At 50.9% G+C, this 115,343-nt stretch carries 107 protein-coding genes and 1 riboswitch (1 of these 108 running past the window's edge); of the genes, 16 read left to right on the forward strand and 91 right to left on the reverse strand.

Annotated features, from left to right (window positions below):
• Positions 1-60: 60 nt before the first annotated feature.
• The 16 genes from EYB31_RS24575 to EYB31_RS24650 all read right to left on the reverse strand — a co-directional run bounded on the left by EYB31_RS24575 (position 61) and on the right by EYB31_RS24650 (position 13,660).
• Positions 61-345 (reverse strand): hypothetical protein, encoded by a 285-nt coding sequence (locus EYB31_RS24575; protein ID WP_131016085.1) that lies wholly within the window; start codon positions 343-345, stop codon positions 61-63.
• A gap of 163 nt (positions 346-508) precedes the next feature.
• Entirely contained in the window at positions 509-1,009 is a 501-nt protein-coding gene (locus tag EYB31_RS24580) for an AAA family ATPase (RefSeq protein WP_131016086.1), read from the reverse strand.
• A 230-nt stretch (positions 1,010-1,239) separates the two neighbouring features.
• A complete protein-coding gene (locus tag EYB31_RS24585) occupies positions 1,240-1,485 on the reverse strand; it encodes a YolD-like family protein (RefSeq protein ID WP_131016087.1) in 246 nt (81 codons plus the stop codon).
• Positions 1,486-1,555: 70 nt separating this feature from the next.
• A complete protein-coding gene (locus EYB31_RS40685) occupies positions 1,556-1,792 on the reverse strand; it encodes an antibiotic biosynthesis monooxygenase family protein (RefSeq protein ID WP_206105497.1) in 237 nt (78 codons plus the stop codon).
• Positions 1,793-1,909: 117 nt separating this feature from the next.
• Positions 1,910-2,287, reverse strand: coding sequence for a VOC family protein (locus EYB31_RS24595; RefSeq protein WP_131016088.1), 378 nt, complete (start codon positions 2,285-2,287; stop codon positions 1,910-1,912).
• A 109-nt stretch (positions 2,288-2,396) separates the two neighbouring features.
• On the reverse strand, positions 2,397-3,596 hold the full coding sequence (locus EYB31_RS24600; protein WP_420819473.1) for an MFS transporter: 1,200 nt from the start codon (positions 3,594-3,596) through the stop codon (positions 2,397-2,399).
• A 76-nt stretch (positions 3,597-3,672) separates the two neighbouring features.
• Positions 3,673-4,122: a MarR family winged helix-turn-helix transcriptional regulator gene (locus tag EYB31_RS24605; RefSeq protein ID WP_240762810.1), complete on the reverse strand. Its 450-nt coding sequence runs from the start codon at positions 4,120-4,122 to the stop codon at positions 3,673-3,675.
• 241 nt (positions 4,123-4,363) lie between these two features.
• Positions 4,364-7,252 carry an ATP-binding protein gene (locus tag EYB31_RS24610; RefSeq protein WP_131016091.1) on the reverse strand — a complete coding sequence of 963 codons (2,889 nt, stop codon included), beginning with the start codon at positions 7,250-7,252 and terminating at the stop codon, positions 4,364-4,366.
• Entirely contained in the window at positions 7,245-7,610 is a 366-nt protein-coding gene (locus EYB31_RS24615) for a response regulator transcription factor (protein ID WP_131016092.1), read from the reverse strand. The genes EYB31_RS24610 and EYB31_RS24615 overlap by 8 nt, the downstream gene beginning before the upstream one ends.
• 96 nt (positions 7,611-7,706) lie before the next feature.
• Positions 7,707-9,326 carry a diguanylate cyclase gene (locus tag EYB31_RS24620; protein WP_131016093.1) on the reverse strand — a complete coding sequence of 540 codons (1,620 nt, stop codon included), beginning with the start codon at positions 9,324-9,326 and terminating at the stop codon, positions 7,707-7,709.
• Positions 9,327-9,357: 31 nt separating this feature from the next.
• Positions 9,358-9,837 (reverse strand): Cys-tRNA(Pro) deacylase, encoded by a 480-nt coding sequence (gene ybaK, locus EYB31_RS24625; protein WP_131016094.1) that lies wholly within the window; start codon positions 9,835-9,837, stop codon positions 9,358-9,360.
• Positions 9,838-10,100: 263 nt separating this feature from the next.
• A complete protein-coding gene (locus tag EYB31_RS24630) occupies positions 10,101-10,604 on the reverse strand; it encodes a ferritin (RefSeq protein WP_131016095.1) in 504 nt (167 codons plus the stop codon).
• Between the two features lie 135 nt (positions 10,605-10,739).
• Positions 10,740-10,904, reverse strand: coding sequence for a hypothetical protein (locus tag EYB31_RS40975; protein WP_240762812.1), 165 nt, complete (start codon positions 10,902-10,904; stop codon positions 10,740-10,742).
• A 229-nt stretch (positions 10,905-11,133) separates the two neighbouring features.
• Entirely contained in the window at positions 11,134-11,895 is a 762-nt protein-coding gene (locus tag EYB31_RS24640) for a hypothetical protein (protein ID WP_131016097.1), read from the reverse strand.
• Positions 11,888-12,466 carry a sigma-70 family RNA polymerase sigma factor gene (locus EYB31_RS24645; RefSeq protein ID WP_206105498.1) on the reverse strand — a complete coding sequence of 193 codons (579 nt, stop codon included), beginning with the start codon at positions 12,464-12,466 and terminating at the stop codon, positions 11,888-11,890. The genes EYB31_RS24640 and EYB31_RS24645 overlap by 8 nt, the downstream gene beginning before the upstream one ends.
• A 246-nt stretch (positions 12,467-12,712) precedes the next feature.
• Positions 12,713-13,660 (reverse strand): carbon-nitrogen hydrolase family protein, encoded by a 948-nt coding sequence (locus tag EYB31_RS24650; protein ID WP_131016098.1) that lies wholly within the window; start codon positions 13,658-13,660, stop codon positions 12,713-12,715.
• Between the two features lie 230 nt (positions 13,661-13,890).
• On the opposite strand from EYB31_RS24650, the gene pdxR reads away from it, so the two are divergent.
• The gene (pdxR, locus tag EYB31_RS24655) at positions 13,891-15,327 is read left to right on the forward strand and encodes a MocR-like pyridoxine biosynthesis transcription factor PdxR (RefSeq protein WP_131016099.1); all 1,437 of its coding nucleotides are present in this window, start codon (positions 13,891-13,893) and stop codon (positions 15,325-15,327) included.
• Between the two features lie 94 nt (positions 15,328-15,421).
• Here pdxR and EYB31_RS24660 read toward each other — a convergent pair whose 3' ends face one another.
• From EYB31_RS24660 to EYB31_RS24675, 4 genes are all read right to left on the reverse strand, one after another.
• Positions 15,422-15,625, reverse strand: a complete 204-nt coding sequence (locus EYB31_RS24660; RefSeq protein WP_165452597.1) for a hypothetical protein — start codon at positions 15,623-15,625, stop codon at positions 15,422-15,424.
• Between the two features lie 179 nt (positions 15,626-15,804).
• Complete coding sequence (locus EYB31_RS24665) at positions 15,805-16,464, reverse strand: pentapeptide repeat-containing protein (protein ID WP_131016101.1); 660 nt, start codon at positions 16,462-16,464, stop codon at positions 15,805-15,807.
• A gap of 177 nt (positions 16,465-16,641) precedes the next feature.
• Positions 16,642-17,352 (reverse strand): TetR/AcrR family transcriptional regulator, encoded by a 711-nt coding sequence (locus tag EYB31_RS24670; protein ID WP_131016102.1) that lies wholly within the window; start codon positions 17,350-17,352, stop codon positions 16,642-16,644.
• Positions 17,353-17,402: 50 nt separating this feature from the next.
• Positions 17,403-18,569, reverse strand: a complete 1,167-nt coding sequence (locus tag EYB31_RS24675) for an FAD-dependent oxidoreductase (RefSeq protein ID WP_420819471.1) — start codon at positions 18,567-18,569, stop codon at positions 17,403-17,405.
• A gap of 237 nt (positions 18,570-18,806) precedes the next feature.
• Between EYB31_RS24675 and EYB31_RS24680 the strand changes: the two genes are divergently transcribed.
• The 3 genes from EYB31_RS24680 to EYB31_RS24690 all read left to right on the forward strand — a co-directional run bounded on the left by EYB31_RS24680 (position 18,807) and on the right by EYB31_RS24690 (position 21,605).
• Complete coding sequence (locus tag EYB31_RS24680; RefSeq protein ID WP_165452598.1) at positions 18,807-19,832, forward strand: sugar phosphate isomerase/epimerase family protein; 1,026 nt, start codon at positions 18,807-18,809, stop codon at positions 19,830-19,832.
• 72 nt (positions 19,833-19,904) lie between these two features.
• The gene (locus tag EYB31_RS24685) at positions 19,905-20,789 is read left to right on the forward strand and encodes a TolB family protein (RefSeq protein WP_240762814.1); all 885 of its coding nucleotides are present in this window, start codon (positions 19,905-19,907) and stop codon (positions 20,787-20,789) included.
• A 21-nt stretch (positions 20,790-20,810) separates the two neighbouring features.
• Positions 20,811-21,605 carry a sugar phosphate isomerase/epimerase family protein gene (locus EYB31_RS24690; protein WP_131016104.1) on the forward strand — a complete coding sequence of 265 codons (795 nt, stop codon included), beginning with the start codon at positions 20,811-20,813 and terminating at the stop codon, positions 21,603-21,605.
• Positions 21,606-21,608: 3 nt separating this feature from the next.
• Here EYB31_RS24690 and EYB31_RS24695 read toward each other — a convergent pair whose 3' ends face one another.
• The 3 genes from EYB31_RS24695 to ilvB form a co-directional block, all read right to left on the reverse strand.
• Complete coding sequence (locus tag EYB31_RS24695) at positions 21,609-21,818, reverse strand: hypothetical protein (RefSeq protein WP_131016105.1); 210 nt, start codon at positions 21,816-21,818, stop codon at positions 21,609-21,611.
• 62 nt (positions 21,819-21,880) lie between these two features.
• Entirely contained in the window at positions 21,881-22,360 is a 480-nt protein-coding gene (gene ilvN, locus EYB31_RS24700) for an acetolactate synthase small subunit (RefSeq protein ID WP_131016106.1), read from the reverse strand.
• Positions 22,357-24,072, reverse strand: a complete 1,716-nt coding sequence (gene ilvB / locus EYB31_RS24705) for a biosynthetic-type acetolactate synthase large subunit (RefSeq protein ID WP_240762816.1) — start codon at positions 24,070-24,072, stop codon at positions 22,357-22,359. The genes ilvN and ilvB overlap by 4 nt, the downstream gene beginning before the upstream one ends.
• Positions 24,073-25,377: 1,305 nt before the next feature.
• On the opposite strand from ilvB, the gene EYB31_RS24710 reads away from it, so the two are divergent.
• Positions 25,378-25,677 carry an ArsR/SmtB family transcription factor gene (locus EYB31_RS24710; RefSeq protein WP_131016108.1) on the forward strand — a complete coding sequence of 100 codons (300 nt, stop codon included), beginning with the start codon at positions 25,378-25,380 and terminating at the stop codon, positions 25,675-25,677.
• Positions 25,678-25,937: 260 nt separating this feature from the next.
• Complete coding sequence (locus EYB31_RS24715; protein WP_131016109.1) at positions 25,938-27,131, forward strand: MFS transporter; 1,194 nt, start codon at positions 25,938-25,940, stop codon at positions 27,129-27,131.
• 129 nt (positions 27,132-27,260) lie between these two features.
• Here the strand turns inward: EYB31_RS24715 and EYB31_RS24720 are convergent, their stop codons facing one another.
• The 4 genes from EYB31_RS24720 to metE all read right to left on the reverse strand — a co-directional run bounded on the left by EYB31_RS24720 (position 27,261) and on the right by metE (position 32,309).
• Positions 27,261-27,716: a GNAT family N-acetyltransferase gene (locus EYB31_RS24720; protein WP_131016110.1), complete on the reverse strand. Its 456-nt coding sequence runs from the start codon at positions 27,714-27,716 to the stop codon at positions 27,261-27,263.
• A 39-nt stretch (positions 27,717-27,755) separates the two neighbouring features.
• Positions 27,756-28,340, reverse strand: coding sequence for a GNAT family N-acetyltransferase (locus EYB31_RS24725; protein ID WP_131016111.1), 585 nt, complete (start codon positions 28,338-28,340; stop codon positions 27,756-27,758).
• A 334-nt stretch (positions 28,341-28,674) separates the two neighbouring features.
• On the reverse strand, positions 28,675-29,922 hold the full coding sequence (locus EYB31_RS24730) for a serine hydroxymethyltransferase (RefSeq protein WP_131016112.1): 1,248 nt from the start codon (positions 29,920-29,922) through the stop codon (positions 28,675-28,677).
• 95 nt (positions 29,923-30,017) lie between these two features.
• Entirely contained in the window at positions 30,018-32,309 is a 2,292-nt protein-coding gene (gene metE, locus EYB31_RS24735; RefSeq protein ID WP_131016113.1) for a 5-methyltetrahydropteroyltriglutamate--homocysteine S-methyltransferase, read from the reverse strand.
• Positions 32,310-32,719: 410 nt separating this feature from the next.
• Between metE and EYB31_RS24740 the strand changes: the two genes are divergently transcribed.
• Positions 32,720-32,923 carry a hypothetical protein gene (locus EYB31_RS24740; RefSeq protein WP_131016114.1) on the forward strand — a complete coding sequence of 68 codons (204 nt, stop codon included), beginning with the start codon at positions 32,720-32,722 and terminating at the stop codon, positions 32,921-32,923.
• Positions 32,924-32,952: 29 nt separating this feature from the next.
• Here EYB31_RS24740 and EYB31_RS24745 read toward each other — a convergent pair whose 3' ends face one another.
• The 8 genes from EYB31_RS24745 to EYB31_RS24780 all read right to left on the reverse strand — a co-directional run bounded on the left by EYB31_RS24745 (position 32,953) and on the right by EYB31_RS24780 (position 39,765).
• Positions 32,953-33,855, reverse strand: a complete 903-nt coding sequence (locus EYB31_RS24745; RefSeq protein ID WP_131016115.1) for a LysR family transcriptional regulator — start codon at positions 33,853-33,855, stop codon at positions 32,953-32,955.
• A gap of 116 nt (positions 33,856-33,971) precedes the next feature.
• The gene (locus EYB31_RS24750) at positions 33,972-34,346 is read right to left on the reverse strand and encodes a (2Fe-2S) ferredoxin domain-containing protein (RefSeq protein ID WP_131016267.1); all 375 of its coding nucleotides are present in this window, start codon (positions 34,344-34,346) and stop codon (positions 33,972-33,974) included.
• Positions 34,347-34,557: 211 nt separating this feature from the next.
• Positions 34,558-34,756: riboswitch (cobalamin riboswitch) on the reverse strand.
• A 144-nt stretch (positions 34,757-34,900) separates the two neighbouring features.
• A complete protein-coding gene (locus tag EYB31_RS24755) occupies positions 34,901-35,494 on the reverse strand; it encodes a YdeI/OmpD-associated family protein (RefSeq protein WP_131016268.1) in 594 nt (197 codons plus the stop codon).
• Between the two features lie 373 nt (positions 35,495-35,867).
• Positions 35,868-36,320 (reverse strand): fibronectin type III domain-containing protein, encoded by a 453-nt coding sequence (locus EYB31_RS24760; protein ID WP_165452599.1) that lies wholly within the window; start codon positions 36,318-36,320, stop codon positions 35,868-35,870.
• Positions 36,321-36,493: 173 nt separating this feature from the next.
• Positions 36,494-36,913 carry a Rieske (2Fe-2S) protein gene (locus tag EYB31_RS24765; protein WP_240762818.1) on the reverse strand — a complete coding sequence of 140 codons (420 nt, stop codon included), beginning with the start codon at positions 36,911-36,913 and terminating at the stop codon, positions 36,494-36,496.
• Positions 36,910-38,046, reverse strand: a complete 1,137-nt coding sequence (locus EYB31_RS24770; protein WP_131016117.1) for an amidohydrolase family protein — start codon at positions 38,044-38,046, stop codon at positions 36,910-36,912. The genes EYB31_RS24765 and EYB31_RS24770 overlap by 4 nt, the downstream gene beginning before the upstream one ends.
• Positions 38,047-38,177: 131 nt before the next feature.
• Positions 38,178-39,071, reverse strand: a complete 894-nt coding sequence (locus EYB31_RS24775; protein WP_131016118.1) for a helix-turn-helix transcriptional regulator — start codon at positions 39,069-39,071, stop codon at positions 38,178-38,180.
• Between the two features lie 106 nt (positions 39,072-39,177).
• A complete protein-coding gene (locus tag EYB31_RS24780; RefSeq protein WP_131016119.1) occupies positions 39,178-39,765 on the reverse strand; it encodes an NAD(P)H-dependent oxidoreductase in 588 nt (195 codons plus the stop codon).
• A gap of 107 nt (positions 39,766-39,872) precedes the next feature.
• Between EYB31_RS24780 and EYB31_RS24785 the strand changes: the two genes are divergently transcribed.
• Positions 39,873-40,307, forward strand: a complete 435-nt coding sequence (locus EYB31_RS24785) for a MarR family winged helix-turn-helix transcriptional regulator (protein WP_131016270.1) — start codon at positions 39,873-39,875, stop codon at positions 40,305-40,307.
• 86 nt (positions 40,308-40,393) lie between these two features.
• Positions 40,394-41,422: a LacI family DNA-binding transcriptional regulator gene (locus tag EYB31_RS24790; protein WP_131016120.1), complete on the forward strand. Its 1,029-nt coding sequence runs from the start codon at positions 40,394-40,396 to the stop codon at positions 41,420-41,422.
• A 150-nt stretch (positions 41,423-41,572) separates the two neighbouring features.
• Here the strand turns inward: EYB31_RS24790 and EYB31_RS24795 are convergent, their stop codons facing one another.
• The 8 genes from EYB31_RS24795 to EYB31_RS24830 all read right to left on the reverse strand — a co-directional run bounded on the left by EYB31_RS24795 (position 41,573) and on the right by EYB31_RS24830 (position 51,141).
• Positions 41,573-43,069 (reverse strand): FGGY family carbohydrate kinase, encoded by a 1,497-nt coding sequence (locus EYB31_RS24795; protein ID WP_131016121.1) that lies wholly within the window; start codon positions 43,067-43,069, stop codon positions 41,573-41,575.
• A gap of 10 nt (positions 43,070-43,079) precedes the next feature.
• A complete protein-coding gene (locus tag EYB31_RS24800) occupies positions 43,080-44,030 on the reverse strand; it encodes a transketolase family protein (RefSeq protein ID WP_131016122.1) in 951 nt (316 codons plus the stop codon).
• Positions 44,027-44,866 (reverse strand): transketolase, encoded by an 840-nt coding sequence (locus EYB31_RS24805; protein WP_131016123.1) that lies wholly within the window; start codon positions 44,864-44,866, stop codon positions 44,027-44,029. Before EYB31_RS24805 ends, EYB31_RS24800 begins: the two co-directional genes overlap by 4 nt.
• 85 nt (positions 44,867-44,951) lie before the next feature.
• On the reverse strand, positions 44,952-46,391 hold the full coding sequence (locus EYB31_RS24810) for an L-fucose/L-arabinose isomerase family protein (RefSeq protein ID WP_131016124.1): 1,440 nt from the start codon (positions 46,389-46,391) through the stop codon (positions 44,952-44,954).
• Positions 46,392-46,471: 80 nt separating this feature from the next.
• Positions 46,472-47,959, reverse strand: coding sequence for a DUF5605 domain-containing protein (locus tag EYB31_RS24815; RefSeq protein WP_131016125.1), 1,488 nt, complete (start codon positions 47,957-47,959; stop codon positions 46,472-46,474).
• A gap of 27 nt (positions 47,960-47,986) precedes the next feature.
• The gene (locus tag EYB31_RS24820) at positions 47,987-48,829 is read right to left on the reverse strand and encodes a carbohydrate ABC transporter permease (RefSeq protein WP_131016126.1); all 843 of its coding nucleotides are present in this window, start codon (positions 48,827-48,829) and stop codon (positions 47,987-47,989) included.
• 1 nt (position 48,830) lies between these two features.
• Complete coding sequence (locus EYB31_RS24825; protein WP_131016127.1) at positions 48,831-49,778, reverse strand: carbohydrate ABC transporter permease; 948 nt, start codon at positions 49,776-49,778, stop codon at positions 48,831-48,833.
• A 40-nt stretch (positions 49,779-49,818) separates the two neighbouring features.
• The gene (locus tag EYB31_RS24830) at positions 49,819-51,141 is read right to left on the reverse strand and encodes an ABC transporter substrate-binding protein (protein ID WP_131016128.1); all 1,323 of its coding nucleotides are present in this window, start codon (positions 51,139-51,141) and stop codon (positions 49,819-49,821) included.
• Between the two features lie 378 nt (positions 51,142-51,519).
• On the opposite strand from EYB31_RS24830, the gene EYB31_RS24835 reads away from it, so the two are divergent.
• Positions 51,520-52,572, forward strand: a complete 1,053-nt coding sequence (locus EYB31_RS24835) for a LacI family DNA-binding transcriptional regulator (protein ID WP_131016129.1) — start codon at positions 51,520-51,522, stop codon at positions 52,570-52,572.
• Positions 52,573-52,628: 56 nt separating this feature from the next.
• Here the strand turns inward: EYB31_RS24835 and EYB31_RS24840 are convergent, their stop codons facing one another.
• The 15 genes from EYB31_RS24840 to EYB31_RS24915 form a co-directional block, all read right to left on the reverse strand.
• Positions 52,629-53,720, reverse strand: a complete 1,092-nt coding sequence (locus tag EYB31_RS24840) for an amidohydrolase family protein (RefSeq protein WP_131016130.1) — start codon at positions 53,718-53,720, stop codon at positions 52,629-52,631.
• Complete coding sequence (locus EYB31_RS24845) at positions 53,717-54,076, reverse strand: Rieske (2Fe-2S) protein (protein ID WP_131016131.1); 360 nt, start codon at positions 54,074-54,076, stop codon at positions 53,717-53,719. The genes EYB31_RS24840 and EYB31_RS24845 overlap by 4 nt, the downstream gene beginning before the upstream one ends.
• A gap of 71 nt (positions 54,077-54,147) precedes the next feature.
• Positions 54,148-55,644, reverse strand: coding sequence for an extracellular solute-binding protein (locus EYB31_RS24850; RefSeq protein WP_131016132.1), 1,497 nt, complete (start codon positions 55,642-55,644; stop codon positions 54,148-54,150).
• A 53-nt stretch (positions 55,645-55,697) separates the two neighbouring features.
• A complete protein-coding gene (locus EYB31_RS24855; RefSeq protein WP_131016133.1) occupies positions 55,698-56,564 on the reverse strand; it encodes a carbohydrate ABC transporter permease in 867 nt (288 codons plus the stop codon).
• A 20-nt stretch (positions 56,565-56,584) separates the two neighbouring features.
• Positions 56,585-57,538 (reverse strand): ABC transporter permease, encoded by a 954-nt coding sequence (locus tag EYB31_RS24860; protein ID WP_131016134.1) that lies wholly within the window; start codon positions 57,536-57,538, stop codon positions 56,585-56,587.
• 198 nt (positions 57,539-57,736) lie between these two features.
• Positions 57,737-58,027 (reverse strand): helix-turn-helix transcriptional regulator, encoded by a 291-nt coding sequence (locus EYB31_RS24865; RefSeq protein ID WP_165452600.1) that lies wholly within the window; start codon positions 58,025-58,027, stop codon positions 57,737-57,739.
• An 18-nt stretch (positions 58,028-58,045) separates the two neighbouring features.
• Entirely contained in the window at positions 58,046-59,338 is a 1,293-nt protein-coding gene (locus tag EYB31_RS24870) for a response regulator (protein WP_131016136.1), read from the reverse strand.
• The gene (locus tag EYB31_RS24875; protein WP_165452601.1) at positions 59,335-61,065 is read right to left on the reverse strand and encodes a sensor histidine kinase; all 1,731 of its coding nucleotides are present in this window, start codon (positions 61,063-61,065) and stop codon (positions 59,335-59,337) included. The genes EYB31_RS24870 and EYB31_RS24875 overlap by 4 nt, the downstream gene beginning before the upstream one ends.
• A 508-nt stretch (positions 61,066-61,573) precedes the next feature.
• Positions 61,574-63,073 carry an extracellular solute-binding protein gene (locus tag EYB31_RS24885; RefSeq protein ID WP_165452602.1) on the reverse strand — a complete coding sequence of 500 codons (1,500 nt, stop codon included), beginning with the start codon at positions 63,071-63,073 and terminating at the stop codon, positions 61,574-61,576.
• Between the two features lie 59 nt (positions 63,074-63,132).
• Positions 63,133-64,008, reverse strand: coding sequence for a carbohydrate ABC transporter permease (locus EYB31_RS24890; protein ID WP_165452603.1), 876 nt, complete (start codon positions 64,006-64,008; stop codon positions 63,133-63,135).
• Positions 64,009-64,026: 18 nt separating this feature from the next.
• Positions 64,027-64,983, reverse strand: a complete 957-nt coding sequence (locus EYB31_RS24895; RefSeq protein WP_131016141.1) for an ABC transporter permease — start codon at positions 64,981-64,983, stop codon at positions 64,027-64,029.
• A 114-nt stretch (positions 64,984-65,097) separates the two neighbouring features.
• Positions 65,098-66,918, reverse strand: coding sequence for a sensor histidine kinase (locus tag EYB31_RS24900; protein WP_131016142.1), 1,821 nt, complete (start codon positions 66,916-66,918; stop codon positions 65,098-65,100).
• A complete protein-coding gene (locus tag EYB31_RS24905; RefSeq protein WP_131016143.1) occupies positions 66,915-68,441 on the reverse strand; it encodes a response regulator in 1,527 nt (508 codons plus the stop codon). The genes EYB31_RS24900 and EYB31_RS24905 overlap by 4 nt, the downstream gene beginning before the upstream one ends.
• Before the next feature lie 51 nt (positions 68,442-68,492).
• Positions 68,493-69,269, reverse strand: coding sequence for a LamG domain-containing protein (locus tag EYB31_RS24910; RefSeq protein ID WP_240762820.1), 777 nt, complete (start codon positions 69,267-69,269; stop codon positions 68,493-68,495).
• A gap of 135 nt (positions 69,270-69,404) precedes the next feature.
• Complete coding sequence (locus EYB31_RS24915; protein WP_165452604.1) at positions 69,405-70,175, reverse strand: phytanoyl-CoA dioxygenase family protein; 771 nt, start codon at positions 70,173-70,175, stop codon at positions 69,405-69,407.
• 155 nt (positions 70,176-70,330) lie between these two features.
• Between EYB31_RS24915 and EYB31_RS24920 the strand changes: the two genes are divergently transcribed.
• Positions 70,331-71,104 (forward strand): helix-turn-helix domain-containing protein, encoded by a 774-nt coding sequence (locus tag EYB31_RS24920; RefSeq protein ID WP_131016145.1) that lies wholly within the window; start codon positions 70,331-70,333, stop codon positions 71,102-71,104.
• A 130-nt stretch (positions 71,105-71,234) separates the two neighbouring features.
• Here EYB31_RS24920 and EYB31_RS24925 read toward each other — a convergent pair whose 3' ends face one another.
• The 18 genes from EYB31_RS24925 to EYB31_RS25010 all read right to left on the reverse strand — a co-directional run bounded on the left by EYB31_RS24925 (position 71,235) and on the right by EYB31_RS25010 (position 95,039).
• Positions 71,235-73,184 carry an FAD-dependent oxidoreductase gene (locus tag EYB31_RS24925; RefSeq protein WP_131016146.1) on the reverse strand — a complete coding sequence of 650 codons (1,950 nt, stop codon included), beginning with the start codon at positions 73,182-73,184 and terminating at the stop codon, positions 71,235-71,237.
• Positions 73,181-74,416 (reverse strand): Gfo/Idh/MocA family protein, encoded by a 1,236-nt coding sequence (locus EYB31_RS24930; protein ID WP_206105499.1) that lies wholly within the window; start codon positions 74,414-74,416, stop codon positions 73,181-73,183. Before EYB31_RS24930 ends, EYB31_RS24925 begins: the two co-directional genes overlap by 4 nt.
• A gap of 66 nt (positions 74,417-74,482) precedes the next feature.
• The gene (locus EYB31_RS24935; RefSeq protein WP_131016148.1) at positions 74,483-76,849 is read right to left on the reverse strand and encodes a helix-turn-helix domain-containing protein; all 2,367 of its coding nucleotides are present in this window, start codon (positions 76,847-76,849) and stop codon (positions 74,483-74,485) included.
• Between the two features lie 95 nt (positions 76,850-76,944).
• Positions 76,945-77,379, reverse strand: a complete 435-nt coding sequence (locus EYB31_RS24940; RefSeq protein WP_131016149.1) for a Rieske (2Fe-2S) protein — start codon at positions 77,377-77,379, stop codon at positions 76,945-76,947.
• Positions 77,376-78,497, reverse strand: coding sequence for an amidohydrolase family protein (locus EYB31_RS24945; RefSeq protein ID WP_131016150.1), 1,122 nt, complete (start codon positions 78,495-78,497; stop codon positions 77,376-77,378). Before EYB31_RS24945 ends, EYB31_RS24940 begins: the two co-directional genes overlap by 4 nt.
• 49 nt (positions 78,498-78,546) lie before the next feature.
• The gene (locus EYB31_RS24950) at positions 78,547-80,199 is read right to left on the reverse strand and encodes an extracellular solute-binding protein (RefSeq protein ID WP_131016151.1); all 1,653 of its coding nucleotides are present in this window, start codon (positions 80,197-80,199) and stop codon (positions 78,547-78,549) included.
• A gap of 26 nt (positions 80,200-80,225) precedes the next feature.
• Positions 80,226-81,119, reverse strand: coding sequence for a carbohydrate ABC transporter permease (locus tag EYB31_RS24955; protein ID WP_131016152.1), 894 nt, complete (start codon positions 81,117-81,119; stop codon positions 80,226-80,228).
• A gap of 14 nt (positions 81,120-81,133) precedes the next feature.
• Positions 81,134-82,105 carry an ABC transporter permease gene (locus tag EYB31_RS24960; protein ID WP_131016153.1) on the reverse strand — a complete coding sequence of 324 codons (972 nt, stop codon included), beginning with the start codon at positions 82,103-82,105 and terminating at the stop codon, positions 81,134-81,136.
• Positions 82,106-82,332: 227 nt separating this feature from the next.
• Positions 82,333-83,493 (reverse strand): galactonate dehydratase, encoded by a 1,161-nt coding sequence (gene dgoD, locus EYB31_RS24965; protein ID WP_131016154.1) that lies wholly within the window; start codon positions 83,491-83,493, stop codon positions 82,333-82,335.
• A 51-nt stretch (positions 83,494-83,544) separates the two neighbouring features.
• Positions 83,545-84,696, reverse strand: coding sequence for a galactonate dehydratase (dgoD, locus tag EYB31_RS24970; protein ID WP_131016155.1), 1,152 nt, complete (start codon positions 84,694-84,696; stop codon positions 83,545-83,547).
• A 28-nt stretch (positions 84,697-84,724) separates the two neighbouring features.
• Positions 84,725-85,555 (reverse strand): carbohydrate ABC transporter permease, encoded by an 831-nt coding sequence (locus EYB31_RS24975; protein WP_240762822.1) that lies wholly within the window; start codon positions 85,553-85,555, stop codon positions 84,725-84,727.
• Positions 85,545-86,483, reverse strand: a complete 939-nt coding sequence (locus EYB31_RS24980; protein ID WP_131016157.1) for a carbohydrate ABC transporter permease — start codon at positions 86,481-86,483, stop codon at positions 85,545-85,547. The genes EYB31_RS24975 and EYB31_RS24980 overlap by 11 nt, the downstream gene beginning before the upstream one ends.
• A gap of 87 nt (positions 86,484-86,570) precedes the next feature.
• A complete protein-coding gene (locus EYB31_RS24985) occupies positions 86,571-87,890 on the reverse strand; it encodes an ABC transporter substrate-binding protein (protein WP_131016158.1) in 1,320 nt (439 codons plus the stop codon).
• A gap of 122 nt (positions 87,891-88,012) precedes the next feature.
• Entirely contained in the window at positions 88,013-88,768 is a 756-nt protein-coding gene (locus EYB31_RS24990; protein ID WP_165452605.1) for a response regulator transcription factor, read from the reverse strand.
• Positions 88,765-90,507, reverse strand: coding sequence for a sensor histidine kinase (locus EYB31_RS24995; protein ID WP_165452606.1), 1,743 nt, complete (start codon positions 90,505-90,507; stop codon positions 88,765-88,767). Before EYB31_RS24995 ends, EYB31_RS24990 begins: the two co-directional genes overlap by 4 nt.
• Before the next feature lie 83 nt (positions 90,508-90,590).
• Entirely contained in the window at positions 90,591-91,331 is a 741-nt protein-coding gene (locus tag EYB31_RS25000; RefSeq protein WP_338119991.1) for a GntR family transcriptional regulator, read from the reverse strand.
• A 126-nt stretch (positions 91,332-91,457) separates the two neighbouring features.
• On the reverse strand, positions 91,458-93,173 hold the full coding sequence (gene cysI / locus EYB31_RS25005) for an assimilatory sulfite reductase (NADPH) hemoprotein subunit (protein WP_131016162.1): 1,716 nt from the start codon (positions 93,171-93,173) through the stop codon (positions 91,458-91,460).
• Between the two features lie 36 nt (positions 93,174-93,209).
• Entirely contained in the window at positions 93,210-95,039 is a 1,830-nt protein-coding gene (locus EYB31_RS25010) for an assimilatory sulfite reductase (NADPH) flavoprotein subunit (RefSeq protein WP_131016163.1), read from the reverse strand.
• 234 nt (positions 95,040-95,273) lie between these two features.
• Between EYB31_RS25010 and EYB31_RS25015 the strand changes: the two genes are divergently transcribed.
• Genes EYB31_RS25015 through EYB31_RS25025 form a run of 3 tightly spaced genes read left to right on the forward strand, consistent with a single transcriptional unit; the run spans position 95,274 to position 98,813 of the window.
• Positions 95,274-96,611, forward strand: a complete 1,338-nt coding sequence (locus EYB31_RS25015; RefSeq protein WP_131016164.1) for a spore germination protein — start codon at positions 95,274-95,276, stop codon at positions 96,609-96,611.
• Positions 96,612-96,618: 7 nt separating this feature from the next.
• Positions 96,619-97,728: a hypothetical protein gene (locus EYB31_RS25020; RefSeq protein WP_131016165.1), complete on the forward strand. Its 1,110-nt coding sequence runs from the start codon at positions 96,619-96,621 to the stop codon at positions 97,726-97,728.
• Entirely contained in the window at positions 97,719-98,813 is a 1,095-nt protein-coding gene (locus tag EYB31_RS25025; RefSeq protein ID WP_131016166.1) for a Ger(x)C family spore germination protein, read from the forward strand. The genes EYB31_RS25020 and EYB31_RS25025 overlap by 10 nt, the downstream gene beginning before the upstream one ends.
• Positions 98,814-99,000: 187 nt before the next feature.
• On the opposite strand, the gene EYB31_RS25030 is transcribed toward EYB31_RS25025, so the two are convergent.
• The 5 genes from EYB31_RS25030 to EYB31_RS25050 form a co-directional block, all read right to left on the reverse strand.
• Positions 99,001-99,669, reverse strand: a complete 669-nt coding sequence (locus EYB31_RS25030) for a SanA/YdcF family protein (RefSeq protein WP_240762824.1) — start codon at positions 99,667-99,669, stop codon at positions 99,001-99,003.
• A gap of 214 nt (positions 99,670-99,883) precedes the next feature.
• Positions 99,884-100,375 carry a CcdC protein domain-containing protein gene (locus tag EYB31_RS25035; protein WP_131016167.1) on the reverse strand — a complete coding sequence of 164 codons (492 nt, stop codon included), beginning with the start codon at positions 100,373-100,375 and terminating at the stop codon, positions 99,884-99,886.
• A gap of 75 nt (positions 100,376-100,450) precedes the next feature.
• Complete coding sequence (locus EYB31_RS25040) at positions 100,451-101,140, reverse strand: hypothetical protein (RefSeq protein ID WP_131016168.1); 690 nt, start codon at positions 101,138-101,140, stop codon at positions 100,451-100,453.
• On the reverse strand, positions 101,137-102,033 hold the full coding sequence (locus EYB31_RS25045) for an ABC transporter ATP-binding protein (protein WP_131016169.1): 897 nt from the start codon (positions 102,031-102,033) through the stop codon (positions 101,137-101,139). Before EYB31_RS25045 ends, EYB31_RS25040 begins: the two co-directional genes overlap by 4 nt.
• A complete protein-coding gene (locus EYB31_RS25050; RefSeq protein WP_420819472.1) occupies positions 102,030-102,389 on the reverse strand; it encodes a GntR family transcriptional regulator in 360 nt (119 codons plus the stop codon). The genes EYB31_RS25045 and EYB31_RS25050 overlap by 4 nt, the downstream gene beginning before the upstream one ends.
• A 326-nt stretch (positions 102,390-102,715) precedes the next feature.
• Between EYB31_RS25050 and EYB31_RS25055 the strand changes: the two genes are divergently transcribed.
• Positions 102,716-103,258, forward strand: a complete 543-nt coding sequence (locus EYB31_RS25055; RefSeq protein ID WP_131016171.1) for a Crp/Fnr family transcriptional regulator — start codon at positions 102,716-102,718, stop codon at positions 103,256-103,258.
• Here the strand turns inward: EYB31_RS25055 and hmpA are convergent.
• The 9 genes from hmpA to EYB31_RS25100 form a co-directional block, all read right to left on the reverse strand.
• Positions 103,204-104,439, reverse strand: coding sequence for an NO-inducible flavohemoprotein (gene hmpA / locus EYB31_RS25060; RefSeq protein WP_131016172.1), 1,236 nt, complete (start codon positions 104,437-104,439; stop codon positions 103,204-103,206). The genes EYB31_RS25055 and hmpA overlap by 55 nt on opposite strands.
• Before the next feature lie 120 nt (positions 104,440-104,559).
• Positions 104,560-105,600: a FecCD family ABC transporter permease gene (locus EYB31_RS25065; protein ID WP_131016173.1), complete on the reverse strand. Its 1,041-nt coding sequence runs from the start codon at positions 105,598-105,600 to the stop codon at positions 104,560-104,562.
• Positions 105,597-106,622 carry a FecCD family ABC transporter permease gene (locus EYB31_RS25070; protein ID WP_240762826.1) on the reverse strand — a complete coding sequence of 342 codons (1,026 nt, stop codon included), beginning with the start codon at positions 106,620-106,622 and terminating at the stop codon, positions 105,597-105,599. The genes EYB31_RS25065 and EYB31_RS25070 overlap by 4 nt, the downstream gene beginning before the upstream one ends.
• 16 nt (positions 106,623-106,638) lie before the next feature.
• Positions 106,639-107,613 carry an ABC transporter substrate-binding protein gene (locus EYB31_RS25075; RefSeq protein ID WP_131016174.1) on the reverse strand — a complete coding sequence of 325 codons (975 nt, stop codon included), beginning with the start codon at positions 107,611-107,613 and terminating at the stop codon, positions 106,639-106,641.
• A gap of 145 nt (positions 107,614-107,758) precedes the next feature.
• Positions 107,759-109,390, reverse strand: a complete 1,632-nt coding sequence (locus tag EYB31_RS25080) for a helix-turn-helix domain-containing protein (protein ID WP_240762828.1) — start codon at positions 109,388-109,390, stop codon at positions 107,759-107,761.
• Between the two features lie 108 nt (positions 109,391-109,498).
• Positions 109,499-110,290, reverse strand: a complete 792-nt coding sequence (locus EYB31_RS25085) for an IucA/IucC family C-terminal-domain containing protein (protein ID WP_131016275.1) — start codon at positions 110,288-110,290, stop codon at positions 109,499-109,501.
• Positions 110,291-110,420: 130 nt separating this feature from the next.
• Complete coding sequence (locus EYB31_RS25090) at positions 110,421-111,347, reverse strand: hypothetical protein (protein ID WP_131016175.1); 927 nt, start codon at positions 111,345-111,347, stop codon at positions 110,421-110,423.
• A gap of 308 nt (positions 111,348-111,655) precedes the next feature.
• Positions 111,656-112,300: a peroxiredoxin-like family protein gene (locus EYB31_RS25095; RefSeq protein ID WP_131016176.1), complete on the reverse strand. Its 645-nt coding sequence runs from the start codon at positions 112,298-112,300 to the stop codon at positions 111,656-111,658.
• Positions 112,290-113,531, reverse strand: a complete 1,242-nt coding sequence (locus EYB31_RS25100; RefSeq protein WP_131016177.1) for an MFS transporter — start codon at positions 113,529-113,531, stop codon at positions 112,290-112,292. The genes EYB31_RS25095 and EYB31_RS25100 overlap by 11 nt, the downstream gene beginning before the upstream one ends.
• Before the next feature lie 149 nt (positions 113,532-113,680).
• On the opposite strand from EYB31_RS25100, the gene EYB31_RS25105 reads away from it, so the two are divergent.
• Positions 113,681-114,289 (forward strand): TetR/AcrR family transcriptional regulator, encoded by a 609-nt coding sequence (locus tag EYB31_RS25105; RefSeq protein ID WP_131016178.1) that lies wholly within the window; start codon positions 113,681-113,683, stop codon positions 114,287-114,289.
• A 76-nt stretch (positions 114,290-114,365) separates the two neighbouring features.
• On the opposite strand, the gene EYB31_RS25110 is transcribed toward EYB31_RS25105, so the two are convergent.
• On the reverse strand, positions 114,366-115,343 hold the 3' portion of the coding sequence (locus tag EYB31_RS25110; RefSeq protein WP_165452607.1) for a sulfatase-like hydrolase/transferase. The gene runs 564 nt beyond the window's last position; the window shows 978 of its 1,542 coding nt (coding positions 565-1,542); its start codon lies off the right edge, out of view — the gene reads right to left on this strand; its stop codon occupies positions 114,366-114,368.

Consider the following 115,343-nt stretch of genomic DNA (forward strand, 5'->3'; position numbering starts at 1 on the left):
CTCCTGTATCCCTTGTTGTCTCAGCAACTCCAAGGTTACAGGAAAGTGATGCTCAGGTGGTCATTTTTTTGATGAGCGAACCCCTGCAGGGTGGTCACAATTTAGATTAGCATTCACATAGATTCCTTCTACAAAAATCCAAATAAATAGAAATATTAAAGAAAGAACTTTATCATCAATTCGATCGAGACTTTCCTCATCAATTAGAGCCCAAATGATTCCAAGTAATATACTATGTGTTAAAACATCAAAATACCTGGCTAAGTATCTAATCCAAGGCCTGGGCTTTTTTGTTTTTGCAATTTCTATAGGTACCTCATTTTTTGTATTAACTGCTTCTTCCATGCAACTGTCCCTTCTTTCACTAATTAAGGCTTCTCAGGGGTCTCGCATAACGTTCTCTGTATTCACGAATCTAGACCCATAAGGAGCCTTTAGTTGCAGCCGCGACGCGGTTGCCAGGAACCGCAGCGTGAATACGGTGTTAGCTGATCCAAATATGTCATTTTCAAATTTCCTCACAAATTATTGTTTTCACATAATTATTTATTCTCATTGCAACTTCATTAGGAAGTAAATCACTCGTATCAATTAAAGGCATCTTGGGATCAAAAGCCTTATCAGCGTTATTCACGATCCAATTGTTAAAGTCCTTATGTTCTTTAATTAATTCATCGTCCCAATTTCTTTCCTTTAAACGTTTTTCTCGTATTTCATCGCTACAATGTAGCCCTATAAAATAAAAGTCAAAACGATCTTTCAAGTCCATCTTCTCCAGCTCTTGTGGCATGAAAGTACCACACAATATTGTTATCCTATTATTAAGAGTAATTTGATTTGCAATGTGTATCCATACGTTCTTAATTATGTTCCAATCTTTTAATGGGCCGTATAATGAGTCTAAATCAAACACGATGTCTTCCGGATTAACCTTGTATAATTCAGGAATTACACTTGTTTTTCCCGATCCAGAGGCACCGGTCAAAAGAAATATTGGTCTTTTATTCATCGCTTTACCGACTCTCTTTCAAAATTGGGTTTAAATAAAAATACATGTTGTTTCAGACAATAAATCCAGATATTTCTCGGTTTTCTTGTTGTTTACTGTACAACACCAAACAAGATAAAACAACCTATTTTTGGTAAAGTGTGGGTAGGCCCGGACAAAAAAAATGATCTTGGATTAATCTTAAAAAGCAAAAAAAGAGCTCTCCCGCTAAATGCGTGAAGAGCTATGTTTCATGCATAGCTAACTTGCATGATATCCATAAACGGCACTTTTATTGTCTCACCATTCTTTTGAACATGTACCTTGCCGGTCCGCGAATCCATTACCGTGATCCAGCCGCGCACCGACTGCTCCCGACCCCAAACCGTCAGCACAATCTCCGAATCCTCTTGTTTGGCTTCAACTAACTGATTGCCGATTTCCTCCAAAACAAATTCGTCCCGAGTCGGCCGTTTTGCCACTTTTGGCTTTGCCATTATAACCCCTCCCCTACTATAGAATCTTAATTATATCCGTTAACACGATCCATTGCCATCATCGTCCCAATCAACCTGTATCTAGCACAGTTGCTGGCCGACCTTGGTCACAGGTCACAATGCCGGTTACCTCTGAGTTGCCATATTCACCATACAACAGCTCGTAAAAATGATGTAATAGTGCTTTCCGTTCATGGGTTATATAGCCTTTCATACTTGATATAATCTTTGATTCTTCCTTAAATGCCTCTTCAAAGCGATCCGCTAATTCTCGTTTTATATGTAATATAGCTACTTCAAGTATCATATTCGATAACAACCTGAATTTGTAATTTCATTCGAAAAAACCAGCCCCGAAAGGCTGGTCCGCGTTATCCGATCACCATCCCCCTGGAACGCTGGCTCGGACGTTTCATCTAACTTATTATCTTTCCATCACGGCAAAATAGTTATCCTCGTGGTCCGCAAAGTTAAATACTCTACCGGACGGGATACTTACGATTTCTCCGACTTTTACATTTTTACTCACCAAGTTGCTGTACAGCTCATTAAAATGATCCGCAAAAAACATCAGGGAAGGCGTGCCAAGATTTAGCTCCGGCGACATTTGGGCGACAAACTCTTTATTGTGCAGCACAATGCTTGTTTCTGAGCCGCCTGTCGGAGCAACTTCGATCCAACGCATGCCTTGGCCGTTATTTTCTTCAGCAATCACGCTAAAGCCTAACTTATTAATCCAAAAATCTACTGCCCCATCTTGATTATGGACGTAGAGCATAATTTGCCCGAGTTTACGAATCATAGTGTGGTCACTCCCTAATTATCAAGTTAAAATTCGCCGCCGCTCTTCATCTTGTCCATCATTTATGCTTCCGATACCCTCTACTATCCACTCTCAGCCAACCATCTCTTTAACGACCGCTAGTCACAGTCTTTTTACGGCTCCATACAACAAACATCGTAAAAGCGGCAAACAACACAATGGAAGCAAAAATATAAGGATATTGAATGTTGACGTCAATCAAACTCCCGCTTACGGCCGGCCCGACAATAATGCCGAGGCTTGTATAGGTGGAGTTCATTCCGGCGACAAATCCTTGATTTTCGCCGGCCATTCTGGTAAGCATGGTGGTCACTGCAGGCCGCAATAAATCGCAAGAAAGAAACACTATGCCCGTGACGGCCAAGATGGCCCAATAGCTGCTCACAAATACGGTAACCAGAATGAAGATGGCCGCTATGACAAGCGAGCTTTGAATGACTTTTTTCTCGCCGAATCGATTGATCAGCTTTTCAAAAAATACAATTTGCGCCACCACGCCGAAAATGGAATCGACGGTAATGATAACGGCAATATCTTTGGCCTGAAAGCCAAACTTCAAATCGACAAATAAACTGTAGATCATCTCGTAAGCCGCCACGCCAAAAGATAACACAAACACAATAAGCAGCGGTACAAAATAGAACGATTGAACAGATTTTTTCATCTCAGCGAGAAAACTCGTCCGTTGTTGCATCTTCCGATTGCTGAGCATCTGCTCTTTGCTTAATGGTTCTTGTAAAATGAGCATGGAGATCAAAGCGGCCACTACGGCGAAACCCGCGGCAAAAAAGAAAGGCGCGCGGACGCCCAGTTCCGCGATGAACCCGCCAAGTCCGGGCCCGATGATGAACCCGGAGCTGATGGCAGCTGCTTGATAACCGAGTATTTTCGCCCTGTTTTCTGGCGCAGTTGTATCTGCGATATAAGTAATGACCGCCGGCATGATAAACGCTTCGCTGACGCCCCCTAATATTCTGGATAGAAACAAGATCCACACCTGATTCCCTACGCCAAATAATAGTTCCGAGACAGTAAAAAGGAATAAGCCGGATACGATCATGTTTTTTCTGCCGATCCGATCCACCCATACCCCGGTAAAAGGCGAAGCCAACAACTGAGCAAACGCAAAAGCCGAAATTAAATATCCCACAAGTTCGCCGCTCAAATGCATATCTTTGGCGATAGACGGCATGACAGGCACTGCAAGCCCAATGCCTAAATAAGCAATAAATAAATTAAACAATACCAAACCTAACGACATATTTTCTTTGCTGACTGCACGCATGATGGTTCCTCGCTTACTTTCTTTCGATTCAAATCCACTAATTATAATCCCGCACACCTCATGCGCGGTCTTGAGCTGATCAAGTTTCTTGTTTGGATTCCATGATGAGCTTATTGATTTTTTGCATCGTTTGAAGCATCTGCTTCAGATCGTCAATCTCAATATGGGAGAAATAGGTGCGGACAAACGTCGCATCCGCCTCGTCAATCAACTGGGCATATTTTTCCCCTTCCTCCCCGAGGATAACAAAAGATTCCCGCCGGTTGTCCGGATTGTTCTCACGAACGATAAAATGCCTTGCTTCGAGTTTTGATAAAACTTGGCTTACCGCACTTTTGCTGATCGAGAATTTGGCCGCTATTGCATTAGCCGTAACCCGCGGATTACGCATAATATACAACATCATGTTTTCTTGCTGCACGGTTAAGTTGTACTCATCGAGCTTTTTGGCGCCTTTGTTGTAGATCATGTAATATTCATAAAAAGCTTCATGTAAACCATTTACAATGGTTTGATATTCGGATAGCATATCCATCCTCCTAAGGGCTTTTCGTCAGGAAAGCCGGCATCGTGTAAGCATAAACTAAGAGAAAATCATTAAACCCGGTTTCCTGAAACGTCAATTAGTTTAGTTAACTTAACTTTACTGAATCATATCTTGTTTTGTTTAGGATGTCAAATCCGTCAAAAAAGGACTCTCCAAAGCCAAAAGGCCGTTGAAGAGTCCCAGACAACACGTCTTATTCTTATTAATCCTATTCTCTTTAACCTTATTCTTTTTTCTCGGGGATTAAGATCTCCCCTTCACGTTTCTTGCGTTCGATCGCTTGATCGAGCGCTTTAGTAAGAAGTCCAGGGAAATACGGCTTGATCAAATAACCTTTCGCCCCCCATTCGGATGCCTTCTCCTTTTCCTCGAACGCGCTGGAGATGACGATAGGGATCGATCGCAGCTGTTCGTCCCGCTTCATACGCTCGATCACCTTCCAGCCATCCCCTCCGTTCTCCAAAACAAGATCAAGTACGACGGCATCCGGAAGAATGGACCGCATGGCATCAACAGCGCGGTCTCCGTCGGCATGAGTGTATACCTCATAACCACATTCGAGCAGTTGCTCCTGCAGCAACTCGGATAAATTGGAGTCGTCTTCGATAAGCATGACTTTACGTTTCCGCACCTCATTCAGAGCAATCGATTCGTTGGGGACAGCCGGGCCAACTTCTGGAACCGTCTCATCCGATTGTGGTAAGCGCACTGTAAATACGGAGCCCTTCCCGTAAACGGATGCCGCGGATATGGTGCCGCTGTGCTCCTGCACGATTTCTTTGACGATAGCAAGCCCAAGTCCCGTGCCTCCGATTTCGCGGCGGTCGGAATTGTCCACCCGGTAAAACTTGTTAAACAGCTGCGGCAGCGCATCGTCCGGAATACCAAGTCCTTCGTCTTTCACCTCAATAACAAGATCAGGCCCCTCTTCCTTGTACGTGATCGTAACCGTTCCGCCGCTCGGTGAATACTTCACCGCGTTGCTGAGCAAATTGAGAAACACCTGCTGCAGCTTATCCTTATCCCCGATCACGACACTTCGGTCGGCAGCACGCTCCAGCACAACCCGGTGCATCGCCGGGTCCATCGGATATTGGCTGATGACCTGCTCCAGCAGCGAGCCGATTTCGATCGTCTTTTTGTCATAAGACTGCCGGCCTGATTCCATCCGCTGCAAATCGAGGAAATCGTTGATCAGCGAAGTGAGGCGCTTAGCTTCCGTATGGATCGTCGTCAAATATTTACGCTGCCGCTCCGGCTTCAGCTCCTTGTTCAGCAGCAGCTCGGTGAAGCCAAGCACGCTGGCGAGCGGGGTCCTTAATTCATGGCTGACCGTGCTGACAAATTCCGATTTCATCCGGTCGACTTCGTATTCTTTTGTAATATCCCGATGAACTAACAGCGTGCCGATACGTTCGTTTTTCTGATATAGCGGCTCGAAGTACATTTGCACGTACCGTTTCACCGGTTCGGTCATTTCATAGACATAACCATTCGAAGCGGTCTCTTTCCCCGAGAGAATATCCCCGATAAACTTAGCGAGTTGCTCCGAACGCACAACCTTCTGGCGCAGCAGTCCAAAAAATGTTTCCATCGGCATGCCGTTCATGCTGTTGGCATCTTCGTACCCCAACATTTCGCACATCGTACGGTTCACCTGCATGATTGTCCCGTCCAGGTGGAGCGTTTGCACTCCTTCCTGAATGGTATCGAGCATATCGTGGGTCAGTCTGCGCTGCTTTTCCGTTTCTTCGTGCATCGCCAGTTTTTCCAGCGACAGTGCCACCTGCCCGGCCAAACCGGCCGCCTCCGCCTGTTCCAGCGCCGATAATTCCTTGCCAAGCCGCGTCAACACTAAACAAGCGCTGACTTTATTGTCTGCGTTTAAAACAGGAAGGTACAAGTCGTACGCCTTCATCGCGTCAAGATGGTAACCTTTCTCGGCGGCTGTTTCTTGCCGAATGACCAGTCTTGGCTGCTTGGTCTCCATGATGCGGACAAACATCCCATGTTCCATCTCGTTCAGCAGTTGGGCAACCCCTTGCTCGGAGACGCCAAAGGAAGCATAATCGCGGCTTTCATTCAGCAGAACAATGATTCCTTTCTCCGCATCCATCAGTTCGACGGTATGGCGAATGATGCCATGCAGCAGCTCGTGCCTGTCGTTTGTACTGGTTAGCGCTTGAATCAGCAGATTCCGCTTTTCCAAATAACGCTCATGCCCTTTCATTTTGTGCAGCGCTTCCTGAAGTTCGTCCTGCTGCGTCTGAAGTTCATCTTGCTGTGCCAGCAGCTCTTCGTTTTGGGCCAGCAGTTCTTCCTCTTTGGATTGAATTTGAACCATCATGTAATCCATTGATTTCGACAGCTGGCCGATTTCGTCTTCGCGGTTCAAGTGATGGAGATCCACGGACTTCCCTAAGGCAAAACGTCCCGCTTCCACCGACAATTGCCCCAGCGGCCGGCCGATATCCCGGGCTGTTTTGGACGTCACGCCGATTGCGACAAGCAGCAAAAATACAAAGTAGATAAGCAACCACATGCCCATCTCGTACAGCCGGTCGACCAGCATATTGTTTTGTTTTTTCAATTCCAGTTCGGTATTGCTTTGATAGCGGTCGCCATACACAAGCAAATCGTTAAAGGCGTTTGTCAGCCCCCCGCTGGATAGCTTGCGCAGCGACTCGTAATCGTTACTTTCGACAAATCGCGTTGCTTGCGGCAAAACATTGGTAAAAATATCGTTGAAGAACGCTTCAATTGAATGGATTAAATTGACTTCCACACCGTCCAGCGGCAGCTGCTTGAACTGCGCAATCGTATCTTCCAGCTGCTTCTTCTCAACGAAGGCCGCTTCGTACTCCTGTTTGTTTTGATAAGCGTAATAACCCCGCAACCGCAAAACGATCTGCGTCGAGTGAGCGACGAGGTTCGTGACGATCTCCCGTTTCTTTTCAAGCTGACCGGTCACCGTCTGAAAATCCCGCAACGCGCTGCTGCTGTTCTGCAGCAGCGTAATCGCTCCAGCGAGCAAGAGCAGACAGAACACGAGCATCATGGCAACAAAACGGCGCGTGATGCTTTTGCGAAAAAAGCGGGTAAATTCACGCATCCAGCATTTCGCCTACTTTCCGGACCAGTTCGAGCGGACTGAACGGTTTGGACATAAATTCATCGGCGCCCGCCGAAAGCACATTGGACCGGTCCGACTGCTGGCTTTTGGCCGAAAGCATCAATATTTTCAGCCCGCTTTTTCCGGGCATTACTCTAATCTTTTTGACAAGCTCTAGGCCGGTCAGCTTGGGCATCATATAATCAAGGATGAGCAGATCGTAATCATTGCTTTCAATTTTCCCGAGCGCTTCTTCCCCGTCACATGCGGCATCCAGCATGTAGCCTTCGTCCTCCAAGGAATCGGTGATAAGCATACGCAGCACCGCTTCGTCTTCCGCTAATAAAATGTTGGCCATAACTTCTTTTTTCCTCCCTATGCAACGGTTATTCCGTAAGTGAATCTCCACAGGCCGCTATCGCGATCGGTTCGGCGGACACGAACGATACGCATATTAGCCAATATTGCGGCAAAGCCGTTTGATGCGCGCTTCAAGTTCTCTTAAGCTGAACGGCTTCGTCACATAATCGTCGGCACCAAGCTGCAGCGCGCGGACAATATCCTGCTCCGCTTTGCGGCCCGTCAGCATCACGACGATATAATTCCCGGCATCCGGCAGCTCGCGAATCCGCTGCAGCACTTCCATGCCGTCCATTCGCGGCATCATCCCGTCAAGCAGCACCAGAACCGGCTCCGCCCCGGTGCGCCACGGGTCCTCGAGAAACGATGCCCCATCACCAAACGGACGAATTTCCGCTTCCAACCGCTCGGTAAAGCAGCTTTTGATATGCTCGGCCACCATCGAACGTACCAACGCGTCATCGTCGACAACGGCCACTTTTAATTTTCGTTTAACAGGTTCGGCGGGCGAACCGTCAAAAATTTCTACTCTCCGGCGACCTGCCTTTTTCGCTGCATATAAAGCGATATCAGCCTTCTCGAGCCAATACGGAAGATCATGCTCCGCATCGCTTGCTTCGACGACACCGGCAGAGAAACTCAAAGAAAACGGGCCTTGCGGCGAGTCGAAAATCAGCGTCGTAAATTCCCCGATCAGCCGCTCTATCAGCAGCGCAGCTTCCTTCTGTCCCGTACGCGGCATCAGCAGTACGAACTCTTCTCCGCCATAACGGATAAAAATATCCGTCGCTCGGGATCCGGCTTTTATAAACGAGGCAAATCGGGACAACACCTCATCGCCGACGAGATGACCGTATTTGTCGTTCACTTGCTTGAAACGATCGAGGTCGAGCACCGCCACAGAGAAACGGTTGCCAGATCTCCGCATATCGGATTGCAGCTTCTCATACGGTTCCTGCATATATTTCCGGTTGTACGCGCCGGTCAATTCGTCGACAAAAAGCACCCGTTCGAGCCGCTTCTTGCGGGCCAGCTGACGCTCAAGCCGAATGATGACCTCTTCCATGTCGAGTGGTTTGCACATGAAATCGTCGGCGCCCATCCGGTACGCCTGAAAACGCGTTGCCCTCTCGCAATCCACGCTAATGACCATCGTTGGCACATATTGCGCCTTCATTTTTTCACCGATCGTCCGCATCACTTCAAAGCCGCTTGTCGCAGGGATATTCAGATCGAGGATAAAACAATCCGGCATCATGTCGTGATAATAATCGATCGCTTTGAGCGGCTGGGGGGTAGCGATCACCGACCATCCCGCCTGCTCCAGTCCTTCCTTCATATACATCAGCAGTGTGGCATCGTCATCCAGCAGAATGACCAAAGGACGGTCCTCGTCGCTGTTCGCCGCACTTGTCTCGTTGTCTGCAATCGTAATATCTTGCGGAAAATAAGGCTCCCCGCCGGTTCGGATCAGTTCTACCAGCAAAACACGCAGATTATCCTTCGACCAGGGTAACCCTTCTCTTTCTTCCGCCTGCCGCTGCAGCCGCTGCGCGTTCTCCGCCAAGTCCAGCAGTCCGATGGTGCCGGCCGTCCCCTGAATGGAATGAAGGAAACGGTATACGTCTTCATTCGGAACAGGAGCTGCTTGACTGAGCCATTGTTCCAGTTGCTTGTTTATATTTACGATTAATGATGCCTTGTATTTGTTCATCCCTATACCTCCGCTCATTCAACCAAACAGTTCAACGTGCAATCGGCCCCAGCGTGGCTTCGCACACTAACACCAAGTCCGCGCCGCGCACAAAAATCTGTGTCCCTCTCCGTCCGGCGCTGATACTTACAGGATCTAAATCCCGTATGGAATCATCTATGTACAGCGGATACCTTTTTTTCACACCAAGCGGAGAAACCCCGCCGCGAATATATCCCGTCAAAGCTTGAAGGTCCTTCACCGGGACCATCTCCACCTTCTTGTTGCTGCTGACGGCGGCCAAAGATTTTAAATCCAGCTCTTTGTCTCCGGGAACACATGCCATCAAGATGCCTGTCTTATCTCCCTTCAGAACAAGCGTCTTAAAAAGATGCGAGGGCAATATCCCCACCTTCTCAGCTACCGTCACCGCATCCATTTCCTCTTCATTCCATTCGTAATCGTGAAGGGTGTAATGGATTTTATGTGTGTCCAATATTCGAGATGCCGTCGTTTTAGTTCCTACTGCCATGCAAATCACCTGCCTTACATCCTCATCAAGTAAATCGCGTTCCTTCGCCAAATCTTATCGTGCAGACCCGATCTCCCCGCAAAAAACGTTATTGTTACAATTATACAATTACAGCTCATGGGGCTGCTATAGAAAAAATTGATCATTCAACGACAATATGGCGGCTTTATGCCATCAGACGGATCAAATGCACAAAAAAAAGCCGCATGCACTCAATGGCGCTGCAGCTTCGGTTGGTCCGATATGTACCTGAATGGTTTGTTTTATGCCGTCGGAGGAGTAAAGACACGTTGCGCAAATTCAGCATCCAGCATATAGAAAGCGTTGCTGTCTCTGTCGATGCGTTTCAGCTTCTGAATGATGTTGTCAAACATCGCTTCTTCTTCCACCTGTTCGTCGATAAACCATTTCAAGAACTGCATAGTAGCATGTTCCCGTTCGTTTAAAGCCAGATCCGATAGACGGTAGATGCGGCTCGTTACAATCTGCTCATGCTCGTAGCCATGCTCATATACTTGAAGCACGGACTGATATTCGTTGTTCGGATGCTCCATCCCGTCAATCGTGGCGCGTCTGCCGCGGTCGTTCAAAAATTTATAAATTTTCATCGCATGAAACCGTTCTTCCTCGGCCTGAATAATGAAGAAATTAGCAAAGCCATCCAGGCTTTCGCCCGAGCAATAAGCGGCCATGGCCAAGTATACGTGCGAAGAATAAAATTCGAAGTTCATTTGTTCATTTAGCGCTTGGTACAGCTCATCTGACATCAAGTGGGTTTCCGCCTTCCTATGGGCTACATTGGTTTTATTTCTTTCTCTTCCCTGAAATATACAATAAAATCAGCCTTATTGCAACGAATAGGCTGTGTGGAAGATCAAGATAACCTGCAGTCCATGAAGAGGTTACCCAATCAAGTTTTTCAGTTCTTTAACCAGCTTTTTCGCAGAAGGAGCAAATACCAGCTGTTCCGACTTGCCCAGCAGTACCATGCAGCCTTTGGAGCAGGCTTTGCAGCTGCCGAGACAATCGCGTTTCTTATGCTTAATCTCCGGAAATTTGTCTTTCATAGTTTTGTATACGGATTTGGAACCACGTTTGAGGTTTCTGCAGCAATACTTGATTTTCACTGGCCCCCGCACTCCCTTTCGTATGTCGCTGGATAAAGAACCCACGAATATGATGATAATGGTTCTCATTATCATTGTCAATACAAGAAAAAGCGGACATACCCGAAAAGTACGTCCGCCTGTACACCATGTTTCCCCGATATCTGTACGTTTTATTGCCAAAGTAAATTTATTTGCTGGATAAGGAAGTTATGATTTTCCCCAAAGTCTCGTTATCAAAGTCTTTTTCCGTCATCTGATACAACTCATACGTAAATCCGTCGTGTTCCCATAACACAATGCCATTGGCAAAATAAACCGTGGTCCCGCCGATGGCTTCCTTCTTGACTTCGCCTGTCGTACCGATCCCGTTGTTCCCGCCCTTTGATATGAGCAGCGACATAAATTCGCTGTCCTTCTTATACTGCACTTCGATCATATGGTCGCCTTGCACTACGCAATTCGCAAGCTGATAATGTTCCGACAGCCAAGCTGGCGCAGGAAAAGCGATGCCAGTAGCTTTGCGCGCATCCTGCAGCGACATGTTTTTCGGGGCCTCCCTTTGCGGCCGTTCCGATCGGGCACTTTGCTCTTGGGCAGCTCCTTTGTTTACTTCTGCGGCGGGAAGCTCTTTATCGTATTGCGTAATGACCATATTGCCGACTTGGAAACGCGCCAATATCGACTGAATCATGTCTTGGGCATATGAGGTTGTCGAGAATATCCCGCACAAGCAGATGACAGCTGCGGCGCTCACAGCGACAGCTTTCCATTTATTTTTTTTCATATGGATCCCGCTCCCTTGTATGTAATTGGCTTGAATGGCTCCGCTCTCCAGCTTGCTCTTCAAGCGGTTGAAAATCCGTTCCCGGTAGGCGCTTCCGTCCATCTCCGTGTTGGCCAGCAAGTCGGCCAGCTCGCTAAATTCACCCGTATTTTGTTTATTATTCATATTGCCCTCCGGCCTCCAGTTCCTTGTGCAGTTTTTTTAAACATCTGTAGAGCACAACACCGATTTGGGAACCGCTGACGCCTAACAAATCGGCAATTTCCGAATTTTTTAATCCCGCGGCATATTTCATCGCGATGATATTGCGCTCTTTATCGTTTAGTTTGGCAAGCGCCTGAAACAACGCCTGATGGTTATCATCCCGAATCACCAAATCTTCGGGTGACGATTTGGGCAGCACCAAGTCCAATATGGAGTGCAGGGAAAAATGCGCCCTTTTCTTTTGCGAGCGGAAGTAATCGGTCACAGCATTTCTGGCGATCGCAAACAGCCACACTTCAAAGTTCGATTTGCCGGGAGAAAAGGTATGATATTTGGAAATGACCATTTCAAATACATGGCTGCATATATCTTCGGCCGCATGATGATTGTTGATCCGGTAACAAATGTATTTATGAACACGTTTGTAGTACATATTGTAAATTTGCGTAAAACTTTCGGCCGACATGATCCCGTCATGCACATCGCTCAGCGGATGATGCACCATCCCGGTGTTCAGTTGAGTAATCTCCACCTCTTCCCCTCCGTTTCATCTATATGGAACTTCATTTCTTATCAACAAATTGCGCAATTTGTTTTTTTGTGAGTCTCACAACAGTTAATACGCAGAAAGGCGGAATGTATTAACAACCCGGAAAATAAAAAGAGGAGCTTCGCCGGGGCAAGTTCCTCTTTCATCTGGATTCTATTGTATCAGTCATACGTGAAGCGGCAGTAGTGTTAATTTATGGGACTGTGACCGGGTGTAAGCGATATATGTTTAAACGTTTTTTACGATCCGCTGTTTTTTATCGTTGACCGTCAATTGAAAAATATCCGGGCGGCTGTAATGCCCCACCGCATCGAAGTCAAACCGGCTCTGCGCGATTTGGCGCAGGTCCAGCGTTGCAATAAGGATCCCTTCTTGATTCATAAGCGGCTGAGCGACATATTCGCCAAGCGGGCCTACGATCGCGCTCCCCCCGCTGCTGAGAATGTCAGGATCATTTTTAATATCCTCATAATAAGCCAAATCGTCAGGATACGAAGCTTTTGTGGCAAATTGGTTGCATGAGATGACAAAACAACGTCCTTCACAAGCGATATGCCTGATCGTAGACTGCCACGTATCGCGAGCGTCCGCTGTAGGCGCGATGTAGATGTCAATGCCCTGCGCATACAACGCCGTCCGTGCCAACGGCATATAGTTCTCCCAGCATATCAAACCGCCGATTCGTCCAAAAGGAGTCTCCATGACGGTTAATGTACTGCCGTCTCCTTGCCCCCACAATAAACGTTCTGAACCCGTCGGCACAAGCTTGCGGTGTTTGCCCAACAGCTCCCCGTCCGGGCCGATGTACACGATCGCGTTATACAACGTCCCGCGGCTGAACTCTTGGTCACGCTCCACAACGCCAATGACCAGGTAGACCCCCAGCTCCTTGGCCAATTCTCCGAGCAGCTGCGTTTCTGCTCCCGGGATCTCGATGGCGCTTGCCCAATAACGCTCCCAGTCTTTTCTCCCGTCTGTGGTCCGGCTCCCGACACGTGCTCCAAAACTTAATCCCCGCGGATAGCCGGGCACAAACACTTCGGGAAAAACAATCAGCTTGGCTCCCTGCTCGGCCGCTTCTCTTGAGGCGCTGGCGATCTTGTCCATGGCGGACTGTTTATTAAACAACACCGGCGCAGCTTGCACAACGGCTACTTTTACAGTGGAATATTCCATTCTCCTACCCCTCCCTGCACCGCTTTACATATCGGCTTGCTTCCCATGATAAAAGAAAGCATCTGAAAATTAACCATCCAAAAGAAGACGACTTTTGGCCATCCATTCCAGCGGTTCGTCATATGGTCATCATGGAAAAGTTGAAAAAAACTCCTTTAATATTCACATTCAGTGGTATGATAAAAAAAACAAAACGATGATTTCATTTACAAATATGAGGAGCGAACACGATGTGGGAACTTGATCGGCACAGCGGCAAACCGCTTTATGAACAAATTGCCGACCATTTGGAGCAACGAATTTCATATGGGGAATTTCCGCCCGGCAGTTTGCTTCCATCCGAAAGAAAGCTGGCGGACCAGCTTGGCGTCAATCGAAGCACCGTTATTTTGGCTTATGCAGAGCTGCGCGCGATGGGGATTATCGAAAGCCGAAGCGGCAGCGGCACACGTGTCAGCACTTCGAAATGGGGGGCGACGCCCAAACATACGCCGAATTGGAGCCGGTATGCCGAAGGCGGCAGCTTCCTGCCGAACCTCCCTTTTATGCGCAAAATCCGCGAGGCGTTAAACCAGCACCCATCCCTCATTGATTTTGCCAGCGGTGAACTGGCGGCGGATCTGGCGCCAATGGAAGAAATCGCCGAGCTTATGAGCGAGCACCGCTACACCTCCTATCTGGGGTACGACAATCCGCAGGGTTATATCCCTTTAAGACAAGCTTTAGTATCTTATCTGAATACATATCGCGGCATCCAAACGGCGGAATCGTCGATTTTGATCACATCCGGTTCGCAGCAATCGTTGTACTTAATTACGCAGTGTTTATTGTCCCCGGGGGACGCTGTAGCCATTGAAGATCCTTCGTATTGTTATTCGCTGCCGATGTTTCAATCGGCGGGTCTCCGGTTGTTTCGGCTTCCTGTGGACCAGCATGGCATTTGCCCGGACGACATTCGTTCCTTATACAAAAAACATCGCATTAAGATGGTATTTACGAACCCGAATTTTCAAAACCCGACGGGGACTGTGTTAAGCGCGGAGCGCCGTAAGCAATTGTTTGAAGTTACAAGCGAGCTGGGGCTGCCTGTCGTAGAGGACGATCCCTTCGGCTTAACCGCGTTTGAGGACGCCCCGCCAATGCCGCTGAAATCGATGGACGTGAACGGTTCCATCCTGTACATCGGATCGTTCTCCAAAATCGCGGCTTCCGGCTTGCGCATCGGCTGGATGGTCGCCCCGCGTTCAATTGTGGAGCGGCTGGCGGATGCAAGGCAGCAGATGGATTTCGGACTTAGCGTCATTCCTCAGCAGGTGGCCGCGCAGTTTATCAAGTCGGCTTACTTTCTGCCGCATCTGGAACGCTTGCGGACGCAGCTGCATTTTAAGCGGGATCTGCTGATCGAATCGCTGCAGAAGGAGCTTGCGGATCTCGTTACATTTACGCCTCCTCGCGGAGGGCTTCATTTATGGTGCCATCTGCGGCCGCAGGTACACGACGGCAAGCTGCTGGAGGAATCGCTGAAAAGAGGTGTCGTTTTTGTACCGGGCAGCGTATACGGTTCGGATTCGGGATTTGTTCGATTTACTTATGCGCGGGCCAAAACGGAGAACATTGGCGAAGGGATATCCAGATTTGCGGAAGCGCTGCGCGAGCTGACAAGCTAACGTCATGGCTGTGTCGCAGTGTTTTTTAAACTAAAACAACCGCAAGTCCACTTTGGGCTGCGGTTGTTTTCATTCATCCTGTTTTTAATGAGGCTTACCAGTTCAGAATGCCGACGGAAAGAACGACGGCCAAAGCGATCCCGACCACATAAATCCAGCCCAGACGAAGCCACTTTTTGCCCGTATTTTGAAAGTATGCCGGATTCTCCTCTTTGTTGCTTTTGGATTGACCGATCATGACCGTTACAACCAGACCCGCTACCATGACAACCACAACCAGAGCCATTAACCAAACCATGCTCTATCACCCGCCAAATGGATTTATAATCACCAATACCGGCAGCACGTGCCGTATATTTATTGTCGACAAGGTCATTATAATCAACGGCCATCTTCATGACACCAGCCAATTATCATCAAGTTGCACCCATCCATTGACAAGGGTAGCGACAGAACGAAACTGCACACTCTGAGGGCTTAATCGTTAAGCACAAGCCCGAATAAATTGGCGAATAGGTAAGCTTGTTCGCGGGAAATGATACACCCTTTAAGATTCTCCACCTCTACACCGATCCCATAGAAAAGACAATCGCTGAAATCGATGCCGTTTAGCGCCGTACCGGAAAATTGCGCCTGATCGATGTTGTTGCGCCGAAACTCCACTTTCTGTAATTCGCAATGGTAAAAATCCGCTTTGTTTAACAAGTTGTCTTGAAAAAGGCACATCTTGAGGTTGGCGAAGCGGAATGTTGCCATATCGGCCATACATTGATCCAGCTTGATATTCCTCATCGTAGCGCCGGCAAAGCTCGTGCCTACCATCTTGCAGCCTCTAAATTCCGTTCTATGTATTACCGCATCGCTTAAGTTTAGGTTAGAGAGATCGCATTGTTCGAATAGGACGTCCGTTATTTCCGCTTCCGTTAGAGATGTTTCGGAAAACGTAACATGTTTAAAAACCATCTTCTCCAAAGTCACTTTATTCGCCTTCTGCTGCTCTATAACCCCGTCTTGAAACATGCCCATTTCAAACAGATCGCCCGAATGCAATTCGGACAACGTCAATAATGGCAGTTCCGCCGGGCCTAATCTAGGGGCTTCTATTTTGGCGTTAGGTTTCTTTTTATCCTTGTTCATGACTTCACCTCCATCCGGTGAGCTGCCAATTTCCACATGCCAACAAATCAGAGAACATATGTTCTTTATTATACACCAATTTCAAACCTTGTACAGCATAAAAAAGCCTTGTCCGCGGAAGGCGTAACAAAGCTGCATTGTTCCCATCATCGTCAGGATGGGCCGGTTACATTCAACTTATCCATTGTTTCTTGTTACAATTCCTTGCAAAATCGCTTCCAGCCCCCAACGGAACCGCGCTTCGCCTTCATAGCCTTGTTGACCTTCCTTGTCTTCTTGCCCGCCTGAGGAAAGCAGTTCTTCCTTCAACCCGGAAATCAGCGGATATTGCGACGGATCAAGCGACCGGTACGACGCGGATATGGCATGCAGCGTTGTCCCTTTCCGATCGCGGGAAGATTGTTCAAACGCCACGGAAGAGACATAAAGCAGCAAAAGATCCACTCCCCACGCCGCTGAAGTGGAGCGGATTCCCCCTTCATGCAATTGCCTGAGAATATACTCCATCATCGCGAGCGAATGGGGTCCGGCAGGAATCGTCGTTAGAGAAAGTTCGGCCACACCCGGCGCTTCATAGAGAACGCTTAGATAAGATTGCAAAACATCAAAAAGCCGCGACTTCCAGGAGCCCTGATCTTCTTCCGGGAAATCGACCTTTGCCAGCGCATTATCAAGCACAAATGCGCTGAGTTCTTGCAGGTTCGCTACATAAACATAAAGCGAGGAAGGGCCGGTATCCAGGGCTTTAGCGATTTTGCGCATGCTCAGTCCCGGCGACCCTTCACTTTTTAGTAACTCCAGGGCGGTTTGTACGATGAGATCTTGGCTTAACGGCTGCTTGGCCGGACGGGCACGGCGGCTGATTATCGTTCGATTTGAATTGTTCATATTTTCTTTATAGCATTCCGGCATGAATTAGTAAACTATAGCAGGTTGTTTTATGGCTGGAGATGATATTGATTCATTAAATCCGCCAAGTTACGGGCCGCCTCGTCGCCAAAGCATAGTTTGAGATTATCTAACGATTCTTCGGCTAATTGGGACGAATAAACAAACATTTTCTCTTCATAGGTTCCAACCGCTTGGTTCACATCGCCGTCTTGAACGATCGCCAGTGCCAGCTCCAAGGCATCCAGCATCGCCATATTCACACCTTCCCCTGCAAAAGGAGACATCAGATGCGCAGCGTCGCCAATCAGCGTAACGCCGGGTTTGCGGGACCAACGGAGGCCGACCGGCAGCATATAGATGCGTCTTGGCAACATGTCGCCGTCTGCGGATCGGATATAAAGCTTGAGCGACTCATCCCAATCGCCGTACAACTCCAGCAGCTGCCGCTTCGCTTCCTCGGGTTGATCAAATGGAATTCCGCATTGATCCAGCCATCCGCGTTCCTTCTCGAAGCTTAAGTATACGCGAATCCTTCCGTCTCCATTCAACTGAGCAAGAATCCCTTTATGATCGTCCAAAGCAAACATTTTGCCGCGGCCGTTAAATACGGCAAGCTCCGGATGAGCTGCAGCGGCATTTAAGACATTGATTTCAATCATGCTAAGACCGGAATATTCAGCATCACGATCCGTAACAAGCTGACGAATCCGAGAGAACGCGCCGTCTGCGCCTACGACCAGGTCTACCGTATCCACATAGCCATTTTCGAAATGAAGCTCATGTTGCCCATTGTTCAAGGGAACCGCACGAATCAACTTATGCCCGTATTGAACTGAATTCGAGCCGAGCGATTCCAGCAGCATATCGCAAAGCGTACCGCGGTCGATTTCAGGACGGGTTCCTTTGTCATCGAGTTCGGCCACCTCGTCCATATATATTTTTCCGGTTTTATCAAACAGCCGAAAATCTTCCCCTTCATATCGGGCAAGCTTCTGAAATTGCTCGTATAAGCCTGCTTCCCGAAGCGCCCGCTGGCCGGATTCTTCATGAATATCCAAGGAGCCGCCCCGTTGTCCGTTCATGTCAAACGGCTCGCGTTCGTAAATTACGGTTTGAATGCCGTGTTTTTGCAAAATAAGCGCTAAAGTCAATCCGCCGGGGCCAGCACCGATAATGGCGATGCGTTGTTGGTTTTTTGCTGTTGTCATCATCATATATCAACACCTCTGATTTAGTTTTTGTAAGTCATGATCTATTTATAACATAACGAACACTGTTCGTAAAGAACTATGTTCGTTAAATTCATCGGTAATATGATCCTTTATTTCCGGTTGCTAATCTAAAAATACTATTGAATCGGAAATCAAAAGATTCGTCCAGCTTTTGCCGGCCAAATGGAGTATACTATCCTTGTCATTATGGAAAAGCATGGAAAGGAGCCAAAGATTCCAATGCAAACCGAAAAAGATCGATACGCCGGAGTTTACGAGCAAATTCCTACGAGCCATTATCTCACCGGCAGCCGCGGCGGCACGTACTATACCGGCGACTACAAGATCGGCTTAAACTTCTACAGCTTAAGCCACAATTTGAGCTCGTGGCTGAGCAACAGCACGGAAGGCGCGCCCCCGCTGGACACGCTGAAAGCGATCCGGCTCGCCAAAAAAGCCGGCTTTGATTCGGTCGATGTCACCGCGTATTATATTCCGGGTTACCACAATACGGCGATGCCGGCTGTGCCGGACGAAACTATTTTTGCATATGCCCGGAGCATCAAGGAGTTATGTGCGGAAATTGGCATTGCCGTCAGCGGGACGGGAATCAAAAACGATTTTGCCGATCCGAGCGCGGAACGACGCAAGCTGGATATACAGCGCGCGAAATATTGGATCGATGTGGCCGCCGCTATGGGCGCCCCGGTCATCCGTTTATTTACGGGAGAAATTCCAGGAGACTTGTTAAACTCAACTTGGGAAGCTATAGCTCAGGAACGCATTGTGCCCGCGTTGCGGGAATGCGCTGAATACGGCGCGCTGCAGGGCGTTAAGATCGGCATGCAAAACCATGGCGATATGGCTTCTACAGCGGACCAAGTGGTCCGCATCCTCCAGTGGGCGGATCACCCGAACATCGGCGTGGTTAATGATACGGGCTGCTACAAAACATTCGGCGACCGCACCGGCATCGGCTACAGCTGGTATGATGACATCGAAGCCGTGCTTCCTTATACGATCAATTTTCAAGTCAAGAAAAAACCGACAGCGCCTGATACGGATATAACGGTCGATCTGGACGAGCTGTTTACCCGCATCCGGCACAGCAACTACCGCGGATATATTCCGCTGGAGACGCTTTGGACGAACCAAGACGCCGATCATCCGAATACGCTGCCGGAGCCCCCTTTTGCGCAAATCCGTGAATTTCTCGATCAAGTCAGAGCCGCTGCAGAACGCACCAAAACGAGATATGCCAAGTGATTCGAATTTCTCCTGGCATCCGATTCACATGAGCATCCCTAATCCATGATTTTGTAACCTGAAAGGAGAACCATGATGAATACGTTAAAAGAACCCCGCAAAATAACGGGCCGAAACGTGATCAGCCTGCTGCAGACGCTGGACATTCATAGCGGCGAGATCAACTTACTGGCCGAATTCGATTATTTAATTGAAGCGCCGAACTGGACCCGCGACGGGAACCGGCTTATTTACAACAGTTTGGGGCGCCTCTATTCCTTTGACCTTGCCGCAAGGGAAAGTACCGCAATTGATTCCGGATATGCCAACCAATGCAACAACGATCATGTGCTCTCCCCCGATAACTCGCATGTTGCGGTCAGCCACCATACTTACGAAGACGGCCAGTCGCGGATTTACGTCTTCCCCCTGCAAGGCGGAGCGCCGGAGCTGATTACGCCGATGGCTCCCAGCTATTTGCACGGATGGTCGCCGGACGGCGGCACGTTATCATATTGCGCCGAGCGCAACGGCGAATACGACATTTACACTATCCCGGTAAACGGCGGCGTGGAGACACGATTGACGGATTCGCCCGGACTCAACGACGGTCCCGAATATTCCCCGGACGGCCAACACATTTGGTTTAATTCGGTGCGTACGGGTCTCATGCAAGTATGGCGGATGAACGCAGATGGCAGCGGGCAGGAACAGATGACGTTTGACGAAAGTAACAATTGGTTCCCGCACGTCTCTCCGGACGGGCAATGGATCGCTTTTATCTCCTATCAGAAAGGTGATGTGGCGCCGGGCGACCATCCTGCAAACAAAAACGTAGAGCTTCGCCTGATGCCAAGCAGCGGAGGCGAATTTCGCACACTGGTCCGGCTGTTTGGAGGCCAAGGCACCATTAACGTCAATTCGTGGTCGCCGGATAGCAGGCAGCTGGCTTTTGTCAGCTATAAGTTGAAAGAATAACAGGAAATTGGAGGCGTCCCAATGACAGCGTTTTCGATCGGCTCGTGGTCGTTCCATGGATTGCTCAAATCGGGAAAAATCAATTTGTTCGGTTATTTGGAAAGCATCAAATACCGGTATCGTCTCCAGCATGCGGATATTTGGAGCGGTATGCTTATCTCCACTGAGGAAGCTTATATTCAAAGCATCAAAGAAACGCTGCGTGAAGAACAGTTGACTGTAGCTAGTCTGGCCGTAGACGGCGCCGACATTTGGCACGCTGACCCCGACATATGCGAGCAGCGTCATCAGAAAGCGCTGGCTTATCTGGATATTGCGCGGCAATGGAATGTTAACACGCTGCGCATCGACATGGGCGTTCAGACTGCAGAGCTGTCAGATGAACAACTCGACTTTTGTGTCCGGCGTTACCGGGAATATGCGCAAATTGCCCATGATCACGGGTTTAAAGTCGGTCCCCAGACACATCAACGCGCTTCCCAGGTTCCGCAAAATTTGAAAAAGCTTCATGAGGCCATTGGCGCTCCCGGTTTCGGCATCGTGCTTAATGTCAACCGCTGGGTGGCGGATCATGATTTTGGCGATGAAGAAGTCGCGCCGATGACGGCGCATGTGCAATTTGACAGAGCGTTTGTCGACTTTAACGGTCCCCAGCTGACCCATAAGATCCAGCTGCTGCGCCGTGCCGGTTACCAAGGCTGCTGGTCGTTGGAGTTCCGCGGCGGCGCCAATGAATATATCGAAGCGGAGCATGATTTATTGACGCTGCGCCGCGCCGTAGGCCAGGTAGTTGGCGCTACTGACGTTTCTCCATAATTGCTATTTCCCGCTTAATGGAATTATCGTTTCCTTCATTCCGCAAAAACGGCACTGCCCTTGAGCTGGCCACTGAAAAAGTAAACGCTGCATAAGCGAATCATGCTTACGATCGCCAATTGTCCCCGAATTTCTCGAATGTACCTGCTTGCGGCAGGTGAAATTCGGGGACAAAAGCGAACGCTGGCGCTTCTCCAGCATGATTTCGCTCACTTCGCTGCTTTTTCAGTGGCCTCCCCCTTGAGGACAGTGCCGTTTTTTGACCTAGCGCTCCTTTAGCCGCGAATCATAGCCGTTGCCCCGGTGCGCGACAATTCCAAAATTCCGTATGGCTCCAAAAGGTGTATCAGCGCTTCTATTTTTTCGAAATCTCCGACAGCTTGAACGATCAGATTGTTGGAGCCGATATCGATGACGGCAGCACGGAAGGTGCTGACGATACTTACGATTTCCGGGCGTTTGTCCGGCTCCAGCTTTATTTTGATAAGCGCCAATTCTCTGGTTACCATCGGTTCAGACGATAAATGCGATACTTTGATCACGTCGATCAGTTTGTAAAGCTGTTTTTCCACCTGTTCAATCGTTCGCTCATCACCGGACGTAACTATGATCATCCGCGATATGCCGGCCTTCTCGCTATTTCCTACGGTAATGCTGTCGATATTGAAGCCGCGCCGTCCGAATAAACCGGAAACCCGCTGCAGTACCCCGGGCTGATCGTTAACCAATACGGATACAGTATGTTTACTCATCATTCAAAATCCCCCATAATCATTTGATCTAATGCCATTCCGGGAAGAACCATCGGATATACGTTCTCGTTTTTTGGGATGATAAACTCCACCAGCACAGGACCCGGCGTTTCTAAAGCCTCCTGCCACACTCGCCTAGCTTCTTCTTTGTTTCCGGCCTTAAGTCCCTTAATGCCGTACGCTTCGGCAAGCTTCACAAAATCCGGGCTGCCGGCAAGATCGATTTGACTGTACCGCTTCTCGTAAATGATTTCTTGCTGCTGCTTGACCATCCCCAATACTTGGTTGTTCAAAACGACAATTTTGACCGGTATGTTCTGAATCGCGCAAATCGCCATCTCTTGTGCGCACATCTGCATGCCGCCGTCTCCGTTTATGGAAACGACCAGCCGTGAAGGGTTTCCTAACTGCGCGCCGATGGCCGAGGGAAAACCGAATCCCATCGTTCCAAGACCTCCGGAGGTGATCATCGAACGCGGATGCTTAAACTTGTAAAATTGCGCCGCCCACATCTGGTGTTGGCCTACATCCGTTGTAACAATCGCTTCCCCTTGCGTTGTCTCATGAATCAATTCCAGCACATATTGCGGCTTGAGCTCCGTCTCGGAATCTTTATACCTTATCGGGTAATTTTGTTTGTCCTGCCGCAGCTTATCCATCCAGCCATCGGACAAAGCCGGACGCGCTTTTGTATTTGCATAACTCAAAACCGCTTTGATGTCTCCGACACACGCAATATCGGTATGAACGTTTTTGCCGATTTCTGCCGGATCGATATCGATATGGGCAATGCATTTGGCGCTTGGAGCAAATCCGCTCACTTTCATCGTCAGGCGATCGTCAAACCGCGAACCGATGGAAATAATCAGATCGGCGTTCTGGAGAGCCATATTGGCTGTATAAGCTCCGTGGTGTCCCGGCATGCCAAGCCAAAGCTCGTGTGCGCTGGGGAACCCGCCTAACCCCAGCAGCGTTGTCACTACGGGAATGTTTGTCTTCTTTACGAACTCCAGCAGCTCCGCCGCGGCATTCGAATAAACGACTCCCCCACCGGCGATAATAACAGGCTTATGCGATTCCGTAATGGCTTGGAGCAGGTTGTCGATTTCGGAGTGATTCAACTCCGTCTCGGGATTGTAACCACGTATGTCCAGACGGTCGGAAGGCCGAAATAACAGCTGATGATTTGACACGTCCTTCGGAATGTCGATCAATACCGGACCTTTACGCCCCGTGCTTGCAATATGAAACGCCTCATGAATGATACGCGGAAGCTCGTTTACATCGCGAACAAGGTAACTGTGCTTGGTGATCGACATCGTGATGCTGATGATGTCCGCTTCTTGAAATGCATCCGTGCCCATGACGGATGTCGGAACATTGCCAGTGATGACAACAAGCGGTACCGAGTCCATATAAGCCGTTGCAATGCCTGTCACCAAATTGGTTGCGCCGGGTCCCGAGGTGGCAATGCACACCCCTACTTTTCCGGTCGAGCGGGCGTAACCGTCTGCGGCATGGATGGCCCCTTGCTCATGTCTTGTCAAACAATGCGCGAACTCGGGATTTCCAACCATGGCATCGTAAATATAAAGAACATTACCCCCGGGGTAGCCAAATACACATTCCACCCCCTCCAACAATAAACAACGCAGCAAGCACTCGGATCCGGTAATCAGCTCGGCATTTCCAAGGTTTTCAAATGATTTTTCCACAAAACTCCACCTCCGAAATAAATAAGCCCCTCTCGTCTCTAGCCACAGCAAAATCTGCCGTGCTAAGGGACGAAAGGGGTCATTTTTCGCGGTACCACCCTGATTTGCCGGAATCTCGCGATTCCAAGCCTTATGAGGTGAGATGGCTCTCACCTGCAGCACGGTAACGTGTGCCATTCCGTTTGAGTCTACTTATCGTTTCCCGTTAGGGTGGAATCCGACGTTCGGTCAAAAGCTCCGAGACGACTTCGCGCAATGGATTAAGGCGGAGGTTTCAGCTTTCCCTTCGCTCTCTGGGCATAAGAGCCGCTGCGCTTTCTTCTCTTCTTCGCTTTAGCGTGTATAAACAACAAAACCCCTCTCATCCCGGCAGGCAGCACTGTGCCTGGCCAAAGGGACGAAAGGGGTTATTTTTCGCGGTACCACCCTGGTTTGCCGGAATCTCGCGATTCCGAGCCTTATGAGGTAAGGTTGCCCTTACCTGCAGCACGATAACGTGTGCCATTCCGTTTGAGTCTACTTATCGCATCCGGCGGCCGGATGAATGTTCGGTCAAAAGCTCCGAGACGACTTCGCGCAATGGATTAAGGCGGAGGTTTCAGCTTTCCCTTCGCTCTCTGGGCATAAGAGCCGTTGCACTTTCTTCTCTTCTTCGCTTTGGCGTATATAAACAACAAAACCCCTTTCATCCCGGCAAGCAGCATTGTGCCTGGCCAAAGGGACGAAAGGGGTTATTTTTCGCGGTACCACCCTGGTTTGCCGGAATCTCGCGATTCCAAGCCTTATGAGGTAAGAGAGCTCTTACCTGCAGCACGATAACGTGTGCCATTCCGTTCGAGTCTACTTATCGCATCCGGCGGCCGGATGAATGTTCGGTCAAAAGCTCCGAGACGACTTCGCACAATGGATTACGGCAAAGGTTTCAGCTTCCCCTTCGCTCTCTGGACATAAGAGCCGCTGCGCTTTTTTCTCTTCTTCGCTTTTCAAATCTGTATTACGAGCATGTTATCACAGTCTTGACGTTTTTTCAAATCAAATTTGGAAAAAAAAGATCATCATTCAGTTACGCGGAAACGCCAGCGATCCGGGAAACGCTCGTGCCTGCATATATCCGCGAAATTTAAAGACGGATATGATATGATTGTACTACTGCCATATCAAACGTATGTATTTATAAGCTCTAGCTATGTGCAAAGACGATAGATCTACCCAAACAACGATAGGTTATGAAAATGATAAAGCAACAAACTAAGTGAAGCAGGTATACTTCACATTTGACGTAATCTTCAGGAAGGGGACGTCCTTATGACAAACTTATCCGATCAGCAGTTCTCTAGAATTTCACGCGCTCTGGCCGAACCCCGCCGATATCAAATGTTAAAAGAAATCGGCGCCGCCAAAGAACCGCTGCCATGCAGCGCATTTCATCTTACACACCAAGTCAGCGCCGCGACGATATCCCATCATCTGAAAGAATTAGAGACTGCCGGTTTGATTCATTGTATTCGGGAAGGCAAATTTATGAGTCTTGTACTTGAACAGGATGTCCTGCGCGCTTATTTATGCCGGCTCTCGGAAATTGGTCCTATTAACGAGAACGAATAATTTTTTTGATTTGTGAGCTGAAAGGCTCTCTTTTTTTTGCCCAAAAATCAACCTGCATTGCTTCGAGTAAACGAAGATCCCGGTACTTGACGAATTTTCTTTTCGATGAGATAGTTATACAAGCGTCTAACTATTGTCAATGAAAGGATGAACGGTCGTGATACTTACGCTTCGGATGCGCTAGCTGTACAGATGTGTACATTTTTATACATCCAGCACTTCTTGGCGTTACCATAACTCGATGGGAGATGAGTTCACTCGTGGCAAAATCTAATTCATTACTCGTATATATTCTAGCTTTCGGCATATTTGGCATTATCAATACCGAGATGGGCGTTATCGGCATTTTGCCGCAAATCGCAGCTCAATTTAGCGTCGATGTATCTCAAGCCGGATTGCTTGTCAGCCTTTTTGCATTGGCGGTTGCAATTGCCGGGCCGTTTTTGCCCTTATTGTTTTCGGGGATAAACCGTAAAACCACTTTGCTCTTAGTACTTGGCGTTTTTGTTATTACCAACGTTTTTTCCGTTTTTGCGCCAAACTTTACTGTGCTCTTGATCGCAAGAATTATCCCTGCGTTTCTCCATCCCGTTTATTTTTCCGTAGCTTTTGTAGCGGCAACCCGAACGGCAGGCAAAGACCAGGCCGCCAAAGCGTCATCAAAAGTATTTATGGGCGTTACCGCCGGAATGGTTATCGGAACACCGATTACGTCGCTGATTGCGGATGTGGTATCGCTGCAAGCTGCGATGTGGTTTTTTGCTGCAGTTAACGCCGTAGCATTTTTGGGTATACTGCTATTTATTCCCTCCATGCCGGTACAGGGCAGACTCTCCTATGGAACACAGCTGGGTGTCTTGAAGAAACCGATCGTTTGGTTGAGCATGGCCACTGCCGCTTTTGTATTATCGGGATTGTATGCCGTGTACAGCTTCTTTGCGGAATACTTGGACAAAGTTACACACATGACCGGCAAAGAAATCAGCGTCATGTTGGTTTTGTTCGGAGCGACCGGCATCGCGGGCAATCTGCTGGCAGGCAAATGGTTAAGCTTGAATGCGGTCAGGACGGCTCTTTTATTCCCATTCGGATTCGGAGCAATTTATGTGCTCGTTTATTTCCTCGGCATGTTCTCGATTCCAATGATCTTAATCGTTTTGGCATGGGGTGTTTATTTCACTCTTGGACTGAACATCAGCCAATATTGGATCACTTCGGCCGCACCGGAAGCCCCCGAATTTGCCAATGGATTGTTTGTTGCTTTCGGAAATCTGGGCGTTACGATCGGTACGGCCATCGGCGGTTTATTTATCTCGAACATGGGCATTCAACATGTCGTATGGAGCGGTCTGTTATTTTTGGTGTTAGGCCTGATTTCCATCTTGTTGAGGGCCAAATTGTATCACTCAAAACAGCGATTTAATGGGCCAACCGAGATCATTGCCTCATCATAAAAAAAACAGACTCCTTTGGCTTAAGGGACAGGGCTTTGGCCGGCCTCTTTTGCTGAAGGAGTCTTGATTGTATCGAGGAAACATGGATTCTGTTAGAGGAGAAGTATATCGGCTGGCCTGACAACTGCATTATAAATTTCTGACCATTTGAATAGCCCCGCCGGCCCGTATCTCTTTATATCTGTTTGAGACAATAAAACCATGCCGGCTGTAAAATCCGATCGTACGTTCATAACAACTCCTCACTTCGGGAGGAACGGTCAACAGCGCAATCTGTTTGAACCCTAAAGTTTGAATATGATCGACGAAATCGTTCATTAATCGGCTGCCGAGTCCTTGACCCTGGTGTGCGGGGTCTGTGCCCATCAATGAAATACGAATGATCCCTTCCCAGCTTGTAAAAATAATAAATGCTTTAACGCTCCCGTCAATCCGCAGGCACATGACATCTTGAAAAAGCATATCCCTCTCGGCTTCCTCGCGCACGAGATCGGTAAACCAATCACCTGTAAGCAGCCGGATCAGTTCGGCAACTTCTCCGATTACTTTTTGGTCGGGTCTCCTATAATGGTTAAGTTCTATCATACCCTCGATCCTTTACACTCAAATTACCGAGTCGCTTTATCACTCATCGGTTTCCACTTCAAATCGATTCGAAGCTTGTCCATTCATGCTCCAATCTTCTCTCAGCATCCCGTACACAATGTGGTCGACGTAACGATCGGCAAGCCATTCAGCTTGTCTGATTTTACCTTCTTGAACGAATCCCAGTCTTTCCGGAATAGCCCTGCTTCGCGTATTGAATTCTGCTGCACGGATCTCAACCCTATTGAGATTTAATTCGGAAAACACATAATTCACCAAGGTCCCACAGGCATTGGTCATTATTCCGTGTCCTTGGTATTCCGCACCAAGCCAATAACCGATCGATGTCTTTCGATTCCCCCAATCGATTCCATGCAAGCCAACACAGCCGGCCATATTCCCTTTGTAAAAAATCCCCGCTTGTATGCCGTTATTGCCGGCAAAGGCAGCAAGAGTCGATTGGATAAAACGTTTAGTATGCTCCGTATCGACCGTTCCATCGACCCAAGGCAGCCATTGCCGTAATTGTTCGCGATTGCCGTCCGTCAATGCAAATAACTCATCGGTGTGTCTAAGCTCTAGAAGCCTTAATTGAATTTCCTCGTTTACATTATAAGAAAACATCGGAACCCTCCTCTGTCTCGATACGTGCGCTTAAGAGATTGTATTCATATTCGCGATGGAGGGAATAGTATCCTTTATTTGCTATTTCAAAAGATTCTCTTTCTCATTGCAAAAAAAGCCGGCGCATCGGCGGAGGCCACTAAAAAAGTAGCGAAGTGAGCGAAATCATGCTGGAGAAGCACCAGCGTTCGCTTTTGTCCCCGAATTTCACCTGCTTCAGCAGGTATCATTCAAGAAATTTGGGGACAATTGGCGATCGTAAGCATGATTCGCTCATGCAGCGTTCACTTTTTCAGTGGCCTCGCATCGGCGCCAGCCTGTCGTATTCCAGCAATCAGTAGCTCAAACCCGGATAAAGCGGAAATTGTGAAGTTAATTCGCTAACCATGCCGCGCGCTTTGTCATGAACCGCTGCGTCGGATGGATTTTTCAAAGTCAATGCGATGATCTGGGCGATTTTCTTCATCGCCTCTCCGTCCATGCCACGGGCGGTTGCCGCAGGCGTGCCGATCCGAACGCCGCTTGTTACCATCGGTTTGGCCGGATCAAAAGGGATCGCATTTTTGTTGACGGTAAGGCCGACTTCATCGAGCAAATGCTCGGCTTCTTTACCGGTAATGCCGAGGCTGCGGAGATCAATCAGCATCAAGTGGTTGTCCGTGCCGCCGGATACCAGGTTAATGCCTTCGGCCAGCAAAGCTTCCGACAACGTTTTAGCGTTGCTTACGACATTTTGTGCGTAGGTGGTAAACTCCGGCTGAAGCGCTTCGCCAAAGGCAACCGCTTTGGCGGCAATCACATGCATCAGCGGTCCGCCTTGAGTGCCCGGGAATACCGCTTTATCGATGGCGGCCGCCCATGGCTTGCGGCACAAAATCATCCCGCCGCGAGGTCCGCGCAGCGTTTTGTGCGTTGTTGTGGTCACGAAATGAGCGTGCGGAACCGGATTCGGATGGAGGCCTGCGGCTACCAGCCCGGCAATATGCGCCATGTCGACAAACAGCAGCGCCCCTACGTCGTTAGCGATTGCGCCAAGCGCCTCAAAATCGATAATTCGGGGGTATGCGCTGGCCCCTGCTACGATCATACGCGGCTTATGTTTGAAAGCCAGCTTGCGAACCTCGTTATAGTCGATTCGCGAGTCGCTTTCGCTCACTCCGTACGAAACAAAGTTATATAAGATCCCTGAAGCATTAACAGGACTGCCGTGAGTCAAATGACCACCGTGCGCCAAATTCATCCCAAGCACCGTATCTCCTGCCTTGAGCGCTGCCAAATAAACGGCCATGTTGGCCTGCGCGCCGGAATGCGGCTGGACGTTTACATGTTCAGCGCCGAACAATTGCTTAGCGCGGTCGCGTGCAATATCTTCCACAACATCGACATATTCGCAGCCGCCGTAATAACGCTTCCCCGGGTAACCTTCCGCGTATTTGTTGGTCAGCACCGTGCCCATTGCTTGCATGACGGCCTCGCTGACTATATTTTCCGAAGCGATCAGCTCGATTTTGTCGCGTTGACGGCCTAATTCCAAATTCAAAGCCTCAACAATTTTAGGATCTTGATTACGCAGCTGTTCCACAATACATATCTCCTTCGTTCGGTGTTATCGATTCCACTAGCAGCGAGGGATGCGCTGCCGTTTTTGCCGGATGCGCATCCCTGGATGGTAGGAATTCAGAGTTCGGTGGCGTTGTACTGCGCGCGTGCTTGCTTAGTTGCTTCCACCATGTTGCGCAAAGAGGCTACGGTTTCTTCTTGTCCGCGCGTTTTCAAACCGCAGTCTGGATTAATCCAGAACAGCTTCGGATCAAGCACCCGCAATGCGCGGTCGATCATGCCGGTCATTTCCGTCACATCCGGTACACGCGGGCTGTGAATATCGTATACGCCCAGACCGATGCCCAGCTTGTAGGTATTCAGCTCAAAGCTATGAATCAGCTCGCCGTGACTACGGGACGTTTCGATGGAAATAACGTCGGCGTCCATCGCTTCGATGGAATCGATCATATCGTGGAATTCGCAGTAGCACATATGCGTATGAATTTGCGTCGTATCCTGAACCGTGCAGGTCGCAATACGGAACGATTTGACCGACCATGCCAGATAACCGGCCTGTTCTTCTTCCTTCAGCGGAAGTCCTTCGCGTACGGCAGGTTCATCAACTTGGATCATGCCGATGCCCGCTTGTTCCAGCGCTTCAACCTCTTGACGCAGAGCGTATGCCAGCTGGTAAGCGATTTGCTCGCGCGAAATGTCGTCGCGGACAAATGACCAGTTCATGATCGTAATCGGTCCGGTCAGCATGCCTTTGACAGGGCGATTCGTCCGGGATTGCGCATATTTCGTTTCTTCTACGGTCATTTCTCCGGTAAAAGCGACATCACCGAATATAACCGGTGGTTTAACGCAGCGGGAGCCGTACGATTGAACCCAGCCGTTCTGCGTGAAAGCGAATCCGGCAAGCTTCTCGCCGAAAAACTCAACCATATCAGTACGTTCAAACTCGCCGTGAACGAGAACGTCGAGACCGATCTCCTCTTGAAGTTTAATCCAGCGATCAATTTCTTCGCGAATAAAGCTGCCATATTGCTCACCTGTCCATTCGCCTTTGCGCCATAATTGACGGGCCTTGCGCACCTCTGCCGTTTGCGGGAAGCTGCCGATCGTTGTTGTCGGCAGAAGCGGGAGCTGCCATTTGGCCTTCTGAGCCTCATACCGCTCGGAGAACGGACGGGAACGAACCGGCTGCTTGGAGCTGATAACCGCTACAGTTTGCTGTATGTCTTGGCGGTTGCGCGCTTCCGATTGCTGGAGCGTTTCAACGGTACGATTGGCTTTGGCCAATTCGGCGCTAACGTCCACACCGTCAGAGGAGATCGCTTTCGTTAACAACACAAGCTCATCCAGCTTTTCTTCGGCAAAAGCAAGCGCATTTCTCAGCTCGGCGTCAAGTTTCGTCTCGCGTTCTACAGTGACCGGCACATGCAGCAGGCTGCAGGACGATTGTACAATAAGCCGGTCCGGCGTGACATATCCGGCCAGTTCTTTCAACAGCGTTAATTTATCTCCCAGGTGCGCCTTCCAAATACCGCGGCCGTCGATCACACCCGCGCCAAGCACTTTATCTTGCGGGAACCCTTGCTCGCGTATCGACTTGATGTTGCCTGCGAAGCCGTGTACAAAATCAAGACCGATGCCTTGGACCGGCAATGCGACGATGTCGCCGTAATGTTCTGCCGACTCGAAGTACGTTTGCAGCATGATGTTTAAACCTGGCACTTCAGCGGCAAACGTGCCGTAGATTTTTTGCAGACGCGTTATGTCATCCCCGCTCAGCTTGGTGACGACAATCGGCTCGTCGATTTGTACCCACTGGACGCCTTCTTCCGCAAGTTCGCGGAGGACTTGGATGTAAAGCGGCAGCAAGCGGTCCAACCAAACGTCGAACTCGGCGGCGCTGTATCCTTTGGACAACTTCAGGAAGGTCAATGGCCCGACTAGGACCGGCTTTCCTTCGATCCCCAACTTCTCTTTGGCTTCACGGTAAGCGGCCAGCGGCTTGTTTTCAGTCAGCACCGGCGATGCGCCATTCAGCTCAGGTACGATGTAGTGATAGTTCGTGTTGAACCATTTCGTCATTTCGCTTGCCGTAGCACCCTTAGTTCCTCTGGCAACCCCGTAGTATACGGACAACGGCACTACGCCGCCTGTATAAGCAAACCGCTGCGGAATAATGCCAAACATCGCGGCCGTATCCAACATGTGGTCATAATAGCTGAAATCATTAACCTGGATCAGGTCAATCCCTTTTTCCGACTGCTTGCGCAGATGATTCAAACGAATGTCCTGCAGTTGGCTTTGAAACGCCGTTTCTTCAAGTTTGCCCGCCCAAAACGCTTCAAGAGCTTTCTTCCATTCTCTGTCCGCACCGATACGCGGATATCCCAATACACTGCTTTTTGCCATGATGATTAACCCCTCTTCACATTTGTTAGATAAAAGTTATCACATCATCGCTTGGTTAGCGTAATTCGATTAACATATATCTGGTCATAGCTTTTGGCTATATCGCTTATCTCTATAAGTTGAACCAAAGATTTGAAGTCCGTTTCATTCCGAAAGGGATAGTCTTGCCCGCTTCAGACAGCTTGTATTGAATTCCTTTGATGAAATGGGCCTGCGGTTTGTAGGAATTCAAAGCCAAAACTCGCTGGCAAGACCATCCCCTTTCTCCATTTCACTCTGCCATTCCCGGCATTCTTTGGTTCAACTTATCTTGTCAGCGTTTGACCGCGTTACGTTTATCATGAAATCCGCCCTGCGACAATACAATGAATCAACAAAGCGGAGGAATGTTTCGAACAGGAGGGCAACCGATGCGTTATGAGCTGGTTCATTTGTTAAATCATGTGGAAGATGAACAAATGATTGCCGCGATGATCCACAATTTATCCCTCGACGATATCGAGACACTCATCATTCACCTCGATTACGCATCTTTCGAAGCGCGGGAACGCTGGCTGGGCCTGTTCACTCTGGAAACAACCGCCCCGAAAAGCAAAAAAGAGCCGGATTCATAACCATCCGTGCTCCAATGTAACAACTGGTTTTATTGGGCGATCGCCTGCTTCAGGGCTTCGACGTAGGATGCTCCCAGCTTGGTCAGCACCGTATTTTTATGCGAGATCCAGCCGACATGAATCGTCTCCTCGCAATCCAATGGAACGGGAATAATTTCATTCCCGTTTAAGTCCGCGCTTAACACACCTGTCGATATCGTATATCCGTTTAATCCGATCAGCAAATTAAACAGCGTAGCCCGGTCGTTCACCCGGATGCTTTTATTATGGGACATCGTGCTCAAAATCTCTTCCGAGAAGTGGAACGAATTGTATTCTCCCTGATCGAAGGACAGGTACGGATACTGCTGGAGCTGTTCGATCGTCACGATTTTTTGACCGGCCAGCGGATTACTAATGCTGACAAAAACATGAGGTTTGGCCGTAAACAAGCTGTTAAATTGCAAGTGGGAATCCTTAAGCAGCTTGTTGATTACATTTTCGTTAAACTCGTTTACATATAAAATCCCGATTTCGCTCCGCAAACTGCGCACGTCTTCGATAATTTCATATGTCTTCGTTTCGCGCAAAGCCATTTCATATTCATCCAGCCCGTATTCTTGAACAAGACTGACAAACGCGTTTACGGCAAAAGCGTAATGCTGGGTGGAGACGGAAAAATGCTGCGGCGAAGGTTTGGCGTTGAGATAACGGCTTTCCAGCAATTCCGCTTGCTCGACCACCTGCCGCGCATAACTTAAAAATTCCACGCCTTCCTTCGACAACGTGATCCCTTTGTTAGACCTTTCAAATATCGTAAGCTGAAATTCCTCCTCCAAATCCCTGATGGCGTTGGAAAGGCTCGGCTGCGTAATAAACAACCTTTTGGCCGCTTCGTTAATGGAACCCCGGTTGGCGACCTCAATTACGTATTTCAGCTGCTGTAACGTCAAGGAAATCCCTCCCTCCTTTCTCATGCAATAAGTTAGTTCGGGCTCTCGCTGCTTCCGACGCGAGGTACGGCGGCACATGACCTCTTGATCGACTTTAACCTGATGTCCTACGATTGCTACGGTTTAGCCGTTGTTCGCCGCACGCCCTGCGCCCCGTTTCCCGTAGGGACAAAACGGTCCTGTTGATACGAATAGGCCATCTGTTCGCGCAGCGGATGTCCCTGCAGCAGGTGCTCCTTGACGAGCTGTCTCCCGGTTTCCGGGGTCATGCTTTTATACCAGATGCCCTCCGGATACACCGCAACGACACACGCGTCTTCGCAGCGGCCGTTGCACCTCGTTCTCGTAGTGTGAATTAAATCATCAGCGCCATGTAAGGCGATTTCCTCCCGGATGGCGAGCGTCACTTCATCCCCTTGCTTGCGCATGCAGCTGCCCCCGTTGCATATGAATACATGATACCGGGTCCCCGATAAATCCCACGTTGCGATAAGACGCACCTCATTTCCCCACCATATTGTGCAATAAAACTTGACCCAAACAAAAAAAGAAGCATTCTCTGAGCTCCCGGAAAGTAGTCAGAAATGCTTCTTCACGAATAAAGTAACTGTGCGCGGCCTACCCGATTCCGGAGCAGCCAGGCCCATTAAACCATGTTCAAGTGAGCACATCCAACCACCTCCCTAGTTTCCCGTAGGTCAAACAGTGATGTTAAAATAGGCAGGTCTCCTGACTGAAGAGAATGCCTTCCATACCTTCCCGGGGAACGTCCCAGTGGTTTTATTGAAAGGGCCCAGCCTGTTCCGGCTGAATCTCTTGTACAGTGGCGGGTCCGTGTCGGATTGTAACCGAACTTCCCTTTTAAGCGGTAAAAGCCGCAGCAAACTTAAGCTTTTACACACACCTATTTCCCGTATTATGCGATTTGGCGTTTCAATATAATTCTAGAGTCGAGCGTGTCAAAAGTCAACGTGGAACGCTTAGCTTTGAGTTACCTGTCGACGATCATATCGCGCAGCTGTCAGTGTGTCTCCTACAAAAGAGACTAGTCATTTAATCCCTTGCCGTCGAGGATTTGCTTCATATATTTTTCAACCCTGGATTCTCGGGTTTTGGATTGTTTCGGTTCGGAAAAATAAAGAAGATATGCTCGTTGCCGTCCCGGCGTCAACGCTTCAAAAGCCTCTTTCAAAGCAGGCATTTCATCCAATTTCCTCTGAAATTCATCGGAAACCGCAAATTCCGTGTGCTTCTTGAAAGCGATTTCCTGGCCGGATTTCTCCACTTGAATCGCTTGATAAATATAGTCTTTCAAAATCGTCTCCATCGCAGCTATTTCTTCGGCATGGGTGAACCGAATCTGTCGCGCGGCCTGCACATTCTCCGTTTGTTGGATTAGAATCCCATGGGTATCCTTTAGCAAAGCGCCTTTGTGAAACAGCAGCGCGCAATATTGTTTAAATCCATGGATTAAGACGATATTCTTATTTTTGTAAGTGTAACAAGGATGCATCCACTTAAATTCTTCAGTCAGCTCACAGTCAAGAACAATTTGCCTCAGCTTCACGTATTCTTCCTTCCACTTTGCAGCCTTACTTACAAATTCATCCACCTTGGGATTCAGTTTATTATCCGCCATCAAAGAACCACCTCGCTTCGAAGTATTCGACAAGCTGATCGTCGTTTGCATCTGGTATTGTTGACTGTACAGCTTTTCCCCATTTTGATATAAACAAATACAAAAATCAATGACGCTATTATCCCTTAATCCAAACCGGCACAGCAAAAAAACTGCCGGATACGAGATGTGGCCGCTGAAAAAGCAAAAGCTGCATGAGCGAATCATGCTTCCGATCGCGAATTTCTTGAATGTCCCTGCTTGCGGCAGGTGAAATCCGGGGACAAAAGCGAAAGCTGGCGCTTCTCCAGCATCATTTCGCTCACTTCGCTACTTTTTCAGCGGCCTCATAAAAGATCATGGCAGTTTTTCCATGCAGTTCTATACAAGCGATTCAGTCGGTTAAATAGGAACGGAAAATTTTAGTCAAATTTTGCCCATGCTGCCCCCAAAAGATGTCGTGGGAAGCAAGCAATACGCCGTCCGGCAATTTGACGATCGACAGACTGGCCGTCGACCGGCCCGAGAAATTGTACGTATAGTCGTCGGGATGAATATAATTGACGACCACTCCCGGCACTTCTCCCGTACACGCCTTTCTTACCGGACTTTCCGCCAGCCGTTCGCTCGAGCCTTTCTTTAGCGCCTGAACGCTCATCTCGTAATCGATGCCGTTTTCCAACCCCTCCAGCAAGAACGATGACGTCTCCCCCGGCAGTTGATAGGATTGAACTGCAGTAGGTTCTGCCCCGGCCGTCAGCTTAACCTCATAGACCAGTTGATCGGAGCTGCATGCTCCTTCGTATTTCCAGTCGAGCTGCAGTCCCTTTAACAAATGTAAAAACAATTTGTAAAAACAAAAAAACGGCCCGAAAGAAGGCACTTGTCAAGTGTCCTTCTTTCGGGCCGCCGTTGGAAAACCTGCGGATTCGGCCGGCTGCCGCGTTGCGCCGCAACGCGACCTTGAAATTCGCTCGCATTGGAAAATTGCGACGTCGGCATCTTAACTCGCCATTCGAATCACATACGCACGATCACGGAGCCTTCTTCGACGGAAACGCCAAACATTTCAACAGTAACTTCGTACGACATGGTGCGGGTTGCCGGATCAACGATCATACATCCGGTCTTAATGTCGAATTCCCACTGATGCCACGGGCAACGGACGATCTCGCCCTCACGTTCGTAAGCGAAATGCCCGGGGCCGCTGGATACAACCAGCGGTTTGGTCAAACCTTTGCACAACTCCGCGCCTTGATGCGGACAAATGTTGCGCAGCGCATAAAACTGGCCGCCGACATTGTATACGCCGATGCTGCGGCCCCCCGCCTCCACCAGCTTGTGGGAACCGGGGGCGATTTCCGACACTTTGGCTACAGCGTATTTGTGCTTCTCCGGCGCAGCAGCCGCAGTTTGCTTCATCTGAGCAGGCTGCGTCATGACGGCTCACCCGCCCTTTCGGACTTTCTCGCCGGCAGTCCGTAAATATTGGCCGCATTGCGGTAATATACGCGGTCCCACAACTCATCATCCAGCTTCGGCAGCGCTTTAAGCGGCGAATCGAAGTCCCAATGCGGATAATCGCTGCAATACATCATCGTATCTTTGGCAAAAATGCTGGCCATCATCTGGTCAAACACTGCGCGGTTTGGCGTCATTTCGATCGGCTGGGTCGTCACGCGCATATGATCGCGGAAATATTCGCTGGGCAACTTCCTCACCCAAGGCGTCTGTACACGCAGCGCTTTCCAATCCTGATCGAGCCGCCATAAATACGGGGCGATCCAGAATACACCCGCCTCCTGCAGCACCACCTTCAGCGTCGGGAAACGTTCGAACACGCCTTCAAAAATAAAGCTGGCCAAATGCGCCATCATCACCTGCGGACGAGACGCCCGCGATTCAATGTAATGCGTCACATGCCCCGCGCCGGTCGGCGGGCCGTTGACTCCGCTGCCTTCATTGCCTACGTGGATCGTAAAAGGCAGGTTATGGCGAACACACGCCTCGTAAATCGGATAATAATACCGGTTGCCGTATGGAAATATCGCCCCGTTGGACACAAGCACCTGCGCGAAATCGCTGCGCCCGCCGACCCGGTCGATTTCTTTGGCCGACAATAGCGGATCCTGCTTCGGGATCATCACCGACCCTTTTAGCCGGCTGTCCTGCGACAGCCAATGCTCGATCGTATAATCGTTCACCGCGCTGCACAAGGCCGCTGCGTAATCGTGATTGATCGTATTGTGCATGCCCGAGCCTTCCCCGGTCAATATGCCGTATTCCACATGATTCGGATCAAGATGATGCCGCTGCATGTAACTTAAGCTGCTCCCGGCCGGTCCGCCTTCGGGCGGGAAGGAATCGACCATGCGTCCGCCGACGCCGCCGTTAAAATGCATGCCTCCCGGCAGCGCGTTGCCGTAGGTCTCGACAAGCTCGCGGTATTCACGTGCCAAATACGGCCTGATGACATCCATGCCCGTATAATGGTGGATATCGCAGTCAATAATGGAACGCTTCAGCTTTGGACGTACAACGGCCGAAGAAGGGACAGCTTCCGCTTGATTCATCGTTTTTCCCCCAAACTAATGATATAATCGCGGTTTTTGCAACCGCTTTAAGGTTTACAAGCTCATTATAATGGGGGGGAGCGACAAAAGATTGCCGATATTTGACAAGATTCTATTCAATAATTGACCAATTAAGCTTGCGTTAGCTGACGTTGGCGGTAAGTGGACGGCGTTTCCTCGGTAAGCGCTTTAAAATGGCGGCTGAAATGGGACGATGAAGGGAACCCGATCATATAAGCGATATCCGAAATCGATGTATCCGGCGCTTCGCGCAGCAGCCGCTTGCCTTCCGCCACCCGCTGAAGCAGCACATATTGATAAAAGCTGATGTTCATTTCCTTCGTAAAGCTTCGCGTCAAATACTCCTCGCTGACCGCAAACCGTTTGGCCACCGATTTTAAAGTGAGCTCTTCGCCTAAGTTGCTGCACACAAAATCGGAGATCAGCTGCACTAGATCGTTTTTGCGGCTTTTGGTCGGGAACGTTTCCGCCCCCCCGGGAGTGGCCGAGCTCCGTTGAAGAAACGCCGTAACTTGCAGCACATACGCAAGCGCCATCCGTTCCCACCCGATCTCCCTGTCCGTCAGCTCGTGCCGCAATCCCGCGCACAACTCCTCCATGTGCTGGAACTGCTTCGGATTCAACGAGAAGCTGAGACACGAATCTTCCGGTACCCATGCAAAATCAATCAGCCGGTGCAGAGCCGGAAGCATGCCCTGATCGTCCCCGCTTTGGTGCACGCAAATGACCGTGCGTTTATACGACGAGTTGGAGATCATCTGATGCGGCACGGTACCCCGGAAAACAAGCACGGAACGTGGCGATTGCAGTAAAATTTGGCGGCCGACAACCATCGTGCCGTCCCCCTCCTGCGTCATATGAATTTCCACACCCGGCTGATAGTGGAAATTCGTCCCTTTTCTCCACTCGTTGCTGACCAGCATAATGGGAAACCGGTTCAGCGTATTTTCGATGCCTTCATTCCATTCAAGCCGATCATTATTGATGAAACCTCTCATGTCCATATGCCGCTCCCGCTATTTGTTCCATGGTATGGATAAAACGTTCCTTCTCATTATACTGCAAATAGGCACCGGGAGATGAGCTTTATTAAGTTCTTTTCTTATTAAGTTAAGTCGCAACCGCTTTGAAGTAGCGATAAATCCGCTCCAGCTTCTTCTGCTGTTTTCCTTGAGGTTTTTCCATATGCCCAAATTCGAAAAAAGTTACTTTTCTTATGCCCACATAGCGGAAAAGCGCCTTCCGCATCAGCGTTTTGTGCGCATTGTTCAGCCAGAACAGCGGATATAAAGGCGGACCTTTCATCGTCGATACACATACCACCGTCTTGCCTTTCAGCAGCCCTTCCGGCAGCAAGCCGCCATTGTCGCGGTATGCGAAATTGGATGCAAACATGCGGTCGATATAACCAAGCAGCATGGCGGGAGGACGCCCCCACCAGATCGGATAAACAAAGACGATTTTGTCGGCCCAGAGCAGCTGATTGCGGTACGTTTCCAACTCGGGATCGCGGTGCATGTCTCTTCTTCGCTTCCGTTCATTAAAAACAAGCAGCGGATCAAACGTTTCCGCGTACAGATCAACAACCTGAACCTCCTCTACGTGGTCATTTTCGCTTAGGCCTTGGATCGTTTTTTGCAAAAAAGCGTGGCATAAACTTTGATGATTCGGATGCGTATAGATGACAAGGGTTTTCATATGGCACCTTCTTTGTTATCATTTGATAACAAGGTAACATGTCTGTAAAATAGTTGTCAATAGATAATTGTTTTTTGACAACAAACAACAAGGAAGGATGGTTCGAATTGGAAACAAAAGAAATCGTGTTCAGGCAGTTAACTGCTGTCATCGCGTCAGCGCATCAGCTTCATTACGAAATGTTGAAGGATGTGCCTTTGGACGACTTGACGCCGCTTCAATATGAAATTATGGAGTTTCTTTGGGTCAAGCAGCCGCAAACCTTAAGTCAAATCAGCGAATGCAAAGGCATCTCGATGCCAAACACAAGCCGGGAGATCAAGAGGCTTAGCGAACTCGGATTTTGTCAAAAACTCGAAGACCGGGAAGACCGCAGAAAACAGCATATTCATCTGACCGAGCTTGGCGAAAAGAGAATGTCCGCGGTGTTTGACCATATGAGAGAGCACTTTTATCGCCGGATAAGGGGAATCCCAGAGGACAAGTTAGGCGAGGTTTCCGCAGCGATGGCGCTGCTCGAATCGACGATTCTTCGTGTCTGAGCGGCAGCTAGCAAAATCGATTCATTCATAGTACACTGAATTTAATTTTAAAGCGGCTTCTTTGAATCAAAAGGGGAGTTTTCACAATGAAAATGGAAGACATCGCGAGGCTCGCAGGCGTTTCCAAATCGGCGGTTTCCATTGCGCTTAGCGGCAAACCCGGAATCGGCGCGGAAACACGCGAGAAAATTATGCAAATCGCCAAAGAAGCCGGTTACGTGCCCCGGCCAACGGCCAAACCCGGACAAGTTCAAGGGCATACGCTGCGTTTTGTTGCCTGCACGAATTCCGGCATCGTCCTTGAACAGTATGATAAGCAGCCTTTTTTTATGGAGCTGATTCACGATATTGAGGAAAGCAGCCGGGCCCGCGGATATTCGCTGTTATTTTCCTCCATTTCAACGAATGACTTTGAAGCGGCGCTGGAGGATCTTGAGGAAGGTCACGAGGCAAGCGGCCTGATCCTGCTGGGAACTAACCTAACCGCCCCGCAAATCCGGCATGTCGCCGGCAGGCAGCCTTATCTGGTTGTGCTCGATACATGTTACGAAACGCTCCCTGTCCATTTTATCGTGATGAACAACATGATGGGCGCCTATCAGGCTGCCCGCCACCTTCTCGATCTGGGACACCGCCGCGTCGGATACGTGCAGTCCCATACGAGAATGTACAACTTCGATTCGCGGAAAAAAGGGTTTATTACCGCCCTGAAGGAAGAGAGCATAAGCCTTGACGGCGAGCTGCTGTTTGAAGCTTCCCCTACGGTCGTTTCCGCTCAGCAGGAGTTGAAGGAACGGTTTGCCGCTCTGGGCGACCGGATGCCGACCGCGTTGTTCTGCGAATGCGACTACATCGCGATCAGCGTCATCAAAACGCTGGCCGAGCTTGGCTTTCGTGTACCGGACGATGTCTCGGTCGTCGGTTTCGACAATATCCGCGAAGCGACCATTGTATCTCCCGAGCTGACCACCGTTCACGTGGAGAAAACCAAAATCGCCGAGCTGGCCGTTGCAACGCTGATCGATATGATCGAAGACGGCGATTCCATTAAGCGCAAATCGATTATCGATACCAAACTTGTCGTCCGGAGCTCCAGCCGGGCGGTGAAACTATAATAGGAAAAGGAGGCTCTGCGGGCGAGCCTCCTTTTCCTATTATAGACCGGTTTCTCCTGTAAGACGGTTCCCCGGAACTTCCCGCACCTCGCGCTGCTCCCAGCGAAGGTTCAAGGCGAGATGACGCGTGACTGCTGTCACCTCATGCCGTTATCCGATTACCGCTTGAACCGCCTTTTTCCAGCCGGCAAAATACTTGTCGCTGGCGGTCTGTTCCATAGCCGGGCGAAACTCGCAGCCGTTTGGGAACAGCTCGGCAAGCTGCTTGGGATCGCTCCAAAATCCGACGCCCAATCCGCCGAGCATCGCGGCGCCGATCGCCGATAGCTCGGGAACGGCGCCTTGGACCAGCGGCGTTTGCAGCATATCCGCTTGAAACTGCATGACAAACCGGTTGGCCGTTGCGCCTCCGTCCACCCGCAGCTCCCGCAGCGGGACGCCGGCTTCCGCCGCCATCAGCTCCATCGTCTCGCGCACCTGATAAGCGATGCTCTCGAAGGCGGCACGAATGATGTGCCGCCTGCCGGTGCGCCGGCTCATGCCCAGCAGCGCCGCCCGCGCGTTTGGCGCCCAATACGGAGCGCCGAGCCCAACAAAAGCGGGAACGAGGTAGACGCCTTCGTTATCCGCAAGCTCCACAGCCTGCGACTCCGCTTCGGCGTAATCGCCGAACAGCCCGAGCTGATCGCGCACCCACTTTACGCAATCGCCGGTGCTGTGGATGATGCCCTCCAGCGCATAGTCGACAGTGCCGCCGCTCCCCCAGGCGATTGTCGCCACAAGGCCGTTCCCCGCGGATGCGGGATAACGGCCGGTGTTCATCATCACGGACGTGCCCGTGCCATACGTCGCTTTGGCCATACCGGGGCGATGACACCGCTGTGCGAATAACGCCGCTTGCGAATCGCCGATCACGCCCGCTATCGGTACACGCTCGGCAAATAGCGATGAATCCGCAGTGTATCCGAACACCGCATCGCTTGATCGTACCTGCGGTAGCTCCACACCGGCAAGTCCGAACAAGCCGATTAATGCCGGGTCCCATTGCAGCGTATGAATGTTGAACAGCGACGTCCGGCTTGCGTTGGAATAATCGGTCGCATGTACGGCGCCGCCGGTCAGCTTCCAGATCAGCCAGCTGTCGATGGTGCCGGCGAGCAGCCTCCGGCCTGCGCGTTGATCGGCCTTATCTCCCGATTTGGCTGCATGATCAAGAATCCAGCGGAATTTGCTGGCGGAAAAATACGGATCGATCACAAGCCCCGTCTTCTCCTGAACCGTCCGTTCATGCCCGCCCCGTTTAAGCTCGTCGCAAAACGCCGCCGTACGGCGGCACTGCCAGACAATCGCATGATACACCGGCTCGCCCGTTTCCCCGTCCCACACGACGGCGGTTTCCCGCTGGTTGGTGATTGTGATGGCCGCCAGCTGCGAAGGGGCGACCCCGGCTTCCCGCAGCACCCCGCGGATCGACGCAACGACATTGCCGTAGATTTCCAGCGGATCATGCTCCGCCCAGCCCGGCTGCGGATAAAACTGCCGATGCTCCAGCGAATGCTTGGCGCAGACGCCGCCCTGACGGTCCAGCAGCAGCGCTTTGGTCCCCGATGTGCTTTGGTCGACGGCAACGATCCATGCCTTCTCCATCCCGCGCCCCCTACTCCCGTCCAAGCAGCTTAAGGGCAACGCCGCAAACGTGCGCTGCGCTGATGCCGTAGTGCTCGAACACCTCCGACGTATTGCCGGTGATCGCCGGTTCGTCGGGGATGCCGATAATGTGCATCGGCACCGGTCGATGCTGCACGACGACCTCAGCCACCGCAGCGCCGAGGCCGCCGTGAATGCTGTGCTCCTCCAGCGTGATGATCCGCCCGGTTTCCTCCGCCGCTTTTACGATGGCTTCGGTATCGAGCGGCTTAATCGTATGCATGTTGAGCACGCGGCAGCCTACACCTTCCGCCCGCAGCCGCTTTGCGGCATTCAGGGCGACGCGGACCGTCTCCCCGGCGGCGATGAGGGTGAGATCGCCGCCTTCCCGCATCGTGACGGCTTTGCCGATCACAAACGGTTGGTCGTCCAAGTCCGCCTCCGCGTCGTAGCAGTCCGCGACCGGATTGCGGCCGATGCGCACGTAGACGCCGCCCTCATATTGGGTGAGCGCTTCCGTCATACGCCTTGTCTCGTGCCGGTCCGCCGGCAATATGATCGCAAGCCCCGGAATCGCTCGCGTGACGGCGATATCCTGGAGCGAATGATGCGACATCCCCAGCGCGCCGTAGCTGACGCCGCCGCTGATGCCGACCAGCTTTACGTTCGTAGCGGAATAAGCTACGTCCACCTTCACCTGCTCAATCGCGCGCATGCTGAGGAAACACGCCGGCGAAGTAACCCACGGCTTTTTGCCTGAATGGGCCAGCCCCGCTGCGATGCCAACGATGTTTTGTTCGGCGATGCCGGTCTCGACAAATTGCTCCGGCAGCTCCTTCACAAAAGGCGCCATCGAAGCCGAACCTCTCGAATCGCTGGCGAGCAGCACGATATCGCGATCCTCCCGCGCCTGCCGCAGCAGCGCTTCGCACAGCGCCTGCCGGTTTGCTATTGCATTCATACCCGTCCCCCCGCTATCTCCCGCATATGCTGCGTCAATTCGTCCATCGCCAGATTGAGCTCGGCGTCGCTGGGCACATGATGGTGCCAATGCGGCACGTTTTCCGCAAACGAGACGCCTTTGCCTTTGGTCGTGTACGCCATAATTAACGTCGGTTTGCCGGCCGCTTGCGGCGCCGCCTGCAAAGCCTCGACCAGTTCCGCCATATCGTTGCCATTCACGGCGACCACGTGCCAGCCAAATGTCGCCCATTTGTCCTCCAGCGGCTCCAGCCCCATAACCTCCTCGGTGCTGCCGCTGATTTGCAGCTTGTTGCGGTCGATGATGCCGATCAGATTATCCAGCTTGTAATGCGCGCCGGCCATCGCCGCTTCCCAGACCGAACCTTCGGCTTGCTCTCCGTCGCCCATCAGCGTATAGACCCGGTACGGCCGGCCATCCATTTTCGCCGCTTTCGCCATACCCACCGCAATCGACAAGCCATGCCCAAGCGCCCCGGTGTTCATCTCCACACCCGGCACCTTATTGTTCGGATGCCCGATCAGCCGCGAGCCATAACGGCTGAACGTCGCCAGCTCCTCTTTGGGAAAAAAGCCCCGGTCCGCCAAAATGCAATACAACGATTCGACGGCATGCCCCTTACTGGCGATAAAGCGGTCGCGTTCTTCCCACTTGGGACGGGAAGCGTCCACACGCATCACCTTGTAATACAGCGCGGTCAAAATATCCGTATTGCTCAAAGACGAACCCGTATGCCCCGTTTTCGCATGATGGATCATACGAAGCACATCCATGCGGATTTGCACCGCCTTTTGCTTCAGTTCATCGATATTCATGCTGCTCCCCCCTCTCCGTATGCTTGAGCCAGTCCGTATCCATACACGAACATAAACATGTTTGTGTCACCGAAAATCACTTCTATCACACCAAATCGCTTCCGCGCAGCCATGCCTGAATTTCAGCCACGGTCGGATCGACCGGATCGGGCGTCAAGCCGGGAATGTACGTACACGCCTCATACAACACGGGAATAACCTCGGCATGGATCCCCACCGAATGGTGCACATAAGGGCCTTTAACAAGTTTTTCCTCCCACAGCGGCCAATCGTTCACCTCAACCCATACGTACGAACCTCTTGTGTAAGGGCCTTCGATCCCCTTCGCTTTGCCAAGAAACAAGCCATACTCCCCGTTGTCCCCGTCAAAACGCGCCAGCGTCATCGTGCCGCCCTTGATTTCGCCTTCATGTGTGCCCGGCGAATGATCGTCGAACAGAAAATGCTTGCGCAGCTTCGGTTTATCCGGCTCCACGCTGAGCGATACCGGGAAGTTGCCGCAGTGAAACAGCAGCTCGCCGTTAGGGTTATCCGGGTGCCGCACCGTTAAATCGGCGAAAAACGTAGGAGCGGTATTCATCGCTGCCGCCTGCACCATCACCGAAGTGATCGCCCCGTGAATATCCGTTTCGCAGGTGACCGGAATTTGCTCGTCGGTCAAAATCGCATTGGCGAGACACGGCATGATGCCCATCGCATCCTGCAGCGATGACCAGCATTGGATTGCAATCGCCGTGCTGCCCGTCTGGACTGCGTAACGCTTCATCGCCACCTTCAAGGCGGCAATTTTCCGGACCGCTTCTTCTCCGACCTCGGAATAGTCCAGTGTTTCCTTAATGTATCGCACAGCCGCATCCAGTTCGGGAGAATCGGATGCCGCAACCTTCTTGGTAGCGATCTTGATATCCTCCAGCGTAATCGGATGAATCTCGATGCCAAAGCGCTCAAGCAGTTCCCCTTCGTTGCACATCATCGTCCAGAACGATGCGGGCCTCGGAGCAATCTGCAAAATGCGCAGCCTGCGGAACTCCTTGACCACGTTGGCGGCGGCTACGAAATTTTTGAAGCCGCGTTCGAATACCGGGTCGTTCACCCGGCAGTTCGTGATGTAGGTGAACGGCACGCCGAAACGGCGCAGCACCTTGCCCGTGGCGAACAGCCCGCACTGCGTGTCGCGCAGGCGCGTCCCGTCCGCAAGCGGCGCCTCGTCGCGCGGCCCCCACAGCAGCACCGGCTTGCCCAGCGCTTTGGCGACACGAGCCACCGTGTCCTCCGTGCCAAAGTTGCAATGCGGAAAAAACACCGCATCCACTTCATGTTGTCTAAAATGCTTAATAATTTCATCCGCATTGTAATGGTCGTTGTAAAGCAGCCCTTCGGCGTTGAGGCCTTCCAGATCGACAATATCCATATCGAGCCCGAAGCCGGCAATTTTCTCGCGAATGAGCACCTTATATTTAAACGCGTCTTCCGCGCTGAACACAAATCGTCTCGTCGGCGCGTAACCTAACGTGAATGCCGCCATGGCCGTTCCCCCTCGTAAGTAGCGGCGCCGGACAACGCCGGCGCCTAATGAGTCCCTGGTTTACACGCATAGTCCCTTGCTTATTCAACACGCCGCGCCCGGATCGCGATATACAGCCTCCCCGGCAATTCGATGCGGGAATGTCCCTCAAACGTTCCGTCCAGCTCCGTGACCGTCATATTCCAAGTATCGATAATATCCACCTTGAAGCGTTTGCCTTCCGGGAACGGCAGCTCGCGGTACCCCGGGCGGTGAATGCCGAAGTATTGCAAATAATACTCCCCTTCTACGCCGATCGTTGGCGCATCGCGGAAGCTGTCGAGTTCGGCCGCCTCTACCGGCATATCCTCGAATAGTTGCCGCAGAAACGCAATCCGCTCCGGGCTTTCTCCGTGCAGCTGTCCGCCCTTGGACCACCAAACAACTTCTTCCGGGTGCAAAAATGTTTCCCCATGCCCGACATACCCGCCTCGGGCGAACCCTTCCCAGAACCGCGCCGTCATGTCTTCACCGGTAATATTGCCCCAGCGGTGCGGCAAATTGCCCTCATAGCAGCATTCGTCAACAACGATCGGCTTGCGGTACGTCCGGCTCCATGCGCTTACGCTTTGCAACTCCCAGTACTGCATGCTGACATGCGTAACCCATGGCTTGCGGTGATCGTAAACGACCAGATTTGTCGGGTCGTACATTTTAGTGCCGTTGTGAATCGAGCGCAGCCGCTGGTACGGGTCGTTCTCTTGAACGATGCGGAAAAACCGGTCCCAATCGTCCATCGTTTTGGTCGCCATAAAGTCAAATTCGTTGGCAAGCGACCACCAAATGTTGCGGAACGCGCCGAGCCGGGCAATCGTGTACTTCAGATACAGCTCATCCGTCTGCGCATCCATCCGGTCGAAACCCCAATGCCCCTTGTCATACGGGTGGAATAAAATCAGATCCGCTTCGATGCCAAGCTGCTGAAGCTCCATAATACGGCGCTCCAAATTCGCCCAATACGCCGGATTGAACCGGCTGAAGTCAAACCCTTCCTCCCGGGAACCGGCAAACGGGAAATGCTCGGGTTCATCCATATTAAAGCTGTAGCGCTTGGGAAACACACACATCCGCAGCTTGTTAAAAGGTGCCTTCGCAAGTGTCTGCAGCGTCTGCTCCTGCAGTTCCGTCTTCTGATGCGTCCACACATAACACGTAGTTCCGACCGGCAGGTAAGCCGTTCCGTCTGCGTACACAAACCGCCGCTCGTCGCGGATTATGACCGGCCCGTGATTGCCCGTTGATGCCGGAGTACAAACAAAGCGGCCTTCTGCGGCTTCTCCCTCATGAGCATCGCTTGCCTTAACCATTGTTTTGTATGACCATTCCCCGGTCACATCCGGCATAAATCGGACTTTGTACACACCGTTTCCATCATAAAATCCATCCACCTTAACGATACGGTGCCCATGTTGAAACTCGGCGGTCACCGTCACGTCCATATAGGGATTGCCCGAATCCGGTCCGGGAATAGTCAGCTCCAGCAGCGACCAGCGTTCGATTTGTCTGTTTTCCTGTTCCGAATTGTTCATTCCATAACACTCCTTAATCTATAATCTTTATCCTTTGATACCCGAGGTGGAAATCCCCTCGACGAAATATTTTTGACAGCTGAAAAAGATCACCAGACTTGGCACCAGCGACAGCACCGACATCGCAAACATCGCCCCCCAGTTCGAGTCGCCCGAGGAATCCATAAACAGCCTTAAGCCAAGCGGGATCGTATACAACTTTGCCGTGTTGATGTAAAGCAGCTGGCTGAAAAAATCGTCCCATGTCCAGAGGAAGGTGAAAATCCCTGTCGTAATTAGCGCCGGTACGGCCAGCGGCAGAATGATGCGGCAAAAAATTTGCACCTGCCCGCATCCGTCGATCGTCGCCGATTCATCCAGCTCCTTGGGAAGCCCTCGAATAAACTGTACCATAAGGAAAATGAAAAACGCATCCGTTGCCAGCCATTTCGGTATCGTCAGCGGATAATACGTATCGATCCAGTTCAGCTGCTTAAACAAGATGTACTGCGGAATAATCGTAACATGGTGCGGCAGCATGATCGTAACAAGCATGATCGCAAACCAGAGCTTTTTCAAATTAAAATCGAGACGGCCAAACGCATAAGCCGCCATGGAGCACGACGCCAAATTGCCAAGCACGCAAAGCGCGGAAACGATAAGCGAGTTGATCAAGAAGGTGGAAAACTTCACCCGGGAGATGCCGGACCATCCTGCAATGTAATTGTTTAACGTCGCCGCCTTCGGCCAGAGGCTCAAATCGGTAAAAATCAGCTGGGACGGCTTAAATGAGCTGGAAATAAGCCAAATGATCGGATACAGCATAAACAGGCCGATGACAATAATGACCGCATGAAGCAAAAGCCGGTTTAGAGCACTCGTATGCGCCATCTTATTTCCCCCCGTCCCCGTAATGCACCCAATATTTGGATGAGCCAAAAACAACAGCCGTAAAAAAGCCGATAATCAGCAGCAGCACCCAAGCCATCGCAGAGGCATAACCCATCTCGTAGAAAGCAAAACCTTTCATATACAAGTACAAAGTGTAGAACAGCGTGGAATCGATCGGGCCGCCCTGCCCGCCGCTAATAATAAACGATTGAGTAAATGCTTGAAACGAACCGATCAATTGAATGACCAGGTTGAAAAAAATGACCGGCGTAAGCTGCGGAATCGTAATAAACAAAAATTGCTTGATTTTGCTTGCTCCGTCGACCTGCGCCGCTTCATAGTAATCCTGCGGAATCTGCTTCAAGCCGGCCAGGAAAATAATCATCGAAGAACCGAACTGCCAAACGGACAAAGCGACAATGGAATACAGCGCATATTTCGGATTAGCGATCCAGTCCGGAGCCTGAATGCCGAATTTCAGCAGCAGTTGATTGACGGCGCCGGAGCCGCCGAACATTTTGCGCCATAACACGGCGATCGCCACGCTGCCGCCAAGCAGGGTCGGCAAATAATACAACGTGCGGTAAATGCTGAGCCCCCTGAGTCCCCGGTTCATCAAGGCCGCAACTAGCAAAGCGAAAGCGAGCTTAAGCGGCACGGCGGTAAACACGTAGGTGAAGGTGACCTTTAATGAAGTGAAATATCGGGTATCGGATGTAAACATCGTTTTATAGTTTTCAAAACCGATGTATTTCGGCGCCGAGATGACATCAAATTTCGTCAGCGAATAATAAAACGAGTTGATCATCGGACCGATCGTCAGAATAAACAATCCGATAAGCCAAGGCAGAAGAAACAAATAAGCGATTCTGTTTTTTTTCCAAAGCCGGACAAGCAGCGTGCCGATCGTGTTGGATTTCCCGCGGGTTGCGGCGGTCACGGTATTCATGCGTACCCCTTCTTTCGACGCCGGATCAATATGCGGCGTTTTATTTTTTGCTGATCACCTTCTCCGCCGACTGGAACAGCTCTTGAGCAGCGTTCTGGATCGCAGCTTGGTTAAATGCTATCTTCTGGCTTAGCGTCTTCATCACGGAATCGAATTCCTTAATGTTGGGCATTTCGCGGTCGACGATACGGGCGTTTTTCACGGCCAGATCAATGTAATCATACATCTTCTTATCGATTTCCGTGGCTTTGGCCTTCAGCGTTTCGCGCACCTTGGACGATCCCGGAACGCCGCGCTCACTGCCGAGAATCATCGTTGCTTCAGGATCGTTCACCATAAAGCTGATAAACATCGCGGCTTCCTTCGGATGTTTGGACCCAGCGTTGACGGACATAAACTGGCTCGGCTGCAGCCACAAACCTTGAGTAGAACCTCCGCTTGGCGGCAGAACAAGCTTGATTTCATCTTTCATGCTTTTCTGATAGGCGTTCAGCTGATTGGACCAGATCAGGTGCATCGCGGTTTTGCCCTCGACAAACGACGAGTTCTCCGGATTTTCCGTATAAGCCGCCGTCATCTCGCCTCCCGGAATACTTCCGGCTTTGCGGAAGCCGTCCCACATCGAAAACCATTTCTCGAGATCTTCCTTGGCGAAGCCGACTTTTCCGTCTTTGTACAACGTTTTGTTGGTTTGGCGCGCGAAGTAGTTTAAATATAACGATAATGCGGATTCGTCTACGGCGCCGAAGTACCCTTTGCCAAGCGCTTTCGACAAGTCTGCGGCGTACTTCCCGAAATCGTCCCACGTCCAATTGCCGGTCGGCGGCTGCAGCCCGGCCTTCTTAATCAATTCGGTGTTATAAGCAATGCCAAAAGCGTTGGAGCCCAAGCTGATGCCGTACAGCTTGCCGTCCAAATCGCCGGAGTCCACCGTTGCCTTGTCGAAATCGGCAACATCGATCTCCTTGCCAAGATAAGGACGCAGATCAAGGAGCGCGTTCCGCGCCACATAATCCGGGTAATTGTTGCCAAGCTGGATCAGATCGGGCGCGTTGCCGCCGGAAATTTGCGTGTTCAGCTTATCCCAATAGCCGTCGCTGCCCAAATATTCCGCGTTGATCTTAATGTTCGGATATTTTTTCTCGAACAGGTCGATAACCTTTAATGTCGCATCATGGCGCACCTGCGAGCCCCACCACATGATGCGCATCTCCACCGGTTTACCGCTATCGGCCGCTTGCCCTTCCCCGCTTTTCTTGCTGCTGTCCGCGGGCGCGCTGCCGCCACCCGGTGTGCATGCCGCCAGCAAGGCTGTCAGCGTAACCATCGTTCCAAGTTTGAACCCGTTTTTTCTAACCGCCATTCGTATACACTCCCTTTTTTATTTACTAAACAAGTTGATCTGCCGAGAATAATTTGAAAGCGTTATCATTTTATACCGACCACCCTCTCTTCACACATCAGCTCCCCAATAATCGGTATTTGTGACTTCACCGTGCTTCTAATTTCATAGTTGGTTGTCATTTCCTGGCTCAACCAAATCATAGCATGAGGAAAACTAAACAGTCAACTAAATTTATCGAACAAATAAACTAAACTATTAAACAATCTACTAAATATCGCCTTAATCAATCATTTTATAATAGAAATCTATTAATCCTCTTTGATATTGTATAATTTTCTTGTCTGTTGTAAACTAAATTTGTTTAGTTAAAAATCAAAACAAATAAAGGAGCGGATTATGATTATGACCATGGAAGAAATCGCCCAGATGGCCGGCGTGTCCAAATCGTCCGTTTCTTTGGCGCTCAGCGGAAAACCTGGGATCAGTGAGGGAACCCGGCATAAAATCATGGACATTGTGAAGAAAAGCGGATATATGCCGCGAGGATTGGTCAAACCGGATAAACCAAACGGACTAAACCATACAATTCGTTTTATCGCCTGTGTGAATTCGGGTATTGTTTTAGAACAATATGCAACCCAGCCGTTTTTTATGGAGCTGATACGCGATATTGAGGAGCAATGCCGAGCGCGGGGTTATTCGTTGTTTTTCTCCTCCGTTCCGACCGACAAGTTCGAGCAAGCCATGGACACTTTGGAAGCGGAGCATGAATCCGGGGGGATGATTCTGCTTGGCACAAACCTCACACGAGAGCAGATTCGTTACGTCGCGCAAAAACAGCCTAACCTGGTTGTGCTGGACACTTGTTTTGAAACGCTGAATGTGAACTTCATCGTCATGAACAACGTGATGGGCGCTTACCAGGCGGCCAAACAACTGCTTGCGGAGGGGCACCAACGCATCGGATACGTGCAATCGCATGCCCGGATGTACAATTTCGACTGCCGGAAAAAAGGATTTTTGCAAGCGTTGGAGGAAGCGGGTTTAACGGTCGAGGAAACACATTACATTACCGTCTCTCCTGTCGTTTTCGGCGCACAAGAGGAATTCAAGCGGAGTATTGCGGAGCTGAAAAGTCCGCTGCCGACGGCGCTGTTCTGCGAATGCGACTATATCGCCATCAGCGCAATCAAATCGCTCGCTGAGCTTGGCATTCGCGTGCCGGACGATATGTCCATCATCGGATTCGATAACATTCAAGAGTCGATGATTATTACGCCCGAGCTCACCACCGTTCATGTGGAAAAAGCGACAATCGCCGAGCTGGCCGTTTCCCAGCTGCTCTCGATGATCGACGGTACCGGAGTGATCAAAACCAAATCGTTCATCGATACGCAGCTTGTGCTGCGAAATTCAAGCCGGGCGTTGGAGGTGGCAGCTGCCAGATAAATAACATGAAGACAACCCTTAGCCCTTTACCAGGGGATGGGGTCGTCTTCAGACGCTTACGCCAGCTTAAACAGTTTTTTCGCGTTGTCGCAGTAGATTTTCCTCTTCATCTCGGGAGAAAGCCGCTGCAATATTTTCGTCGGATCGTCAAAATCCCAATGCGGGTAATCGCTGGAGAACAACAACATATTTTCCGCATCGAACATCTCGAACATAGCAAGCAGATGCTTCGGATCGTCCGGCTCCTCAATCGGCTGCGTTGTCATAAAGCAATGGTCGCGTACGTATTCGCTGGGCATCCGTTTCAGCCAAGGTGCGGACACACGCAGCGCCTTGAAGTTTTTATCCATCCGCCACAGCAGCGGGGGAAGCCAGTTTACGCCGCCTTCGCAGAACACAACCTTGAGCTCCGGAAACTTCTCGAACACACCTTCGCATACAAAACTGACCAGGTGGGCCATGTACGTCTGCGGCAAACAGGTGTGCCACTGCAAATAATTGGTGACGTATCCGGCAGCCGTCGGCGGGTTAAAGATGCCGGCCCCTTCCGCTCCGGGGTGGATGACGAAAGGCAGCCCTTGCCGGGAGCAAGCCTCGTAGATCGGGTGATAGAACCGCTGCCCGTACGGTGCGCGTGCGCCGCCGATCACAACAACGCCAACGATGTCGGGATGAGGGCCGACCCGGTCGATTTCCCGAGCCGCCTGCTCGGGATCCTGCGTGCCGATGCACAAGTACCCTTTAAACTTCGGGCTGACCGAAAGCCATTCCGCAATCATGTAATCGTTGTAGGCGCGGCATACCGCCGCCGCATAATCGGGATCGGCAAAACCGGATACCCCGATCACCGCATCCGAGCACAACAGCGCATACTCCATATGAAACGGCTCCACCAGATGTTCGACGACATACCCGGGATCGGAGCCAACCGGCAGACCGCTTGGCGGATCGGCGTCTTTGCGTTTGTTGCCGATCGGCGAGGCATAAGGCAATCCGCCGCCGGGCATGCCGAACTTTTGCACAAATCCTTTCCAAGGTTCCTCCAAATACGGCACCAAATCTTTATTACTGCGAAATTGATTGTGCACGTCGCAATCGATGACACTAAACACCTCGCTAGAATGATTCACATCTTTCTCCCCCTTCATCCTTGACCGATAACAATGCCGATCTGCCCGTCTTCTACCTGCACCTTGTAGCTGCGTGTCCGGACTTTATCGCTAAACAGCGATTTGCCCGTTTTCAAATCAAACTCCCAGCCGTGCCAAGGGCAACGGACGATCTCCTGATCCCGGCCGTATATAAACTCGTATACCTGCGATTCCAGCGTGGTTCCGCCTACCGGCCCCCTGCACAGCGCCGCCCCTTGGTGGGGGCAGTAATTGTGAATGGCGTAAATTTCCCCTTTGACGTTATAGACCCCGATGGATCTCCCCTCCACCTCAACGATTTTAAAAGTGCCTTCGGGCAGCTCATCAACTGCCGCTACATTGTGTACCGCCAATGTCGTTCTCCTCTCCTCCGTAAGGCAGCGTCATAAGCGCCATGAACGGCCGGGCTTGCGGCCCGACCCGGTTATTTTTTCTTCGTGTACCATTCGTTCATTGCATCAATCGCCGCTTTGCCGCCTTTGGCGTTAAATTCCTGCACAAACTTGTCGAACTCGCTCAAATTGCGTTTGTTCATAATAAATTTCAACGCGTTTTCCTCCATAAAATTGCGCAGCTCCGAGAACTTCGTATCGTACGCTTCAACGGACGGGGCAAATACTGTCTCTTCGCGGTTCCGCTTAAACGGCTCCAGCGGCTTGTAATAAGGCAGAAATCCTTTGGCCTCCAGCCGGGCAAAAAAGCTCGGATCGGAATCGCCCAGGAAATACAACGTGCGCCAAGGAATCGCGTTGCTTTGCTCCGGCGTTTGCACGGCTTTGCCGTTTTCGACCTTGTAATCTTCGCCTTCGATACCGTAAGTAAGCAGTTTATCCGCCTCCGCACCGTAAATATAGTTGATGTATTCGGCTGCGCCCTGCTTGTTTTTGGCCTGCTTTGGAATAACCCAATAGCTGCTTCCCGTCACGGCTTCCTCCATGAAGCCGGATTGGCCGTTTTTGCCGGTGACCGGCGCGATATATTGAATCGTGCCGCCCGTATTTTTGTCCTTGATCGAGCGGTCGATCGTTTGCGCGTCAGGCCAGCTGGATACGCTGTAAACCGCCGTCCCGTTGATCATCTTGTCTTTGACATCCTTGTTAATCGAAAATTCCTGATCGATCAGCCCTTCGTCGTACCATTTTTTCATCGTCTCGAGGAATTCCTTATATTCGGGCTGCACCCAGGAAAACTCCAGCTTGCCGTTTTTCACGACCGTAGTTGAGCCCACCCCAAAAGCGGCGGCAAAAGGTTCGAACGATTGGGCGAAGGAACCCGGATTGGCGCCACGCGCCGTCAGAGGAGCGATATTTTTCTTTTCCTTGATCGTCTTCAGCGTCGTGTAAAACTCGTCCAACGTGGACGGATCTTTTAATCCCAGCGCCTTAATGATGTCCGACCGACCGAGAATGCCGTTCCCTACCTTCTGCGCGACACGGTGCGGCAGCCCGTAAATTTTGCCCCCGTACCGCGTGGAGTCGAGCACCTCGGCTGTGTTCATTGCCGATGAATTCGGAATGTACTGCTTGATCAAATCGTCAAGCGGCTCAAACGCGCCTTGCTGCGCCAGCTTGAAATAATCGGACTTGCCGCTGATCCGCATCAGATCGGGAACGTCGCCGGAGGCCAAAATAATCGACACCTTCTGGGCCGGATTGTCTTTTGGCAGCGATTCGTATTTGACGTTAAAGCCGGATTTCTCGCGGATCACCTTAACCAGCTTGTTATCGTTCATGTTGTCCGTGCCCTTAAACTGCTCCATGGACGGATGGTAAACCATCATCACCCGCAGATCTTTATTTTTGGATGCGCTGCCATTGCTGCCGGCCGACGAGCCCGTACTTGCGTTCGGACTGCAGCCTGCCGCCAGTCCCGCCAGCAGCACCGCAGAGCACCCCGTGACCACTGTTTTTCTAAACTTCATACAACACCCTCCTTAAAATTGTTTTATATTGAGGAGACGATAGCCGGCCGGAATCAGCCTTTTACCGCCCCCAGCATGACCCCTTTGACGAAATATTTCTGAATGAACGGGTATACGCACAAAATGGGCACAACAACACACAGAATTGCGGCAGCGCGGATCGTTTCGGGTGTTACCTCGCGGAATACGTCGGTGATGACCGTATCGGACGTTCTTTCGTCCGTCACCAGCTGCAGCAAAAACATTTGCAGCGGAATCCAGCGCCTCTCGGTAATGTACATCATCGCTTGAAAAAAGCTGTTCCAATATCCGACGGCATAAAACATCGAAATCGTCGCCATCGCCGGCTTCGACAAGGGCAAAAAGATGGACAGCAGAATCCGCCAATTCGATGCGCCGTCGATGCGCGCCGATTCCTCCAAAGCGTCGGGAATGCCCATAAAAAAGTTGCGGACAAGAATCAGATTAAACGGGGCCAGCGCTCCCGGCAGGATCAGCGACCATAACGAATTAAGCAAGCCGACCTGCTTGACGACCAAATAGGTCGGAATGAGCCCACCGCTGAAAAACATTGTAATGACAAACAACAACATCAGCCCTCTCCCGTAAGGAAGATGTCTTTTGGACAGCGGATAGGCGGCCAGCACAGTAAGCGCCATGCTAAGCGCGGTGCCCGCAATCGTAATCAGCACGGAATTGCTGAAGGAATAAAAAAACTGCTTGTTCGTCAACACATACTCATAAGACATGACGTTAAAGCCCTTCGGCCATAAAATAATGTCTTTGGCCAGCACATGAGCTTCGCTGCTCAACGATTTAGCGGCGATATGCACAAACGGCAATATCATCGACAGCGACAGCAAGCTCAGAATGACGACATTAAACCCGGCAAATAGCGCTTCGCCCCTTGTCCGCACCATATTCACTCACACCTTTCCGGTTAAAATATCCCGTCTTCGCCCATTTTGCGGGCTAGGAAATTCGCCGCTACAAGCAGCACGCAACCGATGACCGATTTGAACAAGCCGGCCGCCGTCGTCAGCCCGAACTGCATCGTGCCAAGCCCGACGCGAAATACGTAGGTGTCGATAATGTCGGCCACCTCGTAGACGGTCGGATTATACATCGCCAGTACCTGCTCGAAACCCGCTTCCAGCACGTTGCCGAGGCGCAGCAGCAGCAGCACGATAATCGTCGAACGAATGCCGGGCAAGGCGATATGCCATATTTGCTTCAGCCGCCCCGCTCCGTCCACAGTGGCGGACTGAAACAGCTCTTCGTTGATGCCAAGCAGCGCAGCCAAATAAATGATCGCCCCCCAGCCCGCTTCTTTCCAGATGTCGGAGAACACCAGAATCCAGCGGAACAACTTTTCATCGGACATAAAAAACACCGGTTCGAAGCCAAACAACTGAATCAGCTTGTTCACAATGCCGCTGTTAGGCGACAACAAATCGACGGCAAGTCCGCCGATGACAACCCAAGAAATGAAATGCGGCAAATAGGTGATCGTCTGAACCGAACGTTTGAACACGGCAATTCTCAGCTCGTTCAGCAGCAACGCCAGCACGATCGGTGCCGGAAAGCCGAGACACAACTTCATCAGGCTGATCATCAGTGTATTTCTCACAACCTTGGGGAATTCATCGAATGCAAACAGCTCGCGGAAATGCTGAAGGCCGACCCATGGGCTTTTCATCACGCCTTGGATGATATTGTAATCTTTAAAAGCAATCACAACGCCGTACATCGGCGTATACTTAAACACCAGCAGAAACACAAGCGCCGGAACAAGCATGATATACAAGTCCCAATATTTCAGCAGGGGGCGATGCTTTTGGGGAGCTGACAAGGTCGCCGGGGCCGGCGTCGTCTTGGCGGTAACGGATTTCATGATAAGGGGCACCTCCTCCGGTCGGATTGATCGCAAGTGGATCTACTCTTACTATAGCGGCTCATGGTACTTTGTGAGTAGATCAATTGTTTGCGGTTTTTCGCAACTTTTTTGTTATGTTGCCGCCTTCAACGCCAAATGGCTGCACCTAACCCAAACGGCAATAACGCCGAAGCGGAGGCTCCGGCGTTGCTGCGGTTACGTTTTTAATACGTCGCTGGGTTTAATGCCCCAATATTTTTGAAACAGTTTGGAGAAATAGTTGACGTGCTTGTAACCGACCTGCTCCGCTACGTCGTATACTTTGCTGCCCTTGGCAAGCAGAGCTTTTGCTCGTTCCATGCGCAAGCGAAGCACAAAGTCGGAGAACGACACGCCGGTAGTTTCTTTAAAGGTGCGGCTTAAATAAGAGTAGCTGAGGTACATCTTCTCGGCGACGAGATATAAGCTCAGCTCATCATCATGCAGATGCTCATGAATAAACTTCACGATTTCGCTGATCGCAATTTACGTGCCGGACTGCCGACGCTGTTCGATGGTTTTGCTAATACGCAAAGCCATCCTGCCAAACCATGCTTCGATCTGGTCGCGCGACAACAGCTCATGGAACCTCTCGAAGTCGGCGAAATCTTCCTGCAGCGCCTCGCGCAACGTCCAGCCGTGCGTGTGAACGATTCTGGCCAGCAGACAGGCGATACGCCACAACGTCTCCTTGGCATCGGCAACCGGACGGGCTTCGGAGAAACCAAGCTCCATTACCGTCCGGATCAACTCCCGGCATTTCGGGCCGTCGCCCGTTTCGATCGCTACCTCCAGCTCTTTCTCCGCCTGCTCCATATACACCCACGAAGGTTCTGCGGGAACCGGCTCCCGATACGGGATGGCAATGCCGCTGCCCAGCGTGATCCGCGCCTGAAGCGCCATTTTGCTTTGCTTAAACGCTTGGGGGAGCAGCAGAAAATTCGCCGCAGCCGGTCCGATGCCCGCGCTGGCCGTCAGCTTCAGACAATCCTTCGCCGTTTCGAGCAGCTCGCTGACCTTCAGATTTACTTTGGCATGCCAGACGTCCTCGCGTTCCGCCAGCGGAGCGGAAAACAGCAGAGCGGTCATGCCGTCGTCATCTTGAAGCACAACGCAATCCAAACCACCTAGCAAATCCCTGGCGATCGTAAACAGCGAGAACTGCACGAGCTGGCGGTCGCCCGCCTGAAAGCGGCCGTTTCCGTCAGCGATCGGATCCATGTCCAATACGACGATCAGATGTTTCTTATCGTGCAGAGCCAGCTGCAAATCGTTGCCGATACGCTCGATCTCCCAATGGGAATAACGCCCGTACATCCAATTTTTGTAGAACATGCTTTCCAAGTGAGGCAGATGTTCCTTCCAGCGCCGTTCCAGCAAGTGAAGATTGATTTTCTCGGCCAACTCCTTCTCCCGCACCTCTCTTGCTTCCAGCACCGCCTCCAAGATCAGCTCGTTTTCAGCCGGTTTGACCAAATATTTAAACACGCCGTATTCGATGCTCTCCCGGGCGTATTCGAAATCGTCGTATCCCGTCAATATGAGCGTTTTGACAAAAGGAAAATCGCTTTTAATCCGTTTCGCCAGCTCAAGCCCGCTCATTTCCGGCATATAAATGTCCGTCAGCACAAGGTCGATATTGTCCTTCTGCATAATCGCCAGCGCTTCCTTAGCGCTGCGGACCGCCGCCACCATGTCGATTCGATGGGCGTCCCAATCGATGTCCTCAGCGATCCGCTCCCTGACATGCGGTTCATCCTCTACAATAATCAGCTTCATGCCTGCTTCTCCTTTGCGAGCGGCAGCACCAAAGTTACCTTGGTGCCTACGTCTTGTTTGCTGTACAGCAGTAATTCAGCTGCCTCACCGTAAAACAGCTTGATTCTCGATTTGACGTTTTTCAGGCCGTAATAGCGGGTTGGCGGGCTGTCCTGGGAAATCCGGTACGTTTTGCTCGTAATGCCGTCCAATTCCCGCTTAATTTCCGATAGCTTGTCCTCTCCGATCCCCGCTCCGGTATCCTCCACCTCAAGCAGCAGCCCGGCTTCGCCGATACGCGACCGTATATACAGCTTGCCTTCGTCGGGGCTTCCGCCCAAGCCGTGAACGATCGCATTTTCCACCACCGGCTGCAAAATCAACTTCAGAATGGGCAAATGTTTCGTTTCTTCCGCCAAATCGATCTCCACCGTAAAATGATCGGTCCGAATTTGCTGTACGCGAATGTAATACATCAGATGCAGCGCCGTCTCGGCCAGCGTAAACGAATCTTTGCCTTTGCCCAGACTGACGCGGAAAAACCGCGCCAAGTTGATCACCATTTCGCTGATTTCCGGCACCTTCTTCTTGGAAGCGACGGAATAGATGGAATCCAGCGTGTTGTATAAAAAATGCGGATTGATCTGCGACTGCAGCAGGCTGAATTCGGCTTTGGCCAGACGCAGCTCCTTCTCATAGTCGTCTTCGATCATTTTCCGCTGGGAGGCCGCCATCTGGTTAAAAGCGTTCATCACAAAACCAAGCTCGTCTTTCCGCTTATGCTCGACCTGAACCGTCAGATTACCTCTGCTGAACTGCCTGAACGCGCCCGACAGCTGGTGCAGCGGTTTCGTAATGCCGATGTAGGCCAGCCATGCCATCCAAATCGCCAGCAGCACGCTGACCAGTATAATCAGGTAAGTGAAGCGCTGCAAATTGCCGGATAGCTGAAACAACTCGAATTGCGGCTGCTCCAGCTGAATCGACCACAAGCCGCTTTCCGCCTTGATCGTAAACATCGGCTTGCTGCGCGATTCCTCCGAAAGCGGATTGGTTTCAAGCACAAACCCGTCGTTGTAAAACAAGCTGATGTCCGTGTTGCCGGTCGTTTGCAAATGCTGAATGATTGTACGGAACGACAGCTTATCGACCGCCAAAATCATCACATTTGGCTCTTTATTGTTGCCGAGCACATCCAGCAGACGCACGTAATAAATCATATCGTCGCTTAAATATTCCGATCTCCCGGCGTATTTGCTTGTCGGCACGTAAATAACAAGTCCTCCGCGCGCGTCGATCGTCTGCCGGAACCAGAATTCCCGCTTGACGTCGGGCCATTTGATCCCTCCCTTTACGGTCGATACGCCGTTGCCGCTTTCGCCATGGACAATGTAAGCCTCCTTGACGGCTCCGTTGACGTTGGTCAGCGCGGACAGCTGCTGCTGGACGGTATGGATCTCGTACAGGTGCTCCGGGCTAAGCGGATTGTCAATATTGCTCCAGATATCAACGATATTGGGGTTTGAGCCGATCAACAGCGTTTGCTGGTCCATGCTTTTGGACAACTGGTCCACATACTCCAGCGTCGTAAGCAGCGCGCCTTTGGTGCGGTCGCCGATCTGCTCGTTCATCACTCTCTGGGAGTAATAATTGGCGAAAATGCTGACGGCGACAAGCGGAAGCAAGATAAGCAGGAACGTCACGGTCAGCTTGGACTGGATCGAATGAAAACGGGAAAAATGAATCATCGCAGTTCTCCTCATCGCGCAGCGGGAATTACAGTCATCGTAGGAGATTTAAGCGCTTTCGTCAAGCGGCATCGCAATGCGGCTAAACCAAATCCGGCATCTCTGGACGCTCTTTTTTTGGTGCGATAAGTTACTCTTGCGCATGGGGAGGGGATGAGCACGGGGCTCCAACCGCCAATTAAAATCATGCCCCTTTGAATAAATAGTGCACGGTCGGGCCCTGATTTTAAAAGCGGCCGCTTACGCTTTTCCGCCCCGTGCCCATCCCTTTGTTCAGCTATTTGCCAGTCCGCCACTTCCTCTATCCTCTCTGTTATCCGGTATTCGTATCCATGAACACCTTTGTCGTATTCCGGGTACATGTCTCCTTCACATGCTCCCGTCAAACGAAAATACCACCTGGCGTTGTTGCTGCACATCTTCCATCGGCAACTCTTCATTCTCATCAAAAAAAAGCCGGGAACGATTACCGAAGTAACCTTCCCGGCCTTTGGGCCGTGCGCATTGATTATTTATTTCCGTTATACGCGTCGTTGAGTGCTTTCAGCGCTTCCTCGCCGCCGGCTTTTTTCCACTTGGCGATGTAATCGTCGTAAGCGCTCATCGGCAGCGCCCCTGTAATGATTTTAAGGAAATATTCGTCTCGCAGGTCGCTGAACTCCTTGCTTTTTTTGTCGACGGCATCAATCGGCGGCACTAGGTTGACGACGTCATCGTATTTCGACGATTTCACCAGCGGATCGAAGTACGGCGCGAACCCTTTTTGCTTCATCCGCTGAATGCCAAGCTCCACCGTATCAAACATGTTGTAGTAGACGCGGTAGCGGATGTTTTCAGCTTCCTTGGTGGCGATGAACTGCCCGTCTTTTTTCTCGTAATGTTTGCCTTCCACACCAAAGGAAATGTAATCGATAAGGTCTTTGTTTGTCGATTTGTTCATAAAATCTACGGCTTCCTTCGGGTGCTTGCTGAATTTCGGGATGACAAAATATTTGGTCAGCGACGTCGCTTTGTTCATGCCGTTTGCCCCGTTTTTGCCGGTCGGTATATCGATATAGCCGAGCTTGGCGTTTGCGCTTTTGCCCTTCAGAGCATCGCCGATCCCTTTGGCGTCCGCCCAGCCGATCGTCGACATGGCCGCCCGCCCGCTGACGAATTTCTCCTTCACATTATCCAGCTTGTTGACTACCGCCTCTTTGTCGATCAGCCCTTCGCTGAACAGCTTGTTCGCAAAAGCCAGAAACTCCTTTGCTTCCGGTTCGGCCGGCGTATACACGACTTTGCCGTTTTTTTGCAAATATTCGACCGGCGGGTAAAACATACTTTGAATGGCCGCCAGCGAGCCAAGCCCTTGCGCCAAGTTTGCCGAATACGGAACGGCGTCCGGCTTTTTGGCTTTGATCGTCTTCAGCGCTTCGTAAAATTCGTCTTGCGTCTTCGGCAGCGGAATGCCCAGCTCTTCAAACCAGTCGGTTCGCGTGAGCAAACCGGACGTGGCCACGTTAAAGGTCAGCGTGCGCACCGCGTAAATTTTGCCGTCCGCCGCCGTCGACGATTTCCACTGCTCGGGTGTAAGCGTCGCTTTGATGTCTTTGCCGACGTCGTTCATGTACGTATCCAGCGGCGTCAGCAAGCCCTGCTGCACAAAGCTGCCAAACTGGGTTTTGTCGTTGAGAATAATAATGTCTGGCGTTTCGCCGGAAGCCATCACGACGTTCAGCTTTTGCCGCGCCGGCTCAGCATCTTTGGGCAGCAGCTCCCATTGCAGGTTAAAACCCGTCTTCTCGCGAATCGTATTTGCAATCTCGTTATTATTGACATCCGAGCCTTGCGGGAACTCCTCCACGTTATTGGGCACAAGCAGCTTCAGCGTCGGTTTGGCCGCTTCGCCGCCGGCAGCCGCCTTCCCCGAATCAGCCGGCTTGGCGCCTCCCCCGCATCCCGCCAATGCCACGGCGGTTGCGACCGCCGCCGCGACTAGCGCCCCTTTTTTCCGATGTTGCTTCATGTTTAAATCCTCCCCTTTATTCATCTTATGTTTGAAAAATCAAAAACACCGTGCTTTGATCAGCCTTTGACCGCGCCAAGCGCGATGCCTTTGACAAAATACCGCTGCAAAAACGGATACACGATAACGATCGGCAGCGTCGCTGCAACCACGGTAGCACCGCGAATCGATTCCTGCGACACGTGCATCTGGGATAAGATGTCGATGTTGTTTGCCGCATCGGAGGCGCTCATGATCATTTCGCGCAAAAACACCTGCAGCGGCAGCAGCTTGTAATTGTTGATATACATCAATGCGTCGAAATAGCTGTTCCAATATTCCACCGCGCAGAAAAGCGCGATCGTTGCGATGACCGGCATTGCCAGCGGGATCATGATGTGCAGCAGGATGCGCAAATTGCCCGCGCCGTCTATTCTGCCCGATTCCTCCAAGCTGTCCGGGATGGTGTAAAAATACAACCTGACAATGATCATATTAAACGGGCTGACCAGCGTCGGCAAAATAAGCGCCCACAGCGTATCCAACAGACCGAGCTGTTTGATGACCAGATAAGTCGGAATGAGTCCGGCGCTGAACAGCATCGTAAACACATAAAGCAGCATGATCACCTTTTGCCCGCGCAGCCGGCCTCGCGACAAAGCGTATCCGGTACATACGGTCAGCGTTACGTTCAGCAGCGTGCCAACAACGGTAATAAACACCGAGTTGGCAAACGAGCTGATAAACTTTTGGCTGCCGAGCACGATACTGTAAGCGTCAACATTAAAGCCGACCGGCCAGATAAATACGTCCCCGGCCACAACGTTTGCTTCCGCGCTGAACGATTTCGCCACCACGTTAAGCACCGGGACGAGGCAGACCACAATACCGATGCACAGCAGCAGCACATTGCACCACTCAAATACGATTTCACCTTTTGTTCTAAGCCGCATCATATGCCTCCTTGTTCCCATTTACCACAAACCGCGTTCGCCGAATTTTTTGCTGAAATAATTGGCGGCGATAATCAGCGCCATGCCGATACCCGACTGGAACAAGCCGATGGCGGTCGAAAAGCTGTATTTCATCTGCCCAAGTCCGACCCGGTACACATAGGTGCCGATCACGTCGCCAACGTTGTAGACAAGCGGCGTATAAAACATAAGCACTTGTTCAACGTCGTTCGCCAGCGCATGGCCGATGCGGAGCATGATAATAAACACGATCACATTGCGGATGCCCGGCAGCGTAATATGCCATATTTGCCGGAACTTGCCGGCGCCGTCCATTTTAGCAGCTTCATACAGCTGCGTGTCGATCGATACGATCGCGGATAAATAAATGATGGACGACCAACCCGTCTCCTTCCATGCGGCGGACAACACCAGCACGCTGCGGAAAAACCGCTCGTCCGCGATCATCATCACATCCTGCATCCCCAGAAGGGCGAATACTCCTTTTAAAATACCCGTCTGCGGAGAAAGCAGATTGATGAAGATCGCGCTGATGATAACCCACGATAAGAAGTGCGGCAAATAAGTGATTGTCTGCGTCAGCCGTTTGAACATCACCCCGCGTACTTCATTGACCATCAGAGCAAGCGCAATCGGCAGCGGAAACTGAAATACGAGCTTGTAAAAGTTAATCAGCAGCGTATTGCCGACAACCGTATAGAAGTTCGGATCGTCCAGCAGCTCCTTGAAATATTTGGTCCCCGCCCAAGGACTGCCCCATATCCCGTCGAACAAATTGAAATCTTTAAAAGCGATGACCACCCCAAACATCGGCAAATACTTAAATGTCAGCAGCACGAGCAGCCCGGGCAAAAGCAGCAAATACAAGTCGTAATCCTGAAGCAGCTGCGAGCGCCGTTTTCGTTTGGACAGCGAAACGGCAAGCGGCGCGGTCCGTTCTTGTTGCACATTATCCATCTGTAAACGTCCATCCTTCCCTAATCTGTTGTAATCGCTTTCTTCGCATGATGTCATTATAGTACATGAAAAAAGCCCCGCAAACGGGGCATCTCTACGATTAGGTGGATAATATTACGCTGTTGCTTCGCGCTCCCCCGTCTCTGCCGCGATCAGCAGACGCAAGCGGACGGCCGTACCTGCGCCGGGTTTGCTGCGGATTTTCACGCCGCACTCCGGCCCGTAATACAGCTGCAGCCGCTGATGAACGTTAAGCAGGCCGTAACCCGCCCCCGGCTTAAGCAGCGCGCCCGCCGCTTCCCTGCTCATGCCGATCCCGTCGTCGAACACATAAAAATCGATAAACGGCCCCTGCCGGCGGCCGCGAACGGTCACGCTGCCCTGTTTTGCAGGCTGTTTGTTAACGCCGTGAATAATCGCATTTTCCACAATCGGCTGCAGGATCAGCTTGATTACCTCCGTTTGGAGCAATGTGGGGTCCACCGCGATATCGTGGCGAAAACGGCCGGCGAAGCGGATGTTCTGGATGTCGATGTACGCTTTCACATGCTCCAGCTCCTTGTCCACCGTAATCGTATCGTTCCCCCGGTTTAAGCTGATGCGGAAAAACTTCGACAAATTCGTCACCACCTGAGCGATATCCGGCGCTTTCGATTTAAAAGCCAGCCACTTGATCGTATCCAGCGTATTGTACAAAAAATGCGAGTTGATTCGGCCCTCCAGCACCTTCAGCTCTTCCCGCTGCTTGTTGATCGTAATCGTGTAAACCTCGTCGATGAGCCCTTTAATCTCGGTTGACATTTTGTTAAACCGCCGCTGCAGCAAAGAAATTTCGTCGTTTCCGCTGATCTCGACCAGTTCGCCGAAATGCCCCTGCTCGATGCCTTTCATTTTGCCGGCAAGAATGTTGAGCCGCTTCGTAATCATGTTGGAAAGCAAAATCGACAGTAAAATGGCAATTGCGATCAGCGTGCCGGTCAAAATCAAAATAAACGGGCCGACAAGTTTGCTTTGATCCGTTAAGCCGACCGTCGGGACGAGCACAATCAGCTTCCATCCCGGCTGCTCCAATTCACGCACCAAATACAAATAGTTTTTCCCTTGAAAACGAACCGGTGCGATCCCCGATCCGCCGCTTGCCTGATGCTCCAGCACTTCGTCCAGCGCCCTGCTGTCGATGTTGATGCTGCCTTGCGAGTTGGAATAAGCGGTAATGAGCTGGCTGTTTTTATATAACAGCGCATGATACGGCAAAGCCAAGCTCATATCGCGAATGACGGACTGCAGAGTCGTTTCGTCGATATCGATAGCCACCGCGCCCAAATTCATATTGACGTCATTAAAATCCTTCATCAGCCGGTACAATGAGACTACCGATTTTTGCACGATGCCTTGGCCGACGCCCATGTAGCTCATGCTTGCAAAATATCGCCATTCCATGAGCCCGGGGCTTAGCGACAACTGGTCCCCCAGCTGCTGAAACTGATTCTGAGAAAGTCCGAAGATGTTTTGATTTTCAGCAGCGTACAGCGGGCTGTTGGGCACAAGCAGACGAATGCGGAAAATGTTGCGGCTTTTCTCCAGGTTGCGGATAATTTCCGTAATGCTTTTGTAGTCGTCGATAATATCGGCGATCGTCAGCTCGTCTCCGCGGGCGCGTCTTAAAATTTGCTGCAGCTTCTCGTTTGTATAAATAATCTCCGAAATATTTTCGACTTCGTTGAGCCGGTACGAAATATTGATCGCCGTTTGCCGAAGCGCCTCCAAATAGGCGTGACTGGTCTGTTCTTGAATGATCGAAGACGATTTTTTGTAGGAAAAATAACCGATGAAGCTGGACGGGATCAGCACAATCAATACAAAAGAGATTAAGATTTTATCCCGCAGCTTCATCCGCGCATCGATGCCGATCAGCTTGCGCAGCACCGTTCTCATCGCAGCTTCTCCCTGTATTCGCTCGGATTTATGCCAACTTCCCGCTTGAAAAGCCTCGTAAAATATTTGCTGTCCGCGTAACCGACCCGCTCCGCCAGCTCAAGCACAAGCAGGCCCGGCTCTTCGCGCAGCAGCCGCTTTGCTTCCTCCATACGAACGGAGGTGACGTAGTCGTTCAGCGTAGTGCCGGTTTCTTTCTTGAACAGGTGCGCCAAGTAATTCGGCGAAAGGTGGACACGTGCGGCGATGTGCGCAAGCGTCAGCTCTTCCCGCAGCGACTGCTCCACATAATCGGTCACCGCCCGCACCAGCTTGCGCTGCTCCGGCTTGCTGCGCACAATATCGCCCATTTCATCCAACGCGCTATTTATAAGCGCTTCCAATTCAAATGGACTGCGAGCGCTGCGGACAAGCTCCAGCGCTTGCTCGAGCCTGCGCGGCTCCTGCTTCTCCAGAAGTACGGCATAATGCTGCTTGGTCCGAATAAGCAGCATGCTGCCAAACGCCTGGAGATACGGCAGGCCTTCGCCGCCGAAGGCCAAACACACTTCGACATAGCGGCGCACGGTTCCCGCCAGCTGCTCGCGGTCGCCGGCTTCCAGCTGCCTGATAATCGCTTCTTCGCATTGCCCGGCTTCTACAAGCAGCCGTTCCCGGTCCAGAAGTTTCGCTTCATACGGCACGATTTGCAGGGCAGCATGCGGTTCTGCCAGTTCTGCCTCCCTTGTACGTTCCACCAATGCCAATCGCGCGTGCTGGAACGACAAGTGAACTGCGTCCAACTGCTCGACACGGGAGCCGAGCCCGATCCGCGTGGCCATTCCTTCTAAACAGGCAAACGGCCTCATCTCTTCGCTGGAAATAACACCTCCGTATACGCCTTCATTCAGCGGAAGCATACCCAGTACCGGAAGCTGCTGCCGGAGCCGTTCCGCCGCTTCAGCGGATCTTACACCTTCCATATAAAACGCCCGATAAGCACCGCGCTGCGGCAGCCATTCGTCCAGCAGTTCCCGGTATGTATCGGTTAAGGAAATATCGGAGCCGAACAATACGTCCTGCATGAAACGTTCCTTGATCATCGACCGGGTAACGGTCACCGCTTTCTCCAGCTCGCTGAGCCGCGCCGCCTTTTCCCTCTCATCAGCTATAGCTTCCATCGCCTTGCGGACGACATGCTCCAGCTCCTCCGTATGAAACGGCTTCAGCACATAATCGACGACCTGCAGTTTCAGCGCGGATTTGATGTAGTCGACGTTTTCATGGCCGCTGATCATAATGACGTGAATGTGTTTGTCCTGAATGTCCCGGCGCAGTCTGGCAACAAACTCAATGCCGTCCATGACTGACATCACGACATCGGTCAACACGAGGTCCGGCTTCGCTTCCTTGGCTATCGCCAGCGCACTTTCCCCGTCGGAAGCCTCCATGATGGTCCCGATGCCCAGCGCCGCCCAATCCAAACAATACTTCATGCCTTCACGGATAATCTCTTCATCTTCGACAATAAGCAGCGAATACATTGAATTGCCCCCTTGAAGACAGCCTGCCCAACGAAAAATGGCTCGTATCCATTAACCATTCGACCCAAGCCGGGCAATTTCCTCTTCATTCAGCGCCTTTTTAAACACGGCCAACCCACCGATCAATCCGGCGTAAAAGTTGCCCATTTCCCCTGAACGGTGAACCGCGGCCACAGTGAAATCGGCTCCTTCCGGCCCCCCGTCGAACAGCCCTTCGGGATACGCATACGGATTATATACATCTCTGCGGTCCAGCACGCCGTCCAAATATACCCGCGCCTCAAGCCCGTCGTAAGTAAAAGCCGCCGCATGCCACTCCGCTTTAGATACAGGCGTCGCGCCGATGGCGGTAGTCATACACCACGGATGTCCCGGCGTCGGTCCGCCGACGGAAGATACATGACCGCCAAGCTGATCGCCGCTCTCCCAGATGCGCAGGTCCATAAACAAGCAGTACTGCCGTTTCTTCTCGCTTTCGTTCCACATCCCGGCTACAGCCTGGCACCCGCGGTTAACCATGTCGGCCCGCTTCAGCCAAGCGATGATCGTCAGCTGCGCGTCAGGCCCGTGAAAATCGAGCGCCGGGCAGTCGCGGCGCGGCAAATTTAACCATTGTCCGAACTCGATGCTGGCTGCGTACGGGCCGCATACCCCAGCTTCGATGCGGGCAATCGGTCCGTTCATTTCGGTTAACGCATAACGGAAAGGACCTTTAGCGATTCGCGGTTCTCCCGCTTCCTCTTGAAAGTCCCAAAACGACACCAAATCGGGATGCTCCACTATCCTTGAAACGTCCATCTGACCGTGCCCGCTGTTATTCGCCATCATCACACAGCTCCTTCGTCAATTTGTCTTTGTCTTAACTAACTGGAAGAGGAGCCGCCCTATGCCGGGAAGCTCCTGCCGTTCTGCCATACTTTGCCGTACTGCAAATTACACAATCGTACATTACAAAATCGCACTTTAGAAAAAGTAAAAATCGCTTTTTTCTTTGCCCCGCAGGTTATACCGCTGGTAATGCTGGTAATGCGCATTGTACAGCTGGCCGTTTTTGGCGGGAGTATAGGTAAGAAACAGCTGCTTGCGGCTGCGGTCCGACAAGTTGGGGCCGCTTTGGTGCGGCGTAAACGAATGAAACAAAATGATGTCGCCGGGGTTTGTTTCCACAATTTCGCCTGAGGCCGGATCAACTTCCGCGATTTCGGCGGCGTTCATATTTCGCAGTTCCCCGTGGGGCGAACGCAAGCGGTCGTGATAACCCGGGAACAGCTCAAGCCCTCCGTTCTCCGCCGTCGCTCCGTCAATGGCAACCATGACGGAAATAAGCCCTTCGATCGGAAAACCTTGCCACCAGGCCGCGTCCTGATGCATCGTATAGCCGTTTGCTCCAGGCAGCTTAAAAATCAGTTTGTCTTTAAACAACAGCGGTTCGTCGAGATAAATGTCTCTGAGCGGCGCGAGAATGCGCTCATCCTTGACCAGATCGGCGAATACCGGGGATATGTCGTGCACCGGATCGAGACGTTCGATTTTCACCTCGCCGCTTGCATAACTTTTGTGTCCGGCGCGAATGTTGTTTTTGTCGGTATATTGCTCCAAAGTAAGCAGACGGTCGCATTCGATCTGCAGCACCTTGGCGTCGTGCTCCGTCAGTGCGCCGCGGATGACCAAATACCCCTGCTCGTTATATGTCTTAATGTCCTCAAAGCTTAAAATGTTTAATGCCCGTTTCATCCTTATTTCCCCTCTCATTCACTTTTTTGATTCCCTGAATCAACCGTCTTGCTTACATTGTTATCATACAAGAAGTGAATTTACTTAATCCATGCACAGGAGTATAATATTTCATATACTTTTTTGCATCTTGCATACGTTAGGTTGGGATACCGATGGACACAGATATGGAGCTGATCCGCTACCATTTCAGCGGGTTCAGAGAACAGTTTACGCTGCCGGAAGATATGTACGAGGGCTGGGTTATCTTATCCGCGCAAAGCGGCCGGTTTGCATTTAGGTTTGATGAGGAAGGGGCAACCTGGGAGGAAGCGGAATTCGGCGATCTCGTCATTTGCCCGCCGGGCAAACGGCTGCAGCGCAAGACGCTGGAGAAACTTTCGTTTCATTTTATCGAGTGGCGGGGGGATGGCCATTGGCTCCCCGGCAAAATGAGCATTCATGATGTCGGAAGGCTTGGCTCGACGTACGCTTATTTGCGCGAATGGCAAGAGCAGCATGCCGAGGAACGCAGTAAGCAAGAGGCCGTCCATCTGATTCGGGACCTGCTTTATTTGGCGCGACGCGAAACTGAAAAGGCCCGGCAGCGCAAAAACGAAAAAGCCGATCCGCTGATGCGGCAGGCCGCCGCTTATATCGAGCAGCATCTTGGCATGAACGATCTGTCTCTGCAAGCTCTGGCCCTGAAACTGGGAGTCGCCGATTCCCAGCTGACGCGGCGTTTCCGCGCGGCCTACGGCATGACGCCGATTCGTTATGCAACCGCCGTTCGATTAGCCAAGGCACGGCGTCTGCTCGTTGACACCGAAGATACGCTGGACATAATCGCCGAACAATGCGGCTACCAGAATGCGTTTTATTTCAGCCGCGTGTTCACACAGCACATGCAAACAAGCCCTTCGGCATACCGAAGAGCTTATCGTGTGTAGGTGAACCTCACTTACCGATGAGTTTAATGCGTGCTGGTAAACATCACTCACAGAAGAAAGCGCATGTAAGTATTCAACACTTACCGAAAAGTTTAGCGCGTGAAGCCGCCGATCAGCCACAATTCCTTCCTTACCCTGTTGTCGGGGTCAGGATACGGTACAACAAGCAGCAAGTGTCTCCTCTTGTCACCATCGTCCGCTCTTTGAGATCGGATGGCCGTAATGCGGCGTCACAACCGCGGGCAGCCAACTCTTGTTCCAGCAGCCCGAACCATGCCGACCCGCTGAGCGGCTGCGTCCCGCGCTGCTTGTCCCCCAGCTTACGTGCGATTTCCAGCGGATTCGATACACCTGCGAGCAGATCACCAAACGCTTTGATCCAGACCTCTGCGGTATGAGCATCAAGGGGCTCATCCCATCCCGACGTATAGGAATCAAAAAAACCTTTTGTTCCGAAATACTGCAGGGCAATCAGCCGTTCCTGCGGCATCAGCCCGTCAATATCCGCGAAATAGCTGATCATAACCCGGTTTTCCGCCAGTTTACGCACTACCGAATCCGCATCCAATTTTCCGGGAGGCGTCCCGCTTTCTCGAGCCAACGAGACGGCCAATGCCGCGGATTCTCCCAGCTGCATGAACACAGGCTCCAGCCGCAGAGTTCCCCAACCGATGTGCGAGCACGATAAACATATCGTTACCAGCAGATTGTCCAAATGTTGGGGCAGCATGGAGCGATACGGTATTTGCGCGGTCCGTGAGATCCCCGACAAATTCAGCGTTCCGTCGTTTAAGCTCCCCGGACGACGGTCTGCCGTGCAATCATGCGAGCTGATCGGCCAATCGGCAATGCCTGCCGAATCGGCATGAACCGGAGTTCTTTCCAGACCGGGTGCGGGCAAGCCGTCATGTTCCGTAAATACGTAACGCCCAGCCATTCGCCTTCCCTCACGCACCAATATTTCATACGGAAAATGCCCGTTATCCGCGAATTCGTCTTTGGGAAGCCCCCAGCGCAGCGCCTCCTGCCGCACTTCTCGACTGACAACAAGGTCGTTTTGCAAAAAATAAAGCATCCCCAATGCAAACTCCTCATGTTCACGGACGATTTCTTCCCGCCGCCGCCAGCCGGCAGCCGGATACTCCAGGTTTGCGCCCAGCAGCAAAGGATCGTTCCAGGTCAGCTTATCGTTAGGGATATGGCTCTTTAAAGACCAATGGCCGCCGCCAAGCATTAAATGACTTCGCAAAACAAACGTATCTTTGCTGTTTTCCTCCGGCTTCTGCGCCAGCCCCAAATAAAGCGTTCTGTCATAAGTGTCCGGACGTGCCGGATATACGCGATTTTCCGGATCACATGTCAAGCACACCCGGAAATTATAAGCCTGAAACGCATCGTCTCCTTCGCCTGTCGGGTCAACATAGATTCGTTGACCGTCATCCGACGGTACCACCGTTAGACCGGCGACGGCTTCTTCCGAAATAGGGCCGCTGCCCGGAAAAACGAACAATTTTCCCGCATGGGGTTCTGCGTATTCGTTTCTTCCTTCCCTTCCGGTTCGCATTTCCGTTCCCGCCAAAGCGGCAAGATCGCCCTCATAACTCGCATCGACAAAAGCGCCTGCTTCAATCCGGATTGTCTCCGCTCCCTCGAAGCTTTGCAGGGTAACAGCCGACAGCATTGCGCCCGAACGTTCCACGGAAACGGGGAAATACCGGTATAGAACCGATATTCCCTCTTCCGCATGTACGAGTTCCGTAAATACCCGCTGCGCCACATGCGGCTCAACATGCAGCTTTCCGTTCACGTAACATTGCTCATATTGCTGGGAACCGTCTCCGTAGGCGGTCCGGTAATATTCCCGCACATTGCTGACAAATAAATTGTATACCGGTGCCCGGAAACCGTCGTATACGTTGTCGGTCACTCCCAATCCGGAGCTCATCACACCGCCCAGCTGATTCATAAAGCTGACCAACACGACACGCAGCCCTTCACGGGCGCAGCGTACGGCACAGGCGATGCCGCTTGGCGTACCTCCTACGATGACAACATCCGCTTTTTCGCTCATATGGTTCATACGGCAGCCTCCGGATCCAACAATGCCCACTCCGCAGGCGCATCGCCCAGATCGGGTACGGCCAGCGCCTCCCCGTCACGCATCGCGGATTGATGGGCGACGATACCGGGAATATTGTATCTTGCCGCCGCCCAGGCATGGTTTGGCGGGAGTTTACCGGTGTGAACCGCTTTGGCGAAATCGTCCACCAAAAATTTGTGCACGCCCCGGTGGCCCGCTTCCAGTTTTTCAAACTGCTGCGGCAGCCGGCCGGCATTCATAATCGGACTCATCGATACATAATCGTATTTGCCGTTAGCCACCTGATCGGTGAAATCAGGATCATTCCGGTGGCTTTCGAGCTCCGCAGAGTTGAGAAGCTTGCTGACATTGCTGACCTTCATCGCACTGCCTTCCGATCGCACAAAGTAATGGTCCGCATACGCCCATTCGTAACTCCCTTTTGTTCCGTAGAAGGTGCCGATGTATGAGGTCGATTTCTTGATTCCTACCCGCCTGTATTCGTTGGCGCGGCATATCCCGCCGTTGGACATGTGCAGAATAGCGGTTTCATTGGAAAATGGATTGTCCCAATCGTTTTTCCCATGCCCGAATACCTCGTCGGGATGCCTGTCGTCCTTGTATCCAAAGCAGGATACTTTTTGAACATAAGCTCCTGTCGCCGACACCAGCGCCCCAATCGAATGCGTCGGGTAATGCATCGGCGGCACTCCCGCCGCTCGTTTCCATTGTTCGCCGCCGGAATGCTGGAAGGCTTCATAGAATCCATGCTCCATATCATGATAATACTGGGCTTCGGCGTAAACAAAATCGCCAAACGAACCTTTACGTTGTTCCTCGCGGCAAAATAAAGCGGCAGGATAATAATAAGCGGTTTCCCCCAGCATGTAGATGAGCCCGGAATGAGCGGCCAACTGAACGATGCCTTGAATCTCTTCGATTTTATCCGCCATAGGTACCGCGCTGTACACATGTTTGCCCGCCTGCAGCGCCTGAATCGCCAGCGGACCGTGCAGATGGCGCTGAGTGAATATCGCAATCGCATTGACATCGCTATTGAGCATATCTTCGAAGGAAGCGTAACTTCGGATGCCAAAGCGGCTTTTAAACCATTCGCTTCTTTCCGGCAGCAAATCCGTAACGGATACGTCCCGAATCAACGGATGCGCTTGAAACAAAGGCACAAATTGCTTGGAAAACGACCCTGCGCCGACAATTCCCAACGTGATCACGATATCTCATCCCCTCAATTTAATATTTGGAATCGGTATAGCTGTTTCACTCTTTTCGGAAGCTCTTTATTCTTCCGATCCGGCGATCTGCGATCCCTTATCACTTGACAGCTCGCGGTAACGCGCCGGGGTGACGCCTTCCGTCTTTTTGAAATTGCGGATAAAATTCATCGTATCGACATAACCGATTCGTTCGGCAATTTCCGTTACTGTGAACGATGTTGTGCGCAGCATCGCCTTAGCCTTTTGCATGCGCACCTGGCCTAAATAACGAATCAGCGGCAGCCCGGTCTGATCCTTGACGAAGCGGGTAATATACGACGGGGAAACGCCGAAACGCGCCGCAATGTTTTCCAAGGTCAGACTGTTGTCCGCATAATGAGCTTCAATAAACGATAATATATTGTCGCGAAGCTCAAAATTATGGCTCTCTTTTTTCATCATTAACGTATCGCACAATGTTCTGCATATACGGACAAGCTCATATTCCAGGCGTTCTATGGTCACGTAGGAGTTCGTGAGCAGTTCCTCCACTTCAAGCCTGAAGTCCTTGGCATCCTCCCATTCATCGATCGTCCGAATCAGCAGATGAATCAGCCCTTTACACGAAGCTTCCGCCGCTGCCGGCGTGGCCGATTTAGCAGCGATCGCAGACAATATATCGCCGATCGCCCGCTCCGCCTCATCCGCTTTCCCTTGACGGATTGCCTTGACCAACTGCTCCTCCATATTGACCGGATAACCGGATAACTTGGAGGCTGCATCTTCGGTATAAAGCTGCTCGTAGATCAATACCTGCTCGTTTCCTTTAAGAAACCGATAATATAAAGCGCGCTCCGCATCGACAAATGACGACCGCAGCTCATCGAGCTGCTGGCAGCTGCGTCCGATGCCAATGCTTAACGAGAACTTGTAATAGCTTTTGAAAAACTGCTGGATCTTGACGGCAATACCGCGAATCTCGCTGTCTTCGTCGGACATTTTCGGAATGTTCATCACCACGGCAATGCCGCGCTCTTCGGCAAGGTCGATTCCAAACCCTTTGCCGATTTCTCCGATCAGCTCTTCCGTTACATTGATTACGCTAAACTTCAGCAGGTCCTGCATATTGGCCGAATACCCGCGCTGAAAAGCAAAAGCGTCGTCGATTTCCAAAATCATCACTTTGAAATGAGAATGAACAAAATGAACGCCCGACATTTCGAACAAATTATCCAGTTCGTACAAGCGGTCTGATTTCCCCTGCAGCAATGACAACAGCAGCTTTTCCCGCAGCAAGCCGGTCCGGCTGTTCAGTCTTGCCATCATCGTTTCATGGCGGGTCGTTTCGCGTAAAGCGTCCGACAAGTAATCGAATTCGTCCCCGCTTCCGTTTGTGGCCTTGTCTCCGGCACGCTCTCCGAAAATCGTCACCAGCTCGCGCAGCTTCCGGTAATTAATATTGGCCAGCAAAAAAGACAATACGAGGCCTAAAAACAACAACGAAACAAAAACCGCCGTAATGATTTGCTGTGTGGACTGCACAGGCTGAAGAAATTTGTCCGACGGAATCAGCGTGACGTAGGTCCACCCGTTGACAGTTGACGGCAGCTTTACGACCGAATAATTGGATTGCTGCAGAACAAGCGAGTTGATCTGCCTTTGAAGCTGGGCGGCGGAAATCCGGCTCCACACCGCTTTCAGCTCTTCGGCGTTCCATTCGCCGCCTGCGGTAACAATCGGCCGGTCTTTTTCATCGACCAGGAAAAACGCTCCGTTGTATTTTTGCAGGAAAGGGCTGACGTAATCGTTCACCGTCTGTTCGTTCAGGAAAAAGACGACGGTGGCATACGGATTTTCCGTATTGGCTGGAAGCGGATACAAATAAGTCGCGAACCGCTGCCTGGAGGCGCCGTTGTTAAGCGATATATTTTCCACCGGACGGATCAGCGGCCTGTTAATAGATGCGCTTGTTTGCACGAACTCCTCTTCATTCCAATGCTCGTAGCGGAAAACGTTGTTGAAAAAATAATGCATCTGATAAACGCCGTCCGCCGTAAACAACCTCCGTTCCGGAGCGCGATTAAGGACAATCCCCAGATTGGACAAAAAGGTGTTGCCAAACCGGTATTTATTTAATTCGTTCACCGAATGGTACCAATCATATCCGGAATTGTTCAGCGCATAAGGCGTCAGCTGCTGATTTTCGGCGATCTGCAAAGCAATCCGCTGCATTTCTTTAAAACGCACATCCATCGTGTCGCGCACCTGCATTAATGCGGCGACGTTGGCATTTTCCACTTCCTCTTTGAACACTTGCAGGAAATGACTGTACACGGCAACGCCGGTAACGGAAAGCAAGATCAAGACGATTAGCACGTACGACAAAAAATATTTATAAAACCGGATGGATCGGTTGCTTCGGAACCTGAAGCGGCGGAAGACATTCATCATCGGACATTCGCTCCGTTTTCTTCAAACTGATGATGATTCAGATCGTTCTTATTAACTTTATCTTCGACAAAGCGGTGCCAAAAACCTCCATCACCTTACAGAAGCAGGTAAACATCATCTTGATCCGCTTCCAGAATGCCTTTTTCCAGATTTTCATTATGGAGTCCCGTTCCCGCCGCTTCAGTGCCGGCGGCCTTATCTGCTCCGCCCACTTCGACCTTGCCTCTTCTCAGCTTGGTCTCCGGGTCCACGAGATGCTCGCCTGTCTTCAAATCAAACTCCCATCCATGCCACGGACAACGAAGAATTTCCTGATCCCGTCCATAAATGTATTCATAGACAAGGGAAGGCATTCGAGTCCCGCACACCACTCCGGCGCACACGGGCGCTCCCGCATGAGGACATACGTTACGCCACGCGTATAGCTGTCCGCCGATATTATAGATTCCATATTCGATTTCTTTGACTTTGACGATCTTTTTGCCGCCTACGGGAATTTCATCGATTTTGGCTACCCGGTATTTGTTCATGTCCGCTGCTCCCGCTTTCCATCCGGTAGTAAGCCGTATAACTCCATGGCCGTCTCCGACAGGATCCGCCGTTTCAAATCGCGGGGCATCGGCGGAAGCGCCATTTGCGGATTGTCGAAATCCCAGTGCGGATAGTCGGATGAGAACATCACGGTTTTCTCCGCTTCGATCATCCGTAAAATATGCAGCAGATCCTCGGGGTTCCCCGGCTCTTCGATCGGCTGCGTCGTCAGCCGGATATGCTCCTTAATGTATTCCGATGGCAGTCTCTTCAGCCAAGGTACGGAATCCCGCAGCGCTTTATAATTTTTATCCATCCTCCACATCAAGTGCGGCAGCCAGGCAATACCGCCTTCGATCGCGACAAACTTTAATTTCGGAAATTTGACGAATACCCCTTCGCATACAAGACTGTTAATATGTCCCATATAGTTAATAGGCAGTATGTTATGCCATTCGAAATAACGCGTCGGATACCCGGCGGGCGTAGGAGGATAAGCGACACCTTTGCCTTCCGAACCGGGATGAATCGCCACCGGCAGCCCATAATGCTCGGCGGCTTCATAAATTTTATGATAATACCTCTGACCAAACGGAAAACGCGCCCCGCTGCACATCATGATCTGCACGATGTCCGGATGTGTGCCCACCCGCTCAATCTCTCGGACAGCCGCATCGGGATCGGAGAAATTGATAACCATCGAACCTTTGTAGCGCGGGTCCGCCTTCAGCCATACTTCGATCAAATGATCGTTGTAGGCCGACGCAACCGCATTCCCGAAGTCGGGATCGGGATGCAGCGAGCAGCTGCCGGCGGCATGGCCGGTTAATATGGCATAGTCGATGCCGTAACGTTCCACGTGATGTTTGATCATATAGTGGGGATCGCTGCCCCCGTAGGCCCCTTCATCGGTGCGTGAATCCTTGCGGTTGACGTCGCCAAGCGGAGAATAAAACGGATTGCCGATCAATTCTCCTCCCAGCCATTGCGCATGCCATACTTTCGGCAGAAATTCAAGCAGATCCGCTTTGCTGTTTAACGTATTATGGACATCGGTATCTATAATACGCAGCGCCTGACGTTCTTTTCCGGCCTCCTGCTGCAAACCTTGCTCCATTGTCTCCACTCCTTGTTTTCCATTAAATATTATATTGGACCGGAAAACCTTAATTTTTCGTAAAACGGTCATATGCCGTCTGGTTGAGCGACAGCCATTTATCTACGTTCATTTTTTTCAACGTGCTGACATAATTGTCCCATTCGGAGAACGGAGCGGCTCCGGTCACGAATTTAACCCGCATCTCGTTAATATAAGTGCTGATATCGGTGCCAAGCACGTTGATTTGATCCTGCTCCTCTTTTGTAAACAGCAACTGCGGAAGCAGCTTCTTCGGCATATAAGGCTCCACCAGCTTGGTGGCATCAACCGCCGTAGGATACATATTGCCCGATTTGTCGATTTTCTCGACAATGTAAAGCGGTACCCCGCCGCCCGGCCATGTCGTATATTGGCCGATCGCCTGATCGAGCGACAAGCCGTTCGGGTTTTTCACAATCAGATCCGTGTATTGCACGCTGCCGTCCGGGTTCGTTTTATACGTTTCGCCTTCGATCCCCATTCGCAAAAACTTGGCCCCTTCTTCGCTGTAGAAGAAATCAACCCAACGCATCGTCGCTTCCGGATATTTGTTTTTGCTCGTAATCGCAAAGGTGCCTTGCGACAAAATATTCGGACTGACCGGGCTGAACAGCTGATCGCCATGAGGCCCTTTCAAGGCGGGAACGCCGACATAATCATCCACATAGTTCGGCCCGACGATAAAACCGATATTGTTGCCGCTGGCCGAACCAACGGTTTGCGCAAAACCCTTGGCGTATAATTGAGGCGGATCTTGGGCAAACACTTCCTTGTCGATAAGGCCGTCCTTGTACATCTTCGCCATAAATTCCAGCAGCTCTTTATACCGGGGATCCATCACATAGACGCGAAGTTTTCCGTCCGGCCCAAAGTCGATTTTATCGTTGTTGCCCCCGTTGCCAAGTCCCCAAGCTCCACGCAGACCTAGCCATAATTTAAACTCCGACTTGTCGCCGGACCACGGGACCTCGTCCGCCTTTCCATTCCCGTTCGGATCTTTCTCCTTAAACGCTTTGAACGTGGTATAAAGCTCATCGGTCGTTTGCGGCATGGGGAGGCCCAGCTTATCAAGCCATTTTTTATTGATAAACATCTTGGTGGCCCGCGGAGACACATGATCAATGACTTGCGGCAGCGCATAAATTTTGCCGTCCGGAGCGGTGATCGACTTTTTCACCTCAGGGTACTTCTGGAACACGGCTTTCAAATTCGGAGCATATTTCTCGATCAAGTCGTTAAGAGGGATTAAAATGCCTTGGGTGCCGTAGTTCACCATATCCATCGTCGTCAGTTGGCCGCGATAAAACGCATCCGGCAAATCGCCGCTGGCCAGCGCAATGTTGCGCCGTTCAATAAACCCGTTATCGGGAGCGCTATTCCATTGGATTTTGATATTTGTTTTTTTCTCATACTCTTGAAGCACCTTCATGTCTTTCCACTCAGCGTGCAGCGCGTTTTTCGCAGACATCATCGTCAGTGTGACCGGCTGGTTCACAATTGGAAAGCCAGTGGCGTTAAGTCCGGACGGCTGCGTTTTGGAGGCCGGTTCAGCCGTTTTCGGCGAATCATTCCCCTTGCTTTCGTTACCTGCCGGACCTCCGGCCGTACATGCCGCCAGCAGTGCTGAAGTGAGCAGCAGCGCACCCGAGGAAGCAGCCCAACGCTTTCGATTTTGCATCATTTTACAAGCCCCCTATTAAAATTGATTTATCCTTTAATGGCGCCAATCATAATTCCTTTCACAAAATACCGCTGCAAAAACGGGTACAGCAGCAGCACCGGCAAACTGGAGACGACGATCACCGCGTATTTAAGCACTTCCGCCAGCATCTGCTGCCGTGCCGCCGAATCGGAATCGCCGGACATCATATCCTGCATCTGATTCATAATCAGCAGCTCGCGCAATATCAGCTGCAGCGGATACATGCTGCGGTCCGATAAATAAATTAAAGCGTTAAAATAGCTGTTCCAATGGCCAACCGCATAATACAAAATAATGACAGCGATTACAGGCATGGACAAAGGAAGCACGATGCCAAGCAAAATCCTGAAATTGGACGCTCCGTCCATCACCGCCGATTCCTGCAGCTCCGCAGGGATCGTATTTTGAAAAAACGTGCGCATGATGATCAGATTAAACACCGATACGGCTCCCGGCAGCAGCAGCGCCCACATCGTGCCTTTCAGTCCGATCGCTTTGACGACCAGGTACGTCGGTATCAGACCGCCGCTGAAAAACATCGTGAAGACAATAAACAACATCATCGCATTGCGTCCGGCCAAATCTTTGCGAGACAGCGGATACGCACCTGCAATGGTTAATACGACATTTAACGCCGTCCCGACTATCGTATACACAAATACGTTGCGGTAGCCGGTTAAAATATCGGCATTTTGAAATACGCGGGCGTATGCATCCAAATTAAATCCCTTCGGCCACAACCATACCTTGCCTTGCATGACCGCCATCGGATCACTGATTGATGCGCTCAGCACAAATACAAGCGGATACAGTACGACGGTTAGTACGGCGGACAGCAGGAAGATATTCGCCGTATCGAATATCCGGTCGCATCGGGCGGATCGGATCGTTTTTTTCATGAGGTCCCCCCTATTTACCACAGACCTGTCTGGCTTACTTTTTTGGAAAGATGGTTGACGGAAATGAGCATGAAGAAATTGACAAGCGAGTTAAACAGCCCGACCGCCGCCGAGAAACTGTACTGCGCACCGAGCAGCCCTTGCGTATACACATAGGTCGAGATGACCTCCGACGCCTCGCGGTTGAGATCGTTTTGCATCAGGAACACCTTCTCAAAACCGACGCTCATCAGTTGGCCGACGTTCAGAATCAACAATACGATCGCGGTCGGCATCAGACTTGGCAGCGTAATATGGATGATCTTCCTGAATTTGTTCGCCCCGTCTACAACAGCCGCTTCGTATAATTGCTGGTCGATCCCCGCTAATGCAGCCATGTAAATAATCGACGCCCACCCTGCATTTTGCCATACGTCCGATAACACGTAAAGTGTTTTGAACCAGCCCGCCTCGGAGAAAAATGCAATCGGTTCACCGCCGAACGTAACAATCAGCTGATTGAGTAAACCGTTGCGCGGCGATAAGAAAGCCATCATCATACCTACCAATACAACCGCCGATAAAAAATGCGGCGCATAAGTGACCGTCTGTACGGTTTTGCGAAACCGCACGCTGCGCAATTCGTTCATCAGAATCGCCAGCACGATCGGTATGGGAAAACCAACGGCCAATTGGAATAAACTGATGCCAACCGTATTGCGGATCAGACGCCAAGCGTAATACGAGTCGAAAAAACGCTGGAAATGTTTAAGTCCGACCCATGGACTATCCGTTATCCCTTTTACGGCAATGAAGTCCTTGAAAGCGATTTGCACCCCGTACATCGGCAAATAATGAAAGATGAAGAAATACGCCAGCACCGGACTGATGAGCACATACAGCTCCCAGTTTTTCATTAGCGCATTCCGCTTTCGGCGCCGCGCCGCCTTGCTGTCCGCAGCCGCTGCCGGCACGGCAAGCATCGGCTTATCTACTGCGTCGTTCATGGCATGCCTCCTTTCTGTGAGAATAATTTGATCGTGTGCTCAATCGCTTGTAAGCGCCATATGCAATTCAAATTCGTGACGACAAATAATTTACAGCGAAAATTTCGCGACCTTCATTTTTTTACATTGCCGCTATAGGGCTGCTTAAAGCTTGGGATTCACGAAAAAAAGCTTGCCGCTAGGGCAAGCTCAGTACAAGTGCATCAAATGACCGGCAAACGATGGAGTTAAAAATACGGCATGGACTCCGGCGGACGAATGTCGGTTAAACTTCCGGTATAGTGCCTTAAATCATGCGGCTGATAAGGATAGTTTAGAGCAGCTTCTTCGTTCAGCTCAATGCCGAGCCCGGGCAAGTCGGGAATATGCATATATCCGTCCGCGAACAGCAGGTGCTCGTCGGTAATCTCTTTACGCCATGGAACGTCGGTAGCCATAATTTCCAGATAGAAAAAATTAGGCGTGCACGCCGCAAGCTGCAGCGTTGCTGCGTTAGCCACCGGACCGCTGGGATTATGGGGAGCAAACGGTATATAATAAGTTTCGGCCATGGCGGCGATTTTCCTGCTTTCCATCAGTCCGCCGGAGTGGCTGATGTCCGGTTGTACGTAGTCAAGCGCCCGCTTCTCCAGCACATCCTTAAATTCATACCGGGTGAACCTTCTTTCTCCGCCGGCTAAAGCAACAGGGGACTTGCGCCGAACTTCGGCCATGGCGGCGATATTATCGGGAGGGATCGGCTCCTCGAACCATACCGGCTTAAAGCAGGCGATTTCTTTGGCGATTTCAATTGCCGTCGGCACATTAAAGCGGCCATGACCTTCAATAAACAGATCAACTGACGAACCCACCGCCTCCCGGACTGCGCCAATACACGCTAATGCGGTTTCCAACTCTTCGTTGGAAATGGTCATATACGATTTTCCGAACGGATCCCATTTTAAACCCTTGAATCCCCGTGTTACCGCTTCTTTGGCTTTTACCGCAAATTGTTCCGGTTCCTTCGCTCCAGCGAACCATCCGTTGGCGTACACCTTCACTTTATCGTGATATTTGCCCCCGATCAGACGATACACCGGCACGTTTAACGACTTGCCGTTTATATCCCACATCGCCATCTCCACCGCGCTGATCGCAGACATCAGAACCGGCCCGCCGCGCCAATACGCATCGCGGTACATGTTATGATAATGGGCTTCGATATCAAGCGGACTTTTGCCGATTAAATACCTTTTCAAATCTTCAATTGCGCCCGTTACGGCATGCTCTTTATATTCCAAAGTCGCCTCTCCGACACCGGTTATTCCCTCGTCGGTATACAGCTTTACGAATACAAAATTGGTTCGGAAGCAATCGACTACAAATGTTTTCAGATCGATGATTTTCATCAGTTCACTACTCCCATCCGGCAAATGTGCCAATAGCTTGCTTAATGCTTATTACCAATCGGCAAGCGACCCATCCTCGTGGTAGATGAGCGGTGTTTCCCAGCTCCCGTCGAACAGCTTGCCGCGAATCGCCTCTTCGTCCAGCTCAATGCCAAGACCCGGTCCCTTGGGCACATCGATATAGCCGTCAATAACTTCAAATGGCGTCTTCAAATAACCGACACCCAAATCGGACAAGTCGTCGGCGCCGGGATGCTCTTGAATGAGGAAATTAGGGGTGCATGCGTCGAGCTGCAAGCAAGCGGCCAGGGAAACCGGGCCCAGCGGATTGTGCGGCGCAATCGTCATATAATACATTTCCGCCATCGAGGCGATTTTCCGCCCTTCAAAAATGCCTCCCGCATGGCATGTATCCGGTTGAACAATAGCGACCGCCTGCTTTTCGATCAATTCACGGAAACCCCACTTGCTGAATAAACGCTCTCCCGCCGCAATCGGCACACGGGTGGAGCGGGCAATATTAACCATGGCATCAACGTTTTCCGGCAAACACGGCTCCTCAATAAACATCGGATAATAAGGCTCCAGTTCGGCGGCAAGACGAATCGCCATAGCCGGGCTCACTCTGCCGTGAAAGTCGATTGCCAGGTCCATCTGCTCGCCAATCGCCTCGCGTACTGCCGCAAATCGGTTCACGGCTTCACGTACGGCATGCAGCGTATCGATCGGCGCGATCGGCGGAATGATTGAATACTTGACAGCCGTATATCCCGCACTGCGGCGGGCAAGCGCCATAGCGACCATTTCATCCACTGAGTTACCTCCGGCAATCGCGGTTTTTTTAATGTGCGAGTACATCCGGATTTTTGTTCTGCACGCACCGCCGAGCATCTCATACACCGGCATATTGTAGAATTTGCCCTTAATGTCCCACATCGCCTGCTCAATTCCGCTGATCGCGCTCATCTGTACGGGGCCTCCGCGATAAAATCCTCCGCGGTACAAAACCTGGCAATGATGCTCGATATAACGCGGGTCCTGTCCAAGCAAATAGTCTTCACATTCCTTGATAAACATTTCGACGGAACGGCTCCTGCCTTCAAGCGTCGGTTCTCCGTAACCGATAATCCCTTCGTCGGTGTGCATTTTTAAAAGCAGCCAACGCGGTTTTACATGCAGCAGTTCCAGCTTCGTAATCTTCATGCCCTTCTCATCTCCCCTATAAATCGAGCTATTTCATACCCGTCATCGCAATACCTTCGATAAACCTCTTCTGGGCGGCAACAAACACAAGCAGCAACGGCAGAGCGGCCAGCACAGCGGCAGCCATAAGCAAATGCCATTCGGTTCCGCTCTGATCCGTAAACATGGACATGGCCAGTGGAATTGTGTACAGATGGTCCGAATTAATAAAGATAAGCGGTTCGAAGAAATCATTCCAGCTGTTCAGGAACGAATAGATGGACAAAGTAGCAAACATCGGACCGCCGAGCGGCATCATCACTTTAACAAACGTTTGCCATGGATTGCAGCCGTCCATTTTTGCCGCTTCCATCAGCTCATCGGGCAAGGTGATATAAAATTGACGGAACAGAAAAATACCGAATATGCCGCCGGATCCAAAAATTTGCGGAACAATCAACGGAAAATGCGTATTGACCATTCCCAGCTTGGAAAGCCAGATGAACAGCGGTATGACCGTCGCTTCCGTCGGTATCATCATGCTGCTTAACAACATCAGGAATATCAAGTCCTTGAACCGAAAGTGCAGCTTGGCAAAGGCATAACCGGATATGGAAGCGAAAAAGCATGTGCCGATCGTCACGATGACCGCAATGTATATGCTGTTGAAATAATATTGATGAAACGGAATACGCTTGAACAAATCGGCAAAGTTGCTCCATACCAGCGGATGAGGATACCACTGCGGAGGAAACATGAAAATTTGCGAGCGGTCCTTCAACGAATTTGTCAGCATCCAGTAGAACGGCAAAAATACGATCGCGGAAGTTACAGCAAGCAATAGGTATGTGAGCGTTCCGCTCCATGTTTTACTGTTCATAATGGATCCACCTCTTTCTGGCATGCCACTGAATGAGCGTAAGCAGCAAAATCATCGCAAATAACATGACTGCAATCGCCGAAGCATATCCAAAATCGTACTGCTTGAAGGCGACCTCATAGATGTAATAAACGATAACGTAGGTGCTTGTACCCGGACCGCCTTTGGTCATGACAAAGATCTGCCCGAAAATTTTCAACGAGCCGATAATCGTAATGACCGCCGCCAAAAAGATGGCTGGTGTTATCAGCGGAAGCGTAATATGCCGAAAGCTGCGCCATCCGGATGCACCGTCTATTTTTGCAGCTTCGTAATACATTTGCGGTATGTCGTTGAGCGCAGCAAGAAAAATGACCATCTTTAGTCCGACATTTTTTAATACGCTAACCAAAATGATGACGCCCATCGTCAGCCTCTCATTGTAAAGCCAGGCCGGACCTTCGATTCCGGCCAGCTGCAATAATTGGTTGACCAGCCCGTGGTCGGTTGCGAATATGTATTTCCACACAATAGCCCATACAACGATCGATACGACTACCGGAGAGAAGATCGCCGTCCGGAAAAATACGATGCCCGGCCACTTGCGCCTCAGCACAATCGCCAGCAGCAGGGCCAGCGACAAATCCAGCGGAACAAAGCCCGCTGAAAATACAAGCGAGTTGACAACCGACTTCCAAAATAACGCATCTTCGAAAAACGCCTTCCGGAAATTTGCAAATCCGATAAATTCAAGCTTCTTAAGTAACGACCAATTCGTAAAACTCATCGCAAAAGCTGCCGCCATCGGGCCAAGCAGAAAAAACAAGTACCCGGCGACCATCGGCGAAATAAAGATATAGCCAAACAAGCCGTCGCTGTTTTTTCGTCTATTAATTTTTGCCGGAGCCGTGTGGGGGATAACTCCCCGTTTGATTGCTGATCTGTCCATCGGTATCGGGTTCTCCTTTCGTTGGAGCCGGCCTCGCCGCATCTTGCTTCCCGCCGCGAAACCGGCCATTATGTCCACCGAATCAGATTATTTCAGCAATGGGGTAATTTCTTTGTCCATACGGTTTAAGATGTCCTTCACGGAGTCGCTTTGCGTATAAAGACTATCGATATTAGTCTGAATCTTCGATTCGATTTGCTGCCAATTCGGGTGCAGGTGGCTTACCCGCGAATTCGGAAGCTTATCCAGAATCGAAGCCCTTACTCCTTCTGGTGTCGGCGAAGCCGCCGCTTTCAGGAACGCATCCGACTCCTGCACGGATTTCCGGCTTGGCGGCAGCAGCTTAATGGCATAAGTCATCGACTCTTTATTCGTCAGAAATTTCAACAGTTCCGTTGCTTCCTTAGGATGCTTCGTATCGCTGAATACGGCATATGCCGAAGTGCCAACTTCCACCGGGGCGTCCTTTTTCGGCCCGACCGGCAGCGGCGCAATATCCCATTCGAAGTTTTTAATGTCCGCCGCTTTGCGCACATAGCTGTATTTATCACGGTAAATGGCGATATTTCCGGACTCGAAAGCGGTCTGATCCCCAGGTTTGGGATGAATTTTATCTTTAAATATCATGTCTTGATATACTTGCAGCGCTTTCTCCCCTTCAGGCGAGTTCAGCAAAAACTTCGTGCCGTTATTTTCAATAATGTCAGCGCCGTAAGCCCATATTTGGTTCACCAGGATGTCGTACCAATTGTTCCATTCCTTGACCAGCTTGAGACCGTATACGCCCTTGGCCGGATCGGACAGCTTTTTGGCTACGTCCAAGTATTGATCGTAATCCCACTTTCCTTCCTTATACAGCTCCAGCGGGTTTTTCAAGCCTTTTTCCTTAAACATCGTTTTATTGAAAAACAATACGGAAGGAGCCGCATTAAAGGAAACGCCGTACAGCTTCCCATCTTTTCTCATATAATCCAGCGTTGACGGGTATATGTCTTTGATGTTGTAATCGGCATCTTTTTCAATGCTCGACACATCAAGCAGCTGGTTGGAATTCATAAACTGCGGAATCATTCTCGACGCCATCCATCCGATATCGGGTCCCGATTTGGAAGCCAGCATAATCGACAACTTCTGCTGGTATTCCGTAAACGGGATCAAAATGACTTCAACACTGACATTTGGGTTGGTTTGACGGAATTTTTCAATCATTTCTTCCAATGTTTTTTTGTAAAGATCGTCGCCCCATAAACTCAGCTTTAATTTTACGGGTTCCTTTTTTTCCGCTGCTTTTGATTCCGTATTACCGCTAGTGGCCGCTGGGGCTCCTGGGGCTCCCCCTCCGCAGCCTGCCGCCAGCAATGACGTGATCAGCAGTGTGGAAACCAATTTCGGGACTTTCCTTTTCATGTTTTTTTGCAACTCCCTCTCACTATGTTTAGTTGAGTACGCTTACAGATCTATTGTACCGAATGAAATCTTTCCGCATCATTGCTTGGATTCGAGAAATAGTGCGGTTTATTTCGGTATTTTTAATATTCTGCAGCGCGCCGGTAGTCGCTTGGTGTCATCCCGTTTAATTTTTTATAGGTAAGCATGAAATGGCGGACATCCTGATAGCCGCATAACTCGGCGATTTCATATATTTTCAAATGTGTTTCCTTCAGAAGCCGCCTCGCTTTACGCATCCGTGTTTCAGTCACGTATTCCGTAAACGTTTGACCCGTTTTGGCTTTAAACAATGCGGAAATATACTGATAATTCAAGTGAAAATGCTCGGAAATATACTGCAAAGAGATATCCTGATCGAGCCGGTTTTGAACGTACTGCTGGATTTTGTTGACGACAGGATGTTCCTCGGTCAAAGCGGCATCGGCGGATTTCTCAGAATGACGGCTTTCTCCCCGTTCTCCCCGCTGCTGCGATTCTTTGATCTTTTCCAGAATTTGCACAAGCTCCATCCAATCAATCGGCTTCAGCAAATAATCGATGACGTCGTATTTCAGCGCCTGCTTGGCATATTGAAATTCACCGTAACCGCTAATGATGACAATAGGTATGTGAGGGTGGCTTTCCCTAACTTTTCGGATCAGCTCCATACCGTCCATTTGCGGCATACAAATATCCGTTATGATCATTTCCGGTAAATCCTTCTTCAGAATATCCAATGCCTCCACGCCGTTGGCCGCTTCATAAGTTATCCGCCAGCCGCCCAACGCGGTTTCAATGCATTTCTTCAACCCTTTGCGGATCGATGCTTCGTCTTCAACCAACAATATGGTGCTCATTCTATTTCCTCCAAACGTACAGGCAATTGAATCATAAACCGGCTGCCTATATCCGAATCTTGATCGATGAAAAGACCGAATTGCGGTCCATAAAGAAGTTTGATCCGCTGGTTGACATTCCATAAGGCGTTGCCTTTAATCGGGCCGCCAAACGACTCTTTTTTCCCCTGCTGCGGGTTAGCGGGTAAACCGATTCTTTGGATCAACTCCAGCTTTTTCTCAGCGCTCATGCCAACTCCATCATCACTAACGGCAATATACAGGGTTCCGTCCTCCTGATATATATTCAAATCAATACAACCCGGCTGCTGGCGAATCCCATGTTGGACGGCATTTTCCACAAGCGGCTGAATAATCAGCTTTGGGATGATGCTGGTTTTCAAGATCGGATCAACGTGCATCCGCCAAATCAATCCCGCGCCAATGCGGGTCGCACAAATTTTCATATATGCTTCCAAAAACCGCAGCTCTTCGTTTAGCGGAACAAACATCACCTTATTGTTGACGGTATACCGAATTAACTTACCCAACGAAGAAACAACACCGGATATTTCGAAATGGCTTTGTTCCAACGCCATCATATTGATGTTTTCCAGCGTATTGTACAAAAAATGAGGGTTCATTTGGCTTTGCAGCGCCGACAATTCGGCTTCCCGTTCCCTCAGCCCGATTTCCAGGTTTTCCTTGATCAATCGTTCAATTTCGGTGACCATCGAATTAAATCCGTTCATTAAATCGCCGATTTCATCCTTTGAGCGAATTTCGATACGTTCCCCGAACAAGCCGATTTGAATTTTCTTCATCTTGAACTGGAGGTGCTTGATCGGCTTGATGAGATTTCTGGCGCCAAAGTAGGCCAATAAGTAAGCAATGAGGAGGGCAATCACCGAAATAAGCAGCGTATACTCGAATAAAACTTGGGCATTTTTACGCAAGTCGCTAACCGGAATGAGTCCTATGATGTTTAAAGTTTCGTCGCTGGATTCCCGCAGTACGGACAGATAGGTTTCCCCTTGAAGATCGATTAAACCGTTGTCGCGCAAATCGGCGGGCAACGTAAAATCAACAGCCTTATTGGGGTAAAAGATATCGCCGTTATGGTTGGTAATAAGCAGCTTGCTGTTTTTGCTGAACGTTACGCTTTCCAAATTACCAAAAATCAGGCTGGAGTTGATATCGATCGTTGCAACCGCCAGCGGGCGAAGCGTATAAGGTTCTCTAAGCAGCCGGGCTACGGAGAATACACGCGCTTTTCGGATGCTGTAGTAGTTGATTTCGTAAGGAGGAATAATTACGAATTCCCCGTCCTCCGCTACCACCCTTTTCAGCCAAGGATGTTCCTCATACAGCCAGTGGTCGGACTGTTTTTCATCCGCGCTTCCAAAAATGCTGCCGTCCATCGCTAATATTCGGATTCCGACAATCTCCGGTTTTTCGAAAGATAACGACGAAATAAACAGATTCATTTTTGATTTTTCGGCGGCGCTCGTATAAATGGAAGATTGATAAGGTCCGCTATGATTCCGCAATATTTCCATTACGTTCGTATCGTACAAAGCAACCGTTGTTAATTTCGCGTAATCATATATGCTGCGGTTTAGATGAATGTTCATTTGTTCCATGATTTGATGTGAGTAAGCACGTGCGCTTTGCTCGGCACTGTTTATATAGGCGATGTAGATCGTTATCACGCCCAGCAGCAGCGGCACGGTAGCGATGATCGCCAAAGTCATAAACATTTTGGAGCGTAAATTTATCCGGGCAGGCTGAACCTTGCTTGAATTTGCAGTATGTTTAATTCGATGATGTATTGGCATATGGATTACCGCTTGAATTCAGCTTTGCTCTTCATATTCGTCAGCAGATCTGCTTTCGCCTTTTGCACATGTTGATCTGCAATCACCGAAGCCGCATTTCCGTCACGGTTTTTAAGCGCATTCACAAGCAAGCGGTGATCCTCTATAATGTCTTCGATTCGCTTCTCACTAAATCCAAAGGTATTGCGCAAGCTGACAATCAATCCCCAATGCCGGTTAATAATTTCAACGGCTTCCGGATTTTGCGGGAGTTCGTTAATCGCCTTATGAAACTGCAAATTATATGCCAGCGCCTCCTCCATATCGCCGCTGCTTGCGCATCGTTCGTATTCCAATTGCAAATGTTCGATCTTGTCCATAACCGGCCCGGTTAAAACTTCAACCGCTTTACGGACAAGCATCGCTTCTATTGCGGCTCTCACATCGTACATATTGGAAACAAAACGGTCGTCAACCTTGCGGACGCTAGCTCCCTTTTGCGGCAGCAATGTGACCAGGCCTTCTCCTTGCAGCTGCTGCAGCGCCTCACGAATCGGCATTTGACTGACGCCGTACCGGTTGGACAAGTCTACGATGCGCAGCCTCGTGCCGGGTTCGAAAAGGCCTTTTAAAATATCCGACCTCAAGCGGTCTCTTACTCGCGAATATGTCGTGTCGTTGATCGCTTCACCATGATATGTAAACAGAGAAACACGTCCTTTCGTTAATATGAAATGGGATATATTAGCGGATGTTTTTAATATTATCGATTATATCAAATATATAATATTAAAAATACCAAAATATGATACCTTTACTGAAATGAAAAAAGAAACGCATCTTCAGGGATGCGCTTCTTTCATCATTGCGAATTTAATTAACGGTATTAATTTTTACAAATGGAAATCTTGACCGGAGCGGACTTCCTTCACATATCCGGCGCGGATCGTGTAATCGCCGAAATGCTCGCCTTCGCGGCGGTCTTTGGCATATTGGGTAAGAATCGGCTTCAGCGATTCTAGAATTTCGGTTTCTCCGATATTTTCTTTGTACAGCTTATTCAAGCGGTTGCCGGCGAATCCGCCGCCCAAATACATGTTATATTTGCCGGGCGCCTTGCCGATAAACGCCAGTTCAGCCAACATCGGCCGGGCGCAACCGTTCGGGCAGCCGGTCATGCGGATGACGATATCGTCTTCGCGCAATCCCGCCTCATCGAGCATCGGTTCGATTTTGTCCAGCAGCTCGGGCAAATAACGCTCCGCTTCGGCCATTGCCATACCACATGTCGGCAAGGCTACGCAAGCCATGGAGTTTCTTTGCAAAGCCGTGTGGCGAACTCCGTCGGAAAGACCGTATTCTTTAATCAATTCTTCAATCTTTTTCTTCTTCTGGCTGCTTACATTGGCGATCACCAAATTTTGATTTGGCGTCAGTCTGAAATCGCCGTTATGAATTTTGGCAACCTCTCTGAGTCCGGTCATGAGAAGATAACCGTCTTCATCTTTGATCCGGCCGTTTTGAATAAACATCGTGTAATGCCATTTGCTGTTGCTGCCCTTTACCCAGCCGTAGCGATCCCCGTTATGTTCAAAATAATAAGGACGCGCTTCCTCGAGCTTCCAGCCCAGACGGTTCGTCAGTTCGCCGATAAACCAGTCGATGCCGCGGTCGTCAATCGTATATTTGAAACGCGCATGCTTGCGCACTGCACGATCGCCGTAATCCCGCTGAATCGTCACGGTTTTCTCCGCCACATCCACGACTTGTTCCGGGGTGCAGAAGCCGATTACTTGCGCAACCTGCGGGTAAGTCAGCGTATCGCCGTGGGTCATCCCCATTCCGCCGCCGACACAGACGTTAAAACCTTTCAAACGGCCGTCTTCGACAATCGCGATGAGACCGAGATCTTGGGAAAATACGTCGACATCATTAGAAGGAGGCACGGCCACACCGATTTTAAATTTACGCGGCAAATATACTTTGCCGTAAATCGGCTCCTGCTCTTCGCTGCTGTCGACAATCTTCTCTCCGTCAAGCCAAATTTCATGATACGCTCTTGTCTGCGGATCGAGATGGCTGCTGATTTTGCTGGCCCATTCGTATACTGCGGAATGAACCTCGGATTGATACGGGTTCGGATTGCACATCACGTTGCGGTTGACGTCGCCGCAAGCGGCGAGCGTGCTGAGCAGCGCGTCGTTAACTTCGCGAATCGTCTTTTTCATGTTCCACTTCAGCACGCCGTGCAGTTGGAACGACTGGCGGGTCGTCAGCCGAATCGTTTTATTGGCGTATTTCTGCGCGATACGGTCCATCATCAACCATTGATCCGGTGTGACGACGCCACCCGCCGCGCGCACGCGCAGCATAAACTGATAAGCCGGCTCAAGCTTCTGCTTATGGCGTTCGTTGCGCAGGTCCCTGTCATCCTGCATATAACTTCCGTGGAATTTCATCAGCCGGTTCTCGTCCTCGGGAATGGAGGCCGTAATGGCGTCCTCCAGCACTTCTGCAAGAGTTCCCCGAAGGTAATTGGTTCTGCGTTTAATATCCTCTACGTCACTATGCGGCGCACTGTTCGGCGATAGTAAATTGTTGTCTGACATCCTGCTTTCTCCTCTCGAAATCTCCGGGAATCTTTCTTAGTACACGTCCCGTTGATACCGTTTTTGCTGTTGCATGCGAGTCAAATATTCCGCAGCTTCGTCGGAGCTGAAGCCGCCTTCCTGCTCAAGGATCGCCAGCAGCGTTTCATGAACGTCGTGCGCCATCTTTTTCTCATCGCCGCAAACGTAAATGCTGGCGCCCTCTTGCAGCCATTGATAAAGCTCCTTGCTTTTCTCAAGCATCCGGTGCTGAACATATATTTTCTTATCCGTATCACGGGAGAACGCGACATCCATTCTTGTCAGCACGCCCGCCTTCAACCAGCGCTGCCAATCGATCTGATAAAGAAAATCGGTTGTGAAATGCTGGTCCCCGTAGAATAACCAAGTCTTTCCTTCCGCTCCGGTCTCTTCCCGCTCTCCCAGGAACGCCCGGAAAGGAGCAACCCCGGTGCCAGGTCCGATCATGATGATCGGCGTATCCGAATTGTCAGGCAGCTTGAAGTTCGGGTTGTTCTGAATATACACAGGCAGCTTGTCGCCAATCTGCAGCCGTTCGGCGAGCTGTACGGAGCATACGCCGTAACGTTCGCGCCCATGCGCTTCGTAACGCACCGCACGAACCGTAACGTGCACTTCGTCCGGCGAAGCTTTCGAGCTGCTGGCGATCGAATACAAGCGGGCCGGCAGCTTTCTTAAGATAGGCAAAAATTGTCCCGCCGACACGCCTTGGAAAGAATAATCTTGTACGAGGTCAAGCAGATCCCGATCTTTAATGTAATCTTTAAGCTCTTGTTCATGACCGGCCGATACAAGTTCTTGCAGCTCGCTGCTAGAACTGAGTTTTGCCGCCTGCTCCAGCAGCGGTTTGGTCAGAACGGTAATTTCATAGTAGCGAAGCAGCGCGTCTTGCACGGTACGAACATCGCCGTTTTTGTTAATCGTTACTTGTTCGTCGGCTTTCCATCCCGTCGCGGCAATCAGCTCGCTGACAAGGCGGGGATGATTTTCCGGACAAATGCCCAGGCAATCCCCCGGTTCATATTGAAGATTGGAGCCTTCCAGCGACAATTCGACATGGCGTGTTTCCCGGTCCGAACCACGTCCGTTCAAGTTCAGATTCTCCAATACTTCAGCCTCGAACGGATTCGTTCTGGAATATTCCGATTCCGCTGCCGCTCCGCTTGCGGCGGCCGCGCCGGCTTGGCCGGCGTTTGATGCAGCGCCCGAAGTTTCTCCGAGAGCGCTGAGCACACTACCCATCCATTCAGCGGCGGACTCGTCAAAATCCACATCGCAGTCGACCCGCGGCGCAATCCGCTTGCCGCCGAGTTCTTCCAAGCGCTGGTCAAAATCTTTGCCCGTCTTGCAGAAAAACTCATACGATGTGTCGCCAAGCGCCAATACGGAGAACCGCAGCTCTTCGAGCTTAGGCGCTCTTTTGCTATGAAGAAATTCGTAGAACGGCAGCGCGTTATCGGGCGGATCTCCTTCGCCGTGAGTGCTCACCACAACAAGCAGGTTCTGCACCTTCTTCAACCCGTTTGTTTTGAAATCGCTCATGGACGAAAGCGTGACCTGAAATCCTTGCTCTTCCAGCTTCTTCGTCATCTTTTTCGCCAAACCTTGGCTTTTGCCGGTCTGCGAACCGAATAATATGGTAACTTCCTTGGACACCGCCGCCACGTTGGCGGCTGCAACCGCTACAGGCGCCGCGCCGGGCACAACCGCTGCATTCGTACCTTGAAATGCCGCTATATATCCGCTCAGCCAAATTCGCTGCATGTCCGATAGTGTAGGCAGAAGGCGATTCAGCAAATCGACTTGCTCTTGATTAAAAGGACTGTTTGTCACTTGAAGTTCCAACAATATCCACCCCATATGGCATTTAATTTAATTCCCAGTATACGTATCTAATTAATTTTTTTCATTATATTGACCCTATCACAGCTGGTGCGGTTGGTCAATTAGAATCAGCTTATAAGATTAATAAGTTTATCTTATAATTGTATGCCGCCGCTGTATCCGATCCGGCTCGTGCATGGGTTGGCTGTATCAGGGACATCATAAAAATGGAAAACAAGGATCTCGGAGGTAGGTATGATCGAACAAATCCGCGCAGAGCTGCATAATCCTTCCGATTTTTTCGGCGATACCCTTGATAACGGCTACCTGCAAATGGAGCTGTGTTACTTTCCCTCCCTCTGCGATCAGACGTTGATCAAAGACGGCTTGCTTGTGCCGTTTTCTTACCGGTTCCACCCTGACGAGTTCGAGCGGCTGATTTCCTCGAACCCCGATTTTGGCCAAGCCGATCGCCCCGAAGAATGGTCCAAGCTGCTGCTGAAAGGATTTGTGCTTTTCAAAATCGACGACCAGGTATACAGCTATGAGGTGCAGCGAAAATTCCAGCAAAAACCCGATACCGTTCAAATCGAAGCCGCCCTGCAAGGTCCGCAAACTGCGTTTACGGAAGATTTGGACCTGAACATCGGCCTTGTCCGCTTGCGCTATAACGAACCTTCCTTATGTGTAGAACAACACGTGATCGGAGAAATCTCCAAAACGCGGGTTACTGTGCTCTACGATGCAAACCTCGTCAACCGGGAGGTTCTAGGTCTGTTGAACGAACGACTCAACCGGGACGAGATGAAAACGCTGCGCGCAGCCGGCCAGCTTCTGCAAGCGATCTCCGGAGTGAGACACAGACTTTTTCCGATAGTGCTCCAGACGGAAAGACCCGATCGCATGGCAACGATGCTCGAACGGGGGAAAGTCGCTCTGCTGCAGGACGGGAGCCGTTTCGGCCTTATTCTTCCGGTGCGCCTTTTCGATTTTATGCACGCTATGGACGATGATTACGAGTCGTTCTGGATGAGCAAGGTACTGCTTGTGCTGCGGTATTTCGCCATGTCCTTTACGATTATGCTTCCGGCTTTTTATATCGCTATAGTTTCTTATAACCCGGAAGTACTGCGCGTTCAATTGACACTCTCCATAGCCGGGAGCCGGGTGGTTGTTCCTTATCCTTCTTTTATAGAGGTAATCATCATGCTGTTTATGATCGAAGCGCTGATCGAAGCGAGTCTCCGGCTGCCCCGATATATCGGTTCAACAGCGACGACGGTAGGCGGTTTGATTCTTGGTCAATCGATTCAGCAGGCCGGGCTGGTCAGCAGCATTATGATCATCGTCACGTCGGTTGTCGCCATATCCAATTTCGTTATCCCGAACAACGGATTCGGGTATTCCATACGATTTATCAAATATATTTTTGTGCTGATTTCCATGTTCTACGGCCTGATCGGGATCGTTGTATTATTTTTTGCCTTAATCGTGTACTGGTGTAATCTCCGCAGCTTCGGACAGCCTTATTTGACGCTGTACATCCCGAAGCAGGAAGCGCAAATGCACCATCCCGGAAAAAAAGGAGGGTAGCCGGCAAATGTTTCGTTATACGTATTATCATGTGCTGTACGTCGGATTGATCAATATTATGATGTTTGTCCCTTCCATCCTGATTCGGGAACGCTTCACCGGTGCGATATTAGGCATGCTGATCGCCATCGTCATCGGCAGCGTGATGGCGCTGTCCATGATGGTTTGCTTCGAACATTTTCCGGGATTGGGGCTGCCCGAAATTTGCGATCTATATTTGCCCAAATGGCTGACCACCTTCAACTGCCTGCTAGCCTCCATTTTTATATGGCTTCCTGCCGGTGTTATTGTCGTTTATTCGTATTCCGAGACAATCCGCATGTTTTTTTATCCGGATATGAACCCTTATATGAATTTGCTGCTTATGGCCGGCGCCGCAGCTTGGGCGAGCAGCCGATCTACCCGTACCGTCCAATTTATTAATGAGATCACAACAATCGTCAGTTCGCCCGTTATTTTTATTATTTTAATGAAAGCTATTTTCGGTCCAAATCTGAATTGGGATGCTATTCGTTACGTTTCCGGATACATTAAAGAGCCGCCGTCGTTTTTAACCGTAGCTTCGGCCACCTTCCTGTTTTCCGGTTATATGAGCCTCACCATCTTCAACCGCCTCCACACGGAAGGATTCAAGTTCCGTTTTCGCTGGCTGGTTCCCTTGTTTGGCACGTTATTTTTGAGCGTCACCTTTTTTGTCCCCATTGGCTTTCACGGAACGGTCGGCGTGGAGAAATTCGTTTATTTGTGGAGCATGACGGCGGATTCGATGGTTCTGGAATATGGCTTCATCAACCGGGTACTGTACGTCTTTTTGCTTATTTTTACCGGGTTGTCGCTGTTATTTGTGATGAATACGTGGCACATCTCCATTCTGCTCATCAGGTATGCGCTTAACCGTTCGGTCACGGTTGAAGAAGTGCCCGTACCGCAAATCAATATCTGGCTTGCGCTTGCGGCCGGAGTGATCTCGTTTGCTTACATGTTTGCCATCAATATGGAACGCAATGAAATCGTTTCAACCGTCTGGCTGGTGGCAAGATTTTTTATGGAAATCGTCTTTCTTACCTTGATGTTGTATTTCGCCTGGAGAAGAAAGAAGGAAAAAGCATGCGTTTAACCACGCTTTGGAAACTCGCGTTCCTATTATGCTGCTGCACACTGCTAGGGAGCTGCGGATTCAAGGATATTGACAAGCGGTTTTTCGTAGTGGCCATGGGCGTGGACGCAACCGGCAAAAAAGACAAACCGTATTTGGTCACGCTGCGCCTCGCCATCCCCACTTCCAAAATAGGAGAAGGTTTGGCCGAAAGCCAAATCGAGCAGCTGGAATCGGAAAGCATCGCGGAAGCGGTCAGGAATCTCAAGTCGCATGTCGACAAAGAGATTGATTTTGGCCAATGCCGGGTGTTTCTACTTGGAGAACGCCTGGTCGAGCATTCGCTGACCGAAACGATGAATTGGCTGGGCAGAAGACGGGACATCCAGCTTGTATCTTATTTGGCCGAAGCGCGTCCTAACGCCCACACCGTGCTGCGCGGCAAACCTACGACCGAGAGACTGGCCGGGAACGCTTTTTTTCTAACCTTCGGCAAAGAAGGGACGGTCTCTCCTTATACGGTCACCGAATTTCTATTCGACAGCTTTCGCCGCTTCAAGGAAAAAGGGCTCGATCCTTATTTGCCCGTTATCAGCTTTGACGGCGATTCCTACGTAGTCGAACATCTGAGGCTTTTGAACAAAAACCAGGGACTGCTGACGCTTGATCCAAAGGAAACCCAGCTGTACAATCTGTCGGCCAATGCGTTTGCACGTTCGGGTGTCGGCATTCGTTATAAAGGAAAACAACTGGCGTTTTACATTTCGCATGCATCCAGAACCGTCTCCATCTCCAAAGGCGATGCGCCCACAGTACATCTGAAGCTCAAGCTCGCCGGGTTGATCGAGCAAAGCCCGGTTACGCTGATGAATCAATTTCTCCCCGATGTGCAGAAAAAACTCGAAGATCATGTAAATCAGACAACCGAGCAATTGCTGTACAAAATCCGCGATGCCGGTGTCGACCCGTACGGTTTCGGCCTGCATTACCTGGCGCAATATTTCGGCAGCGAAGAAGATTGGCGGCACTGGCAGACGGTGTATCCGGATCTGAAGTTCGAAGTGGAAACGCATATCAAAATCGAAAATACGGGGCTGATCCGCTAGCATCGGCAAAAAAGAGCCAGGCTGCTGGAGGCCGCTGAAAAAGCGAAAGCCGACACTTCTCCACAATCATTTCGCTCACTTCGCTGCTTTTTCAGTGGCCTTGGCTGCGCGGCTGCCCTTTCGTTAGATCTGCAGCAAGCGCCAAAAACCTGTCATCGCCGATAACAGGCTTCCGTCCGCATTGGTTTTACTTATCATTGGTCAACGTCCCGCTTGTGGTGACGGGAATGGCTTCGCCCAAAAATTTCGGCTGCGGTTTGGTCACATTCACATTGATAAAATCTTTGGAGCGGGCCAACATTTCCCTAGCCTTGTATTTGATCATCACATTGCCGTAATCTTGTTTATCGGCGGCTACCCCGTACGCTTCGAGACCCATCTTTCTGGCCAAATATACGGCTCTGCTTAAATGATATTGCTGCGTGACGATAATGAGCTTATGTACTTTGAAAATGTCCCGCGCTCTATACATGCTTTGGTACGTATTAAAGCCGGCATGATCCATAAACACATCGTCATCGCGAAATTGTTGTTTCATTAAATATTGCTTCATCGTATTGACTTCGTCATAATCTGTTCTGCCGTGATCGCCGCTCACGATAATTTTAGCGGATTTGCCTTCGCGGGAAATATCAATTGCGGTTTCCAAGCGGTCCCGCAGCATCGTGGACACGTTCCCGTTCGGATAAACAAATGCGCCTAACACCATAATTGCGTCTGCTTCAGGCACCTCGCCGGCACTCATTATATATGGATTTGCGTAAGATCTTACTTGGTAGTCGACGGCAAACAAGAGCACTACCCCTGCAAGCATCATTCCGACAGCTGCAAACATCCGTTTTTTGTATCGTTTCAACAGCGGTACCTCTCACCTGTAATTTTTTAAGGCTCGTCCGTAGTTACTATTCTCGAAGACTTCCTCATTTCCCTTTATTCCCCCTCCTAATTATGCATAGTTATGCAAAAAAAGCGAACCCGCGGGAACATGCCGCCGGAATCGCTTTTTAAGTAGAAGCTATTGCGCCGCGCCTTACCTTCAGATACGAAGCAGCTTATCGGCCCGGCTGTCTTCAGCCGGTGCTGACTTGCCGGAACTTGATAAAGCTGCCCACACGCCAGACGCAAATGTACAAATAAGCCATGACCATCGTTAATACGGTGAACTCCGTATAATCGAGGCCTTTGAAATATTGCGACAAGGCAAGCCGGAATACAACGACAGCAATAATAACGTATTTGAAGTTTTTGTTGCGTTTCGCATAAATCAGCCCGTCTTCGCGTTTTTCATAACCGGTGTGGTACAGCATAATGCTGCCTAACACGACGCCAAGAACGCCAGCGCAAAGCAGTTCCCAAAGTGCCGGCAGGTGAAACGGATGGCCGGGTATATGCGCAAGCGAATTGATCGAGAAGCCAAAAATAACAAGCAACAGCACGACGGGAGTCAGCATGCCAAGTCCTTTATTGCGAATCGGCTTGCCTTGTCTTCTGCTTCTCAGCCATATGACCAATCCGATGACAACGGCAATGATAACGACTTGAATGACCGCTTGAGTTGTCATGAATCTAACCTCCTGTGAATCGGTTATTGTGCGAATGCCAAAGCTTTATTATACGGTTCGGCGGACAATACGGCATTACGATTGTACCGTCGCTCTGCGCAGCAAAACGTACGACACCGTCCCGTATAGCACAACCGCCAGCACGGAATACCATGCGATTTGTATCATGTGCGCTTTACACCAGAGCCCGATTCCGATCCACCATTGGTAATGTGTGATCAGAAGCGACATGCCGCTGAATATGACCAAAAGCGCTGTGAAAAAAACGTAAAGCCCCGCTCTCCCATACCGGCGGAATATGCTGGATACGGTGATGCCAAAAAAATGCAAATGGAGCAACACGGCCATATAGATGCCGAAACGGCCGAGCACACTAAAGTTTTCAATCCAGGCAAGGTTGAAGAAATGCATGTTGACGCCCCAACCGGTTGTCGCACTTTCTACAAGCGAGAACAGGCACAACACCACTGCCGAGACCGCATTGGTGATGACCGCAGCCATTGCCGTTCCGAGAAAAAAGTCTTTTCTCCGCACGCTCATGCCCAGGGCAAAAGGAAACGTCTGCGCAAAATGAATGGCGCCCAGTATGGCGATCGATATGAATATAGACATCAATCCCCCGGTATAAAACGGCTCTTGGTTATTGATCAAATAGCTGATAAACAGGTTGACTGCAAAGCTGGAAAGCAGAATCAGCCAGGGGATGTAAAATGATGTCCATCTGTCTCTTAAGCGCATTCTGACAATGCTTTGAACACGATTCATCGGGTATCTTCCGCCTTTCTTTCCCATTTGCCGTTGGTGAGATAAACGATCAGCTGCTGTAAGGAAACTTGGGCTAATTCCAGTCCGAAATCTTCGGCCCGCCCTCGTTCCTCGTCGCTTAATTTGCCCATGATCGTGGCCGATACGAGCGCTCCGAACGGTTCCCGGGATATCGTCTGTTTATCCGCTATAAAAGACTGGACTGCAGAAGCGAGACCCGCCACGGTAATCGCCTGCCCGCGCAATATCTCCGCTTCCTCGTCGATGATCAGCTTCCCTTTATCGATCACAAGAACGTGTTCCAAAATCCGGCTCACTTCGTCAATCAGATGTGTGGACAAAATAACCGTCCGCGGATGTTCTGCATAATCGGCAATCAGCCGGTCGTAGAACACACCTCTCGCCACCGCATCGAGTCCCAAATAAGGCTCGTCGAACATCGTCAGCGGCGCGCGGCTGGCTAACCCGATAACAATGCCTACAGAAGAAAGGTTGCCTCTGGATAGCCGTTTTATTCTTCGCGTCAGCGGGAGTTGAAAATCCTCGACCAACGTGCGGGCAAATGCCTCATCCCAATTCGGAAAAACCGAAGCCGCAAAGTCAAGCGCATCCGCAACACGAAAATGGTCCGGGTACTTCTGCCCTTCTTTAATGAAACAAATTTGGTTAAGCACATAATTGTTCTCGTAAGGCGTTTCTCCGAATACCGCCACTTCACCGCTCGTAGCAAACAGCTGCGCTGTAATCATATGCATGATCGTTGTTTTGCCGGCGCCGTTTCTTCCGAGCAGTCCGTATATTTTACCCGGCTGTATGTTAAAACTGACTTTATCGACAGCAGTGAAGCTGCCATACGATTTGCTCAATTCGCGGACTTCAACCACATTTCTCATGAGGGCTGATCCCCTTTCTTGATCATCTCAGTTAACTGCTCCCGGGTAATCCCAAGCTTACCGGCCTCACGGATCATCGTGACGACATACTGCTCATAAAACCGTAGTTTTCGCTTTTCCAGCAAAACCACTCGCGCTCCTGCAGAGACAAACATGCCAATCCCTCGCTTTTTGTATAAAATCCCTTGATCCACCAGTTGATTGACGCCTTTGGCCGCGGTTGCCGGATTGATTTGGTAAAATGCCGCAAATTGGTTGGTTGAAGGTACCTGCGTTTCTTCAGGCAATCTCCCTTCGACAATATCGTCTTCGATCCGTTCGGCGATTTGCATAAATATCGGACGGCTGTCGTCCATCGTGGGTCCCATAACTCAAGTCACCATCTCTCCACTACCACACTGGTTAATTACTCATGTAACTAACTATATAAGTGACGATACCATTTGTCAATGGCCTCCTGTAGGAAAAAACGCCGGCTGCTCCGATAAGGCCACCGAAAAAGCAGCGGAGTGAGCGAAATCATGCTGGAGAAACGCCAGCGTTCGCTTATTCAGTGGCCTCGCTCCGATTCGGGCGTATTCAGCTTCATTGTTCAACAGGCAACGAAACGTTATAATGTAATGCGAGACAAAAAAAGCGATCCTCGATATATTCGAAGACCGCTTTTCAACCCGGAGGTTATATGATTTTACATAAAGGCGAAACGTTATTTCATCAAGGCCAGACAGGCCCGCTCTACCACTTGAAAAGCGGGCTGCTCAAAATCGTTCGCCTTCATCGGGATGGTACCCCTGTGCTGATGAACGTTATTGTGCCCAATGAAATGATACCACATCATTCCTTAATCAGTCCGAACGCTTATTTCGGGACGGCCATCGCCCTTGTCACCTGCGAGATTGATGTGCTTCCCGCCGCGCAGTGGTACCGCGAGCTCGCGGACACCCCCGACAAATGCCGGGAGATCGCCTTGCTGCTTCAAGAAAAATTAAGGATGATGCAGCAGCGGATCGATCAGCTGACGGAAACGTCTCCTGCGGAGAGGCTGCGGCGGCTTCAAGTATGGCTGCAATCCCATGTCCCGGCCGAAACGGTCACAAGTGTGTTCACACAGGACGAAATCGGCCAATTCATCGGTTTGCGCCGCGAAACGGTCAACCGCTTGCTGCGGGCTCAGCGAACCGCCGGTTCCTGCTCCAGCACGCCGGCCGGTCCGAAAAATTCATAATGGACGTCCGAGGCGGGAACGCCCCAATCTTTTAAAATACGATAAACGGCGCTCATAAAAGGGACAGGCCCGCAAAAATAATAAGTGCAATTTTGTTCGCCGACAATTGACTTCAGCCAGTTCGAATCGATATACCCCATCTTATCAAAAGCGAGATTCGCCCGATCCTGCTCGCTTGGCCGCTCATAACACCAGTACGCCGACACTTGCGGATACCGTGCTGCGAGCTCCTCGACTTCCTGCCTGAGCGCATGCATGTTTCCGTTTTGCGCGGCATGTACAAACGCGACTTGTCTTTTGGGCGATATTTCGGCCAATGTTTTCAGCATGCTGACCAGCGGCGTCAAGCCGACTCCCCCGCTAATCAGCACGACCGGCCGCGAATCCTGCTGCGCCAAAGTAAAGTCCCCGGCGGGCGCCGAAATATGCAGCTCGTCCCCTTCGTTTACCGCTTCGTGCAAATAAACGGAAACTTTGCCGGCGGGACGATCCTGCAGTGCATCTTCCCTTTTGACCGATATCCGGTAATACGGTTTGCCCGGCGCATCGGACAAGCTGTACTGCCGAATGTGCGTATAAGTTTCACCCGGGATTTCCAGTCTTACACTGATATATTGCCCAGGTTGGAACTCCGCTAAGCGTCCTTCGTCTTGCGGAACCAAATAAAATGACGTGATAACATCGCTTTCCTTCACTTTTTTCGCCACTTTAAAGCGTCTGTATCCTTCCCATCCGCCTTCCTGGGTAGCCGCCTGATCGTACATCTGCGCTTCGACGCTGATGAAGGCGTCGGCGATGACACCGTATGCCTCGGCCCAAGCCTGAAGAATCTCATCCGTTGCGGCATCTCCCAAAACGTCTTTGATCGCGGCTAGCAACGTTTGCCCGACAATCGGATAATGCTCCGCTTTGATGCCAAGACTTCTATGTTTATGGCCGATTTGTTTGACAACCGGCAAAATGTTCTCCAATTTATCGATGTGCAGCGCCGCGGCATACACCGCATTGGCCAAAGCGGCCTGCTGCCTGCCCTGCTTCTGATTCGCATGATTAAAAATGTTGAGCAATTCCGGATGGCTGCTGAACAACTTTTCGTAAAACCGTTTCGTGATTGCCGTTCCGTGAACTTCAAGAACAGGCACTGTCGACTTAATAATTTGGATTGTTTTTTCGTTTAGCATCGATTGTTCCACCCCTGTGCGTTTGTGATGCACTCATTATATAATGGGGCCGGTAACGCTCCTTGTGATTCCACTCACATCGAAATGCAACGTTCTGTGACAAAGAAACCGCCTCCGGCATTAGCGGTTGCGGTTTTTGTACAGCAAATAAATAAAAAACGGGGCGCCGATGCCGGCCGTAAATACGCCGGCGGGAATGTCGTGCGGCAGAAACAACGTTCGCGCCACGGTATCGGCAGCAACGGCGAGCAGGCTGCCAAGCAAGGCCACCACCGGGATGACCGCGGCAAATGAAGCGCCGGCAAGCTTCCGCGCCATATGCGGAGCAATCAGGCCGATAAAGCCGATCGCGCCGGCAACGGCGACAGCCGAACCGGCCAGCGCCACGCTGAGAATGAGCAGCAGGCAGCGCTGGCGCTGAACCGCGGCGCCGAGCCCTTGGGCCACATCGTCTCCCAGTTCCTGAACGGATACGTTTCTGGCGCACACAAAAGCAAGCGGGATACATATGGCCACCCACGGCAGCAGAGCAAGCACCTGCGCCCAAGAAGCGCCGTAAACGCTGCCCGTCAGCCAAATATAAGCTTGACCGGCCGCTTTGATCGGGCTGAGCATAATCATAAACGTCGTTGCGGCGCTCGTAATCGCCGAAATCCCGATGCCGACGAGCACAAGGCGTATAGGCGTCACCCCTTGGCGCCACGCCAGCGCGTAAATCAGGACGGCGATTGCGCCCGCTCCGATAAATGCAGCGACAGGAAGCCATGTAATGCTTACTTTTCCCGAGAAATAAGCGATAAATGCAACGGCCGCGCAAGCTGCTCCTCCGGTGATGCCCATAATATCCGGCGAAGCCAGCGGATTGCGGATCGTCCCTTGGAGAATCGCTCCGGAAACGCCCATCGCCGCGCCGACCAGCGCGGCTACGATAATGCGCGGAAGCCGAAGCACGCCGACGATCAGCCATTGCTCCGCCGTTCCGTATCCGGCCGCCGTTTTGAACACATCCAGCGGCGAGATCAATTTATTGCCAAGGCCGGCGCCGATCAGCATAACGGCGGCGGTCAGGAGCAACAGCAGCACGATGAGCAGCAGCGTACCGCTTTTGGCGTGAAAAGAAAGGCGGCCCGTTTTGCTGCGGAAAACGATACTCCGCATCATGCCGTTCCCCCTTTCGAACGAAGTCCTTTGCGGGCCATATAAATGAAAAACGGCGCGCCGACTAAAGCCGTCATCACACCGATCGGCACTTCCGCGGGCATAATGACAAACCGCGCGGCCAGATCGGCGAGCAGCAGCAACACCGCCCCAAGGATGGCGCTGAACGGAATCACCCAGCGGTAATCCGCGCCGACTAGAAAGCGGGCGATGTGCGGGATGACAAGGCCGACAAAACCGATCGCGCCGGCTACGGCAACCGAACTTCCGGCTAATAAGACGATGGCTAGAGCGGCCGCCAATTTCACCAGCATCGTTCGTTGCCCCAGCCCTTTAGCCACTTCTTCGCCCGATGCAAGCAGGTTGACCGGCCTGGCCAGCAGCAGCGCCATGACGCCGGCCAGCAGCATGTACGGCAGCACCGGCGCAAGCATGTCAAGATCTCTGCCGGCTACCGAACCGGCCATCCAGAACAGCACATCCTGCAAGCGGGTCTCGTTAAGCACCAGCATACCGTGGGTAAACGACGAAAAAAAAGCCGTCATCGCCGCGCCGCTGAGCACGATTTTCAGCGGAGTCAAGCCGTCCCGGCCCATGGAACCAAGCGCATACACGGTTAAAGCGGCCACAGCCGCCCCGGCAAAGGCGATCCAGATCATCGAGGTCAACGTCGTGATATGAAACAAAGCCAAAGCCAATACAACAAAAAATACAGCGCCCGCGTTAATCCCGAAAATGCCGGGAGAAGCCAGCGGATTCCGGGTCAGCGCTTGCATCAGCGCGCCGGAAACCGCCAGATTGGCCCCAACCAGCATGGCTACGATAGCTCGAGGAAGCCGGGTCGTCTGGATGATCACCTGTTCGGTGGACGAGGCGTCATAATGAATAAACGATTGGATGGCGGCAGCGAACCCGGTATGGTTCGCCCCCAACACGATGCTTAACATAAAGCAAACCGCAAGCATACAGCAGCCGGCCGCCAAACCCGTCACTTTAGAAGGCGTTTGGCGCAACAATGGAATCACAGATGTCCTCCTCCGCTCATTTCAAGTCGTAATAACGGTACAGGTCTTCGAGCATCTTGGCAGCCGCGATCGGACCGGACCCGTTGTTCCATGTCGCCGAATCGACCGGAAACACCTTGCCGGTTTTTACAGCCCGCAAATTTTTCCATAACGGATGACTGGTCCATGCCAAGCGCAAATCCATCCGGCCGTCGCTCCGCGAGGTGCTGGTTTGGTCGAAGATGATGTCCGCGTCCATCTGCGGAATATTTTCTTTGGAGGTCAGCTTGATTCCCCACTCTTCCCCCTTCTGATTCATCGGCCGCGACACGCCAAGCTCATCAAGCACCAGCGCCGAAAACCCGGTGTACACAATCCGCGCATGATCGGGGCGGAAGTCGACAATCGCCACCTCCATCTTCAGCTTGTCTCCCATTTTCTTTTTGAAATCGTCCACCTTCATCTGCCAGTCGGCCAAAAAACGCTGCTCTTCCGGTTTCTTGTTCATCGCTTCCGCGGACAGTGAAAGCGCCGCCTTCCAGAAATAGACGTCTTCGTCCATCACCGTCGGGGCGATTGCGGATAGCTGATCGTATATTTTCTCGTCGCGCGATTTGGAGCCGATAATCAGATCCGGCTTTAAGGCGATAATCGCCTCGAGATTCGGCTGATTTTCCGATCCGAGATTGGTTACGCCTTGCATACGGTCCCGTATGTAGTTGTACCACGGCTGTTCGATCCATGCCTCGACCGCTCCGACCGGCTTGACGCCAAGTTGCAGGGCGGCGTCCGTGGCCGCCTGGTACAACGTCACTACCCGCTCCGGCGTGCCTTTGATTTGGGTGACTCCCATCGCGTGTTTGACTTCCCTGACATCTTGGGCCGCAGCTTCCGGCGCCTTCTTGCCTGCCTCTGCCGCCGCTCCTTGTGTGGCCCCGCCGCAGCCGGCAGTAACCAGCATACCTGCAATGACCGCTGTTAGCGCATATATAGACGGCGCACGTCTGATCATGTCGTTCTCTCCTTTGTCCGGCTCTTCGATAAAATGATAATGATTTTCATTATTAATTATACAAAGGCCAAAGCGATTGAACATGGAGATTTGCGACCATTTTTTGCACGATTCCGTTATTCCGATTTCCGTTATGGCAGCCAAGTCACGATAACAACATCTGATGAGCCTTGTCCAAAATCAAATCATGCGTCAGCGCGTTATAACTTGTAAACAGATGTTTGCTGTCCACCATACAGTATACGCGGCCATTTCTGACCGCTTTTAAATGGCGCCAAGTTTGGTTTTCGTACAAACGAAGCGCTTCGCTGCGAATGAGCCGGTCCATCCGCGGCGACCCGTCATGCCGGAAACATGCAAGGACGATCCGGTCGGCATCATACATCTGCAGCTCCTCGGCATCGATTTCCCGATAATGCGTGATGTGGCGCACGCCCTCGGGGGCCGCAAGATGCAAGTCGCCGTACAGCACGGTGCCGATGTTGCGCTGTCCGAATACGCACAGCTGCTTGTCGCCGATGCCTAGAATAAGAATCGTTTCTCCCCCGATGCGGCTGCTTAACTGTTTTCGGATCGTTTCCGCTTTGTAATCGTAACGTTCCAGCCAATCCCGTGCTTCCTTTTCCTTGCCGACAATACCCGCGATCGTCTGCAGATGAATGCGCCAGCTTTGGAAAAAATCCAACGTCACGGTTGGCGCAATCTGATTGAACAATTTTTCCTTAGGGGATTTCTCCATATGGCGCGCACCCGACATCACGATTAAGTCGGGTTTAACCGACATCAATATTTCCAAATCCGGCTTGGAATCCCCGATCGCAATCGTGTTGTGCAAGCGGCCTGCGATCGGATACGCATCGTTCATGACAGCCGCATAAGGCTCGATACCGAGCGCCATCAAATCGCCTGTCGCCAAATGATTCAGCGAAGCGATTCGATCGGAATATTTCATTTTTTTGACGTAAGCCATCGGCGAACAGCCCAGCGCCGCCTTAAACTTCCTGCTGAAATAAAACTCGTCGCTGAACCCTACGCTTTGGGCGATGGAACGGAATGAATCGCTGGACTGCACCAGTCTTTGCTTGGCCTGATTAATCCGGATATCGGTCAAATATTCCATCGGGCTTTTGTGCACCTGTTTTTTGAACGACCGCGAGTAATAATCTGCGCTTAAACCGGCCAGCTCGGCCAGATCTTCCCGGGTGATGTGCGCCGCATAATGAAGCTCCATATGTTCCAGCGTGAGGGCGATCGCCTGCTGCAAATCGGTCTTTTCCTCATGTACGATCTGTTTGAACAACACACATATCATTTCTTGAAACAAAATATTCGCTTTCATCGTTTCCCAGCCGGAATGACTGCGGTTTTTGTGCTCCATCTCCTGAATTTTATCGAGAAAAAAAGGGAAATACGAGGTGGACAATGTATCCGGACATGCCAGCTCGGCCATTTCGAATTGGCCTTGACGTTCTGCGGCCTGAAGCGCATAAAAGCGCAAATAGTAGTAGTCAACCGCAATGTCGGGGCGAAGATGCAGCCTGACCGCCGCACCCGGAGACAACATGAATATGTGCTGGCGTTTGACTGCATAACTGCGCCCGTCGATTGCCAAATCGCCTTCGGCTTCTTTAAATACAAGCATGCCGTAACACGCTTTTTCGTGCTGAAACGGCATGTCCCAGGACTTGGCATGGTGAATGCTTTCTAATTTATATATGTATTCGGACAACCGCGCAGAAAGATTGGAATCGCTGCTCATCGGACCCGCCCTTTTCATGGAGAATATATGTACAAATGACCGGCACAAGGCCATTGCGTTATCTCCATGTTAACTGAAACGCGGCAAAAAATAAATCAATGGGCTGACCAACCCGGCTTAATTCATTTAACTATCAGAGCTATTCGCACGGGCTACAATTGGACATGCTGTGCAATAACCTTCGTCGTTTGGGATTTTATAATACAAGCAGCAGGTTTGGCGGATGCGTAAGGACGCGGTGCCCGATGAGCCCGCTTCATTTCCGCTGTAATATTTGGCAAGCGGGTTGTCCGTTTCTCCGAACAGCCGGCCCGGGGCGGTCATTGTCAAAAATTCGAAATCTTCCCTCATCCGCTGCCGCTGCTCGGGGTTGGCTTCAGCATCGATACGTTTCTCGTATAAGGAATAGATGCGTACAGCCGTGTTTTCCCATAAAATGGACATCGGTATTCGCGCCGTTTCGGACATGACCCGCCATAACACGGCAACATTTCCGGCGAACAGACGGCGGACGGTTTCGCTGCGCCATTCGTTGCGATCAAGCTCAGGCGCGGCTGCCCGCAGATCGGCTACATGCAGGCGGGGGGACCAAGAAGCGGCGGCGGACGACATGACCAAACTACAGCGGTCCAGCGACATATCGATGCTTTTATCGTACATCGTCATGGCATACATGCCGGCGGCGCCCGCCAAAAATGCATACCTCTTGGCAAACTGCGACGCGGTAACCGCTCTGGACGGCGAGCGGAGCTGATGTGTCAGCGCATCCAAATAAGAAACGCAGCTTTTGGGATCCCGCAGGCCGGCAAGCGCGACCCGCTCCTCCGGCGAATCCTGCGTTGGCGTCTGAACGGTCCAGCGAAACTGTTTGCTCATATATTCCAATTCAACTTCGGTTAACTCGTTTTGCGCTTCCATGAATACGGCCTCCTCCTGCCGGCTTTCTGCCGGCGGCGATGTTCATTATTCATGATACATAATCAACGGCGATTGACCATGGACATGAGCGGCGAATCCTTGGTTTTTTCCGACCACTGAAAAAACGCCGCTACGACATCGCAGCGACGTTAACCAGCCGATCAAGCCCAATCCCGCTAATCAGCAGCCTTTCTTTTTTACTGCCCAACAAGGTCTGTGTCCAATTAACAAAACCTCCGTCGCCAATGGCTTGGCTTTGCCCGCCTGCGGAAATCGTCAAAGTGAATTGAACGCCGTTGTAGTAGGCATTATCGGAGATCCCGGGAACCGATTCGATAGCCGTTGCCGGAGCCGCTTTCTCGCCATGCCGGACGATCGCCGCCGCCAAATCTTCAGGATTTTTGTATCCGCCTCTGAGCTGCAGCTTAACGCTCACATCGGTCTGCAGATGGGCTTGAAACAGCTCCTTGTACACAGCGATATGCTCCCAAAACGAACTCGCTTCAAATTCATAGGAACCTTTGTCTTTACCCGAGGTCACCATACAGAACAAGTGGAAATGCGGCAGCAGCCGGGGGTTATTCCCGAAATGCTGGGCTCTGACGACCCGATGTGTCGTACAAAACCGGATATCATCAGGATCGTTGCTCATTTGGCCGGACTTGAGCAAGCTGGCCATATGCAGTGCTAGGGCATTGGTCGGATCGGAGGCGATTTCCGTCCCCCTCAGCGCCGAAATCACCTTGTTCTGATCTACGGCGGCGACAACCGAGCAGGAACCCAGCGGAGCCGCAGGCGATAATTGCAGCGGAGTGAACTTGTTCGCACCGGCAATGGACAATGCTAGAAGCTCCAGTTTTTTTAACGCGACCGGATCAAGGGAAGCCGGCCGCACAAAACGGTTGAGATCGTACCGTTTCAGAAGCTCACTTGCCTTTGTCCTCTGGATTTTTTCCTGAAATACGTCAAGCAGCAGCGTGTTTAAGTCGGATCCGGACATATCCGCCAAAAACCGCTTCACGGCTTGCAGGTCGGCATCAGCCTCTGACCATTTCATACAACACCTCCCGTTGGTAGTCGTCGCACCTTCTTTCCCCATCATAATCAATGCCGGCGCAAAAAACTATATAAATGGAATGAAAAAACTTCCGCCGCCTATTGGCCTGGCCACTGAAAAAGTGAACGCTTCATAAGCGAATCATGCTTACGATCGCCAATTGTCTCCGAATTTCTTGAATGTACCTGCTTATGGCAGGTGAAATTCGCAGACAAAAGCGAATGCTGGCGCTTCTCCAGCATGATTTCGCTCACTCCGCTTCTTTTTCAGTGGCCTACCCATCGGCTCCCCTCTGTTTGATAAATCGCCTAAAGTTTCTTTAACTCGCCGATGATGGTCTGAGGTTCCGTCCGTTTCATAAAATCGGGATCGGCTTCGGCGAACCGGACAAAACCCGCTTGGTCGATAATTAACGCCGCCGGCACCGGCAGCACCCAGCGGTCGGTACGGTTGTACACGCCGAGGTCCAGCCCAAGCGTATGTTTAAGTGTATGTTGGAGGTAATCGGGCAGCTCAAACAATAGGTTGTAGCTCTCCGCTACAAGGCCGTTCGTATCGCTTAACACCTGAAAGATCAGCTTTTCTTTCTCCTTTTGCGACAGCGAATTGTCGGGACTTTGCGGCGAGACGGCAAGCAATTGCGCCCCTTGCTTCCGAATCTCCGGGAGACATTGCTGGTAAGCTCTAAGCTGGACATTGCAGAACGGGCACCAGCCGCCACGGTAGAAAATGAAGACGACCGGGCCTTTGGCAAGCTCGTCGTATAACGTGACCTGCTCGCCGAGCGGATTAGGCAGTGTAAAATCCGGAGCTTTGTCCCCCTCATGAAGTCCGAAGACGGCGCCCGATAACTGCTGTTCCTTGATGTGGCGAAAAATGTCCGCTTGGGCTTCTCCAGGCACTTTTGCGATAAAACCAGCTTTTGTTTGTTCCAATTGGTCTCTAACCGGCATGGGACAACACTCCTTTTTGAATTGAATGTTTCAGCTTGATCAATGAATATCCGATAACAGCGATCACGCAAAGGACGGCGTCAACGGCAATTAACAGCTGATAATTTTGGAAGGCATCATAAGCGATCCCTCCGATTAATGCGCCCAATATGCCGCCGGCTTGATGAAACAGCAGCAATTTGCCGATCAGACTTCCCTTCCGGTCCGTCAGCTCGTTAGCGATCAACATCCCCCCTGGAACAGCGCCCAAATACGTGATGCCGAAAATAACGGCAAAAACGACCGGAGACCACGGCGTATGCAGAAACAAAACCAGGAAACTAAGGATACGCAGCCCATACAGCAAAATCATCGCCAGCCGTTTATGGATGGCATCCATCAACAAACCGAAAACAAGCGAACCGATAATTTCCATGACGCCCAGCACGCCCATCGATAAAGCGATCGTTCCAGCGGCAACTTCGGCTTGCTGATGAATCGCCACCAGGTTCATTTCCACCGTCCCCATATTGATTCCGCAAGTAAACAGCGCAAAAGCAACAACGATAATGGGTAAGCTGAATGTTCCACGGCTAGGCCGGCTCGGCTGAAGAGGAGTTTCGGCAGCGTCAATTGGGGCATCTTTCCGCTCGGGCGTTTGGTTTTCCGCAGCTGTCTCCGCTGGGCGAATGACAAATAGGATCAGCGGGATCGTTAGTACAAGTCCCAATGCAGCCGATATGAAAAACGCATTTTCCCAGGTCAGCATTTTGTTGGCTAAAAATACCGGAGTGCAGACGGCAAGCCCCACTGAAGAGGCGCTGCTTAATATCCCCGCCGCTTTCGCTTTATGGCGGCCAAACCATTTAAAAAGCAGCACAAAAGCCGTCGATGCGCCAATTCCCGCTAGTCCCGACAACACCCCGTAGCCTATAAAAAAGAACACGGGACCGTGACTCATATACACAAGCCCGGTACCGCAAATGCTGAACACACTGGCGAGCAGCATCACTTTCCTTGGCCCGTACCGGTCGACAAGCCGGCCTCCGACCGGCGCGCAAAGCGCGGCAATCAGCAAATTTGCCGACCAGGCGATCGAGATAAACCCTCTGCTGACATGCAAGTCCTCCGACATTTGCACTTGATAAGAAGCCATGATAAACCGGGAAATAGCTCCGTTAAACCCGATCATCCATAAGGCCGCCAATCCGATCCATGCATAATGACGCACATACCAACGTTTTTGCCCCATGACATCCCTCCACCCTATTTGTTTATTTTTCACATCAAAACGATACCGTTCGGTATCTTTTATTGTAACATACTTCCAACGGATGGCAAGGGCACCAACGTAAAAATTTGGTATAATGAAGTATCGGATTACGTCTCATAGGAGGGCTTATGAAAAAAGGGGATAAAACGCGGGAGCACATCATTATGAAATCCGCCGAGCTGTTTAACCGACAAGGATATGCGGGCTCATCACTTAACGATATCATCGACGCCGCCGGCATCAAAAAAGGCGGCATCTACCGCCATTTTAACAGTAAAGACGAGATCGCTCTCGAAGCCTATAATTACGCCGCCGGCATTGTCGGCAGCAAATTGAACGAAGCGATTGCTAAAGAAGACTCCGCAGCCGGCCGGCTGCTGGCGTTTTTCCGCGTATATGAAAATGTCGTGGACAATCCCCCGTTTACCGGCGGTTGTCCTTTGCAGAATACGGCGGTCGAAAGCGACGACACGCACCCCGCCTTGCGCGAAAGAGCGCAGCAAGGACTAGCCAACACCTTAAATATAATGAAAGCGATCATTCAAGAAGGCGTACGAAGCGGTGAGTTCAAGGAAAGTTTGGACGCTGACGCTTTGGCTACGTTTACTTTATCGCTTATGGAAGGCGGCATTATGTTAAGCAAGCTGGAGGGCAGCAACAGGCATATGCAGATGAATATAGCGAGTTTCTCTTCTTATTTGCGGCACATCTGCACTAATGCGCCGGCAGGCGAATAAGAAAAAACTGCACCGCCAACCGTTAGAAAGCTTCTAACCATTGGGGTGCAGTTCTCGTCACCGTGATCTCCCGTTACTATCCTTTTTGCAGCATGCCGGCCGGTCCCGGCCATTTCGGAAATTCCAGCTCATCTTGAAATACGCCCGACTTAATCAGTTCTTTGCATTCGGGATCGGTCATCGTCAGCGTATAATCTTCCCCATTCGGACCGATCAGCCCCAAATGACCCTTCGCTCTTAAGGAAACCTCCTCCGGATCAACGATGCTGCGCAGCAGCGTTTCAAATTCCGCCAGCACGCCTTGGTAACGCTCATCGCCGGCAATATCGTTCATTTCCTGCGGGTCATCCTGCAGATGGAATAACGAAGGACGATCGTTTACATAATATGTGTATTTAAAACCGTCTTTGACCAGCATATACCAATCCTGTTTAAAAAAGTTACCGTGATATTCGGAGAAAGCGTAATCGTTTCTCCCTTCCTGTGCGCCATCCTTAATCAGCGGCAGCCAGCTTTGGCCCGGCCGGTCCGGTTCTTTCTCTAGTCCGGCGATCTCCATGATGGTCGGGTAAAGATCGACCAGGCTGACCGGATGATCGATGCATTGGCCGCTTGGCAAGCCGGGGCCTTTGACAATCAGAGGCACACCAACGGAAGCCTGGTAGCTGCATTGCTTATAAAACAAGCCGTGTTCGCCCAAGTTTTCGCCATGGTCAGACATATATACGATATACGTATTGTCGTATAAGTTTTGCGCCTTCAGTTCGGCGATAATTTTGCCGACATGATCGTCCAGCGCGGTAATCATTCCGTAATACGTGGCGACCACGTTGCGCAGCATCGGTTCGGTAATCTCTCCTAAGCCAAGCGCATTTTGCATATTGCGGACTTGCGGGTGCAGATGGTCGTTCGGAAAAGAAGCGTCATGCGGCATCACGACATTATTCGGATAATACATGTCGTAATACGCCTTCGGCACTTTGTAAGGCCAATGCGGGAACATCAGACCGACATACATCGCCCACGGCTTATCTTCCTCTTCAGCGCCCTTGCG

Source organism: Paenibacillus thalictri (assembly GCF_004307995.1).
Taxonomy (GTDB): domain Bacteria; phylum Bacillota; class Bacilli; order Paenibacillales; family NBRC-103111; genus Paenibacillus_AF; species Paenibacillus_AF thalictri.

Coding starts and splice junctions, on each gene's coding strand:
- ybaK (WP_131016094.1), bottom strand. CDS start 9,837: ATGGCAGTAGGAACTAAAACGACGGCATCTCGAATATTGGACACACAT.
- EYB31_RS24790 (WP_131016120.1), top strand. CDS start 40,394: ATGAAAATGGAAGACATCGCGAGGCTCGCAGGCGTTTCCAAATCGGCG.
- EYB31_RS24820 (WP_131016126.1), bottom strand. CDS start 48,829: ATGGCGCATACGAGTGCTCTAAACCGGCTTTTGCTTCATGCGGTCATT.
- EYB31_RS24940 (WP_131016149.1), bottom strand. CDS start 77,379: ATGAACAAATACCGGGTAGCCAAAATCGATGAAATTCCCGTAGGCGGC.
- EYB31_RS24675 (WP_420819471.1), bottom strand. CDS start 18,569: ATGATGATGACAACAGCAAAAAACCAACAACGCATCGCCATTATCGGT.
- EYB31_RS24980 (WP_131016157.1), bottom strand. CDS start 86,483: ATGGACAGATCAGCAATCAAACGGGGAGTTATCCCCCACACGGCTCCG.
- EYB31_RS24945 (WP_131016150.1), bottom strand. CDS start 78,497: ATGGAGCAAGGTTTGCAGCAGGAGGCCGGAAAAGAACGTCAGGCGCTG.
- dgoD (WP_131016155.1), bottom strand. CDS start 84,696: ATGAAGATTACGAAGCTGGAACTGCTGCATGTAAAACCGCGTTGGCTG.
- EYB31_RS24920 (WP_131016145.1), top strand. CDS start 70,331: ATGGACACAGATATGGAGCTGATCCGCTACCATTTCAGCGGGTTCAGA.
- EYB31_RS24985 (WP_131016158.1), bottom strand. CDS start 87,890: ATGAAAAGGAAAGTCCCGAAATTGGTTTCCACACTGCTGATCACGTCA.
- EYB31_RS25090 (WP_131016175.1), bottom strand. CDS start 111,347: ATGAAATGGTCAGAGGCTGATGCCGACCTGCAAGCCGTGAAGCGGTTT.
- EYB31_RS40975 (WP_240762812.1), bottom strand. CDS start 10,904: ATGAAAGACAAATTTCCGGAGATTAAGCATAAGAAACGCGATTGTCTC.
- EYB31_RS24680 (WP_165452598.1), top strand. CDS start 18,807: ATGCAAACCGAAAAAGATCGATACGCCGGAGTTTACGAGCAAATTCCT.
- EYB31_RS25065 (WP_131016173.1), bottom strand. CDS start 105,600: ATGATGCGGAGTATCGTTTTCCGCAGCAAAACGGGCCGCCTTTCTTTT.
- EYB31_RS24605 (WP_240762810.1), bottom strand. CDS start 4,122: ATGCTATCCGAATATCAAACCATTGTAAATGGTTTACATGAAGCTTTT.
- EYB31_RS25045 (WP_131016169.1), bottom strand. CDS start 102,033: ATGAGAAATGTGGTTGAAGTCCGCGAATTGAGCAAATCGTATGGCAGC.
- EYB31_RS24925 (WP_131016146.1), bottom strand. CDS start 73,184: ATGAACCATATGAGCGAAAAAGCGGATGTTGTCATCGTAGGAGGTACG.
- EYB31_RS24905 (WP_131016143.1), bottom strand. CDS start 68,441: ATGTATTCGCTGCTTATTGTCGAAGATGAAGAGATTATCCGTGAAGGC.
- EYB31_RS25015 (WP_131016164.1), top strand. CDS start 95,274: ATGATCGAACAAATCCGCGCAGAGCTGCATAATCCTTCCGATTTTTTC.
- EYB31_RS24775 (WP_131016118.1), bottom strand. CDS start 39,071: ATGGACATGAGAGGTTTCATCAATAATGATCGGCTTGAATGGAATGAA.
- EYB31_RS24935 (WP_131016148.1), bottom strand. CDS start 76,849: ATGATGAATGTCTTCCGCCGCTTCAGGTTCCGAAGCAACCGATCCATC.
- EYB31_RS24800 (WP_131016122.1), bottom strand. CDS start 44,030: ATGAATGCAATAGCAAACCGGCAGGCGCTGTGCGAAGCGCTGCTGCGG.
- EYB31_RS24835 (WP_131016129.1), top strand. CDS start 51,520: ATGATTATGACCATGGAAGAAATCGCCCAGATGGCCGGCGTGTCCAAA.
- EYB31_RS24805 (WP_131016123.1), bottom strand. CDS start 44,866: ATGAATATCGATGAACTGAAGCAAAAGGCGGTGCAAATCCGCATGGAT.
- EYB31_RS24770 (WP_131016117.1), bottom strand. CDS start 38,046: ATGAATCAAGCGGAAGCTGTCCCTTCTTCGGCCGTTGTACGTCCAAAG.
- EYB31_RS24960 (WP_131016153.1), bottom strand. CDS start 82,105: ATGAACGACGCAGTAGATAAGCCGATGCTTGCCGTGCCGGCAGCGGCT.
- EYB31_RS24670 (WP_131016102.1), bottom strand. CDS start 17,352: ATGAACAATTCAAATCGAACGATAATCAGCCGCCGTGCCCGTCCGGCC.
- EYB31_RS24870 (WP_131016136.1), bottom strand. CDS start 59,338: ATGAAGCTGATTATTGTAGAGGATGAACCGCATGTCAGGGAGCGGATC.
- EYB31_RS24875 (WP_165452601.1), bottom strand. CDS start 61,065: ATGATTCATTTTTCCCGTTTTCATTCGATCCAGTCCAAGCTGACCGTG.
- EYB31_RS24685 (WP_240762814.1), top strand. CDS start 19,905: ATGATGAATACGTTAAAAGAACCCCGCAAAATAACGGGCCGAAACGTG.
- EYB31_RS24660 (WP_165452597.1), bottom strand. CDS start 15,625: ATGGTTTGGTTAATGGCTCTGGTTGTGGTTGTCATGGTAGCGGGTCTG.
- EYB31_RS24580 (WP_131016086.1), bottom strand. CDS start 1,009: ATGAATAAAAGACCAATATTTCTTTTGACCGGTGCCTCTGGATCGGGA.
- EYB31_RS24720 (WP_131016110.1), bottom strand. CDS start 27,716: ATGATAGAACTTAACCATTATAGGAGACCCGACCAAAAAGTAATCGGA.
- EYB31_RS25055 (WP_131016171.1), top strand. CDS start 102,716: ATGATTTTACATAAAGGCGAAACGTTATTTCATCAAGGCCAGACAGGC.
- EYB31_RS24895 (WP_131016141.1), bottom strand. CDS start 64,983: ATGGATAATGTGCAACAAGAACGGACCGCGCCGCTTGCCGTTTCGCTG.
- EYB31_RS25080 (WP_240762828.1), bottom strand. CDS start 109,390: ATGAAAAGGGCGGGTCCGATGAGCAGCGATTCCAATCTTTCTGCGCGG.
- EYB31_RS24855 (WP_131016133.1), bottom strand. CDS start 56,564: ATGGTGCGGACAAGGGGCGAAGCGCTATTTGCCGGGTTTAATGTCGTC.
- EYB31_RS24630 (WP_131016095.1), bottom strand. CDS start 10,604: ATGTCAGATGAGCTGTACCAAGCGCTAAATGAACAAATGAACTTCGAA.
- EYB31_RS24755 (WP_131016268.1), bottom strand. CDS start 35,494: ATGGCGGATAATAAACTGAATCCCAAGGTGGATGAATTTGTAAGTAAG.
- EYB31_RS25020 (WP_131016165.1), top strand. CDS start 96,619: ATGTTTCGTTATACGTATTATCATGTGCTGTACGTCGGATTGATCAAT.
- hmpA (WP_131016172.1), bottom strand. CDS start 104,439: ATGCTAAACGAAAAAACAATCCAAATTATTAAGTCGACAGTGCCTGTT.
- pdxR (WP_131016099.1), top strand. CDS start 13,891: ATGTGGGAACTTGATCGGCACAGCGGCAAACCGCTTTATGAACAAATT.
- EYB31_RS24815 (WP_131016125.1), bottom strand. CDS start 47,959: ATGAACAATTCGGAACAGGAAAACAGACAAATCGAACGCTGGTCGCTG.
- EYB31_RS25035 (WP_131016167.1), bottom strand. CDS start 100,375: ATGACAACTCAAGCGGTCATTCAAGTCGTTATCATTGCCGTTGTCATC.
- EYB31_RS24665 (WP_131016101.1), bottom strand. CDS start 16,464: ATGAACAAGGATAAAAAGAAACCTAACGCCAAAATAGAAGCCCCTAGA.
- EYB31_RS25095 (WP_131016176.1), bottom strand. CDS start 112,300: ATGCCGGTTAGAGACCAATTGGAACAAACAAAAGCTGGTTTTATCGCA.
- EYB31_RS24890 (WP_165452603.1), bottom strand. CDS start 64,008: ATGATGCGGCTTAGAACAAAAGGTGAAATCGTATTTGAGTGGTGCAAT.
- EYB31_RS24765 (WP_240762818.1), bottom strand. CDS start 36,913: ATGACGCAGCCTGCTCAGATGAAGCAAACTGCGGCTGCTGCGCCGGAG.
- EYB31_RS24825 (WP_131016127.1), bottom strand. CDS start 49,778: ATGAATACCGTGACCGCCGCAACCCGCGGGAAATCCAACACGATCGGC.
- EYB31_RS25025 (WP_131016166.1), top strand. CDS start 97,719: ATGCGTTTAACCACGCTTTGGAAACTCGCGTTCCTATTATGCTGCTGC.
- EYB31_RS40685 (WP_206105497.1), bottom strand. CDS start 1,792: ATGATACTTGAAGTAGCTATATTACATATAAAACGAGAATTAGCGGAT.
- EYB31_RS25075 (WP_131016174.1), bottom strand. CDS start 107,613: ATGATCAGACGTGCGCCGTCTATATATGCGCTAACAGCGGTCATTGCA.
- EYB31_RS25100 (WP_131016177.1), bottom strand. CDS start 113,531: ATGGGGCAAAAACGTTGGTATGTGCGTCATTATGCATGGATCGGATTG.
- EYB31_RS25105 (WP_131016178.1), top strand. CDS start 113,681: ATGAAAAAAGGGGATAAAACGCGGGAGCACATCATTATGAAATCCGCC.
- dgoD (WP_131016154.1), bottom strand. CDS start 83,493: ATGAAAATCATCGATCTGAAAACATTTGTAGTCGATTGCTTCCGAACC.
- EYB31_RS24915 (WP_165452604.1), bottom strand. CDS start 70,175: ATGAAACGGGCATTAAACATTTTAAGCTTTGAGGACATTAAGACATAT.
- ilvN (WP_131016106.1), bottom strand. CDS start 22,360: ATGATGAGTAAACATACTGTATCCGTATTGGTTAACGATCAGCCCGGG.
- EYB31_RS24595 (WP_131016088.1), bottom strand. CDS start 2,287: ATGATTCGTAAACTCGGGCAAATTATGCTCTACGTCCATAATCAAGAT.
- EYB31_RS24615 (WP_131016092.1), bottom strand. CDS start 7,610: ATGGCCAACATTTTATTAGCGGAAGACGAAGCGGTGCTGCGTATGCTT.
- EYB31_RS24740 (WP_131016114.1), top strand. CDS start 32,720: ATGCGTTATGAGCTGGTTCATTTGTTAAATCATGTGGAAGATGAACAA.
- EYB31_RS25085 (WP_131016275.1), bottom strand. CDS start 110,290: ATGGAAGCGCAAAACGAGTTAACCGAAGTTGAATTGGAATATATGAGC.
- EYB31_RS24650 (WP_131016098.1), bottom strand. CDS start 13,660: ATGGAATATTCCACTGTAAAAGTAGCCGTTGTGCAAGCTGCGCCGGTG.
- EYB31_RS24830 (WP_131016128.1), bottom strand. CDS start 51,141: ATGGCGGTTAGAAAAAACGGGTTCAAACTTGGAACGATGGTTACGCTG.
- EYB31_RS24910 (WP_240762820.1), bottom strand. CDS start 69,269: ATGATGGCGAATAACAGCGGGCACGGTCAGATGGACGTTTCAAGGATA.
- EYB31_RS24710 (WP_131016108.1), top strand. CDS start 25,378: ATGACAAACTTATCCGATCAGCAGTTCTCTAGAATTTCACGCGCTCTG.
- EYB31_RS24585 (WP_131016087.1), bottom strand. CDS start 1,485: ATGGCAAAGCCAAAAGTGGCAAAACGGCCGACTCGGGACGAATTTGTT.
- EYB31_RS24725 (WP_131016111.1), bottom strand. CDS start 28,340: ATGTTTTCTTATAATGTAAACGAGGAAATTCAATTAAGGCTTCTAGAG.
- EYB31_RS24640 (WP_131016097.1), bottom strand. CDS start 11,895: ATGAATAATAAACAAAATACGGGTGAATTTAGCGAGCTGGCCGACTTG.
- EYB31_RS24840 (WP_131016130.1), bottom strand. CDS start 53,720: ATGAAGGGGGAGAAAGATGTGAATCATTCTAGCGAGGTGTTTAGTGTC.
- EYB31_RS24950 (WP_131016151.1), bottom strand. CDS start 80,199: ATGATGCAAAATCGAAAGCGTTGGGCTGCTTCCTCGGGTGCGCTGCTG.
- cysI (WP_131016162.1), bottom strand. CDS start 93,173: ATGTCAGACAACAATTTACTATCGCCGAACAGTGCGCCGCATAGTGAC.
- EYB31_RS24885 (WP_165452602.1), bottom strand. CDS start 63,073: ATGAAGCAACATCGGAAAAAAGGGGCGCTAGTCGCGGCGGCGGTCGCA.
- EYB31_RS24575 (WP_131016085.1), bottom strand. CDS start 345: ATGGAAGAAGCAGTTAATACAAAAAATGAGGTACCTATAGAAATTGCA.
- EYB31_RS24990 (WP_165452605.1), bottom strand. CDS start 88,768: ATGAGCACCATATTGTTGGTTGAAGACGAAGCATCGATCCGCAAAGGG.
- EYB31_RS24780 (WP_131016119.1), bottom strand. CDS start 39,765: ATGAAAACCCTTGTCATCTATACGCATCCGAATCATCAAAGTTTATGC.
- EYB31_RS24810 (WP_131016124.1), bottom strand. CDS start 46,391: ATGGCGGCATTCACGTTAGGTTACGCGCCGACGAGACGATTTGTGTTC.
- EYB31_RS24955 (WP_131016152.1), bottom strand. CDS start 81,119: ATGAAAAAAACGATCCGATCCGCCCGATGCGACCGGATATTCGATACG.
- EYB31_RS24860 (WP_131016134.1), bottom strand. CDS start 57,538: ATGAAATCCGTTACCGCCAAGACGACGCCGGCCCCGGCGACCTTGTCA.
- metE (WP_131016113.1), bottom strand. CDS start 32,309: ATGGCAAAAAGCAGTGTATTGGGATATCCGCGTATCGGTGCGGACAGA.
- EYB31_RS24690 (WP_131016104.1), top strand. CDS start 20,811: ATGACAGCGTTTTCGATCGGCTCGTGGTCGTTCCATGGATTGCTCAAA.
- EYB31_RS24850 (WP_131016132.1), bottom strand. CDS start 55,644: ATGAAGTTTAGAAAAACAGTGGTCACGGGGTGCTCTGCGGTGCTGCTG.
- EYB31_RS24900 (WP_131016142.1), bottom strand. CDS start 66,918: ATGAGAACGGTGCTGCGCAAGCTGATCGGCATCGATGCGCGGATGAAG.
- EYB31_RS24610 (WP_131016091.1), bottom strand. CDS start 7,252: ATGCGTGAATTTACCCGCTTTTTTCGCAAAAGCATCACGCGCCGTTTT.
- EYB31_RS25050 (WP_420819472.1), bottom strand. CDS start 102,389: ATGGACGACAGCCGTCCGATATTTATGCAAATCGCCGAACGGATCGAA.
- EYB31_RS25040 (WP_131016168.1), bottom strand. CDS start 101,140: ATGAATCGTGTTCAAAGCATTGTCAGAATGCGCTTAAGAGACAGATGG.
- EYB31_RS24620 (WP_131016093.1), bottom strand. CDS start 9,326: ATGAACAAATACAAGGCATCATTAATCGTAAATATAAACAAGCAACTG.
- EYB31_RS24995 (WP_165452606.1), bottom strand. CDS start 90,507: ATGTTTATGACTTTGGCGATCATCGCTACCGTGCCGCTGCTGCTGGGC.
- EYB31_RS24975 (WP_240762822.1), bottom strand. CDS start 85,555: ATGAACAGTAAAACATGGAGCGGAACGCTCACATACCTATTGCTTGCT.
- EYB31_RS24795 (WP_131016121.1), bottom strand. CDS start 43,069: ATGGAGAAGGCATGGATCGTTGCCGTCGACCAAAGCACATCGGGGACC.